Annotated in this window: 99 protein-coding genes, 1 tRNA gene, 1 other RNA gene and 1 pseudogene (2 of these 102 only partly in view); 34 read left to right on the top strand and 68 right to left on the bottom strand. The window is 68.5% G+C overall.

All coding sequences use genetic code 11. The features are described 5' to 3' along the window. From D7I44_RS11845 to ffs, 5 genes are all read right to left on the bottom strand, one after another. Positions 1-142, bottom strand: the 5' end (the start) of a protein-coding gene (locus tag D7I44_RS11845) for a DNA polymerase III subunit gamma and tau (protein ID WP_120789681.1). The gene continues 2,402 nt to the left of window position 1, outside the view; the window shows 142 of its 2,544 coding nt (coding positions 1-142); its start codon is at positions 140-142; its stop codon lies beyond the left edge, outside the window. A gap of 165 nt (positions 143-307) precedes the next feature. Then, a complete protein-coding gene (locus tag D7I44_RS11840) occupies positions 308-1,501 on the bottom strand; it encodes an acetate/propionate family kinase (protein ID WP_120789680.1) in 1,194 nt (397 codons plus the stop codon). A gap of 64 nt (positions 1,502-1,565) precedes the next feature. Then, complete coding sequence (gene pta, locus D7I44_RS11835; RefSeq protein WP_245979567.1) at positions 1,566-3,722, bottom strand: phosphate acetyltransferase; 2,157 nt, start codon at positions 3,720-3,722, stop codon at positions 1,566-1,568. A gap of 35 nt (positions 3,723-3,757) precedes the next feature. Beyond that, on the bottom strand, positions 3,758-6,199 hold the full coding sequence (locus D7I44_RS11830; protein ID WP_245979565.1) for a phosphoketolase family protein: 2,442 nt from the start codon (positions 6,197-6,199) through the stop codon (positions 3,758-3,760). Positions 6,200-6,367: 168 nt separating this feature from the next. Beyond that, an RNA gene (ffs, locus tag D7I44_RS11825) (signal recognition particle sRNA small type) lies at positions 6,368-6,464 on the bottom strand. Positions 6,465-6,605: 141 nt separating this feature from the next. On the opposite strand from ffs, the gene D7I44_RS11820 reads away from it, so the two are divergent. Next, positions 6,606-6,690: transfer RNA gene (locus D7I44_RS11820), tRNA-Ser, on the top strand. Between the two features lie 40 nt (positions 6,691-6,730). Here the strand turns inward: D7I44_RS11820 and D7I44_RS18595 are convergent. The 7 genes and pseudogenes from D7I44_RS18595 to D7I44_RS11790 form a co-directional block, all read right to left on the bottom strand. Beyond that, positions 6,731-7,179 (bottom strand): annotated as a pseudogene (locus tag D7I44_RS18595) (HipA domain-containing protein). 321 nt (positions 7,180-7,500) lie between these two features. After that, positions 7,501-8,295, bottom strand: a complete 795-nt coding sequence (locus D7I44_RS11810) for an IclR family transcriptional regulator (RefSeq protein WP_181445564.1) — start codon at positions 8,293-8,295, stop codon at positions 7,501-7,503. An 89-nt stretch (positions 8,296-8,384) separates the two neighbouring features. Beyond that, positions 8,385-9,209 carry a carbohydrate ABC transporter permease gene (locus D7I44_RS11805; RefSeq protein WP_120789678.1) on the bottom strand — a complete coding sequence of 275 codons (825 nt, stop codon included), beginning with the start codon at positions 9,207-9,209 and terminating at the stop codon, positions 8,385-8,387. A gap of 6 nt (positions 9,210-9,215) precedes the next feature. Then, positions 9,216-10,148, bottom strand: a complete 933-nt coding sequence (locus D7I44_RS11800) for a carbohydrate ABC transporter permease (protein ID WP_220093769.1) — start codon at positions 10,146-10,148, stop codon at positions 9,216-9,218. Positions 10,149-10,246: 98 nt separating this feature from the next. Then, on the bottom strand, positions 10,247-11,578 hold the full coding sequence (locus D7I44_RS11795; RefSeq protein ID WP_162940240.1) for an ABC transporter substrate-binding protein: 1,332 nt from the start codon (positions 11,576-11,578) through the stop codon (positions 10,247-10,249). A 70-nt stretch (positions 11,579-11,648) separates the two neighbouring features. Continuing rightward, complete coding sequence (locus D7I44_RS18220; protein WP_162940239.1) at positions 11,649-14,231, bottom strand: hypothetical protein; 2,583 nt, start codon at positions 14,229-14,231, stop codon at positions 11,649-11,651. Between the two features lie 151 nt (positions 14,232-14,382). After that, positions 14,383-15,471 (bottom strand): mandelate racemase/muconate lactonizing enzyme family protein, encoded by a 1,089-nt coding sequence (locus D7I44_RS11790; RefSeq protein WP_120789675.1) that lies wholly within the window; start codon positions 15,469-15,471, stop codon positions 14,383-14,385. Positions 15,472-15,585: 114 nt separating this feature from the next. Between D7I44_RS11790 and D7I44_RS11785 the strand changes: the two genes are divergently transcribed. The 5 genes from D7I44_RS11785 (at position 15,586) to D7I44_RS11765 (ending at position 21,709) form a co-directional block, all read left to right on the top strand. Further along, the gene (locus tag D7I44_RS11785; protein ID WP_425459314.1) at positions 15,586-16,470 is read left to right on the top strand and encodes an HpcH/HpaI aldolase/citrate lyase family protein; all 885 of its coding nucleotides are present in this window, start codon (positions 15,586-15,588) and stop codon (positions 16,468-16,470) included. A gap of 101 nt (positions 16,471-16,571) precedes the next feature. Next, positions 16,572-17,951, top strand: a complete 1,380-nt coding sequence (locus tag D7I44_RS11780) for an FAD-binding oxidoreductase (protein WP_245979564.1) — start codon at positions 16,572-16,574, stop codon at positions 17,949-17,951. After that, positions 17,948-20,143 carry a malate synthase G gene (locus tag D7I44_RS11775; protein WP_120789673.1) on the top strand — a complete coding sequence of 732 codons (2,196 nt, stop codon included), beginning with the start codon at positions 17,948-17,950 and terminating at the stop codon, positions 20,141-20,143. The genes D7I44_RS11780 and D7I44_RS11775 overlap by 4 nt, the downstream gene beginning before the upstream one ends. Continuing rightward, the gene (locus D7I44_RS11770) at positions 20,140-20,559 is read left to right on the top strand and encodes a GlcG/HbpS family heme-binding protein (protein WP_120789672.1); all 420 of its coding nucleotides are present in this window, start codon (positions 20,140-20,142) and stop codon (positions 20,557-20,559) included. The genes D7I44_RS11775 and D7I44_RS11770 overlap by 4 nt, the downstream gene beginning before the upstream one ends. A gap of 4 nt (positions 20,560-20,563) precedes the next feature. After that, entirely contained in the window at positions 20,564-21,709 is a 1,146-nt protein-coding gene (locus tag D7I44_RS11765; RefSeq protein ID WP_120789671.1) for a zinc-binding dehydrogenase, read from the top strand. A gap of 41 nt (positions 21,710-21,750) precedes the next feature. On the opposite strand, the gene D7I44_RS11760 is transcribed toward D7I44_RS11765, so the two are convergent. From D7I44_RS11760 to D7I44_RS11750, 3 genes are all read right to left on the bottom strand, one after another. Continuing rightward, positions 21,751-21,942, bottom strand: a complete 192-nt coding sequence (locus D7I44_RS11760) for a hypothetical protein (RefSeq protein ID WP_120789670.1) — start codon at positions 21,940-21,942, stop codon at positions 21,751-21,753. Positions 21,943-22,554: 612 nt separating this feature from the next. After that, entirely contained in the window at positions 22,555-23,463 is a 909-nt protein-coding gene (locus tag D7I44_RS11755) for a patatin-like phospholipase family protein (RefSeq protein ID WP_120789669.1), read from the bottom strand. A 274-nt stretch (positions 23,464-23,737) separates the two neighbouring features. Continuing rightward, the gene (locus D7I44_RS11750) at positions 23,738-24,838 is read right to left on the bottom strand and encodes an NAD-dependent epimerase/dehydratase family protein (RefSeq protein WP_120789668.1); all 1,101 of its coding nucleotides are present in this window, start codon (positions 24,836-24,838) and stop codon (positions 23,738-23,740) included. Positions 24,839-25,029: 191 nt separating this feature from the next. Between D7I44_RS11750 and D7I44_RS11745 the strand changes: the two genes are divergently transcribed. Both D7I44_RS11745 and D7I44_RS11740 read left to right on the top strand, forming a co-directional pair. After that, a complete protein-coding gene (locus tag D7I44_RS11745; RefSeq protein ID WP_120789667.1) occupies positions 25,030-26,394 on the top strand; it encodes a glycoside hydrolase family 5 protein in 1,365 nt (454 codons plus the stop codon). A 15-nt stretch (positions 26,395-26,409) separates the two neighbouring features. Continuing rightward, positions 26,410-27,297, top strand: a complete 888-nt coding sequence (locus D7I44_RS11740; protein ID WP_162940238.1) for an NAD-dependent epimerase/dehydratase family protein — start codon at positions 26,410-26,412, stop codon at positions 27,295-27,297. 12 nt (positions 27,298-27,309) lie between these two features. On the opposite strand, the gene D7I44_RS11735 is transcribed toward D7I44_RS11740, so the two are convergent. From D7I44_RS11735 to D7I44_RS11720, 4 genes are all read right to left on the bottom strand, one after another. After that, complete coding sequence (locus tag D7I44_RS11735; RefSeq protein WP_120789665.1) at positions 27,310-27,654, bottom strand: tautomerase family protein; 345 nt, start codon at positions 27,652-27,654, stop codon at positions 27,310-27,312. Positions 27,655-27,695: 41 nt separating this feature from the next. Then, positions 27,696-28,484 carry a carbohydrate ABC transporter permease gene (locus tag D7I44_RS11730; RefSeq protein WP_120789664.1) on the bottom strand — a complete coding sequence of 263 codons (789 nt, stop codon included), beginning with the start codon at positions 28,482-28,484 and terminating at the stop codon, positions 27,696-27,698. Position 28,485: 1 nt separating this feature from the next. After that, a complete protein-coding gene (locus D7I44_RS11725; protein WP_120789663.1) occupies positions 28,486-29,421 on the bottom strand; it encodes a carbohydrate ABC transporter permease in 936 nt (311 codons plus the stop codon). A 125-nt stretch (positions 29,422-29,546) separates the two neighbouring features. After that, positions 29,547-30,923, bottom strand: coding sequence for an ABC transporter substrate-binding protein (locus tag D7I44_RS11720; protein WP_120789662.1), 1,377 nt, complete (start codon positions 30,921-30,923; stop codon positions 29,547-29,549). A 442-nt stretch (positions 30,924-31,365) separates the two neighbouring features. Here D7I44_RS11720 and D7I44_RS11715 point away from each other — a divergent pair, with 442 nt between their 5' ends. Both D7I44_RS11715 and D7I44_RS11710 read left to right on the top strand, forming a co-directional pair. Next, positions 31,366-32,394: a LacI family DNA-binding transcriptional regulator gene (locus tag D7I44_RS11715; protein WP_120789661.1), complete on the top strand. Its 1,029-nt coding sequence runs from the start codon at positions 31,366-31,368 to the stop codon at positions 32,392-32,394. Positions 32,395-32,525: 131 nt separating this feature from the next. Further along, complete coding sequence (locus D7I44_RS11710; protein ID WP_120789660.1) at positions 32,526-32,876, top strand: tautomerase family protein; 351 nt, start codon at positions 32,526-32,528, stop codon at positions 32,874-32,876. Positions 32,877-32,887: 11 nt separating this feature from the next. Here D7I44_RS11710 and D7I44_RS11705 read toward each other — a convergent pair whose 3' ends face one another. Continuing rightward, positions 32,888-33,430, bottom strand: a complete 543-nt coding sequence (locus tag D7I44_RS11705) for a ThuA domain-containing protein (RefSeq protein WP_425459313.1) — start codon at positions 33,428-33,430, stop codon at positions 32,888-32,890. Between the two features lie 285 nt (positions 33,431-33,715). Here D7I44_RS11705 and D7I44_RS11700 point away from each other — a divergent pair, with 285 nt between their 5' ends. After that, positions 33,716-34,171, top strand: coding sequence for a tautomerase family protein (locus D7I44_RS11700; RefSeq protein ID WP_162940236.1), 456 nt, complete (start codon positions 33,716-33,718; stop codon positions 34,169-34,171). 48 nt (positions 34,172-34,219) lie between these two features. Here the strand turns inward: D7I44_RS11700 and D7I44_RS11695 are convergent, their stop codons facing one another. The 5 genes from D7I44_RS11695 to D7I44_RS11675 form a co-directional block, all read right to left on the bottom strand. Continuing rightward, entirely contained in the window at positions 34,220-35,779 is a 1,560-nt protein-coding gene (locus D7I44_RS11695; protein WP_162940235.1) for an FGGY family carbohydrate kinase, read from the bottom strand. After that, positions 35,776-36,795: an NAD(P)-dependent oxidoreductase gene (locus D7I44_RS11690; RefSeq protein ID WP_120789656.1), complete on the bottom strand. Its 1,020-nt coding sequence runs from the start codon at positions 36,793-36,795 to the stop codon at positions 35,776-35,778. Before D7I44_RS11690 ends, D7I44_RS11695 begins: the two co-directional genes overlap by 4 nt. 66 nt (positions 36,796-36,861) lie before the next feature. Beyond that, on the bottom strand, positions 36,862-37,542 hold the full coding sequence (locus D7I44_RS11685; RefSeq protein ID WP_425459312.1) for an NUDIX hydrolase: 681 nt from the start codon (positions 37,540-37,542) through the stop codon (positions 36,862-36,864). Further along, positions 37,539-39,236 (bottom strand): ABC1 kinase family protein, encoded by a 1,698-nt coding sequence (locus D7I44_RS11680; protein WP_120789655.1) that lies wholly within the window; start codon positions 39,234-39,236, stop codon positions 37,539-37,541. The genes D7I44_RS11685 and D7I44_RS11680 overlap by 4 nt, the downstream gene beginning before the upstream one ends. A 4-nt stretch (positions 39,237-39,240) precedes the next feature. Further along, the gene (locus D7I44_RS11675) at positions 39,241-39,768 is read right to left on the bottom strand and encodes a PadR family transcriptional regulator (protein WP_120789654.1); all 528 of its coding nucleotides are present in this window, start codon (positions 39,766-39,768) and stop codon (positions 39,241-39,243) included. 262 nt (positions 39,769-40,030) lie between these two features. Between D7I44_RS11675 and D7I44_RS11670 the strand changes: the two genes are divergently transcribed. From D7I44_RS11670 to D7I44_RS11660, 3 genes are all read left to right on the top strand, one after another. Further along, entirely contained in the window at positions 40,031-40,399 is a 369-nt protein-coding gene (locus tag D7I44_RS11670; protein WP_120789653.1) for an ArsR/SmtB family transcription factor, read from the top strand. Continuing rightward, on the top strand, positions 40,396-41,418 hold the full coding sequence (locus D7I44_RS11665) for a cation diffusion facilitator family transporter (RefSeq protein ID WP_120789652.1): 1,023 nt from the start codon (positions 40,396-40,398) through the stop codon (positions 41,416-41,418). Before D7I44_RS11670 ends, D7I44_RS11665 begins: the two co-directional genes overlap by 4 nt. A gap of 89 nt (positions 41,419-41,507) precedes the next feature. After that, positions 41,508-43,169, top strand: a complete 1,662-nt coding sequence (locus D7I44_RS11660; protein WP_120789651.1) for a purple acid phosphatase family protein — start codon at positions 41,508-41,510, stop codon at positions 43,167-43,169. A gap of 96 nt (positions 43,170-43,265) precedes the next feature. On the opposite strand, the gene D7I44_RS11655 is transcribed toward D7I44_RS11660, so the two are convergent. From D7I44_RS11655 to D7I44_RS18215, 3 genes are all read right to left on the bottom strand, one after another. Beyond that, complete coding sequence (locus D7I44_RS11655; RefSeq protein WP_120789650.1) at positions 43,266-44,147, bottom strand: HAD family acid phosphatase; 882 nt, start codon at positions 44,145-44,147, stop codon at positions 43,266-43,268. A gap of 69 nt (positions 44,148-44,216) precedes the next feature. Beyond that, complete coding sequence (locus D7I44_RS11650; protein ID WP_120789649.1) at positions 44,217-44,486, bottom strand: acylphosphatase; 270 nt, start codon at positions 44,484-44,486, stop codon at positions 44,217-44,219. A 54-nt stretch (positions 44,487-44,540) separates the two neighbouring features. Continuing rightward, a complete protein-coding gene (locus D7I44_RS18215) occupies positions 44,541-44,711 on the bottom strand; it encodes a hypothetical protein (RefSeq protein ID WP_162940234.1) in 171 nt (56 codons plus the stop codon). A gap of 40 nt (positions 44,712-44,751) precedes the next feature. Between D7I44_RS18215 and D7I44_RS11645 the strand changes: the two genes are divergently transcribed. After that, positions 44,752-45,495, top strand: a complete 744-nt coding sequence (locus tag D7I44_RS11645) for an aminoglycoside phosphotransferase family protein (RefSeq protein WP_162940233.1) — start codon at positions 44,752-44,754, stop codon at positions 45,493-45,495. On the opposite strand, the gene D7I44_RS11640 is transcribed toward D7I44_RS11645, so the two are convergent. The 4 genes from D7I44_RS11640 to D7I44_RS11625 all read right to left on the bottom strand — a co-directional run bounded on the left by D7I44_RS11640 (position 45,492) and on the right by D7I44_RS11625 (position 50,457). Beyond that, a complete protein-coding gene (locus tag D7I44_RS11640; protein WP_245979560.1) occupies positions 45,492-46,769 on the bottom strand; it encodes a multidrug effflux MFS transporter in 1,278 nt (425 codons plus the stop codon). The genes D7I44_RS11645 and D7I44_RS11640 overlap by 4 nt on opposite strands. A 232-nt stretch (positions 46,770-47,001) precedes the next feature. Further along, the gene (locus D7I44_RS11635) at positions 47,002-48,186 is read right to left on the bottom strand and encodes an ROK family protein (protein ID WP_120789647.1); all 1,185 of its coding nucleotides are present in this window, start codon (positions 48,184-48,186) and stop codon (positions 47,002-47,004) included. An 83-nt stretch (positions 48,187-48,269) separates the two neighbouring features. Further along, positions 48,270-49,685: a GH1 family beta-glucosidase gene (locus tag D7I44_RS11630; protein WP_120789646.1), complete on the bottom strand. Its 1,416-nt coding sequence runs from the start codon at positions 49,683-49,685 to the stop codon at positions 48,270-48,272. 73 nt (positions 49,686-49,758) lie between these two features. Beyond that, positions 49,759-50,457 carry a type 1 glutamine amidotransferase gene (locus tag D7I44_RS11625; RefSeq protein ID WP_120789645.1) on the bottom strand — a complete coding sequence of 233 codons (699 nt, stop codon included), beginning with the start codon at positions 50,455-50,457 and terminating at the stop codon, positions 49,759-49,761. 69 nt (positions 50,458-50,526) lie between these two features. Between D7I44_RS11625 and D7I44_RS11620 the strand changes: the two genes are divergently transcribed. Further along, positions 50,527-51,684 carry a hypothetical protein gene (locus D7I44_RS11620; RefSeq protein WP_162940232.1) on the top strand — a complete coding sequence of 386 codons (1,158 nt, stop codon included), beginning with the start codon at positions 50,527-50,529 and terminating at the stop codon, positions 51,682-51,684. A 116-nt stretch (positions 51,685-51,800) separates the two neighbouring features. Next, positions 51,801-52,784: an acetylxylan esterase gene (locus D7I44_RS11615; protein WP_120789643.1), complete on the top strand. Its 984-nt coding sequence runs from the start codon at positions 51,801-51,803 to the stop codon at positions 52,782-52,784. 60 nt (positions 52,785-52,844) lie between these two features. Here D7I44_RS11615 and D7I44_RS11610 read toward each other — a convergent pair whose 3' ends face one another. From D7I44_RS11610 to D7I44_RS11585, 6 genes are all read right to left on the bottom strand, one after another. After that, entirely contained in the window at positions 52,845-54,737 is a 1,893-nt protein-coding gene (locus D7I44_RS11610) for a glycoside hydrolase family 127 protein (protein WP_120789642.1), read from the bottom strand. Continuing rightward, positions 54,737-56,371, bottom strand: a complete 1,635-nt coding sequence (locus D7I44_RS11605; protein ID WP_245979559.1) for an amylo-alpha-1,6-glucosidase — start codon at positions 56,369-56,371, stop codon at positions 54,737-54,739. The genes D7I44_RS11610 and D7I44_RS11605 overlap by 1 nt, the downstream gene beginning before the upstream one ends. Before the next feature lie 107 nt (positions 56,372-56,478). Continuing rightward, positions 56,479-57,294, bottom strand: a complete 816-nt coding sequence (locus tag D7I44_RS11600; protein WP_120789640.1) for a carbohydrate ABC transporter permease — start codon at positions 57,292-57,294, stop codon at positions 56,479-56,481. A gap of 1 nt (position 57,295) precedes the next feature. Continuing rightward, complete coding sequence (locus D7I44_RS11595; protein ID WP_120789639.1) at positions 57,296-58,270, bottom strand: carbohydrate ABC transporter permease; 975 nt, start codon at positions 58,268-58,270, stop codon at positions 57,296-57,298. A 41-nt stretch (positions 58,271-58,311) separates the two neighbouring features. Next, the gene (locus tag D7I44_RS11590) at positions 58,312-59,568 is read right to left on the bottom strand and encodes a sugar ABC transporter substrate-binding protein (protein ID WP_220093768.1); all 1,257 of its coding nucleotides are present in this window, start codon (positions 59,566-59,568) and stop codon (positions 58,312-58,314) included. Between the two features lie 105 nt (positions 59,569-59,673). Beyond that, positions 59,674-60,753 carry a LacI family DNA-binding transcriptional regulator gene (locus D7I44_RS11585; protein ID WP_245979558.1) on the bottom strand — a complete coding sequence of 360 codons (1,080 nt, stop codon included), beginning with the start codon at positions 60,751-60,753 and terminating at the stop codon, positions 59,674-59,676. 3 nt (positions 60,754-60,756) lie between these two features. Between D7I44_RS11585 and D7I44_RS11580 the strand changes: the two genes are divergently transcribed. After that, complete coding sequence (locus tag D7I44_RS11580) at positions 60,757-61,725, top strand: NAD-dependent epimerase/dehydratase family protein (RefSeq protein WP_120789636.1); 969 nt, start codon at positions 60,757-60,759, stop codon at positions 61,723-61,725. A gap of 80 nt (positions 61,726-61,805) precedes the next feature. Here the strand turns inward: D7I44_RS11580 and araA are convergent, their stop codons facing one another. From araA to D7I44_RS11560, 4 genes are all read right to left on the bottom strand, one after another. Next, positions 61,806-63,323 (bottom strand): L-arabinose isomerase, encoded by a 1,518-nt coding sequence (gene araA, locus D7I44_RS11575; protein WP_120789635.1) that lies wholly within the window; start codon positions 63,321-63,323, stop codon positions 61,806-61,808. Beyond that, positions 63,320-64,012 (bottom strand): L-ribulose-5-phosphate 4-epimerase, encoded by a 693-nt coding sequence (locus tag D7I44_RS11570; protein ID WP_120789634.1) that lies wholly within the window; start codon positions 64,010-64,012, stop codon positions 63,320-63,322. Before D7I44_RS11570 ends, araA begins: the two co-directional genes overlap by 4 nt. Then, on the bottom strand, positions 64,009-65,640 hold the full coding sequence (locus D7I44_RS11565; protein WP_120789633.1) for a xylulokinase: 1,632 nt from the start codon (positions 65,638-65,640) through the stop codon (positions 64,009-64,011). Before D7I44_RS11565 ends, D7I44_RS11570 begins: the two co-directional genes overlap by 4 nt. A gap of 175 nt (positions 65,641-65,815) precedes the next feature. Beyond that, the gene (locus D7I44_RS11560) at positions 65,816-66,847 is read right to left on the bottom strand and encodes a LacI family DNA-binding transcriptional regulator (protein WP_245979557.1); all 1,032 of its coding nucleotides are present in this window, start codon (positions 66,845-66,847) and stop codon (positions 65,816-65,818) included. A 140-nt stretch (positions 66,848-66,987) separates the two neighbouring features. Between D7I44_RS11560 and D7I44_RS11555 the strand changes: the two genes are divergently transcribed. The 4 genes from D7I44_RS11555 to D7I44_RS11540 all read left to right on the top strand — a co-directional run bounded on the left by D7I44_RS11555 (position 66,988) and on the right by D7I44_RS11540 (position 72,307). Continuing rightward, positions 66,988-68,421 carry a glycoside hydrolase family 5 protein gene (locus D7I44_RS11555; RefSeq protein WP_220093767.1) on the top strand — a complete coding sequence of 478 codons (1,434 nt, stop codon included), beginning with the start codon at positions 66,988-66,990 and terminating at the stop codon, positions 68,419-68,421. Between the two features lie 70 nt (positions 68,422-68,491). Further along, positions 68,492-69,604, top strand: a complete 1,113-nt coding sequence (locus D7I44_RS11550; protein ID WP_120789630.1) for a zinc-binding dehydrogenase — start codon at positions 68,492-68,494, stop codon at positions 69,602-69,604. Between the two features lie 97 nt (positions 69,605-69,701). Then, complete coding sequence (locus tag D7I44_RS11545; RefSeq protein ID WP_120790924.1) at positions 69,702-71,441, top strand: IlvD/Edd family dehydratase; 1,740 nt, start codon at positions 69,702-69,704, stop codon at positions 71,439-71,441. After that, the gene (locus tag D7I44_RS11540; protein WP_120789629.1) at positions 71,441-72,307 is read left to right on the top strand and encodes a fumarylacetoacetate hydrolase family protein; all 867 of its coding nucleotides are present in this window, start codon (positions 71,441-71,443) and stop codon (positions 72,305-72,307) included. Before D7I44_RS11545 ends, D7I44_RS11540 begins: the two co-directional genes overlap by 1 nt. Before the next feature lie 185 nt (positions 72,308-72,492). Here the strand turns inward: D7I44_RS11540 and D7I44_RS11535 are convergent, their stop codons facing one another. Continuing rightward, positions 72,493-73,356 carry an SMP-30/gluconolactonase/LRE family protein gene (locus D7I44_RS11535; protein WP_120789628.1) on the bottom strand — a complete coding sequence of 288 codons (864 nt, stop codon included), beginning with the start codon at positions 73,354-73,356 and terminating at the stop codon, positions 72,493-72,495. Next, positions 73,353-74,132 carry an SDR family NAD(P)-dependent oxidoreductase gene (locus D7I44_RS11530; protein WP_120789627.1) on the bottom strand — a complete coding sequence of 260 codons (780 nt, stop codon included), beginning with the start codon at positions 74,130-74,132 and terminating at the stop codon, positions 73,353-73,355. Before D7I44_RS11530 ends, D7I44_RS11535 begins: the two co-directional genes overlap by 4 nt. 146 nt (positions 74,133-74,278) lie before the next feature. Between D7I44_RS11530 and D7I44_RS11525 the strand changes: the two genes are divergently transcribed. The 7 genes from D7I44_RS11525 to D7I44_RS11495 all read left to right on the top strand — a co-directional run bounded on the left by D7I44_RS11525 (position 74,279) and on the right by D7I44_RS11495 (position 81,121). Beyond that, positions 74,279-75,328, top strand: coding sequence for a LacI family DNA-binding transcriptional regulator (locus D7I44_RS11525; RefSeq protein WP_120789626.1), 1,050 nt, complete (start codon positions 74,279-74,281; stop codon positions 75,326-75,328). A 222-nt stretch (positions 75,329-75,550) separates the two neighbouring features. Further along, positions 75,551-76,933, top strand: a complete 1,383-nt coding sequence (locus D7I44_RS11520) for an ABC transporter substrate-binding protein (RefSeq protein ID WP_162940231.1) — start codon at positions 75,551-75,553, stop codon at positions 76,931-76,933. Next, entirely contained in the window at positions 76,930-77,877 is a 948-nt protein-coding gene (locus tag D7I44_RS11515) for a carbohydrate ABC transporter permease (protein ID WP_120789624.1), read from the top strand. Before D7I44_RS11520 ends, D7I44_RS11515 begins: the two co-directional genes overlap by 4 nt. Next, positions 77,877-78,665: a carbohydrate ABC transporter permease gene (locus tag D7I44_RS11510; RefSeq protein ID WP_120789623.1), complete on the top strand. Its 789-nt coding sequence runs from the start codon at positions 77,877-77,879 to the stop codon at positions 78,663-78,665. The genes D7I44_RS11515 and D7I44_RS11510 overlap by 1 nt, the downstream gene beginning before the upstream one ends. A 28-nt stretch (positions 78,666-78,693) precedes the next feature. After that, a complete protein-coding gene (locus D7I44_RS11505) occupies positions 78,694-79,050 on the top strand; it encodes a tautomerase family protein (protein WP_120789622.1) in 357 nt (118 codons plus the stop codon). Between the two features lie 14 nt (positions 79,051-79,064). Beyond that, positions 79,065-80,138, top strand: coding sequence for an NAD-dependent epimerase/dehydratase family protein (locus tag D7I44_RS11500; RefSeq protein WP_120789621.1), 1,074 nt, complete (start codon positions 79,065-79,067; stop codon positions 80,136-80,138). Positions 80,139-80,140: 2 nt separating this feature from the next. After that, complete coding sequence (locus D7I44_RS11495) at positions 80,141-81,121, top strand: aldo/keto reductase (protein ID WP_245979555.1); 981 nt, start codon at positions 80,141-80,143, stop codon at positions 81,119-81,121. Positions 81,122-81,362: 241 nt separating this feature from the next. Here D7I44_RS11495 and D7I44_RS11490 read toward each other — a convergent pair whose 3' ends face one another. The 14 genes from D7I44_RS11490 to D7I44_RS11425 form a co-directional block, all read right to left on the bottom strand. Next, entirely contained in the window at positions 81,363-82,376 is a 1,014-nt protein-coding gene (locus D7I44_RS11490; RefSeq protein ID WP_120789620.1) for a LacI family DNA-binding transcriptional regulator, read from the bottom strand. A 22-nt stretch (positions 82,377-82,398) separates the two neighbouring features. After that, entirely contained in the window at positions 82,399-83,499 is a 1,101-nt protein-coding gene (locus D7I44_RS11485) for a Gfo/Idh/MocA family protein (protein WP_120789619.1), read from the bottom strand. Next, positions 83,496-84,212 (bottom strand): ThuA domain-containing protein, encoded by a 717-nt coding sequence (locus D7I44_RS11480; RefSeq protein ID WP_120789618.1) that lies wholly within the window; start codon positions 84,210-84,212, stop codon positions 83,496-83,498. The genes D7I44_RS11485 and D7I44_RS11480 overlap by 4 nt, the downstream gene beginning before the upstream one ends. A 27-nt stretch (positions 84,213-84,239) precedes the next feature. After that, entirely contained in the window at positions 84,240-85,244 is a 1,005-nt protein-coding gene (locus D7I44_RS11475; RefSeq protein ID WP_120789617.1) for a sugar phosphate isomerase/epimerase family protein, read from the bottom strand. Positions 85,245-85,269: 25 nt separating this feature from the next. After that, positions 85,270-86,394, bottom strand: coding sequence for a Gfo/Idh/MocA family protein (locus D7I44_RS11470; RefSeq protein ID WP_245980295.1), 1,125 nt, complete (start codon positions 86,392-86,394; stop codon positions 85,270-85,272). 152 nt (positions 86,395-86,546) lie between these two features. Further along, positions 86,547-87,578: a LacI family DNA-binding transcriptional regulator gene (locus D7I44_RS11465; protein WP_120789616.1), complete on the bottom strand. Its 1,032-nt coding sequence runs from the start codon at positions 87,576-87,578 to the stop codon at positions 86,547-86,549. Continuing rightward, complete coding sequence (locus D7I44_RS11460; RefSeq protein WP_120789615.1) at positions 87,575-89,698, bottom strand: GMC family oxidoreductase; 2,124 nt, start codon at positions 89,696-89,698, stop codon at positions 87,575-87,577. Before D7I44_RS11460 ends, D7I44_RS11465 begins: the two co-directional genes overlap by 4 nt. Then, positions 89,676-90,578 (bottom strand): carbohydrate ABC transporter permease, encoded by a 903-nt coding sequence (locus tag D7I44_RS11455; protein WP_120789614.1) that lies wholly within the window; start codon positions 90,576-90,578, stop codon positions 89,676-89,678. The genes D7I44_RS11460 and D7I44_RS11455 overlap by 23 nt, the downstream gene beginning before the upstream one ends. Next, entirely contained in the window at positions 90,575-91,534 is a 960-nt protein-coding gene (locus tag D7I44_RS11450) for a carbohydrate ABC transporter permease (RefSeq protein ID WP_120789613.1), read from the bottom strand. Before D7I44_RS11450 ends, D7I44_RS11455 begins: the two co-directional genes overlap by 4 nt. An 82-nt stretch (positions 91,535-91,616) precedes the next feature. After that, positions 91,617-92,957 (bottom strand): ABC transporter substrate-binding protein, encoded by a 1,341-nt coding sequence (locus tag D7I44_RS11445; protein ID WP_120789612.1) that lies wholly within the window; start codon positions 92,955-92,957, stop codon positions 91,617-91,619. 439 nt (positions 92,958-93,396) lie between these two features. Continuing rightward, positions 93,397-95,823, bottom strand: coding sequence for a beta-xylosidase/alpha-l-arabinosidase (locus D7I44_RS11440; RefSeq protein WP_120789611.1), 2,427 nt, complete (start codon positions 95,821-95,823; stop codon positions 93,397-93,399). Between the two features lie 4 nt (positions 95,824-95,827). Further along, positions 95,828-96,718 (bottom strand): carbohydrate ABC transporter permease, encoded by an 891-nt coding sequence (locus tag D7I44_RS11435; protein ID WP_120789610.1) that lies wholly within the window; start codon positions 96,716-96,718, stop codon positions 95,828-95,830. Beyond that, positions 96,718-97,743 (bottom strand): carbohydrate ABC transporter permease, encoded by a 1,026-nt coding sequence (locus D7I44_RS11430; protein WP_120789609.1) that lies wholly within the window; start codon positions 97,741-97,743, stop codon positions 96,718-96,720. The genes D7I44_RS11435 and D7I44_RS11430 overlap by 1 nt, the downstream gene beginning before the upstream one ends. A gap of 10 nt (positions 97,744-97,753) precedes the next feature. After that, a complete protein-coding gene (locus D7I44_RS11425) occupies positions 97,754-99,049 on the bottom strand; it encodes an ABC transporter substrate-binding protein (protein WP_120789608.1) in 1,296 nt (431 codons plus the stop codon). Between the two features lie 178 nt (positions 99,050-99,227). On the opposite strand from D7I44_RS11425, the gene D7I44_RS11420 reads away from it, so the two are divergent. From D7I44_RS11420 to xylB, 4 genes are all read left to right on the top strand, one after another. After that, positions 99,228-100,262, top strand: a complete 1,035-nt coding sequence (locus D7I44_RS11420) for a LacI family DNA-binding transcriptional regulator (RefSeq protein WP_120789607.1) — start codon at positions 99,228-99,230, stop codon at positions 100,260-100,262. A 188-nt stretch (positions 100,263-100,450) separates the two neighbouring features. Beyond that, the gene (locus D7I44_RS11415) at positions 100,451-101,653 is read left to right on the top strand and encodes an endo-1,4-beta-xylanase (protein WP_342768576.1); all 1,203 of its coding nucleotides are present in this window, start codon (positions 100,451-100,453) and stop codon (positions 101,651-101,653) included. Continuing rightward, positions 101,650-102,843, top strand: coding sequence for a xylose isomerase (xylA, locus tag D7I44_RS11410; protein ID WP_120789605.1), 1,194 nt, complete (start codon positions 101,650-101,652; stop codon positions 102,841-102,843). The genes D7I44_RS11415 and xylA overlap by 4 nt, the downstream gene beginning before the upstream one ends. A gap of 99 nt (positions 102,844-102,942) precedes the next feature. Beyond that, complete coding sequence (gene xylB, locus D7I44_RS11405; protein ID WP_120789604.1) at positions 102,943-104,361, top strand: xylulokinase; 1,419 nt, start codon at positions 102,943-102,945, stop codon at positions 104,359-104,361. 87 nt (positions 104,362-104,448) lie between these two features. Here xylB and D7I44_RS11400 read toward each other — a convergent pair whose 3' ends face one another. The 6 genes from D7I44_RS11400 to D7I44_RS11375 all read right to left on the bottom strand — a co-directional run bounded on the left by D7I44_RS11400 (position 104,449) and on the right by D7I44_RS11375 (position 110,695). After that, complete coding sequence (locus tag D7I44_RS11400) at positions 104,449-105,561, bottom strand: glycerate kinase (protein WP_120789603.1); 1,113 nt, start codon at positions 105,559-105,561, stop codon at positions 104,449-104,451. Between the two features lie 16 nt (positions 105,562-105,577). Continuing rightward, positions 105,578-106,474 (bottom strand): carbohydrate ABC transporter permease, encoded by an 897-nt coding sequence (locus D7I44_RS11395; RefSeq protein ID WP_120789602.1) that lies wholly within the window; start codon positions 106,472-106,474, stop codon positions 105,578-105,580. After that, positions 106,471-107,499 (bottom strand): carbohydrate ABC transporter permease, encoded by a 1,029-nt coding sequence (locus tag D7I44_RS11390; RefSeq protein ID WP_120789601.1) that lies wholly within the window; start codon positions 107,497-107,499, stop codon positions 106,471-106,473. Before D7I44_RS11390 ends, D7I44_RS11395 begins: the two co-directional genes overlap by 4 nt. A 2-nt stretch (positions 107,500-107,501) precedes the next feature. After that, positions 107,502-108,917: an N-acetylglucosamine/diacetylchitobiose ABC transporter substrate-binding protein gene (gene ngcE / locus D7I44_RS11385; protein ID WP_120790921.1), complete on the bottom strand. Its 1,416-nt coding sequence runs from the start codon at positions 108,915-108,917 to the stop codon at positions 107,502-107,504. Positions 108,918-108,998: 81 nt separating this feature from the next. Continuing rightward, positions 108,999-109,754, bottom strand: coding sequence for a sugar isomerase domain-containing protein (locus tag D7I44_RS11380; protein ID WP_120789600.1), 756 nt, complete (start codon positions 109,752-109,754; stop codon positions 108,999-109,001). Further along, positions 109,751-110,695, bottom strand: a complete 945-nt coding sequence (locus D7I44_RS11375; protein WP_245979553.1) for a MurR/RpiR family transcriptional regulator — start codon at positions 110,693-110,695, stop codon at positions 109,751-109,753. The genes D7I44_RS11380 and D7I44_RS11375 overlap by 4 nt, the downstream gene beginning before the upstream one ends. 93 nt (positions 110,696-110,788) lie before the next feature. Here D7I44_RS11375 and D7I44_RS11370 point away from each other — a divergent pair, with 93 nt between their 5' ends. Next, positions 110,789-111,769: an N-acetylglucosamine kinase gene (locus tag D7I44_RS11370; protein WP_120789599.1), complete on the top strand. Its 981-nt coding sequence runs from the start codon at positions 110,789-110,791 to the stop codon at positions 111,767-111,769. 6 nt (positions 111,770-111,775) lie between these two features. On the opposite strand, the gene D7I44_RS11365 is transcribed toward D7I44_RS11370, so the two are convergent. From D7I44_RS11365 to D7I44_RS11350, 4 genes are all read right to left on the bottom strand, one after another. Further along, a complete protein-coding gene (locus D7I44_RS11365) occupies positions 111,776-112,636 on the bottom strand; it encodes a sugar phosphate isomerase/epimerase family protein (protein WP_120789598.1) in 861 nt (286 codons plus the stop codon). After that, positions 112,633-113,823 carry a dihydrodipicolinate synthase family protein gene (locus D7I44_RS11360; RefSeq protein WP_120789597.1) on the bottom strand — a complete coding sequence of 397 codons (1,191 nt, stop codon included), beginning with the start codon at positions 113,821-113,823 and terminating at the stop codon, positions 112,633-112,635. Before D7I44_RS11360 ends, D7I44_RS11365 begins: the two co-directional genes overlap by 4 nt. Next, positions 113,820-114,974: a Gfo/Idh/MocA family protein gene (locus D7I44_RS11355; RefSeq protein WP_120789596.1), complete on the bottom strand. Its 1,155-nt coding sequence runs from the start codon at positions 114,972-114,974 to the stop codon at positions 113,820-113,822. Before D7I44_RS11355 ends, D7I44_RS11360 begins: the two co-directional genes overlap by 4 nt. A 124-nt stretch (positions 114,975-115,098) precedes the next feature. Continuing rightward, positions 115,099-115,343, bottom strand: partial view of a LacI family DNA-binding transcriptional regulator gene (locus tag D7I44_RS11350; protein WP_120789595.1) — the end only. 811 nt of this gene lie beyond the right edge of the window; the window shows 245 of its 1,056 coding nt (coding positions 812-1,056); its start codon lies off the right edge, out of view; the stop codon is at positions 115,099-115,101.

Here is a 115,343-nt window from a genome sequence, read left to right as displayed (position 1 = left end):
AGCCGCGAGGCCCGGAGAAGAGGTACGCGTGGTTCACACGGTTCGTGCGCAGCGCCGTCATCAGCGGCTCGGTCACCTGCGACTGGCCGATCATCTCGGCGAAGGTCTCAGGCCGGTAGCGGCGATAGAGGGCGGTAACCACGACCCAATCGTAACGGCGGGGTGCGACATCGTCGGGGCTCCAGCAGGGAGTGTGGAGAGGCGCTCGCACAAGAGCGGCTTCCCGCAATGACTCGCCGCAGAAGAACGTCTACATCACCGCCTGTGCCACGGATCGCCGCTTCTGCGCGACGCCGGTGCCCTCACCTCAGTGGGAGATGACCTCCAGGGTCTGACGAGCGATCTCGAGTTCCTCGTTGGTGGGGACCACGAGCACCTTCACCCGCGACGAGTCCGACGAGATCTCCCTGGCCTCACGGGACGGCGCGTGGTTGCGATCATCGTCCACCTCGATGCCCATGAACTCGAGCCCCGACAGCGACTCGGAGCGCACCTCGATGTTGTTCTCGCCGATGCCCGCCGTGAAGCTGATGACGTCGAGGCCGCCGAGCAGCGCCGCGTAGGCGCCGACGTAGTGCTTCACGCGCCGACGGAACACATGTGCCGCGAGCGCGGCGCGTTCGTCGCCCGCCTCGGCCAGGTCGTGCACGTCGCGCGAGTCAGAGTGGCCCGACAACCCCAGCAGGCCGGAGCGCTTGTTCAGCAGATCGTCGATCTCCTGCCAGCTCATGTGTGCACGCCGGCCGAGATGCAGCAGCACCGACGGGTCGACGTCGCCCGAGCGCGTGCCCATCACCAGCCCGGCCAGCGGTGTCAGGCCCATGCTGGTGTCGATCGAACGGCCGCCGTCGATCGCGCAGGCCGACGCCCCGTTGCCGAGATGCAGCACGATCTGCTTGAGCTCCTCGACCGGGCGGCCGACGAAGTCCGCAGCCGCGCGCGAGACGTAGCGGTGCGAGGTGCCATGGAAGCCGTAGCGACGGATGCGCCACTTCGTCGCAAGCTCCTGGTCGATCGCGTAGGTGTATGCCTCCGGCTGCATGGTCTGGTGGAACGCCGTGTCGAACACGGCCACCTGCGGCAAGCCCGCGAAGGCCTGCTGCGCCGCGCTGATGCCCTGCACTGCGCCCGGATTGTGCAGGGGGGCCAGCTCGGAGAGGTCCTCGATGTTGATCTTGACCAGATCGTCGATGAGCGTCGGCTCGAAGAACCGCGAGCCCCCGTGCACCACGCGGTGGCCGACCGCGATGAGCTCGTGGTCGCCGAGGCGCGGCCCGTGCTCGTCGAAGTCGTCGCGCATCACCGCGCACGCCGCCGCATGGTCAGGCACCTCGACGTCGCGCTCGAACTTCTGACCGCCCGTCTTATGCGTCGTGCGCCCGCCCGAGGGCTCGCCGATGCGCTCGATCAGACCGCTGGCCAGCGTCTCTTCCGACTCCATGTCGATCAGCTGGTACTTCAGCGACGACGAGCCGCTGTTGATGACGAGGATGCTGGGCATCGGATGCTTCTCTCTGGTCGTCGCTTCGAGACGCGGGCTTCGCGCGCTCCTCGGCGAGCGGTTGTCAGGTGGACTGCGCCTGGATCGCGGTGATCGCGATCGTGTTCACGATGTCGTCGACGAGCGCGCCGCGCGACAGGTCGTTGACCGGCTTGTTGAGGCCCTGCAGCACGGGGCCGATCGCGACGGCGCCCGACGAGCGCTGCACCGCCTTGTACGTGTTGTTGCCCGTATTCAGATCGGGGAATATGAACACCGTCGCGCGCCCCGCGACCGGCGAACCTGGCAGCTTCGCGGCGGCCACGACCGCGTCGGCCGCGGCGTCGTACTGCAGCGGCCCCTCGACCAAGAGCTCGGGCGCGCGCTCGCGCACGAACGCCGTCGCCGCCCGCACCTTGTCGACGTCGACGCCCATCCCCGACTCACCCGTCGAGTACGACAGCATCGCCACGCGCGGCTCGATGCCGAACTGCGACGCTGTCGCCGCCGACGAGATCGCGATGTCGGCGAGCTGCGTGTCGGTCGGGTCGGGGATCACGGCGCAGTCGCCATAAACAAGAACACGGTCGGACAGCGCCATCAAGAACACGGACGAGACGACCGACACCCCGGGCCGCGTCTTGATGATCTCGAACGCGGGCCTGATGGTGTGCGCCGTCGTGTGCACCGCCCCGGAGACCATGCCGTCGGCGAGCCCGAGGTGAACCATCATGGTGCCGAAATACGAGACATCCGTCACGGTGTCGAGCGCCCGCTCGAGCGTCATGCCCTTCGCCTTGCGCAGCTCGGCGTATTCGGCGCCGAATCGCTCGCGCAGCTCCGGGTCGGTGGGGCTCAGGACAGACGCCGCGTCCAGATCAAGCCCCAGCGCGGCGCCCCGCGCGCGCACCGCCTGCTCGTCGCCCAAGATCGTCAGCTGTGCGATATCACGAGCGAGGACGACGGATGCCGCGCGGAGAATACGATCGTCCTCCCCTTCCGGCAGCACGATGTGCTTGCGCACCGACCGCGCCCGCTCGAGCAGCCGGTACTCGAACATCAGGGGCGTGACCACGGGCGACGGCTCGACGTCCAAGGCATCCAGCAGTGCGATGTGGTTCACGTTCCGGTCGAAGAGGGCGATCGCGCGCTCGGTCTTTCGCGGGGAGTCCGCCCCCATGCGCGTGCGCGCGCCGTTCACCCGCACCGTCGTCTCGAACGTGCCGAACGGCGCCTCGATGATCGGCAGCGCAGGGTCCATGCCGGCGATGAGCCGGGTGATCGGCTCTGAGAGCGTGAACCCGCCGTTCAGCACGATTGCCGACACCGACGGGAAGGTGCCCGCCTGGTACGCGGCGAGCACGGCGAGCAAGGTCTCGGTGCGATCGCCCGGCACGACGACCACCGCGCCCTCGATGAGACGCGTGAGCACGTTCTCCATCGACATGCCGGCGACGACGACACCGAGCACCTCGCGCTCGAGCAGCTCACGGTCGCCGAACAGCAGCGACCCCTCGACGGCGTCGAGCACCGAGCCGACCGTCGGGGCGACGAGCACCGGGTCCTCCGGCAGCACCCATACCGGCCGCTCGAGCGAGTCGGCGACGCCCGAACGCGACACGGCGGCGACGGATGCCTGCACCTCGCGATGGATCGCCGAGAGCTCCCCGGGGTCGGCGCGGTTGACGACGACTCCGAGCAGCGAGGCGTGCTCGATGCGCAACTCGTCGATCGCGACGGCCGCGAGCTGCCGCACCTGCTCCGTCGTCCGAGCGGCCGAAGACCCCAGAGCACCGTGCTGCCCGAGCACCCCGTCCGACGAGCCCTCGGTCGACCGCCCGCTCACCACGAGCAGGACGGGTGCACCGAGGTTCGCGGCGATGCGGGCGTTGAACGAGAGCTCGGTGGGCGCCCCGACGTCCGTGTAGTCGCTGCCCACGATCACCACGGCGTCGCACCGGTCGGCCAAGCGCCGGTAGCGCTCGATGATGCGGGCGAGTGCCGCCTCGGCATCCGCATGCACCTCGTCATAGGTGACGCCGATCGAATCCTCATACGGCAGATCTGCCGTCGCCGAGCCCAGCAGCCATTCCAGGATGTAGTCGCGCTGCGCCGTGCTGCGCGCGATCGGGCGGAAGACCGCGACCCGCCCGACCTGCCGCGACAGGGTGCGCAGCACGCCGAGCGCGATCGTGGACTTGCCGGTTTGCCCCTCGGCAGAGGTGACGTAGACCTGCTTCACGAGTTCGACGCTAGCGACACCGTCTTGGCGTCGCCCTAGTCGTTGTCGCCGCCGGTGTCGTTGATGTTGGCGTTGGCGCCGCCCTTCCAGGCCCACTTCGCGACCTCGGGGATGTCCTCGCCGTGCTCGTAGGCGTAGAGGCGGGCGGTGAGGCGGGCGTCCACCATCTCCTGCCGGAGTCCCGCGTAGCGCTCGGCCAGGCCGGGCACGCGGTCGATGGCGTCGATGACGAGGTGGTAGCGGTCGAGGTCGTTGCGCATGACCATGTCGAACGGCGTGGTCGTCGTGCCCTCTTCCTTGTACCCGCGCACGTGCAGCGTGCCGTGGCCGTTGCGGCGATACGTGAGGCGGTGGATCAACCAGGGGTAGCCGTGGTACGCGAAGATCACCGGCTTGTCGACGGTGAAGATCGCGTCGTAGTCGCGGTCGGAGAGCCCGTGCGGGTGCTCGTCCTCGGGCTGCAGCTTCATCAGGTCGACGACGTTGACGACGCGCACCTTGAGATCCGGGATCGCCTTCTGCAGGATCTCGGATGCCGCGAGCACCTCGAGCGTCGGGATGTCCCCCGCCGCCGCGAGCACCACGTCGGGCTCCTCGCCCGGCTTCTCGGAGCCCGCCCATTCGAAGATGCCGAGGCCGCGCGTCATGTGGCGCACCGCCTCGTCGACGGTCAGCAGGTTCGGCTGCGGCTGCTTGCCGGCGACGACCACGTTGACGTAGTCGACCGAGCGCAGGCAGTGGTCGTAGGTGGACAACAGCGTGTTCGCGTCGAACGGCAGGTAGACCCGCACGACGTCCGCCGACTTGTTGACGACGTGGTCGATGAAGCCCGGGTCCTGGTGGGAGAAGCCGTTGTGGTCCTGCCGCCAGACGTGGCTCGAGAGCAGGTAGTTGAGCGACGAGATCGAGCGGCGCCAGGGGATCTCGCGCGTCACCTTCAGCCACTTGGCGTGCTGGTTGAACATCGAGTCGACGATGTGGATGAACGCCTCGTAGCTTGTGAACAGCCCGTGCCGGCCGGTGAGCAGGTAGCCCTCGAGCCAGCCCTCGCACTGGTGCTCGGAGAGCACTTCCATGACGCGGCCCACGCGGGCGATGTGCTCGTCGATCGGCCAGATCTCGCCGGCGAACTGCTTGTCCGTCGCGGTGTAGACGGGTGGGGCGAGGCGGTTGGATGCCGTCTCGTCAGGCCCGAAGATGCGGAAGTTGTTCGGGTTGTCCTCGATGACTTTCGCGAGCCAGTCGCCGAGCACGCGCGTCGCCTCGTTCGACGTCGCGCCCGGGGAAGGCACGTCGACGCCGAACTCGCGCCAGTCGCGCAGCCTCAGGTCCTTGCGGATGAGGCCGCCGTTGGCGATCGGGTTGGCGGACATCCGCCGGTCGCCCTTCGGTGCGATCGCAACCGCGTCGGGCACGGGGCGCCCCTCGTCGTCGAAGAGCTCCTCGGGGCGGTATGACTTGAGCCACCCCTCGAGAAGCGCCGTGTGCTCCGGCGTGTCACGGGCGTTCGCGAGCGGCACCTGGTGCGCGCGCCACGTGTTCTCGACCTGCACGCCGTCGATGACGGGCGGGCACGTCCAGCCCTTCGGAGTGCGCAGAATGATCATCGGCCACTTGGCGCGGCCCTCGAGCGTGCCGGCCGCAGCCTGGGCCTTGATCTCGGCGATCTGGTTGAGAGCCGCATCGAGGACCTCGGCGTAGCGCTTGTGCACCGCGATGGGGTCTTCGCCGTCGAATCCGCCCTCGACCAGATACGGGGTGTGCCCGTAGCCCTTGAACAGGTCGAGCAGCTCGTCCTGAGGAATCCGGTCGAGAACCGTCGGGTTCGCGATCTTGTAGCCGTTGAGGTGCAGGATCGGCAGCACGACGCCGTCCTGCACGGGGTCGATCCACTTGTTGGAGTGCCAGCTCGTCGCCAGCGGGCCGGTCTCGGCCTCGCCGTCGCCCACGACCGCCATGACGAGCAGGTCAGGGTTGTCGAACGCCGCACCGTACGCGTGGCTGAGCGCGTAGCCGAGTTCGCCGCCCTCGTGAATGGACCCCGGCGTCTCCGGCGCCACGTGGCTCGGGATTCCGCCCGGGAACGAGAACTGCTTGAAGAGGCGCTTGATGCCCGCTTCGTCCTGCTCGATGTCGTGATAGACCTCGGAGTAGGTGCCATCGAGGTAGGCGCTCGCGACCAGGCCGGGGCCGCCGTGGCCGGGACCGATGATGTAGATCGTGTTGAGGTCGCGCTCCTGAATGGCGCGGTTCATGTGCGCGTACATGAAGTTCAGGCCGGGCGTCGTGCCCCAGTGCCCGAGCAGGCGCGGCTTGATGTCGTCGATGGTGAGCGGCGTGCGCACCAGCGGGTTGTCGAGCAGGTAGATCTGGCCGACGCTCAGGTAGTTGGCGGCGCGCCAGTAGGTGTCGATGAGCCGGATCGTCTCGTCGGAGACCGGGGTCTCTTCGCGCTTCTTCCAGGCTGTTTCGGGCATGGTTCCGGTCGACATCGAGAGTCCTCCCTTGGGGGCCGTTCCGCCTGGTGGCGGTTCCAACGCCAGCCTATGGAGAGGGGTTCGCGCTTCGCTAGGACTTTTTCCTGCTCTGGCCGGGACTTCGACCTGATAAAGCGACGGATGCCTGAACTGGAGGTGTCTTCCAAAAGAAAAGACCCCCCGCGCACCCGCCAGAGCCCGGTTACCCTTGCTGCGTTTCCGCCCTGGGGGAATTGGCCTGGATGGCGCCACGCGGGGAGCCGGTCTTCATTGTACGGGAGTCGCCGGAGTGCGCGGTACCGGGGCGTTTGTGCTGCGGCACTCTCCGTCAGCCACCGATTCGGCGCGGCGCGTCCGCTCAGCCCGCGTCCGGTAGACTCATCGAGTTGTGCTTCGGCACAACGCTGGAGAATTCGCCTAGTGGCCTATGGCGCACGCTTGGAAAGCGTGTTGGGTGAAAGCCCTCGGGGGTTCGAATCCCCCATTCTCCGCTGTGTGTTGAGTCGCGACATGGGTGTCATCTGAGTCGCGTCATCGGCCAGCCGGCTTGCCGTCGTTCGCAAGGTGCGCCTGCGGAACTACGTCGTACGCCGAGGCGAGGGTGACATCGCCGTCGACGGGGTGCAGCAACCCGATGTTCTTCGTGTGCATATCGAGATTGCCGATGCCGACCGCGAGCTGACGGCACCGCCGAACTCCTGATACTTCTCGTTTCCACTTGCCCCGAGAGCCTGGCTGAAGTCCTCTTGGTGAATACGAGCGCCGTCGTGCCTGTCGTAGCGCTCGATGACCAGTGCGGGCAGCCCGTCGAAGTCTTCGATCGACACTGCAAAGTTCGCAAGTGAAAGGCGACACGCGAGCCGCGAGCCGTACTCCTCGTCGAAGATGATGGTCGCCTTGTCACCGCTGAGCTGCGGTTTGAGGATGTGCGTCGACGGGTAGCCGCCCAGCGCCTGAGCCCAACCGCCTGGGGTGCGCACCAGGACGATCTTCGGCCGGACGCCGCCGAGCGACGACTTGCCCGCCGACGCCTCGTTGGCCAGCGGAGCGCCGATCGGGTCTCCAGCAGGGCGCGGACTTCCGCCGAAGTCAGCCCCCTTGCCGACGGCGTCCTCGGTTCGGTCGGGTCATCGATATCCCAGAGCTGAAGCGCACCAGCGACATCTCGCCCGTAGCGGGCGAGGAACCCCAAAGTGTCACCGCGCCGAATACCGGCCTGCACCCGAGCACACGGTCGAGGCGTTCGCGCGGGGGTTGGAAAATCAGGTCTGAGCGAGCCCGGTCTGCTGCATGCAGTCAGCTCAGTCGTCGCCCGCAAGCTCTTTTGCCAGACCCGCCGCTGCCTCCTTGAGAAGAGGCACAGCGCTCTCGCCGACGGCCTGCGTCAGTCGAACGCTCGGTCCCGAAATCGACAATGCGGCCGGTATCGGCAACCCCAGAAGAGGCACGGCGTAGCAGCGCACCCCAAGCTCATGCTCGCCCTCATCGATCGCATAGCCGCGTTCGCGGCTGAGGGCGAGATCTTGCGCGAGCTCGTCAGGATCCGTGATCGTCGTCTCGGTTGCACGCGGCATGCCGGCGCGGCCGGTGATCCGACGCACCGCCGCGTCATCCACGACGGAGAGGATCGCCTTTCCGACGCCGGTCGAGTGCGTGTACGTGCGGTGCCCGACCTCGGTGAACATGCGCATCGAATGCGGCGAAGGGACCTGCGCGACGTAGACGACCTGGTCGCCGTCGAGCATCGCGAGATTGGCGGTCTCGCCGAACCTCTCCACGATCGTCGCGAGGTATTTGTGGGCCGTCGGCCCTATCTGCAGGTCCGCGTACTGCCCCAGCCGCATCAGCCTCAGCCCGAGTCCGTACTTCCGTGACGGCAGCTGACGGACGTAACCCAGCGACGCCATCGTCTTGAGCAAGCGGTGACAGGTGGTGACCGGCAGTCCCACCATCGCCCCAAGGTCGTTCAGTGTGAGCCCGCCGTGCGCCTCCGCAAGCAGCTCGAGCAGGCGGAATGCACGCACGACCGACTGGACGCCAGAGGCCTCGGACGGCAGTTCGTGCACGTTCGAAGTCTGCTCCGCATTCGTCGTCATCCGGCACTCCTATCGTGGCCACAGTGTATATACCGCTGTGGGTGTCAGACCCTGCGGCTCCGCCCGACACCCACATCGTAGGAGTGGGCCTAGCCCTTCAGACCACTTCCGAAACTTCTGATCATGTAGCGCTGGAAGACGAAGAACATGATCAGAATCGGCAGGCTCGCCATGAGCAGGCCAGCGAAGACCTGCCCCCAGTTCGTCGAGAACTCCCCGACGAAGCTGTAAATCTGCACAGGCACAGTCACATGCGGGGTGCCGCCCAGGTAGAGCAGCGGTGTGAAGAACTCGTTCCAGATCGAGACACCGTCCAGCACGATCACCGTACCGGTCACGGGCAGCAGCAAGGGCACGATGACGCGCCAGAAGGTCTGGAACCCGCCGGCACCGTCCACTCGAGCGGCTTCCTCGTACTCGATCGGGATCTGCTTCATGAAGCCGGTGTAGAGAATCACGGTCAGTGGCAGGTGGATGCCTGCGTTGAAGATGATGACCGAGAGGGGATTTCCGGCCAGACCTGCATCTGTGAACGCGCGGTACAGCGGAAGCACACCGATCTGGAAGGGCACCATCATGCCGGCGGCGACGATGCCATACCACCGGCTGCCCCAGCGGCCAGTCGAGCGGGCGAAGTAGTAGCTCGCAGCTGCCCCGATGACGACGAGAATCACGACCGAGACCGCAGTGATGTAGAAGCTGTTGAAGAATGCGGGGCCGAGGCCGCCTTGAGTCCACGCCAGCTTGAAGTTGTCGAGATAGAAGGAGGTCGGGGCGCCGAACGGATTCCGCGCGACGGAGGCCGAGTCGCGGAACCCCACCGAGATCAGCATCCACAATGGGAAGACGAACACGGCGGTGACGACAATCATCACGGCTTCGAGGATTCCCGTGCGCCAGGTGTATCGGTACATGTTTGATCAGCCTCGTTCCCGGAAGACGCGCATCTGACCGAACGAGATCACCGCGATGAGGATGAACACGATCAGGCCGAGGGCGATGCCGTAGCCGTAGCGGTTGTAAAGGAATGCCTCGTTGTAGAGCAAGGTGGACAGGGTCTGGGTCGAGTTGCCCGGGCCGCCTTGCGTTGTCGCGATCACCTGGTCGAACAGCTTGAACGAGGTGATCAGCGACAGGGTGATGTTGATCACCGTCGGCGTGCGCAACAGCGGCCAGGTCACGAACGCAAACCGCTTCACCGAGCCCGCGCCGTCGAGTGCGGCCGCTTCGGTGACCTCCTCTGGGATGTTCTGCATTCCCGCGAGATAAATGACCATGGAATAGCCGGCGTACTGCCATACGACGATGGCGATGATGCCCCAGATCGCCGTAGAAGTCTCGCCGAGCACGTTGAGGCCGCCGTCCTTCGCGCCGAGCAGCGCCGTGAACTGTGCGAACGCCCCGCCGGGCACGAAGATGAACTGCCACACGTAGCCGACGATGATCGGGGTCATGACGACCGGCGCGAACAGCAGGGTGCGCAGCACGTTGCGGCTGCGGATGCGCGAGGACAGCCCCATCGCGAGAAGCAGGCCAATGGCGTTCTGGGCGATCGTGATCGAACCGGCCATCAGCAGCGTGTGCCACAGTGCACCGGACGTGTCCGGCGAGGAGAACAGGCTGACGAAATTCTGGATGCCGACGAAGTTGATCTCGCTGCCGAGGCCGCTCCAGTCGGTGAACGCGTAGTACACGCCCTGCACCGTCGGGTAGACGACGATTGCCGCGAAGAACACAAGGGCCGGAACGGCGAACCAAAACGAGATCCGCAACCGGGCCCCGGCTGAACGGGATGCGCGGCCGACCCGGGTTCGCTCCCCAAGCGGTGCGGCCGCATCAGTGGTGCTGGACAAGGAAGCTCCTCGAAGTTCGGGCCCGAGCGGCGGTGGCCGGGCCATGAAGTCTGGATGCCGGGTGGAGGCGAATCGTTCCGCCTCCACCCGGCGTGGTGTTACTTGCCCGCGAAGGACTGCTGGATCGCGTCGACAACCGCGTTGATGTCAGCCTTGCCGAGGATGAGGTTCTGGTCCTGCGCGATCATCGTCTGCTTCACGTTGGCGTTGGGCCAGAAGTTCGTCTGCCACAGGGCGGTCTTGCCTGCGTGGTAGAGATCGCTGATGCCCTTCATGTCAGAGGTCACCGGGGTGTCCTTCGTTGCGGTGTACGGCAGCCCGAAGTTTGCCTTCGCGGCTTTCGTCAGGTTGTCGGACTGCGCCATGAAGTCAACGAAGGCGATCGCCGTCTTCTTGTTGGTGCTGGCCTTGTTCACGCCATAGGCCGCGCCGGTGTTCGCGGTGAGGTATGTGTCGGAGGCTTTGGACGTGGCGGGGATCTCGAACATGTCGTACTTCAGCTTCGGGTTGTCGGCCTGCACCGACGGGATCGCCGAGGCGATGATGTCGACACCGACCGCCTTCTCCGTCGCGACCAGCGAGTTCGCCTGCTGGTCGGAGTAGCCCGTCGAGTTCGGCTCGAAGCACTTCGCGTCATTCATCTGCATGTACTCCTTGAGCGCCTGCGTGAGCGCAGACTTCCACTCGGTGGAGTTCGTCCAGTTGAAGTCCGACGCGGTGACCTGCTTCGCGAAGTCGGGATCCTTCGAGTACGCGATGGTGTTTGCGAGCTCCAGCGGAACCTCGGTGTCGAGGTAGCCGGTCTGGTTGCCGAGCGCGATGGGCGTGACACCCTTCGCCGCGACCGCCTTGCACCAGGACAGAAGCTGCGGGAAGGTCGTGGGGACCTTCTGCCCGAGCTTGTCCATGAGCGCCGTGTTGTAGTAGACGCCGGTGGGGTTCTCGTAGGTGTTCAGCGCATAGAGCTTGCCGCCGTACGAGACGAGACCGTTCGCCGTCGGCCCGATCGACTTCGCCCACGGGCGATCGCTCAAGTCCTCCAGCAGACCGGCCTGGCCGAGCAGCTGGCTCGCCATCGCGTTGCCCGAGCCGCCCCACACGAACATGACGTCCGGTGCGTGGCCGGCCGCGAGCTGCGCGCGCACGGTGGTCTGGTAGGTGTTCGACGGTGACTCGACAAGGGTGACCGTCGTGCCCGGATACTTCTTCTCAAACGCGTCAGCTGCGTCCTGCAGGAAGGGCTGATCGGTCTCCGCGCTGACGCGGATCGTTCCCTTGATGCCGGAATCCGCCTTGGTGGTGGATCCGCCGGTGGACGCGCTACTGCCCGAGGCGCAGGCGGTCAGCGCTGTGGCTGCCGTCACCAGGATCGCCCCCGCCAGGGCGAGGCGCCCGCGCTTCCGGCGCGAGCGAGTCGGTGATGCGAACATCGTTGTCCTCTCAGTTGTGGTGCAGTGAAGGGGATATCTCTTCTGTGCCGGTGCTCCCAGGAAACGGCGGTCAGGCCGCTGATGCTCCCGGGAGGACGTAGTAGGGCTGGTTCGCGAGCGACCGGTCGAGGCCCGGCGACAGCCACGCCTCCGCTCCGTCCTCGCTGCGCAGCACGAAGAAGTACTGCAGGTGGAACGGGGCAGCGGTATACGCCGCGTCGATGACCGCAGTGAGCCTGTCGCCCACGCGAAGCATCGGCGCGACGGCCCAGTCCTCGCCCTGGTTGAGGTGTCGGAAGTGCAGCTCCACATCGAGCGCGTCCTCGCCGGTGGCTGTGATGGTCAACGGGGCACCGTGCTCGAAGCCGTCGACGGGGACGTGCTCCAGTCCGCCGGAGCGCGAGCCCGCCTTGCGACGTGACGCAGCTTCCGAGCCGTCCACCTCGCGGCGCGCATTGCGCGCATCCGCAAGCTCCGTGACGAGGGCCGCGACGTCGCGGTCCACCTGCTCCAGACGATCGCGCCAGCTGCCCTGCTCGCTCGGTCGGTCGCCGAACGCCAGGTTCGGGGCGTAGACGCCGTCCGCGAGCTCGACGACCGCGGCGAGCGCGGCGCGGCCAGCACGGTAACCCTTGAGGCCGTCGGCGAGCTGCTCGGGATCGCCCGTCGCCGAGAAGAGCGAGTATCCGACACCGGCGAGGATCTTGCCGGCGAAGAACCTGCCGAGCTGCGCCTGAATCGTGGCGTCGATCTCCACTCGACGGAACTCGGGGTCCTCGAGGTCGGGGGCGCTCGCACGCGCCGCGCTGAGCGCCGCCTCCGTCGATGCGGACAGCTCGAGCAGCCGCGCGGCGACTTCGTCGGGCGTGATCCGGCCGCTCGGCAGCCCCGAGACGAGAGCCACGGCATAGTCGTCCGCCGTCTCGAAGATCTGCGGGTCGAACGGGCTGGCGCTGCCCCAGGTGCCCGGATCTTCGAGGTCGAAGTCGTAGGCCTCCGGCGAACGAGCGTGACCGGCGATGGGCATGTCGGTGAACACCTCTGGCCAGAAGTAGTTGTTCGACGCGCTGAGCGATTGGGTGACGGTGACGAGAGGCAGCACCTTCCCGGCGAAAGAGAGTGCGGACGCGACATGCTCCGCCGCTTCGCCGAAGGCGGGTCGCAGCGCGCGCAGCCATGTCTCTGCCGGCGCCTCCGGGTCGAACAGCAGACGACCCCAGAGGCGATATTCGTGGCGGTACTTCTTCCAATCGTCGATGCCGAGCGTCAGCGACTCGTCGACGTAGAGGTCGCGCGGGGCGCCATCTCGGCCGGTGTCCTTTCTGCCACGGAAGACGAGCGGCTCGCACAACTCGGCGCCGAGCGCGCCACCGATCGTGCTGAGGCGGCCGTAGCCGGCGAACAGCTCGGGGTCCGCCCAGAGCAGGAACCGCTGCGATCCCGGCCACACCCGGAAGATCAGGTCGTGGGCGCGCTCCTCAGCGAGAAAGTCTCCATAGCCGTAGCGGGTGAAACGCCGCTCGTTCTGAGTGACGCCACGAAGGGCATCGTCCCTGGCGGGGCGCGCCTTCTCCAGCGGCCGTACGGAGGCCTGGTGGTACGGCAGGCCCTGGTGTTCGGCCCAGTACTTTGCGGACAGGACCGCGTGAGCGCCGACCTCCTCGGCGATGCCGATCAACTCGGCATCTACGCCTTTGGCGTGCAGGTCGACATCAAGGGGCCTACCGGCGCCACGAAGCCCGGACATGACAGTTCGCCAGAACGCGCCGTGACTCGCCTCGGGAACACCACCCTCGTAGTGCACACGGAAGGTGACTCCGGCGATGCCAGGGCACGCGTCGATCAGCAGGCGGAGCGCCTCCGCAGAATACGCTGCCGTCTCGTCGTCCTCGAGTCCGGAGATCGGGTAGCGAAGTCCCGGGCTGTCCTCCAGTTCCGGCTGGGCCGCGTGATTCCACAGTCCGAGTTGAAAATGGATTCCGCGGCGGGCCGCTTCGTCGCTTGCGAAGCGCAATGCGTCCAGATTGGCTGCACGCTCCCCTGCGGCGAGCCCACCAACGCGTACCCGCTCCCAGCCCGGCACATCGACCAGGAACGGGTACGCGAAGCAGAGATAGTTGTCCTTGACATCCGGGTCGTGCGAGTAGTTGTACTGCATCCCGAATGCGAGCTGGACACGGTTGATCCGATCGGTCGCGAGTTCGTCGAGGTAACCCGTCCAGAAGTCCCGGTCGCGGAACCAGCCGAGGTCGAGAACATCGCTCGCAACCGTCCGAAGCACGCCGCGCACAAGCGCCGCGGGGCCCCGCGGTGCGATCGAGACGGCCGCAAGGGCGGCAACAGCAGCACGTGCGCCGTCCGTGTGCCGGACCACGTCCGCGAGCTCGGTCAACGCGTAGCCTGCGCCGCGCGCCCCGCCTGCCGTGACCTCGATTCGAGAGCCGACGACGGCGATCCCGAACGCCTCATCCTCCAACGCCTCCTCAGCGCCCACCACGATGACGAGCGCCACATCGACGACCTCCGCCTCCACTGAGACACCGCGACCGACGAGTGCGGCGGAAAGCTGCTCGACGGCCCACGGGACCGGGGAGACCCCGGCTAGCGCGGCGACGATCTCGAGTCGAACGGCGGCGGTGTCGTTCAGCGGCACGGTGCTCTCCTTTGGGTACCGGGTGGTCGGCCGGAAATGTACCCATCACTTTTCGCGATGCGGTATTTATGTTCCGAAACCAATGAAAGTTGATGTTAGGTAGGGTCCGCGACGAGGTCAAGCGAAATCGTCGGATCGATCAACAAAAGATTCAGTCGGTCGCCTCTACGACTGCCTCGGACAGGAACCGAGAGGTCAGTTCGATGCCCCAACCGGGCACCGAGGGGGCGGCGACGGCGCCCCCGACGACCTCGAGCATCGGTTCGTACACGCCCTCGGACCATGCCGTGCGCTCGATGCTCCACTCCTGGTGGTGCACGCACGAAGGCATCGCGAGGGCCAAATGCGTTGTGAACACCTGCAGCAACGAGTCGTTCGCGCAATGCGGCGTGCACGGGATGCCGGCGAACTCGGCAAGCACGGCGACTTTTCGCGCGCGCGAGACGCCGCCGAGATAGCCGATGTCGGGCTGGACGATATCCACAGCCCGCCCTGTCAGCATGCGGTAGAACTGCGGCAGCGAATTGTCCTGCTCGCCGCCGGAAACCGGGATGTCGAGAGCCGCCGTCACCTGAGCGGTGTTCTCGATCTCCGGGAACGGGCAGGGCTCCTCGAAGTGGAAATAGTCCTGCTCCTCCAGCATCCGCCCTACTCTGATCGCCCGCGGCACCGTGAATCCCCCGTTGGCATCGGCACTCAGCAGAAAGTCCGGTCCCAGAACCTCTCGCATCCGCGGGATGATGCGCTCTGTCCGGCCGGGGGCCGCGTCGCGGTCTCGGCCCATCGGGTCGCCGACGCGGATCTTCGCCGCCGTGTAGCCGTATTCGGCCGCCAGCGCCGCGATGCGGTCGGCTTCGGCCTCCGGGGTGATGTTGCGCACCATGCTCGACGCGTAGACCGGGATCTCAGAGCGAACCGCTCCGCCGAGCAATTTGTACACGGGCACGCCGGCCGCCTGCGCGTTGATGTCCCACAGTGCCGTGTCGATCCCGCCGAGTGCCCGCAGCACGAACGAACTCGGGAACTTGTACTGCTCGAGCAGGAAGCGATCCACGAGCGCCTCGACATCCCACGGGTCGGCGCCGATGAAGAACGGTGCGACGAACTCGTGCAGCACCCGCACGCTGAGCCCAGTCTGGTACGGCGCGGTCTGGCCGATGCCGACCAGGCCCTCGTCTGTCGTGACACGGACGGCGGCGATCTCGCCGCGGTGCAGGGTCTCTATTCGCGCGATCCTCATTGATCCCTCTCTTGCATCAAATTCCACGATGCGGGAATACTGTGCCATAAATTTGGTGTCACTCTCAACCAATGTGCCAACCAGGGCAGCGACGCCCGAAGAAAGCGAGAAACCGTGACGACGACGGCAACCTCCGAAACCAGAACCGTGGCCGCGCGTGCGGCGCGCGAAGCGCGGCGCATCGATGGGCGCGATGCCCGTTCCTGGCAGCTGGTTTCGGCTCGGTCACCCGAGCAGTTCGACCCCGCGCAGCTCGGCCGAGCCGACCAGGTGATCCTCGATCTAGAGGACGCCGTCGACACCTCGCACAAGAGCGAGGCCCGGGCCGAGGTCGTCAGGTGGTTCGAGGGCGGCGGCCGCGCTTGGGTGCGACTCAACGATTGGACAAGTCCGGAGTGGGGCGAGGACCTCACGGCGCTGGCCGGGCTGCCGGGGCTCGCCGGCGTGATGCTCGCGAAGACCGAGGCCGCTGAGCAGATCACCGACACCTTCCAGCGGCTCGGCGGCGCAACCCCCGTCATCGCCCTCATCGAATCGGCCCTCGGGATCGAGGACGCCGCGGCGATCGCCCGTGCCCGCGGCACCTGCCGACTCGCCTTCGGCTCCGGCGACTACCGGCGGGACACCGGCGCCGCGAACACGTCGACGGCGATGGCGTACCCGCGCACGCGGCTTGTTCTCGCATCCAGGATCGGAGGCCTGCCCGGCCCGATCGATGGCCCCACCGTCGCGAGCACGCACGCGGTCCTGCGCGAGCAGAGCGCCGACGCCGTCGCGTTGGGGATGACCGGCAAGCTGTGCCTTGACGGCGAGCAACCCGCCGTGGTGAATGAGTCTCTGAGCCCCTCCGGCGCCGACGTCGCCTGGGCGAGGGAATTCCTCAACGATTTCGAGGCGCGTGGCGGGGTGATCAGAGACGGGTCCGACAAGCCGCGACTCGCGCGCGCGGAGATGATCTCCCGACGCGCCACCATCTTCCGCATCTCACCCGAGGCCTGACCCGCCCGGTTGACCGGGCCGGGCGGATCTGAGTAGGCTCACCGCAGATCGGAATTTGATTTCCGCTATACGGAATTGATGGTTTCTGTCGAGGAGGACAGGTGGCGGACAATCCCCGAGCAGACGACCTGGTCGGACTGCTGCCGGCCGGGGCGGTGCTCACCGAGCCGGCCGCAATGGAGGCGTACCGGTGCGACCGTGCATCGGACACCCATACGGTCATGCCGCTTGCGGTCGTGCTCGCAGAGTCGACCGCCGACGTGCAGGTCGCGGTGCGCTGGGCCGCACAGCACGGCGTCCCGATCGTCCCTCGGGGCGCAGGCACAGGCCTCTCCGGGGGAGCCACCACCGTGGCGGGCTGCATTGTCATCACGACCGAGCGAATGCGCGCCGTGCAGGTAGACGCCGACACCCGCACTGTCGTCGTTCAACCGGGCTTGCTCAATGCAGAGCTCAAGGCCGAGGTCGCGCGACACGGCCTGTGGTACCCGCCCGACCCCGCGTCATTCCAGATCTGCTCGATCGGCGGCAATGTCGCCACCAATGCGGGCGGCCTGTGCTGCGTGAAGTACGGCGTCACGGCCGACTACGTGCTCGGGCTCGAAGTGGTGCTCGCCGACGGCCGTGCCGTCCGGTTCGGCGGCGCGCTCATCAAGGATGTCGCCGGGCTCCCGATGGTCAAGCTCTTCGTCGGCAGCGAAGGCACTCTCGGCATCATCACAGAGATCACACTCCGGCTGCTGCCTGCGCAGCCTGCGCACCGTACCGTCGCAGCTTGGTTCGACTCCCCGGCGCAGGCGGCTGCCGCCGTCGCAGAGATCGCCACAGGCATCCGGCCGTCGATGCTCGAATACATGGACCGGCTTTCGGTCAATGCCGTCGAAGACCACCTCGGCCTCGGCCTCGACCGGGACGCCGCGGCATTCCTGCTCGCCGGTGTCGACGAACTCGATCCGCACGGTCGTGACCTCGCTCGAATCATCGAGGTATGCGCCGCACACGGCGCCCGCAGCGCCGCCGAGGTCGAACCGCCGCGCGCCGCCGAGCTCGAAGCGGGACGCCGCGCCGCGATCCCCGCCGTCGAAGAGCGCGGCCGCGTCCTCCTCGAGGATGTGGGTGTTCCGATCCCCCTACTCGGCGAGCTGATCGCCGGCATCGAGGCCATCAGCCGCGCCAATGACGTGGAGGTGGCGTTCTTCGCGCATGCCGGCGACGGAAACTCCCACCCGCTTGTCGTCTTCGACAACGAAGACCGCGATCAGCAGACCCGCGCCGAGCGGGCCTACGGCGAGATCATGACCCTCGCCATTCGGCTCGGCGGAACCATCACCGGCGAACACGGCGTCGGCCGGCTCAAGAGGCCCTGGCTGCGCAGTCAGATCGGCGACGACGCGCTCGAGGTCGAGCGTCGCATCAAGACGGCGCTCGACCCGGCCGGAATCCTCAACCCCGGCACCATCTTCAAGGAGACACAGGAATGACCGACGACCATCGCGTTCACATCGACGGGCTGCAGATCGCCCGCGAGTTGTACGACTTCATCGCAGACGAGGCCCTTGAGAATACGCGAGTCACCGCCGAGGCGTTCTGGGCAGGCGCCGCGGCGCTCATCGATGAGCTCATGCCCGAGAACCTTCGTCTCCTCGCTGAACGCGACCGTCTGCAGGCGGAGCTAGACGAGTGGAATCGCGCGCACCACCAGACTCACGTCGAACCCGGCGAATACCGCCGATTCCTCGAGCGGATCGGCTACCTCGTCCCTGAGCCGACGGATATCAGCGTGACGACGCGCGACGTCGATCCTGAGATCGCTGAGCTCTCCGGGCCCCAGCTCGTTGTGCCGATCACGAATGCGCGCTATGCGCTCAACGCCGCCAACGCCCGCTGGGGCTCGCTGTACGACGCGTTCTACGGGACGGACGCGCTTCCGGGTCGCGCCGCCCCGGGGGGCTACGACCGCGCCCGCGGTGCCCAGGTCGTCGCACGTGTGCGCAGTCTGCTCGACGAGTTCTTCCCACTTGAGTCGGGCAGCCACCTGGACGCCATCGCCTATGAGGTGCGTGAGGGCGCGCTGACGGCAGTGCTGCCGGCGGGGCGCGTCGCGCTGCGCGAAGCCGAGGCGTTCCGCGGTCACACCGGCTCGATCGAGCGCCCCTCGGCGGTGCTGCTGCGCCGCCGCGGCGTGCACTGGGAGATCCGCTTCGACGCCGGTTCACCCGTCGCGGCAGACGACGCAGCGGGCATCAGCGATGTCGTCATCGAGTCCGCGCTGACGACAATCATCGACTTCGAGGATTCCGTTGCGACCGTCGACGCGGCAGACAAGGTCGCCGCCTACCGGAATTGGTTGGGTCTGAACCGCGGCGACCTGACGGAGAGCTTCGAGAAGGGCGGTCGCATCGTCACTCGCAGACTCGCGGCCGATCGCAGCTACACCGGGGTCGACGGCGAACAACTCGTCCTGCCCGGTCGATCCCTGCTGTTCGTTCGCAACGTCGGCCACCACATGATGACCGACGCGGTGCTCGACTCGGCTGGGAGGGAGATCGGGGAAGGCATCCTCGATGCCCTGGTCACCACCCTCTGTGCGCTCCCCGGCCTCGACCCGACCAACCCGGGCCGCAACAGCCGCCGCGGCTCGATCTACATCGTCAAGCCGAAGATGCACGGCTCGGAGGAAGTCGCGTTCGCCGTTGCCATCTTCGAGCGCGTCGAGGCCCTGCTCGGTCTCACCCCCGGAACCATCAAGCTCGGTCTGATGGACGAGGAGCGACGCACCTCGGCCAACCTCAAGGCTGCAATCGCCCAGGGCGCTGACCGGCTTGTCTTCATCAACACGGGGTTCCTCGATCGGTCGGGCGACGAAATCCACACCTCGATGGAGGCCGGCCCGATCGTGCGGAAGGCCGAGCTGCGCACCGCGCCGTGGATACTCGCATACGAAGACCAGAACGTCGATATCGGGCTCGAGAGCGGATTGGCCGGGCACGCCCAGATCGGCAAGGGAATGTGGGCCGCTCCTGACCAGATGGCCGGCATGCTCGAGCAGAAGATCGGACACCCGCTGTCCGGCGCCACGACAGCCTGGGTGCCCTCACCCACCGCCGCGACGCTCCACGCGCTGCACTATCAATGGGTCGACGTGCGCGAACGGCAGCGCGAACTCGCCGGATTCCGCCGCAGCACCCTCGAGCAGCTCCTCACGGTCCCGGTCGGTGATCCCGCCGAGTGGGACGCAGATGCCCGGCGTCTCGAAGTCGACAACAACGTGCAGTCCCTGCTCGGTTACGTCGTGCGGTGGATCGACCAAGGCATCGGCTGCTCGAAGGTCCCCGACATCCACGACGTCGGGCTGATGGAGGACCGGGCCACGCTGCGCATCTCCAGCCAGCTGCTCGCCAACTGGCTGCGCCATGACGTCGTGGACGAAGCGCTGGTCCGCGATTCGCTCGCGCGCATGGCCGCCGTCGTCGACGAGCAGAATTCCAGTGATCCCGCCTATCAGCCGATGGCGGCGAATCTCGCCAGCAGCACCGCATTCGCTGCGGCCTGTGCGCTCGTCTTCGACGGCGCCGCACAGCCGAATGGGTACACCGAATTCATCCTCCATCGCTACCGCCGGGTGGCGAAGGCCCAGGAACTCACCGCAGCGATCGCCGGAGAAGTCGCATGAAGCAGTACATCGAAACGACCGCCATCAGCCACGAGTTCGCCCTTCACGTCATTGCCACAGCGATCAGCTGCGGGGCGGATGCCGGCGTGAAGGTCGCGGTCACCGTGGTCGACCCTTCCCTCGCGCTCGTCGCCTATGCGCGCGCCGACGGCATCACGCCGCACAGCGCGGAGACCAGCCGGCGAAAGGCGCAGACCGCGGCATCCACGCGGCGTCCGACCGGTTGGATGCAGGGAGACCTGGCCGTCGCCTTGCCGCTCGGCACTGGATCACTGTTGACCAACGTCAAGGGCGGGGTGCCCATCCGCGTCGACGGGCGGATGATCGGCGGCCTCGGAGTGGCGGGCGGCACACCCGACCAGGACGCAGCAATCGCGGCCCAGGTCCTCGTGGCGATCGGTGCGGAGGCCGACTAGAGCTATGAGCGCCCCGACCGCCGTTCCACCCACCATGCGCGCGGCTCTGCTCGACGGCGCCGAGCCGCGACTAAAGCTCACGCGGATCGCGACTCCAACCCCGCAGGCAGGCGAGGCGCTCGTGCGCGTCACCGCCTGCGGGGTGTGTCATACGGACCTGCACGTCATGCGCGGCGAGGTGGCATTCCCCCGCCCGGCGGTCCTCGGCCACGAGATCAGCGGCACCGTCGTCGCCTTCGGCGCCGGGACCACGGATCTGCGGGGCCTTTCAGCCGGCTCGCGAGTGGTCGGTTCGTTTATCATGCCCTGCGGGGAATGTGCCGCCTGCCGACGCGGGCGCGACGACCTGTGCTCGGAGTTCTTCCAGAAGAACAGACTGCGGGGCACCCTCTATGACGGCAGTAGCCGCCTGCGCATGCCCGACGGATCGTTCCTTGCGATGTACTCGATGGGCGGACTCGCCGAGTACAGCGTTGTGCCCGTCACCGCCCTCGCACCGTTCGGTTCAGAGGTGGATGAGGAGTCGGCCTGCATCGTCGGCTGCGCCGGCCTCACCGCCTACGGCGCTGTGTTCCGCACCGCACGACTCGAGCGTGGCGAGGCGGTGGCCATCATTGGGGTCGGCGGCGTCGGATCGAGTCTGATCCAGCTGTGCCGTGCCGCGGGCGCTGCAGAAGTGATCGCCGTCGACATCGCGGACGACAAGCTCGAGCGCGCGCGGGCGCTCGGTGCCACCCACACGGTCAACTCCCTGGTCGAGGATCCGGTGGTCGCGGTGAAGGACCGCACAGGCGGCGGGGTCGATGTGGCGTTCGAGGCGTTGGGGCGTCCAGCGACCTTCACCCAGGCATCCGCCATGCTCGGCGATGGCGGCCGGATGGTCGCCATCGGCATCGCCGCCGGGCGCGCCACCGCCGAAATCGAGATCACGCCGCTCGTGCGTCGCGGGCAATCGATCGCCGGGTCTTTCGGCGGGCGCACGCGCGAAGATCTGCCGAGAGTCATCGAACTCGTCGAGAACGGCGGGTTCGTCCCGGGCGATCTCATCACTCGACGATTCACTCTTGACGAGGCCGATGCCGCCTATCAGGCGCTCGCGCGCGGAGAGATCAACGGCCGAGCCATCGTCACGATGGCCGCGGCCGGCTGACCCGAAGTCGTTCCGTGCCCCGTGGGCGATGCGGCAGATGCCTAGCTTTCGCCGCCGTCGTCCCCGTCGTCTGGCGTGCCGACCACACCGATGCCCACCGCCTGATGGTTCGCCTCTTCCGGTTCGACCTCTGGAGCCTTCGGTTCTTCGGCCGGGTCTTTCTCGGTGCTCGGCTTCTGAAGCTCCTCTGCGTCGGGCATCTTCTCCTCGGCCGGCTCGCCTGTGTCGCTCATCTGAGCTCCTTCCGTTGCAGACAAGCCTTCGCTCGCCTCGGAAAGCCGACAACGGGGGTGTGCCCGCACGCGAATTGTGCAAGGGGGCAGCTCAAGCCGGTCGGTGACGACACGCCATTGGCGAGCGCTGGCCAGCGGCGGTCGGCACCGCGGTCAAGCCCCAATACGGGATTTCGGCGGAACGGATTCCTTTGCTTACGCTGTCCGCATCCAGGGAGCACGTGGGGGTGTGATGCGGGCGCATTCGGGTTGCGCCCGCATTCCTGGTAGCGGTGCGGCTTGATCGGGGAGCCGAGCTACGCCGCATCACCGCGGCCCGCGTCTCCGTCAGTGGAGTTCGCGGGCCGCGGTCATTCGGGTTGAGGTACGGACTCGGGTGCCCGCACAATCGACGGTAGTTGACACCTCGCGACGAGTGAGGGCCGCCGCCTCAGGATTGGCTCAAGCTTGATTGACCGAGTGCGACTACACAGTGAACGAACAATTTATTGTTCCGGATCAGGCGTAATCCCACCCATCGGGATGGATTCGATGTGGCGCACCGTCCATATAATCCGCGCGCGTTGGCGGCAGTTAGTGCGGACCCTCTGCGCACCGGGCCGACCGCGTACATCAGCTCCAGAACCCGGTCAGCCGCACCGCGACACTCCTCCCTTGCTCGAACCCAGCGCGCGCCGCAGCAGGCCGCGCCGCGAGGTTCATCATGTTGCCGCCGAACGCGTCGAGCGACGCGGCATCGGGCAGGATCGTCTCGACCCTGCTGCCACCGGCCCGCAGCTCATCGACTTGCGCCGCGAGCTGCATGCCCCACTCGAGCGGGTGCAGCGTGCGGCCGCCGAGGGGCGACAGCACCAGTACGCGCTCGAACCCCGCGGCCAGGTCGGCGTTCTCATTGCGCCGGTAGCCGCCATCGATGAACCGCCGCTCGCCGATGCGATACGGCGGCAGACCGAAGCCGTTCGAGGTGCTGGCGGCCACGGCATCCGCCAGCTCTACACCACTGTTCCTGTCGAAGACGACGCCATCGCCCGTCACCGGATCGACAGCGGTGATGCGGATGCTTCGCTCCGGCCACTCCTGCCGAGGCAGCCGCGCCGCGACCGTCGCGCGCCAGCGGGCGGCGGCGGAGGGGTCGGCGCCGGCATCCGCCTCAAGGGCTGCCGCCCCGATCTTGCGACGCATGTCGGCCGCGCTGTCGGCGCTCGCGATGATGCAGCGCAGTCGCTCGAGGTGATCGCTCTGGTTGAAGGCGGCCGGGCGCCCGCCGGAGCCTCGCGGTGGCGCCTGGCGCTGAGGCACGGGCTGGAGCACCGCGTCGAACAGTTCGGCAATGGGTGCGCTGGTGACCTGGGCGGCAGCCGTGGCGCCGGCTGAGGTGCCGACGATCAGCTCGGCATCCGCCGCCTCGACGCCTGCGTCGGAGAGACCGGCGATGACGCCGATCAACCAGGCGTTGCCGGCCGCGCCGCCGCCGCCGAGAACCAGGGCGCGAGCGTGCGCTGAAGAGGAGTCTGTGTTCATGGGAGTCGCCTTTCGCGATCGCGTGGCGGATGCTCCCCGGGGCGGCTAGTCGAGCCGCGCGATCGTGGACTGCGAGGGAGCACCCATTTCGAGTACTGCGTTCATGGGTCTCACCTCCTGCGTCTGATGACGGGTCACGATCGGGTCGACGGTAGCACGACGACATAGCGCGCGCTCGCGCGTGGCGGCCGCCTCGATGCGGTTGACGAATCCGTCCGAGCCTCCGGTGCAGGCACTGGCCGCTCACGCTTTTGGCAGTGCTGATGCCGTTCTGCTATTCCGTCGCGTTCAGCAACGCGGGGCCGCCGAGCGCATTCTGGCCAGCTCCGGCCGGTGCGTGCTCAACGAATGACCGACGGCCCGCGTGATACGCACGGACCACGCGGTCGAAGAGCGCATCCGTCTCGGTGTCGCCGTGTGCGATCTCCGGGTGGGCGGCGCGCCAGTCCAGCATCCGCCGCACGGCGCGCTCGAACGTCAGCTTCGGCGCGAAGCCGGGGACGAACCGGCGGATCTTCGTATTGTCGAAGACCGCCGAATGTCCCAAGTCGCCGACGAACTCACCGGACCAGAACCACTCCGGCGCGACCACCGGGAACAACTCGCTCGGCACATGCACCAGGTTCGGCTCTACGCCGAGTCCCCGAGCGAATAGATCGTAGATCTGGTCCCAGGTGAGCACGTCGTCACCTGTGATGTGGAACGTCTCACCGATCGCCCGTTCACTGCCGAGCAGCCCGACCAGCCCATGGGCGAAGTCCTCGGCGTGCGTGAGGGTCCACAACGACGTGCCGTCGCCGTGAACTGGCAGCTCGGCGCCACGGGCGAGTCGGTCGATCACCGTCCAATCCCCCGGCAGCGGCGGGTGAGCGTCGTCGTAGGTGTGCGACGGTCGGACCACCGTCACGGGGAAGCCCTCGCGGAGATAAGCGCGCCAAAGCGCCTGCTCTGCACGCCATTTCGCTGTCGCGTAGGGCAAAGGCGGATTCGGCCCCGTTGGCGTCGACTCGGAGATCGGCAGACTTCTCACGGGCTTCGAGTAGATGGACGCCGAACTGATGTGCACGTACTGCCTCGTGCGCCCATCGAACAGTTCCACCATGCGAGCCACGTCGTCCTCGTCGTACGAGAGGAAGTTGACTACCGCGTCGAACGAGCGATCGCCGACGGCTGCGATGACGGACGCATCGTCGGTCACGTCAGCAGTGAGCCACTCCACGGCAGCCGGCAATTCGCGCAAGCCGCGATTAGCTCCCCTGTTCAGCACCGAGACGTGAATGCCGTGGGCGACGGCGAGCCTAACGCTCGAGGCGCTGATTGTTCCCGTGCCCCCGAGGAACAAGACATTCAATGCGGCGGCGTCCTGCTCGAGCATTCCTTGACCTCCATTGGTCATTGACAGCCCAAATATCTACTCATGTTGACGAAACTCGAGAGCCATATTTTTCGCATCAACTCGGCGCGCATCGGCATCCTTGACAGCACATCTCGTCCGTTTTTATTCTAAACATTGATAGAAAGTTACTGTCAAGAATTGTAAAAACTTTCTAGACAAAGGAGTCACGCATGGTTCAGACCCCCCCGCGCCCTCTAGCCACTCGCGGAACAGCATTCGTCGATGGATTCGGGCAGGAGCGCAGGTTGCGAGGGGTATGCATCGGCGGCTGGCTTAATATGGAGAACTTCATCACGGGCTACTCCGCCAACGAATCGCTGATGCGGGCGAAGGTGACCGCTGCGATCGGGCAGGACCGCGCCGATCGGTTCTTCGACCGCTTCCTCGAGGTGTTCTACGCGGATGCCGACGCCGAATTCCTCGCCGACAACGGCTTCGATCTCGTGCGCATCCCCATCAACTACCACCACCTCGAGCGCGATGACAGACCGTTCGAGATCGTGGAGGCCGGGTTTCGGCACCTCGACCGAGCCATCGAACTCGGTGCCAAGTACGGCATCTACTCGATCATCGACCTTCACGCGCTGCCCGGCTCACAGAATCAGCACTGGCATTCCGACAATGCCACGCACATCGCGTCGTTCTGGCAGCATCGCCATTTCCAGGAACGCGTGCTCAATATCTGGCGCGCCATCGCGGACAGGTACAAGGGCAACCCGTGGGTTGCCGGCTACAACCTGATGAACGAACCCGCGGATGAGACTGGGAGCAGGGTGGGCCCGGTGTATCGTGAGCTCTTCGATGCGGTACGGGCCGTCGACCCCGACCACATCATCTTCCTCGACGGCAACACCTACTCGACCGACTTCAGCATGTTCGACGACCAGCCATGGCCGAACGTCGTGTACTCGCTGCACGACTACGTCGAGGCGAGCCTCGGCCGCGGCGGCCCATATGCAGGGAAGACCAGCGCGAGCGATAAGTTCTTGAAGCGCTCCGAGTATGCCCGCCGCACCGGAACGCCGATTCTGGTGGGCGAATTCGCTCCGATCTACACGAACGACGAGTCGGTCGACGTGGTCCGCCGCCAGATCCTCGCCGACCAGCTCGACATCTACCGGGACCACGACGCCAGCTGGACGTCGTGGATGTACAAGGACCTGGGAAGGCAGGGCCTCGTGAACGCCGCCCCGAAATCCCCATATCGGCAGCGCTTCGACGGCTTCGTCGCGAAGAAGGAGCGGCTCGGCGTCGATCAGTGGGGCAGCGACGGCTGGGGCCCGCGCGCAGTGACCATGCCGGTCCAGGAACTCGTCGACAGTGAGGCGCCGCACTTCGACCCGTACCCCTGGGGGCGCTTCGACTGGGTGCGCACCATGCTCCTCAATCTGACGCTGGCGCAACCGCTCGCGGATGAGTACGCGCAGTTGTTCTGCGGCCTCGACGACTCCGAGCTCGACGCCCTCGCCGACTCTTTCGCTTTCGAGAACTGCCAGGTTCGCGAGACCCTGCGCCGGCAACTCGTCGAGGGCTGAACAGTGCGCGTCTTCGTGACAGGAGGAACGAGCTTCATCGGGGGGCATGTCGTCCCGAAGCTGGTGGCCGACGGGCACCAGGTGACGATTCTCGCGCGGGATCCGGGAAAGATTCCGGGCTACGCCGGACTCGCCGGCGTCTCCATCGTCGCCGGCTCGCTTGCCGACGACGATGTCATCTTCGAAGCGCTCGCTGGCCACGACGCGCTCGTCCACCTGGCGCTGGGGCACGGCGGCACCGCTCGCGAGCGGGTCGTGAGCGACACCGTGACCACTGTGAACCTGTTCCAGAGCGCCGCGGAGCAGGGCTTACGCCACATCGTCCACACGTCGACCGTCGGGGTCTACGAGCACCGCCCAGGCCGCTACGGCGACTCGGACCCAGCCCGCCCGACGCACGTCTACGGCGCCACCAAAGCGGCGGGCGAAAGCTATGCCTTCGCGATCGCCGACAGCTACGGCATCCGTGCGAACGTGATCCGCCCTGGCTACACCTTCGGAGCACCCGAGACCGACGGGGCGCCGATCCAGAGCATGCCAGAGCTTCCCGAGATCGTGCGCGCGGTTGCAGCAGGCACGCCGGTCGAACTCGTCAGGAACGCGGGGCTGCAGTTCATCTGGGCCGGCGATCTCGCCCGTGTATATGCGGCTGTCCTCTCCTCTTCGGAGCCGAACCGACGCACGTTCACGGCGCTTTCGCCGGCGTTCATCACCTGGGAGACGGTCGCGCGCTGGGCCATCGACGAGCTCGGATCGCCGTCAGAGTTGTCTGTCGCGGACGAGGGCATCCGCGAAGCCGCCCTCACCTTCGACGTGAGCGAGATCGAGCGCGAGTTCGGCTTCGCATTCGACGCCGAGCCGAAACTGCGAGAGCACCTGCGTTACCTGGCGACGGCGCTCTGAGCGCAGCACCGGTCACTTCCCCGCGTACCAGTCCTCGTACGCATTCTCCGTCAGGATGATGTGGATGTCCGCCGGGCTCACGCCAAGCGCGGAGACCCGTGCGGTGATCGCCGCGAACAGCGCCTGCTTCGTCGCGAGCGGGTACCGATGCACACCGGTGATCCTGATGACAATCGGATGCCCTGCGGCATCCTCGCCCGCCCTGACCTCGCCTGCCGCGTGCGATCGGAACACCTGGAAGAGGTCGTCCCCCGGCACGTCGTAGACGTCGACCTGGGCTTCCTGCAGCGCTTGGCTGAGCCGGTCTTTGATGGACGCGTAGTGGTCGTGATCGAGGTCGACCTGGATGAGCGGCACGTGTGCTCCTTGCTCGTAAGGGGTGGTTTCGGAGAGCGCGACTACTTGATCGCGCCGGCGGACAGGCCGCGCTCGAACAGACGCTGCAGCGCGACGTAGGCGACGACCTCGGGGATTGCGGTGAGGACGGCAGAGGCGAGCACCTTCGTCTGGTCGTTGCTGAACTGGCTGACGAAGAACTGAGGGATCTGGGTGATCGTCTGCTTCGCCGGGTCCTGCAGGAACACAAGCGGCAGCAGGTAGTCGTTCCACGCATTGATCAGCGTGAAGATCAGTACGGCCGCCGCGATCGGGCGCGTCAGCGGGATCACGAGGTAGACGAAACCCCGCAGCGAGCCGGCGCCGTCAACCCGTGCCGCCTCGAACAGTTCGTGCGGGATCCCGTTGATGAAGTTCCGGCTCAGCAGCACCGCGAATGGAACCTGCAGCGCCGCCAGCGGGAGGATCACGGCCCAGTAGGTGTTGTAGAAACCGAGTGACGTCGCGGTCACGAACAGCGGCGTGATCAGCACCACCTCTGGCAGGGTGAGGCACGCCAGAAGCATCCAGAAATACACCTCGCGCGAGCGGATGTGGAGCTTGGCGAACCCATACGCAGCCAGCATCGTCAGCAGATAGACGATCAAGATCGTGGATGTCGCGATGATCGCGCTGTTGATGAAGAACTGGTAGAACCCGGGCACGCGTGTGACGGCAAGGTAGTTCCCCCACCCACGCCCAGCGAGGGACCCCTGGACCATCTCGATCAGCGGGAACAGGAACGGCAGGACGAGCAGTGTCAGGACGACCTGGAGAACGACCTTACCCCAACCCGTTCGAACTTCGAACATCTCAGGCCCTCGCCTTCTTCGCGTCACGTTCGCGGCCATTGAGCTGCAGCACGATCGCGGTTGCCAGCGCCAGGAAGAGGAGGACGATGGATGCCGCGGCGCCGTAGCCGACCTGGGCGAGCGGGATGCTCACGCGGTAGATGAATGTGCCGAGGAACTCCGTGGCGAAGTTCGGCCCCGCGAGGGTCACGAGGTACGGCACATCAAATGTCTTCAGAGCCCCGATCGCGCTGAGGATCGCGAGGGCCAGCGTCGTGCCTCGGACCATGGGCCAGATGATGCTCACGAGGGCGCGCGCATTGCTGGCCCCATCGATGCGCGCCGCCTCGAGGATTTCGGGGTCGATCTGGCTCATGGCCGCGAAGTAGAGGATGAAGGTGACGCCCGTCTGGCCCCAGATCTGGATGACCATGATCACGGGCAACGCGGTCGCGGATTGGGCGAGCCAGGGCTGCGCCAGGGCTCCCAACCCGATGTGCTCGAGCAGCAGATTGAAGCCGCCGTCGACGGCGAACATCTGGCGGAAGACCGGTGCCATGACCGCCGGGGCGATGACCACCGGCACGAAGATGATGATCTTGTAGAGCACCCCGAACTTCGGTCCGGAGTGGAGAAGAACGGCGAAGACGATCCCGAGGAAGGTCTGCACCACGAAGGTCACTATGTAGAACGCGACCGTGTGCCGCAGCGCCGCCCAGAAGATCGGGTCGTTGAACAGCATCACGAAGTTGCCCATGCCGACCCGCTGTGGGTCAGGCGCCGTGCCGTTCCAGTCGAGCGTCGAGATGTAGCCCGTGTAGCCGATGCAGAAATACATCAGACCAGCCGACACGATCAGCGCCGGGAGGATCCACGGCAGCCCACTGGGCACCAGCCCCCGTCGACGACGCCTCTCCTGCGTCCTCTCGGTCCGCACGCTCACGGCCATTTCAGTCATTGCGCTTCTTCCAGACGATTGGCATGTGCCTCGGTTCTTTCGACTGCGTTTGGAGCTTCACGGGCCTGCATTGCCCCGGGGCCGCACGGGCACATCGGCGACCTCGGGGCAATGGCTTGACCCGGCTACTTGCCGCCCGCTGTGCTCTGCAGCGTCGCCGCTGCCTGCTGCGGTGACGCGGACCCCTGCGCGACCGAGGTCGCGGCCACGCCGATTGCCTGCTGCAGCTGCGACGAGACGAGTGAGAGGCGCGGCTCCTTCACCGTGGTGGTCGTCTTGATGAGGTTCTGCAGGTTCGACTGTTGAGACCCCTGATCGACGAGTTCGACATTGCTCCAGTCGGGCTGCACGCCGTTGAGCGATGGGATGTCGGTCAGGACGTTCCCGACGACCTGCTGGCCGGCTTTGGAGGTCGTGATCCACGTGACGAAGGTCTTTGCCGCCGCCTGGTTGTTGGACTTCGCGTTGACAGCCAGGCCGTAGTCCGAGTCTCCGTACATCGACGGCGGGTTGCCGTTGCCTGCGACGTCAGGGAACGGGATGCTGATCATGTTGAACGGCTTCGCGTTCGCGACTCCTGCGGCGGAGACCGCAGCAGTCGCTCCGGACTCGGTGGCATATTGCATGTACCAGGTACCCATCATCACCATCGCGTACTTCCCGGAGAGGAAGGCGTTGTTGGCATCGGGGTACTGCTGCAGGCCCAGAGCGCCCTCGTTCATGATCCCGTTGGAGAACATCTTCTTCCAGATGGTGAGGGCTTGGACGATCGTCGGGTCAGTCCACTTCGCGTCCCCCTTGGAAGCCGCCGTCCACACGCCCGGCTTCACACTGTCTGCGATCGACTGCAGGGTGTCCTGGTCGAAGGCGACCTGCCCGGCGCCCTGCACGAAGCAGCCCTGCTTCTGCGTGGCGAGCGCCTTGCAGACATCCGCCCACTCATCGAGCGTTGTCGGCGGCGTCAGATGGTACTTGTCAAAGATGTCCTGGTTGATCCAGAGATTGCCAGCGAAAGTGGACCCGACGGACAGGCCGGTGAGCTTGCCCTTGACGGTGAGACTGTCGATACCGATGGGCGCGACTTTCGATTTCCAGTCGCTGCCGAGCGACTTCTGAACCGCCGGTGCCAGGTCTGACGCGTTCTGGTAGTACTCCTCTACCGACCCGATGCCGCCGCCCGGCGCGACGTCGAAGACGTCGGGGCCCACCTTGGAGGCGAGGGCGGGCCGCAGGCCGGCGTCATAGCCGGCAATCTGGAGCTGTTTGAAGGTGACATGAATGTCGGGATAGACCTTGTTGAACGCCTTGATGTACTCGGTGGCCGAGCCCGGCTCCGGGCTCCAACCCCACCAGGTGATGTTCCCCTTGGTCGCCGAGCCTGTGCTGGTGCTCGCCGCTCCGCCGGAACTGCAGCCGGCGACGGCGATGAGGGCGATCCCTGCAATGGCAGCCGCGCTGATCGCGCGGATCCTCGCCCGTCTGGCGTAGGACCTGATTGACATGAGCTCTCCAATAAATCTGTTGAGACGGCGGGCTCAGGGCCTGTTGGCACCGGGGCTGAGCTCAGTGGCTGCCCGGGTGTCCGCGAAATGCTCGAGAACGCCGGCTGGTGCTGGCCGCGTCGCCGAGGCATGAGGAGCTCGGGGATTCGGCCGGGTGAACTGGGACAGGGGTGGTGCTCCTTTTTCGAGGCGACGTTGCCTTCTGGTCCGCGTGATGCTCGTCAACATCGGCGCACCGTCTTGCCGATCAAGCTAGGCGCACGCAACTGTTGTGTCAATATTTCGTTCTCTCATTGATACTGTTTCAAGACTTTCCCTGACGAAGGAGCTTTTATCACACGGAATTGGTCCGCGTTGACGGGACATTTGTCGCGCGCTCGTCGCGAAATAGTTTTTGCGGGATGGCCCGATCGAGGCCTCTCGTGCGCATAAACTGCGGGTCATGAATGCAGCGCAGGGGCCAGATCGCCCCGAAAGAGCGACCCTCGCGACGATCGCCAGCGACGCGGATGTCTCGATGGCGACGGTCTCGAAGGTGCTCAACGGTCGCCCCGGCGTGGCTCATGAGACGCGCGACCGCGTGCAGAGCCTGCTGCAGGCGCGCGGGTACTCAAAGCCAGGCAGCGACCGCCTCGTCGCCCCGCTCGTGGAGATCGTGTTCAATGAGCTTGAAGACGGCTGGTCGCTAGAGCTGCTGCGCGGCGCCGAGGAAGTCGTGCGCGAAAGCGGCATGAGCCTCGTGGTGACCAAGAGCGGCGACAGGCACGCCCCCGCAGCCGATTGGATCGAGGGCGTGATCAAGCGGCGACCCTTCGGCGTGATTCTCGTTCTGTCCGACCTCGCCGCAGAGCCGAAACGTCAGTTGCGGCGACGCAACATCCCGTTCGTGCTGGTCGACCCGTCCGGGGAGCCGGCCGCCGATGTGCCATCTATTGGGTCGGCCAACTGGTCAGGCGGCGTGCTTGCGACGAAGCATCTGCTCTCACTCGGCCATCGCGACATCGGCGTGATCGCCGGCCCACAGGACGTCACCAGCGCACGTGCGCGACTTTCCGGATTTCGCTCGGCGATGGCGGATGCCGGCGTGCCGGTGCGCGAGGAGCTCATCATTCCCGGCAACTACCACCTCGACAGCGGCGTCGAGGGCGGTCTGCAGATGCTCTCGGATTCGAAGCCCCCGACTGCGATCTTCGCGACGAACGACCTTCAGGCACTCGGCGTATACGAAGCCGCGCGCACGAAGGGCCTAGTCGTGCCGGACGACCTCTCCGTGGTCGGATTCGATGACGTGCACTTCTCGGCATGGTCGGGGCCGCCGCTCACCACCATCCACAACCCGCTGAGCAAGATGGCTGCAGAGGCCGCACGGCTACTGGTGCGTTTCCGAGACGAGAACCAGCTCGACAGCATCCGTCGGGACCTGGCGACCTCGCTCATCGTGCGGAAGAGCACGGCACCGTTGAAGCTCTAGCGGCGGCACCTGCGGGAAACATTTTCACTCACAAGCGAAACAGTTGCCATTGCCGGTACGTGGTCATTAGCGTGATCCCACACGAGCTGGACGCCTCATGGTGGGGCGCAGCTCGCGAAGGAGACCTGATCATGCCGCTCATCACCGTCGATCTGCCGCAGTCCATGTACAACGAAAAGGGTCACGCGATCGGCGCGGCTCTGCACCGCGCACTCGCAGGCTCACTTAGCGTGTCGCCGGCGGAGACGCTTCAGGTGTTCAATCCGTACGACGACGCGCTGCCTCCGACGCGCTTCGGCGGCGCGGGCAGCGATCACACCGTCGTCGGCGTGACGGTTCCGCGCGGGTACAGCTACGACCAGAAGCAGTCGCTCTATACGCAGATCCTCGTCGAACTCGGACGGCTCGGACTCAACCCGGGGAATGTGCACATCCCTCTGAACGAGAACAACTCCTACGACTGGTCCGTCGGCGCGCGGTGACAGGCCACGCCTCAGCGGAGGGGCTGGCGCGTCACCCAGCGCGCGCTGCGATCGATCAGCAGGCGGTGCTCCTGCGAGCCGAATGAACGCGCGTCGTGTCCGAGAGTGTCGACGACGACCCGGCCCAGGCCATAGCTTCGCGTCCAGACCAGCGGATGCCGCACGCCGTCGAGGTCGTGGAAGACGAACGGTGCCAGGTCGGGGGCGAGTCGGAGATTGCTGTAACGCTCATCGACGAGCTCGAAATCGTGCAAATGAGCGGCGATCGGGTGCACCGCAGCATCCAGTAGTAGCCGTGAAGGTCCAACAGGCGGGTGACCGGACCCTTCGACCCACGCCATTCCCGTGATCTGCTCCCACTCCGGGATGCCGACGAGCCCGGACGCTCCGACGTGAATGGCGAGCACACCGCCGCCGTTCTCGAGGAACTTCAGCACACCGGCGCGTGCCGGCCCGCGTTTGTCTGACTCGGGCCCCGCTGCCGCGTTGGCGACGATCAGGTCGACGGCGCCGAGGTCCGCCGCAGCGTCTTCGACATCTTCGCGCACTGCCACCGTGAATCCCGCATCGCCAAGGATCTCAGCGATCGCAGCAGAGGTCTCGGCAAACGGGTGCCACGGGTCGGAATACTGTCCGCCCCCCGAAAGAATCGTCGCTCGCATTATTTGGGAACCTCCTCGTTGAGATTGGGCGTCGAGTCGCCCGTAGCGAAAGTCTATCGATGACATTCAGCAGGTTTTCGTCGAAGTTCGATTGCTTCAAACCTCCCGGATCCCAGACGGCACGGGCCCCTTGACGGCGCTCCCCCGCGATCCTTAGGCTGATGCGCATCGAGGTGGTTGGAAACCTTCGTCCAGCAAATAATGAAACATTTCGGCAAAGGAGCCCAAGCGGTGCCGTATATCCAAATCGAGCTCGACCGCGACCTCTACGAGTCCAAAGCTGATGAGATCAGCGCCGCGATCCACGCGGCGCAGTGGGAGCTTCCGGAACTCGGCATTCCCGAGAGCGATCTGTTCCAGGTGTTTCACCCGCGCGAGCCCGGCGAGATCGTGTTCGATCCGCAGTACAACGGCGTCGATCGACAGAACCTCATCGTTCTCCAGGTGCTTCTGGTTTATCGGCACCCGATCTCGCAGAAGCAGGCGCTCTACGCCAACATCGTCGCGAAGCTCGGCGAGGTCGGAATTCGACCGGAGGACATTCTGATCATCCTTCTCGAGAACGGCTTCGAGGACTGGAAGCTCTCGGACGCGACCGAAGCCGCTCGGGCTGTACTCGCGGCCGAGCACTAGACGGCGCAGGAAGTGCTCGACTCTCGGCAGGCAAGGCCCACTCGTCGGTCATGATTCGCCCCGATACGGCAGGCCGCCGGGCGGCGTGAACAGGGGCGCGATGCCGGATGCCTGCGTCGCACTCAACTGCGCCAGGTACACGGCTCGCCAGTTCTCGAACGCGGCGTCGTACTCGGCGACCGCCTCGGGCGACGGCACGACGGCCCGCCCCGACGCGCCGACCGGCGCGAGCGCCGCACCCACCGCGGCGGCGGCCAGGCGCACCGCCCCATACGCCGTGGCCTCCGGCGCCATCGATGTCTGCACGGTGAGGCCGGTGGCCTCGGCGATGATCTGCGGCCAGAGCGCCCCCGCGCTCGATCCGCCGGTGAGGATCACCTCGCCAGCCGCCAGCGCGCGGCCGGCGGTCACCTCGCCCAGGATCGAGAGATGCCCGCGCGCGACGTACGCCGCGGCCTCCTCGATCGCGCGGACGAACGTTCCCCGGTCGAAGCCCTCCGCCGAATTGATGTCGAAGCCGACGAAGGCGGGGGCGGCGTGGTGCCAGGCATCCGCCTGCATGATGTTGGAGAGCACCGCGACCAGTCCGTTCGAGCCGCGCGGCGCAGCGCTCGCCCATCTCTCCATCGCGTCGTACGCGCTGCCGCCCTCGCTCGTCGCGTCGGGGCAGAACGCGTCGCGGAACCAGCGCATGCTGAGGCCGCTCAAGAAGTTGATGCCCTCGATCATCCAGGTGCCCGGGGCGACCCCGCAGAGGGTGCGCAGGCGACGCCCGGGGTCAATCAGCGGCTCGTCGCTGACGAAGGTGGTCTGCCAGAAGGTGCCGGCGACGATCGTCGGCACGCCGCCGCGCGCGCCAATGCCGTGCAGCGCGAGCTGCGTGTCGGCACCGCCGACTACGACCGGCGTGCCGACGGGCAGGCCCGTGGCGACGGCTGCCTCAGCCGTGACCGCCCCCGCGACGGCCCCGCACTCGAGCACCTCGGGAAGGACGCCGCGGGGAAGCTCGATCGCGTCGGCGAGCTCGCCCGACCAGCCGCGTGCGGCGAGGTCGAACAGCGCGCTGCTCGAGCCGCAGCTCGGGTCGGTGGTGAACTCGCCGGTGAGCCGGTAGACGACCCAGTCGCTCAGCATGCCGAGGTGGCGGGCCGCGGCCAGAACGTCCGGCCGTTCCTGCTGCAGCCAGAGCAGGCGAGAGGGCGCGGTGATCGAGACCCAGTCGCCGGCGAGCTCGTAGATGCGGGCCGCCACACCGCGCTCGGCGAGCTGCTCGGCCTGCCTGCGCGCCCGCCCGTCGGTGTTCGGGCAGGCGAAGATCTCGGTGCCGTGCTCGTCATAGAGCACGAATCCCTCGCGCATGCTCGAGACGCCGATCGACGCGACCTGCCGGTTGCCGAGCCGCCCGACGACTTGGCGCACGGCCGACGAGATCAGCGACCAGCCGCCTGCCGTGTCGAAATCGGCGCCGCCGGGGTGCCCGGGGGTCGGCCGGTGGGTCCATTCGCGCGACGCGCGCGCGACGACGGCGCCGGTCTGGTCGAACGCGATCGCGCGCACCGACCCGGTGCCTGCGTCGATCGCGAGGAAGACGGCGTCGTCGGCCGTCACCTGAGCCACTTCAGCTCGCCGCCGGTCGTGAACGCCAGGATCTCGTCGGCGAGCATCTGCGCCCCGCGCTGCAGCGTCTCGAAGGTCGCACCTGCGATGTGCGGCGTGAGGATGACGTTCGGCTCGGCGAGCAGCTCACGCCAGGGGCCGTCGGTCTCGGCGACATCCATCGCCGCACCGCCGAGGTGGCCGCTGCGCACCGCGTCGAGCAGCGCGCTCTCGTCGACGAGCGACTCGCGCGCCGTGTTGATGAAAAACGCGCCCCGGCGCAGGGCAGCGAACTGCTCGGCGCCGATCAGATGCCGGTTCTCGGCGGTCGCGCGCGCGTGCAGGCTCACGATGTCGACCTGGGGCAGCAGGTCGTCGACGCTGTCGACCCGGGTCACGCCCGCGACCGACCCCGCTGGCACATACGGGTCGAACGCCAGCACCTCGAGCCCGAGTGCGAGCGCCCGCTCGGCCACCAGCCTGGCGACGTTGCCGAGGCCGACGAGCCCTAGCCTGCGGCCCTTGAGCTCGAACCCGAACCAGCGGGCGCCGTCGAAGGTCGATTCGACGAGCGGCAGGTCCGAGTCGCGGCGCCGCTCGGCATCGCGCACCGACGCGGGCACGTTGCGCAGCAGGTCGATGAGGAACCCGATCGTGAGGTCGGCGACGGCCGCCGCGTTCTTGCCGGGGGTCGTGGTGACCGCGACGTCGCGCTCCGCGGCCGCGGCCAGGTCGACGTTGACGGGGCCGCCGCGCGCGCAGCCGAGCAGCTCGATCGACGGATTCTCCTCGATCACCCGGCGGCTGACCGGGGCGCCGTGGAACGCCACGATGCGATGCCCGTCGATGAGCGCGCTCACCTCCGCCGGGTCGCCTTCGAACTCGCTCAGCCCGTCGGTCGGCCACGTGGGGCTGTCGGTGATCGTCACCGTCGTCGCATCGGCTTCGAGCCCATGCTGCTGCAGGGCGTCGACGAAGAGCGCGGCGTTCATGTAGCTGTCCCCGATGACGAGGATTTCGTGAGGCATCCCGCTCCTAAGGTGTCTTCTTTGACAACATCTGCAACCGTACGGGGTTGAAGCGAACTCGCGGGGTCAGTCGAGGGGCAGCTCCCGCCCCGCATCCCACGCCTCGGTCCACGCGAGCGCCTCGAAGACCGCGTCGAGCAGCATCGCCGTGAAGCCCCAGAGCACTCGCTCGCCGGTCTCCGTTCGAATCTCGAACGCCGGCCCGCGCCACTCGCGCCCGCCGCGTCTGATCACGGTCACCCCGCGCGCAGCCGGGTCGAGCAGATCGGAGACCGGGGTGCGGAAGACCGCCGCGCACTCCGCCTCGTCGACGACGCGCACCGGCGACGGCTCGCGCCACCAGCCGAGCACAGGGGTCACGAGGTGCTGCGAGTGCTCGAGCGGCACGACTCCGAGCGCGCCGAGCACCTCGACGCCGTCGGGGTCGAGGCCGGTCTCCTCCCGAGCCTCGCGCAGCGCCGCAGCGACCGGCGTGTGATCGCCCGCGTCGATCCGGCCGCCGGGGAACGCGATCTGCCCGGGGTGCGCGCGCAGGCTCGAGGCGCGTTCGACGAGCAGCACGTCGAGATCGCGAGAGACGGCGGATGCCTGCGCCGGCCGCTCGCTCGGCAGCCTGTCCAACTCTCCGAAGAGCATCAGCACGGCGGCTGCCCGACCGACGCCCGTGAGCGCCGGACGCAGCCGGGCGAAGGCCTCACCGTTCGCCGACGACGCGGCGAGCGCCGCGAGCTGCGCGCGGGCGGTCACCGGCCGCCGCCGAGCAAGGCGTACAGCAGGGGCACAGCCGAGACGCACATCAGGACGATGCCGAGCGGCGCCGCCAGGGGCAGCAGCAGGACGCCCCCGATCAGGAATCCGGCGAACAGAACCGCACCCACCGCGCGCCGCACCAGGCGCTCGAGTCGCGAGAGCCGCCGGTCGATCGCGGGCGTCGCGACCGTGACCGCCCCGTCGTTGACGCGCGTGATGAGCGCGTCGATGCGGCCGGGCAGGCGCACGAAGACACCGGCGGCCGACACCGTCTCGCGCGCGGCGACCGCCACGACGTTCCCGCCCTCCTCGCGCAGCAGGCGCGACGCGAACGGTTCGATCGCGTCCCAGATGTTGAACTCGGGGTCGAGCGAGCTGCACACGCCAGAGGTCAGCGACATCGCACGGATGACGAGCAGGAAGTCCTCCGGCAGCTGGAACGGCAGCGATCGCACGACCCGGCCGAACTCCTGCCCGAAGTCGCGGAACTCGCGCTGGTCGATGCGCCGCAGCTGCGCGAAGCCCATGCCGCCGAAGCGGTCGAACAGCTGCGTCATCGCGCGCTCGAGCTCGGCCGTGTCGGCCGTGGGCAGCAGGATGCCGACCTCTTTCACGCTCTCGATCAGCCCGCGCCCGTCGCGCGCGGCCACCGCGACGAGCAACCTACGCAGGCCCGCGCGCAGCTCGTCGGTGATCTCGCCCATCATGCCGAAGTCGATGAAGGTGAGCCGGAAGCCGGGAGCGCCCGCGTCGGGCGTCACGAACACGTTGCCCGGGTGCGGGTCCGCGTGGAAATATCCCTGCCCGAGCAGCTGCTCGAACATCACCTCGGCGAAGACCGCGGCCACCTGCGACGGGTCGATGCCGGCCGCGCGCAGCCCGTCGACGTCGTTGATCTTGATCGCCGTCACGTCGCCGAGGGTGAGCACGCGGCGAGTCGTGCGCTCCCACACGACGTCGGGCACCACCACGCGCGGGTCCTTCGCGAACATCGCGGCGAACCGCTCGGCGCCTGCGGCCTCGTGCAGGTAGTCGATCTCTTCGAGGCTCGTCTTCGCGAACTCCGCGACGAGCGACCGGGCGTCGACATGGTCGGACACGATGCGCAGGCGGCTGAGCCAGCCGGCCACCCGGCGCAGCGCGGCGAGGTCGACATCGACGATCGAGCGGATGCCCGGCCGCTGCACCTTCACCACGACGGCGTCCTGGCCGAGCTCTGCCGCATCTCGCGGTGAGAGGTGCGCGCGATGCGCCTGCCCGAGGGACGCCGCGGCCACCGGCACCTCGTCGAACGCCGCGTACGCCTCGGTGAGCGGCACGCCGAGCTCGGCCTCGGCGAGCTCTTTGACTGCGGCGAACGGCGCCGGCGGCACCTCGTCCTGCAGTCCGGCGAGCTCGCGGGTGATCTCGGGCGGCAGCACGTCGAGCCGGCTCGACAGGAATTGCCCGACCTTGATCATGAGGCCGCCGAGCTCGACCGCGAGCACGTGGAACCGTTGCGCGAGCCGCGTCAGCCGGGCGGCGCGCCCGCGCGCAGACAGTCGCTCGAGCCCGATGCGGGGAAGGACCAGCTCGTACCACCACGCCTGGGCGAGGTAGCGGCCGGCGAATCGTAGGATGCGGCGGTAGCGGGCGCGTTCGAGCGCCGCCTGGGGCGTCGTGCCCGGGGCGGGAGCGCCCGCTTCCGGCATCCGATCAGTCCTGCGCGAGGATCGCGTACAGCTTGCGACGCACCTCGTCGAGCAGCGTCGCCGCCTGCTTCTGCTGCTCGAGCGTGCCGGAACGCTGCACCTGCGCGGCTGCCTGCGCGAGCTCCATGCCGGCCTTCGGCAGCGGGCCGAACAGCTCGTGCCTGCCGGGGGTCTGACCGGCGGCGCTTCCGGCGGCGGCATCCGCCTCTGCCTGCCCCTCCTCGGTCAGCGAGTAGGTCTTGCGACCGCCGACGACCTTCGAGGTCAGCGCGCCCTCGTCGACGAGCAGCTGCAGCGTCGGGTAGACCTCGCCGGCGCTCGGCTTCCAGCTGCCGCCGCTGCGCACGCCGGCCTCGGTGATGATCTCGCCACCGGTCGCCGGCTTCTCCGCCAGCACGGTGAGGATCGCGGCGCGCACGTCGCCACCTCGCCCGTCGCGGGGTGACAGTCGCTGTTCGACCGCCGATCGCAGCTGGTCGAACGCGTCGGAAAGGGAGGGGCGCGCGCCCCCGCCGGTGAAGGGACTGCTCATCAAGACCTCCTGGGTCGTGCGCCGCGAATCGCCGCAGCTTCACGATAGGTCGCGATGGATGCTTTGTCTCCAGGTTCCCCGCCCGGTCACAGCCACAGCTCCGCCCGGAGCCCGGACAAACTCACCCGAAGGAGCAGTTCGGGCCGCTGCTGCCGCGCCGAGCCGGCCTCAAAGCACCCTTCGGGTGCGTGAGGGGGTGCTCACGCGGCCTCGTCCTCGTTCCGAGCCGGCGGTCTCAGCATTGGTGTGCAACGATCTGCGTATGAATGCAGGTAAGCAGACATACCTCATCGACCCCGACTCCGAGTACGTCGAGCTCGCCGTCGAGGTCTTCTCGATGCTTGCGGACGCCACCCGGGTGCGCATCGTGCTCGCGCTGCGCAGCGCGGGCGAGATGTCGGTCAACCACCTTGCCGAGGTGGTCGACAAGTCGCCGGCGGCCGTGTCGCAGCATCTTGCGAAGCTGCGCCTCGCGCGCATGGTCGTGCCGCGCCGGGAGGGCACCACAGCGTTCTACCGGCTCGCCGACGAGCACGCCTCCGACCTGGTGAGTGACGCCATCAAGCAAGCCGAGCACACCGTGAACAGTGAGAACGTCCCCCACCACGAGGCCAAGGAGACCGGCGCATGAGCACTCCGCACACTCACGCTCACGGCCACGGCCACGGCGACCACGACCACGGCGACCACGACCACGACCACTCACACCCCGCCGGCATCAGAGGCTTCTTCTACGGGCTCTTCGTGCCGCATTCGCACGACGCGGCCGAGTCGATCGACGACGCCCTGGAAGCCTCGGCCGCCGGCGTGCGCGCCCTCAAGATCTCGATGTTCATCCTGCTCGGCACGACGGTTCTGCAGCTGGTGGTCGTGCTGCTCACGGCATCCGTCGCGCTGCTTGCCGACACGATCCACAACTTCGCGGACGCGCTCACCGCCGTGCCTCTGTGGATCGCCTTCATCCTCGGCCGCCGCCTCGCCACCCGCCGCTACACCTACGGCTACGGCCGCGCGGAGGACCTCGCAGGCATGTTCATCGTGTTCGTCGTCGCCCTCTCCGCTGTGCTCGCCGGATGGGAGGCGATCAGTCGGTTCGTCCACCCCGTCGGCGTCGAGAACCCCTGGCTCATCATCGGCGCGGGCGTCGTCGGCTTCGCGGGCAACGAGGCGGTCGCGATCTACCGGATCAGGGTCGGTCAGAGGATCGGCTCCGCCGCGCTCGTCGCCGACGGCGTCCACGCCAGGCTCGACGGATTCACCTCGCTGTCGGTCGTGCTCGGCGCTATCGGCGTGCTGCTCGGCTTCCCGCTCGCCGACCCCATCATCGGCCTGCTCATCGCCATCTCGATCCTGATCCTGTTGTGGGGCACCGTGAAGTCGATCGGCGGCCGCCTGATGGATGCGATCGACCCCGAGCTGGTCGAGCGCGCCGAGCATGCGCTCGAGTACACGACAGGCGTCGTCGCGGTCGAGACCGTCAGGCTGCGCTGGGTCGGCCACCGCCTCACCGGCTCGGCGACGATCAGAACGGATGCCGCGCAGCTGCACGACGCCGCCCACATCGCCGAGCACGCGTCGGCGCACGTCCGCGGTGCGCTGCGCAACCTCGACGAGTTCACGGTGACGCCGGAACCGGCGGCCGCCCGCTGAGCCCTCCCCCTCTCCGCCCCCCCATGCTGGGGACAAGAATTCAGCCGCCCGTGACCTTCGATTTCCTTGGTGTCGCCAGGGTCTGAGGTGTGACTGACACCATCGCCCCCACGGGCCTCGACCTCTCCCGCCGCAGCCTGCTCGCCGCCCTCGGCGCCACCGGCGCCGTCGCCGTCGCCGGAACCGTCGCGATCGCGACTCCGGCCGACGCCGCCACCCCCACCTCCCCGACCCTCGGCGGAGTCTTCGGCTCGAAGCCCGGATCGCACCCCGGTCAGACCGGCTCGATCGTCCCGGCCGTCGCGGGCCTGCACGTCACCTTCGGCAGCAACGCCGCGACGCAGGCCACCGTCTCGTGGCAGACGATCGTCCCCGTCACGAACCCGAAGGTGCTGATCGCGCAGGGCGGCGGCCCCTTCGAGCGCGCCACGAACGCGGTGACGGCGAAGTACACCGACGCGAAGTCGGGCGAGGTCGTCTACGTGTTCCACGGGCGGCTGACAGGCCTCAAGCCGGGCACCGACTACGTCTATCTCGCCGTGCACGACGGGGCGAAGCCCGAGTTCGGCACCTTCCGCACGGCGCCCGCCGGCCGCACCGCGTTCCGCTTCACGAGCTTCGGCGACCAGGGCACGCCCACGACCGGCAAGCAGGTCAACGGCACGTGGGTGAACGACAACCTCGGCTCGCCTTCTGCCGGCGACACGACGGCGGGCGTGGAATCCCTCGAGCCCCTGCTGCATCTGTTCAACGGCGACCTCTGCTACGCGAACCTCGCGACCGACCGCGTGCGCACCTGGTCGGATTTCTGGAACAACAACACCCGCTCCGCTCGCCACCGCGCCTGGATGCCCGCCCCCGGCAATCACGAGAACGAGAACGGCAACGGCGCGATCGGCTACCAGGCGTTCCAGACCTACTTCGACACCCCGCGCCAACCTGGGCAGACGGATGTCACGGCCGGCCTCTGGTACGACCTGACGGTCGGCTCGGTCAAGTTCATCTTCCTGGCCAACGACGACATCACCTATCAGGACGCCGGCGACGAGAACGTGCTCGGCTACTCGCACGGCGCGCAGAAGGCGTGGCTCGAATCGACGCTGAAGCAGGCCCGGTCGGATTCCTCGATCGACTGGATCGTCGTGTGCATGCACCAGGTCGCGATCTCGACGGCGTCGAACTTCAACGGCGCCGACCTCGGCATCCGGCAGCAGTGGCTGCCACTGTTCGACAAATACGGCGTCGACCTCGTCGTCGGCGGGCACGAGCACCACTACGAGCGCTCGCTCGCGATCCGCGGCCAGCAGCAGAACCAGACACTGACGCCGATCCCCGTCTCACCCGAGCTCAAGGCGATCGACACCACCAAGGGCACTGTGCACATGGTGATCGGCGGCGGCGGCACCTCGGCACCGTCGAACCAGCTGCTCTACCCGGGCACCCCCGGCGCCGCCGACCCCGCCGACCTGCCCACCTGCCGTGTCGTCGTCGCGCGCGACACGACCGTCGACCGCGCGACGGCCGGGCACTACCCGCCCGTCTACGTCGAGGAGAAGGCGACCTGGTCCGGAGTGCGCGACGGCGCGAACGCCTACGGCTTCGCCGCGTTCGACGTCGACCCGGGCCGGTCGCCCGGCGACCAGACGACGATCACGGTGACGTACTACGAGGTCGCGGGCCCCTACGGCACGCTGACCCCGTTCGAGACGTTCACCCTGCAGCGCCCCCGCTCCGACGGCCGCCACCACTAGGCATCCGCCTGCTCGTGGCGCACCCGAGGGGTGCGTTCGGGTCGCCCGCACGACGCGGTGGGGACCTGAACGCACCCCTCGGGGCTGTTGCGTCTGTCAGGGCAGGTAGTACATCGGGTTGGGCAGCTTGAACTGCTCGCCGTGCGATGCGCCGGTCAGATCGGAGTACTGGTCGCCGAAGTCGGCGACGATGTCATAGCCCTGCGTCTCGATGTGCGCGCGGGTCCCCGACTTGTACTCGATCGTGGTGCAGCTCGCGGCGGCGCAGCTCAGGTACGACGGCGTGGTCGGCTGCTTGAGGAACAGCTTCGAGTCGTCGATCGTGCCGTAGCCGGTGCTCGCGAGGTTCGCCTCGGTCGCGGCGCGCTGCGCCTCGGGGCGGCCGGTGATGAAGAACACCGTGTAGCCGTGCGACTTCGCGAACTGGTACAGGCCGACCATGCCGGGCACCGCGGGGAACGCGCCTGCGTTCACCCAGTACCCGTTGACCGTCGGGTTGTAGCCGAAGGCGTTCGCGATCTCGTAGTCGTAGGTGTTCAGCAGCGTGTCGTCGACATCGAAGACGATCGCCGGCTTCTTGCCGCGGTCGGGCCGCGCCTGCGGCGAGCTGAGGTAGCGCTCAGCGCCGGCGACGATGCCGTTCATCTGCTTCGCGTAGTTCGACGTCGACGACGGGATCGTGGCGGTGACGCTGTCACCGACGCCCGGGATGTTGTACGTCGTCGTCGCGGACCCGTAGTAGGCCTTGATCTGGTCCTCGACGATACCGACGTTCGACTCGGTGTTGCCGTCGACCGGCACGAATGAGTTCTGCGCCAGCGCGTTGCTCGCCTCGCGGTCGACCTGGGTCGACTGCGAGTGGCCGGGGCCCGGGTACTGATTGTGCGCATTGGCGGCGAGGCTGCCGCCGAACACGAGTCCACCCGCGGCGATGGCGACGCCGAGGATGATGGGGAGGCGGTTTGCGGTGCGTGTCACGTTGACCCCCGTTTGGGTTAATGGGCGATGAATAGCACGTGAACCTAGCACCCCCATGGGGCGGGCGTGTTAACGCTCGATCGTGAACTCGGCCGCGTGCAGCACCGGGGTCTCTGTGACGGCGACGGATGCCACACGAGCGCCGCTCGGACCGCGGTCGAGCCACGCCAGCATGCGCTCGACTGCGCCTGCCTCACCCTCGACTTCGGCCTCGACCGAGCCGTCTGGCAGGTTGCGCACCCACCCGGCGACGCCGAGCCGGCGTGCCCGCTCGCGTGCCGAGTACCGGAATCCGACGCCCTGAACGTCGCCGCTGATGACCGCCCGCACCCGCCTCATGGATTGATTCTGCCGCGTGGGCGAGGGGGGCGTGGCGCGGGCAGCAGTCGCGGGTCAGCTGGTCTTCGCGAAGACGTTCATCGGCAGCGCGAACGACAGCGCGATCGAGATGATGCCCGCGAAGAACACCGGGGCCTGCCAGCTCGGAAGCTCAGGCGCGATGGCGAACAGCACGAAGCTGCCGGCGAAGAAGATTCCGGCGATCACGAGCTTGATGACAGTCATGGGTCCTCCTGCTGACAACCCTACCGGGCAGACTTGTCGGGTGAGCGCCACGGCTTCCTACCTCGAGGCATGGGGACTGACGGCGGATGCCGAGCCTGTCGTCACCCCGACGAGCGAGGTCACCTTCGTGCATCGCGCCGACGGGACCGCCGCCGTGCTCAGGGTCGCGCCGATCCCCGAGGAGCTGCGCGGCGGCGCGCTCATGGCGTGGTGGCCGGGCACGGCCTCCGCGCGGGTGCTCGAGCACCTCGGGCCGGCCGTGCTGCTCGAGCGCGCCGAGGGGCCGCGCTCGCTCGCGGCGCTGGCCGCCGAGGGAGACGCAGGCGACGACGAGGCGACCCGGGTGCTCGCCGAGACGGCGCTGCGGCTGCACGCGAAGCCCGATGGGGTGGTGCGCACGGTACCGCTGCGCCGCTGGTTCAGCGATCTGCTCGAAGCATCCGACGACAGCTATGCGGATGCCCGGCGGACGGCCCTTCGCCTGCTCGACGACCCATGGGACGAGGTGGTGCTGCACGGGGACATCCATCACGGGAACGTGCTCGACTTCGGCGACGAGCGGACGCCCAGGTGGAAGGCCATCGACCCGAAGGCGCTGCTCGGCGAGAGCTGCTTCGACTACGCGAACCTCTTGTGCAACCCGCACGAGACCTACGAGGCGAACCACGAGTCGAGTCGGCTGACGCGGCGGCTGGCCGTGGTGGCATCCGCCACCGGGATGCCTGCCGACCGCCTGCGCGACTGGCACACCGCATGGCATGCCCTGTCGCAGCTGTGGTCCTAATGCCCGATATCGGGCACTGTCTTGGGCCGCACGACGAACCACAGGCCGAGCACGGAAAGCGTCGAGGTGACCACCATGATCGCGCCCATCGGCAAGCCGCTGGTGAGGTGGAACAGGCCGACGATCGGGGCGACGACGCCCGCGATCACGAACTGGAACGCGCCGAGCAGCGACGCAGCCGTGCCGGCCTCGTGCGGGTGCGAGTTCATGGTGAGAACGCCGACGGTGGGGAATCCGAAGCCGCAGGCGCAGATGAAGAACCAGAGCGGGATCATCACGCCCCACTCGCCGAGCCCCAGCGCGCTGTTGATCACGATGACGATCGCGGCGATCAGCATGGCGGCGGTCGAGAACGCGAGGATCCACTGCGGCGGCACGCGGTGAGCGATGCGGCCCGCGGTCTGCACGCCGATGATGATGCCGACGGAGTTCACTGCGAACAGCAGGCCGTACTGCTGGGCGGAGAAGTTGTAGAGATCCTGGAACAGGAACGTCGACGCCGAGAGATACGCGAACAGGCCGGCGAAGTTCATCGCGCCGACGATGACGATGCCGACGTAGATGCGGTCGGTGAGCACCGCCTTGTAGCGGGCGCGCGTGCTCGAGTGGGCTGAGCTGTGCCGGGCCGACGGCGGGCGGGTCTCGACGATCCAGAGCGCGACGCACGCGACGACGAAGGCGCCGTACGCCGCGAGCACCCAGAAGATGCCGCGCCACGGCATGATCAGCAGCAGCTGCGAGCCGACCACGGGTGCGATGACCGGGGCGAGGCCGTTGACCAGCGCGAGATTCGAGAGCATGCGCACGAGCGGCCGGCCGCCGAACAGGTCGCGCACCATCGCCTGGGCGACCACTCCACCGGCGGCTGCCCCGAAGCCCTGCAGGAAGCGGAAGATGCTGAGCACCTCGATGTTCGGGGCGAGCGCGGCGCCGAGGCACGCCACGATGTGCAGTGCGGTCGCGAGGATCAGGGGCAGCCGGCGGCCGACCCGGTCGCTCCACGGGCCGACGAGCAGCTGGCCGATGCCGAAGCCGATCGTCGTCGCGGTGAGGGTGAGCTGCGCGAGCGAGGTCGTCGTGCCGAGATCGGCCTGCAGCGTCGGCAACGACGGCAGGTAGGTGTCCATCGTGAACGGGCCGAGCGCCGTGAGCGCGCCCAGGATCAGCACGTAGCTGAGCCGCTGGCGGCGGCTGAGGGCGTCGCCCGGGTGGCGGCGCGGTGCGAGCTCGTCGGATGCGGCGAGGGTCAGGTCAAGAGGGGCGGTGGAGGTCACGAGGTCCAAAGCGAAGAAGATGGCGGTGCGAGGGGCGCCCCTGCTCGTTCTTCCTCGAATCGATTCGACGGCGCGAGTCAATGCTACGCGATGCGCCGGTCGTCAGTAAGTCGCGCTCCGGCCCCAATCAGCGGGATTTTGTGACGACCGACGACGGCCACGCGCGCCGGGTCGTCGATTAATCACGCTTCGACTGGCGTTGCCGTGCGTTTGTGACGATCGGGAGCGGGCCTCAGGCCGACGTGAGCGACGCCGGGTCGGCGAGCAAGGGTTCGAAGGCCAGCTCGGCGGCGCCGATGAGCAGGATGTCGCTGCCGAGCCTCGTGCGCGTGATCTGCACGCCCTCGAGCGTCTCGGGCAGGGTGGCGTGCGCGACGGCCCGGTCGAGGGCGGCCGCGTCGGCCTGGTAGATCGTCGCCAGGAATCCGCCCAGCACCACCAGCCGCGGGTTGAACAGCGTGAGCGCCGTGCCGAGCGCGGTGGCGAGCAGCTCGAGCTGGCGGTGCACCTCGGCGCGCACGGCCGGGTCCTCTGAGGCGAGCACGGCCGCAGTGAGCCCGTCGGCGTCGACGCTCTTGCCCTCGAGCCCGAGCGCCTCGAGCAGCCGGGCACGGCTCACCTCGGCCTCGAGCGTGCCGACCAGGCCGCCGGAGTCGACGGCGTCGGATGCGCCGACCCGCACGTGCCCCAGCTCGCCCGCGTGGCCGGCGGCGCCGGTGAAAGCCGCGCCGCCGAGGATCACTCCCCCACCGATGCCGCTCGACCCGCCGTTCACGTAGATGAGCTCGCTCACCCCGACACCCGCGCCGAAGACATGCTCGGCATATGCGCCCAGCTGGGCGTCGTTCGAAGCGCGCACGGGTAGGCCGCAGGCATCCGTCAGCATCTGCGCGAACGGCACGTCGACCCAGCCGAGGTGCGGCGCGCGGCGCACGAGGCCGTCGGCGGGTCTCACCAGGCCGGGCATCGCCACCCCGATTCCCACGATGTGATCGACGGATGCCGTCTCGATCAGCCCCGCGATCGCGTCGGTCGCCGCGGCGACGGCCTCATCGGGTGTCGGCACACGCTCGAGCGCGACGCGGCGACGCTGCTGCACGCGGCCGTCGAGGCCGACGAGACCCACCGTGACCGCATCGATCTCGGGGTTCACCGCGAGCGCCGCGACGCGCGGATTCGGCGAGATGACGGGGCTCGGGCGGCCGACGCGCAGATTCGCGTTCGGGCCGGACTCGGTGACCAGCCCGAGGTCGACCAGCTCGCCCACCAGCGCACCGATGGTCGAGCGATTGAGGCCGGTCTCGCGCGTGACGTCCGATCGGGAGACCGGGCCCACGTGGTGCGCGATCGTGAGCACCGTCGACAGGTTGTGCATGCGCACGCTGTCGAGGTTGTTGCCACGTCGCGTCGTCGCCATACGTCCCTTTCCGCCGTTCACCCGGATGTTGCATCCGAGCATCCCACGAAACGGGCGGCGACCAGGCCGTGTCGACCAGGTGCCTAGACCTCGGGGATCGTGCCCGTCTCGGCGAGCTTCGTGTACCAGAGCGCGCTGTCCTTCTTGGTGCGCACCTGGGTGTCGTAGTCGACGTGCACGATGCCGAAGCGCTTCTCGTAGCCGAACGCCCACTCGAAGTTGTCCATCAGCGACCACACGAAGTAGCCAACGAGCGGCACGCCCGCCTCGATCGCACGGTGCGCGGCCACGAAGTGGCGCTGCAGGAAGTCGGTGCGCTCCGGGTCGTGCACATGACGCTCGCCGTCTTCGCCGATGACGACGGTGTCGTCGTAGGCCGCGCCGTTCTCCGTGATGACGAGGTCGTACTCGGGGTAGAGCTCGTGCGTCGAGACGAGCAGGTCATAGAGGCCCTTCGGCTCGATGTTCCACCCCATCGCGGTGAACGGGCCGGGCTGCTCCGCCCACTCGACGCGGGTCGCGCCGGGGAACGGCGTGCCCTGCGTCGAGTGCTCGGCGCCGCGGCGCACGGTGTCGGTGTTGTAGTAGTTGATGCCCACGAGGTCAACCGGCTGGTGGATCAGCTCGAGATCGCCGTCGAGAACGAACGACCAGTCGGTGATGTGCTTCGTGTCGTCGAGCAGGTCCTGTGGGTAGACGCCGCGCAGCTGCGGGTCGGTGAAGGCGCGGTTGCGCAGTGCCTCGATCTGGCGCTTGGCGTCTCGGTCCTCTGCGCTGTCCGGGTCGGCCGCATAGACGGATGCCAGGTTGTTCGTCACCGAGTACTTGACGTCGCTCTTCGTGACCACCTTGCGCAGCTCGATCAGGGCGAGTCCGTGCGCGAGGTTGAGGTGGTGCACCGCCTGCAGGCTCGCGAGCTCTTCTGTGCGGCCGGGGGCGTGGTGGCCGCCCGCGTAGCCGAGGTACGCCGCGCACCACGGCTCGTTCAGCGTGGTCCAGACCGAGACGCGGTCGCCGAGGCGCTCGCCGACGGCCTTCGCGTACGCCGCGAACGCATAGCTCGTCTCGCGGTTCGTCCAGCCGCCGCGGTCCTCGAGCACCTGCGGCAGATCCCAGTGGTAGAGCGTGACGACGGGCTCGATGTCGCGGGCGATCAGACCGTCGACGACGCGCTCGTAGAACGCGAGGCCGACCTCATTGACCTCGCCGACGCCGTCGGGCACGATACGCGGCCAGGCGATCGAGAGGCGGTAGGCGGAGAGGCCGAGGGACTTGATGAGGTCGAGGTCCTCGTCGACACGGTGGTAGAAGTCGACGGCCACGTCGCCGGTGTCGCCGTTCGCGACCTTGCCGGGGGTGTGGCTGAAGGTGTCCCAGATGCTGGGCTTGCGGCCGTCTTCGGCGACGGCGCCCTCGATCTGGTAGGCCGCGGTGGCCGAGCCGAAGGTGAAGCCCGAGGGGAACGCCAGGCCGCTCTCGCGGAAGTCGTCGGTGGTCATGACGTCAGAAACCTCTCCATTGATGTCGGCGTCTCAGCGACTCACGCACGAGGTGAATCGGTTAAGTCTCAGTCTATCGAGCGGTGACAGCCGTCGCGAAGTTCGCGGCGAGCACCCGGGCGACGGATGCTGCGGCAGGCTCTGCCTCGTTGGCGGCGGCTCGCACCGCGGCGAGGTCGAGTCCGTCCGCGGCGAGCGCGGCCTCCTTCCACGCGGCGAGGTCGGCCGCGCCCACCTCAGGGTGGAACTGCAGCCCCCAGGCCGAGCCGCCGACGCGGAACGCCTGGTTTGGGTGATCGGCGCTGCTCGCGAGCAGCACGGCGCCTGCCGGCAGCGCGGTGATCGAGTCCTCGTGGTTCTCGATCATCGAGATCTGGCGAGGGATGCCCGCGAACAGGGCGTCGCCTGCTGAGGCATCCGTCGCCTCGATCGTCGTCGACCCGCGCTCCGGCCTGCCGTGTCTGCCCTCGACCGCGCCGCCCGCGACGGAGGCGAGCAGCTGGCCGCCGAGGCAGATGCCGAGGACGGGGATGGCCGCGTCGAGGGCCTCGCCCGTGAGCGCGCGCTCGGCGGGAAGCCACGGCGCGCGGCCGTCGTCGCTCGGCAGGTAGCCGCCGCCGAGAAGGACGAGCGCGTCGTAGCCGTCGAGAGTCTGGGGCAGCCCGTCGGCGCCATGCCGCACGTCGAGCTCGAGCCCGTCCTCTCGCCACCACTCGCCGAACCGCCGCAGCCCGCTCGAGGGCGAGTTCTGCACGACGAGCACCCGGGCCATGCGGCCATTCTGGCAAGCGCCGCGTCGTCCGCGCGTTGCGGTCACTGCGGCGCGTTCTCGAGGGCCGTGGTGCGCGGCGTTGAACGCAACGCGCGGATCGGGCACCTCCGCGCTCGGCTGCGACTTGCCCAGCACAGGCAGCGCGGAGCCCGACTTGTCCACGGATGCCTCACTTCACGCCCGGGTGGGCACTTGATCTCCGCTAATACTCCTGACATGCCACCCGATGCACCGGACTTTTCGCGCCTCCTCGACACGCGGCGCACGAGCACCGACGGCGTCGGCTCGCCGGCGGTCCGCCGCGCAGCGAACGAGGGGCGCCTGACTCGACTGCGGCGCAGCATCTACCGAGATCCGCTGGTGCCGCTCGAAGAGCTTGCGCCCGACGAGCGTCGTCACGAAGGGCGGGCACGGTTCCTCGAGGAGGCCATCGCCGTCGGGCTCACTCGTGGCGGTCCGGTCGTTTTCGCCGGCGAGACGGCGCAGCAGATCCACGCCATACCCGCACTGGGCGAGCTGCCGGGCCACGTCGAGCTTCTTGAGGCGGTCGGCTCCACCCGCCGAAATGCGTTCGGCATCACCGTTCACACCGACGGCTTCCGACCCGAAGACATCGAACCGTGGGGTGAGTTCTTCGTGACCTCACCGGCGCGCACGGTCGCCGATCTCGCCAAGTGGCAATCGCGAGCGAAAGCCGTCGCCGCCTTGGACTTCGTGCTGAATTCGGACCGAGCAGCGCCCGGCCAGCGAGTGACCAAACAGGAGGTCGAAGCGGCCCTCGACGCGTCGGTCGCAGTGCGCAACAGGCGCACCGCGGAATCCGTCATCGCATTCGGCGTCGACGTCGCCGGCTCAGTCGGGGAATCGTTGAGCCGCGTGCTGATGGACGAGTTCGGCTTCCCAACGCCGCGACTGCAGACGCGGCATGCCGCGCCGCCCGGGCTGGGCCGCTGGTTCTACACAGACTTCGAGTGGCCGGAACTGCACCTCGTCGGCGAGTTCGACGGATTCGTCAAGTTCAGCAACGAACGGTTCTTGAACGGGCGCACCCCAGCGCAGGTCCTGTTTGACGAGAAACGCCGGGAGGATGCATTGCGCGCGTCCGGCCTGCGCGTCGTGCGTTGGACGTGGGACTGCCTGACCGCGCCTCTCCGGCTGCGCGAGCTTCTTGTCGCGCAGGGCCTGCGCCCGACCCGCGCCCGTCGAAGCATCTCTCGCGGGTGGTGACTCGCGCTGATCCGCGCGATATGCACGCTGCCGCGCGCTTCCTCTCGCCACGGCACACGCCGGAGAACGCAACGCGCGGATGGGCCACGGGCCGCCGCTCACGTAGGGTCGGAACCATGCCGTTCACCGACATGCCGCTCGCGCAGCTGCGAACCTTCAACCCGACCGTCCGTGAGCCGGAGGACTTCGACGCGTTCTGGCGCGAGACTCTTGCCGAGGCACGCACCGCTGCCAACCTGTCAGGCGCCACCGCCATCCGCCTTCCCGCTGACACCCCGATCACCGAGCTGATCGTCGAAGACCTCACCTTCCCCGGGTTCGGCGCCGACCCGGTGAAGGCGTGGGTGCTGCGCCCCAAGGGGCGCGAGGGCGAGAGGCTGCCAGTCGTCGTCGAGTACAACGGCTACAACGGCGGGCGCGGCATCGTCGGCGAACGTGTGCTGTGGGCACTGTCGGGCTACGTGCACGTGTTCATGGACACGCGCGGGCAGGGCTCCGGCTGGGGAACGGGCGGTGAGACCGCAGACCCGCACGGGTCGAACGCGGCGGTGTCGGGGTGGATGACCCGCGGCATCCTCGACCCTCGCGATCATTACTATCGCCGGGTCTACACCGACGCCGCGCGCCTCATCGACGAGGTGCGCACGTGGGACTTCGTCGACCCGACTCGGATCGCCGTCACCGGCGGCAGCCAGGGCGGCGGCATCGCGATCGCGGCAGCCGGCCTCTCCCCCGACGTATGGGCGCTCATGCCCGACGTCGCCTTCCTGTGCGCCTGGGAGCACGGCGCGAACGTCGCGATGTCCGACCCGTTCCAGGAGCTCAGCCGCTACCTTGCCGCGCACCGCAACGACGTCGAGACCGTGTGGAACACGGCGTCGTACTTCGACGGTGTCAACTTCACCACGCGGATCACCGCGCCCGCACTGTTCTCGGTCGCGCTGATGGACCAGACCGTGCCGCCGTCGACGACCTTCGCCGCCTTCAACCGGCTCGCGTCGGAGGACAAGACGATCGAGGTCTACGCCTACAACGGGCATGAGGGCGGGCAGACGTACCAGTGGCTCAAGCAGGCGGAGTTCCTGGCGCAGCGGCGCTGAAACGCGGCATCCGTATCGCACCTCACAGCCCAGATCGGCGCAGATACGGATGCCGCGGGCTCAGCTCCCGCCGGGAATCCAGATGCGCATCGTCGAGGGCCCGCGATTGGCCCACGCGTAGTACGGCACCAGGCGAGCGGTCGCGGTCTCGCGCTCGATTTGGGGGCGGTCGGATGCGTACGGCCACGTCGCCTCCCCCGGCGAGCGGCGCGCGACCAGCAGTTCGGTGGCGCCTTCCCGCGAGCGCAGCGTCGCCGGGTCGGCTTCCACGTCATTGACGCTCCACCCTTCGGGCAGGTCGACGGACTCGAGCGCGAGCACGAGGGGTCCGCGCTCGATCGCGAAGTCGCCGCGGATGGCGTCGATCCGCTGGTCGGGGAATGTGACGCGGGCATCGACCGGCAGGTCGAGGCGCACGATATCGCCGGTCGCGAACCCCCGCCGCACCTCGAATGCGCCGTCGATGAGTGGCGCGTCCTCGGAGAGGGCAGCGTCGACCGCCCAGCCGGGAACACGCAGCCGCAGCGCGATCTCGCTCTCGGGGGCCTGGAGCACCGTCACAACGACTGCGCCGTCGAACGGATAGCCGCTCGAGACGCGCAGGCGCACCTCGCCGGCGTCGAGTGTCGTCGAGATCTCATAGTCGCCGTACTGGTGCAGCTGCACACCGTCGCCTGTCGCCGTCGCGAAGTAGAGGCCGACGCTCGCGAGGGTGCGCGCGACGTTCGTCGGGCAGCACGAGACCTCGAACCACGGAGCGCGCAGGCTGGCCTCCGCGCGATGCGACAGCTCGTGCTCGTCGGGCACCGCGCCCGGAATCCGCTGGTGCAGTGTGTTCGTGTAGTAGAACGCGCGGCCGTCCTCGCGGGGTGAAGCGAGCACGTTGTTCAGCAGCGTGCGCTCGATCAGCTCGGCATACTTCGCGTCACCGCTCTCGAGCAGCAGCCGCCAGCTGAGCATCACCGAGGCGATGCCCGCGCAGGTCTCCGCGTAGGCGCGATCGGGCGGAAGCTCGAAGTCATCGCCGTATGCCTCGTCCTGGTGGTGCGATCCGACGCCGCCCGTCAGATAGGTTCGGCGCGCGACGGCATTGGCCCATTGCAGCCGAACGGCGGCCGCCAGCTCCGCATCTGCTGTCTCGTCTGCGACATCGAGTGCGCCGGATGCCAGATAGAGCGCCCGCACCGCATGCCCGCGCATCGTCTGGGCGTCGCGCACGGGCACGTCGTCCTGGAAGTACTCCTGCCCGAACGGGCCGAAGGCCGCTCCGCGCAGAGTGCCGGTCCCTCGCCGCGCGATGAACAGCTCGGCCTGCTCGAGATAACGGCGCTCCCCGGTGATGCGGAACAGTTCGACGAGACCCATCTCGATCTCCGGGTGACCGCAGACCGCATCGCGCCCGGTCGGCCCGAACACCATATAGACGTGATCGGCGAGCCGCCGCGCGACCTGCGGCAGCAGGTCGTCGTACCCAGTGCGCAGGCGCGCGACGGCCGCCTGGAAGAGGTGCCCGAAGCAGTACAGCTCATGACCGAACTCCAGATTCGAGTACCGGGTCGGCTGGCCGTCGCGGCCGAAGCTGGTGTGCAGGTAGCCGTCAACCTCCTGCGCCGCAGCGATCCGCGCGACCAGCGCGTTGTAGCGCGCTTCGAGCTCGAGGTCATGGCTCCGCCCGAGCTCCCACGCCATCGCCTCAAGCAGCTTGTACACCTCTGAGTCGACGAACTCGATGCCCGCGTGACTGCCCCCGATGGTGCCGGCGGCTGCACGGTCGAAGTTCCCGATCCAGCCGATACGCTCCATCCACTCCTGGCAGTGCGCGATGGTCGCCTGCGCGTTCACAACCTGGCGCTCCCCCCAGAAGCCGCCGGTGATGGCGATCTCGTCGGGGCCGAGCGGGCGAAGGACGGCATGCGAAGGGTGGACGGGGCCGCCGGTACGGGCTGCTGACATCAATTGCCTCGAATTCGTTGTGATGGTGCGGTGTCGTCTGCGGCAAGGAGCAGGTAGGCGCTCGCCGTCCAGGTATACGCGCGGTCGCGCAGACCGTCACCGGTCACCGCGTCGAAGTTCTCCGCGAAGCCCGATCGCTCGCACAGTCGCAGGAACCGTCGTCTGACCTCGGCCGCCAGCGCGTCATGGCCGGCGGCGCGCAGCCCGTCGTAGACGAGCACGGTCGACGGCGCCCAGATCGGCCCGCGCCAATACCCGTCCGACTCATAGAGCGCGCTGGCCGTCGGCTCGGTCGCGAGGCCCCACTCGGTCAGGTGCGCGTCCAACCGCGAGACGAGCGCGCCCACGATTTCAGGGCGGAGACGGTCGGATGCCACCAGCGGCAGTACGTTCAGCAGGCTGCTGCTCGAACTCTCGCGACCGCTCGCCGCAGCGCGTGCGACGAAGCGATCACCGCGCCACAGCTGTGTCTGCAGCGCGTCGAAGAGGGCATCGGCCTCTGCGCGCCACTCGGCCGCTCCCTCAAGGCTGAGCTCGTCGGTGAGATCGGCCAGCACATCGAGCTGAACGCCGAGGAAGGCGGCGAGGTCCGGCGACTCGATGACACGGTCGGCGTCGAAGGTGGTCGAGTTGTCCCACCCGCTGTCGTTGCCGTGCTGGTAGTGCGGCAGCGCGTGGTCGGGCACGCGTCGCGACAGCCAGAACCGGGACCACGCGGCGAGACCCCGATGGATCTCGGCGAGCGTGTCATGGTCGAAGCGCTCGGGCGCGCGGGCCCGCAGCCCGCGCAGCGCCCAGCCGTGGATGGGCGGCTTCACGAAATTGTGGAGCACTTCCGAGTGGGCCACCGAGTCGGGCAGGGCGCCGGATTTTTCCTGGTGGTTGAACGGAAGCAGGAAGTTGTCGACGCCCGCGCCCGGCAAGCCGGCGACCACTGCGAGCGCGTTGAAGCAGTGGTCCCAGCTCCACACCTTGTCCATCCAGTGCTTCGACATGAGGATCGTCTCGCGGCCGACGAAGCCGCTCGGCTCCACCGTGGCGGACCAGAGGACGTAGGCGGCGAGCGGCGCGGCCGGTGTCGACGGGCTCCGCCACGGGGCGACGGCGGATAGGAATCCGTCGAAGTCGCGCATCACTTCGACCACCGCGTCATCGAAAGCACCCTGCTCACGGTAGGGAGGGCGCCCCGTCTCGTACTCCTCGACGACGGCGTCCCACTCGGCACCGGCAACCGTGACCGCTCGGGGCGCGCTGCCAAGCGCCTCGCCGCCCTCAAGCCGCAGCTCACCTCTCACCACCGTGACGCGGTACCGGCGCCCGCTCTCGTACGAGGTGAACACCGCCGAGCCGTCGACGGGGTCGCGGAATAGGTACGCCCCGCTGAACGGCGTCAACTCTTCCGCCGCATCCGCGACCGTCAACTCGAGCCCGATACCGCGCAGCCGCAACGTATCGGGAGTCTCGAACACCGCGTCGATGCGGCCGCCGTCGGTGACCCAGCTCAGGGTGGTCGCCGAAGCGGCGATGACCGCCGGGCGCGACGGGCGGAACTGCAGCACGGCGTTCATACCCGTCTGATGCGACACGAGGTGGAGCAGTTCGTGGGTGCGGTGCGTTCCGATGACGGGCGACACGTCAAGCCACGAACCGCGTCGACTGAACGGGATCTGGCGAATGTCGAAGGTGGGCGCTGAAGATATGGGCGTCCCTGTGGGGTCGGAGGTCATTGCGTGGAATCCGCTCAGTCCTTGACCGCGCCTGCGGTCACGCCTGCCGCGACGTACTTCTGCGCGATGACGAGCAGTACGGCCGCGGGGATCGACGCAACAACCGCGGTGGCCATGATCGAGTTCCATTGCTGGTTGTTATTGCCGATGTAGGCGTAGATCCCCAGAGTGATCGGCTTGAGCGTGCCGCCGCCGTCGAGCGTGTTGGCGAATAGGAAGTCGGACCACGCCCATAAGAAGGAGAACAGCGCGACGGTCACGACCGAATTGCGACTGACGGGCAGCACCACCGATCGGAAGGTGCGCCACGTGCTGGCGCCGTCGATGCGCGCCGCCTGGATCAACTCGTCGGGGATGCCCGACATGAACGCGGCAAAGATGAGCACGCCGAACGGCACGGCGAGCGTCGAGTCGGCGATGATGAGACCCCAGATCGTGTCGAGGATGCCGAGCCGCACGTAGATCGTGTAGAAGCCCATCGACATGATGATCGCCGGGATGATCTGCGCGATGAGCAGCAGGAAGCTGATCACGCCGCCGCCCTTCGGGCGCAGCTTCGCCAGCGAGAATGCCGCGGGGGCCGATAGAACGAGGGTGAGCGCGACCGTGCCGAGGCCGATGAGCAGGCTCGTGGCGAGGAACGGCAATTGCTCCTGCAGCACGGCTCGGTAGCCGTCGAGCGTTCCGTTGATTGGGAAGAGGTTCGGCGGGTCCTTGCGCATGTCGCCGTCGCGGGTGAATGACACGTTGACCATCCAGTAGATGGGGAAGAGCATGATCGCGGTGAGCAGGATGCCGACGGTGGTGCGCCACCAGGAGCGGCGAGTCATCTCACGCCTCCAATCTGCGCTGCACGCGCGCGTAGGCGAGGCCGAAGATCAGCGCGATCACGATCAGAACATTGCCGACCGCGGCCGCCGAGCTGAAGTCCGGCAGCAGCGAGCCGAAGCCCAGCTGGTACGACCAGATCGCCAGCGTCGTCGATGAGGTCGCCGGGCCGCCCCGTGTCATGATCCAGATGATGTCGAAGACCTTCAACGTGTAGATGAAGCCGAGCAGCAGCGTGATCGCCGTGACGGGCCGCAACAGCGGGAAGGTGATCCGCCAGAACCGCTGCCACCCGTTGGCGCCGTCGATCGCGGCCGCCTCGTACACGTCGTTCGGAACGCCCTGCAGTCCGGAGTACATGATCACGAGATTGAACGGGATGCCGATCCAGATGTTCGCGATGAGGACTGCGATCAGCGACCAGTCGGGCGAGGTGAGCCAGTTGATCTGGCCGATGCCGAACGCCTCGAGGAAGGAGTTGATGACGCCGGAGTCGCTGTTCATCATCCAGGACCAGGTGGAGGCCGAGACGAGCAGTGGCAGCAGCCAGGGCACCAGGAACAGCGCGCGCAGCAGACCGGAGAGGCGGAAGTTGCGGAAGAAGAACACGGCGAGGGCGAGGCCGATGGCGAACTGGAAAGCGATCGAGACGAACACGAAGATGCCGGTGTTGAGGATCGCCGGCCAGAACGTCGAGCTCTGGAAGATCGCGGCGAAGTTCTGGAATCCGACGAACTCGGCATCGCCGGTGATGAACGAGCGCACGGTGTAGTGGCGGATGCTGAGGTCGATGTTCTTGTAGAGGGGGTACGCGTAGAACAGCGCGAGGTAGATCACGACGGGGGCGACGAAGCCCCACGCGGTCCACTGAGCCTGTCGCTGCGCGCGGGAACGGCTGGCTCGTGCCGGGGCGGCGTTCTCCGCCGCCCCGGCACGGGCGCGCGCAGCCGACGGCGCCTGTGACGAGGTTGCTGTCATTTCGGTCCTGTCGGCTTCGGGCATGGCTTGTTGCTGATCGATTACTTGTTGAGCTTCGAGTCGACGGCGTCCTGCGCCGCTTTCAGCGCGTCGGCCGGTGATGCGGCACCGCTCTCGGCTTTCTGCACGGCCGTCCACAGCTGCTGCGAGATGACCGGGTACTTCGTGCCGAGGTTGTCTCCGGTGCGCGCCTTGGCCACACCGACCGCATCGATCCAGGTCTTCAGGGTCGGGTCCGCGGCGAGTTGCTTCGCCTGCCCGTCCGCCCCGGCGACGATGTAGTTCAGCGTGGTGTCGGTCTTGACGATGTTGTCGCCCTGCGAAAGGCACTCGACGATCTTGGCGGTCGTCTTGTAGCGGGCGGTGTCCTTCTGCACCGGGATGGTGAAGAACTCGCCGCCCGTCGGCACGGGTGCCGCGCCGCCGCTCTCGGAGGGGATCGTGATGACTCCGGCGCCCATCTGCGCAGCCGACGCCTTCTGCCAGGTGCCGTTTTCGCCGAACGCGAAGTCGCCGGTCTGGAACTCCTGCCAGCTCGTGGTCTGGGTGTCCTGAATCACGGAGTTCGGCGCGTAGCCGTCCTTGATCCAGCCCGCCCACAGCGACAGGGCGGCCTCGGCCTTGCTCGAGTCGAGCTTGGTGAGGTCGGCGTCTGCGCCCCAGAACCACGGCAGGAACTGGAAGGAGCCCTCTTCGGTGTTGATGCCGGCGAACGTAATGCCCTTCTTGCCCGCCGCCTTGACCTTGGCGAGCGCCGCGGTGAGCGAGTCCCAGTCGGTGACGGATGCCGGGTCGACGCCCGCCGCCTGCAGGACCTTCGGGTTGTAGTACAGCGCGAGGGTGTTGGCGCCGATCGGGACGCCGTAGGTCTTCCCGCCCTGTACGCCCGCGCCGAGGATGTTCTGGGCGATCTTGCCGGTCGACAGGCCGTTTTCCTTGGTGTCCGTCAGGATGCCCGCGTCGGCGAGCGTCGAGACGACGGGGTTGTCGACAAGCAGGATGTCGGGTGACTTGCTCTGCTGGCCAGCGAGCAGCGCCTTGTTCGTGAGGTCGGTGGTGTCGTAGCCGGTGCGCTTGACCGTCACCCCGGCGTCGGTGCCGCACTGTTCGATGAGCTTGTTCCAGTCGGAGCTGGCGTTGTACTGCGGGTACGGGTCCCAGAAGGTGTAGGTGCCGCCGGCGCTGCCGCTCGAGCTTCCCTTGTCGCTGCTGCCGGAGCAGCCGGTGAGTGCCGCGGCGACCACGCCCGCGGACAGGAGCGCGACACCGATGGCGCGCGCCTTTCGAGTTGTTTGCACGGGTATTCCTCCTTGAATGGTGCAGGTTTGGTGGGCTGTGAAGTTGTGAGTGATCATCGAACCGGTTCGATTCGACGTCGCAAGAAGCACCCGCGCGATCGGCGGCTACTTCGTGCTGCCCCGATCGGTGATCTGGGGCGCGATGAGCTCGACACGATGGGCGGCGGTGCCCTCCGGATCGAGCATGCGGGTGACGAGAGCCTGAACCGCAAGGCGGCCGAGCTTATCCGGCGAGGTTTCGACCGAGGTGTACGGCAGGTTGAAGAGGCGCGCGAAATCCTCAGAGAAGATGCCTACGACGGACAGGTCGTCGGGCACGCGGATGCCGCGGGCGTGCAGCACGGAAGGCAGCGCCGCGATGACCGCATCGTTGTGCACGATCATCGCCGTGCCGAGCTTCGCGTCCAGGATCTCGCCGATCTGCCGGTTGACCGCCGGCTGCTGGGTCTCACCGTGGAACCAGTGGACGCGCATTCCGTACTGCGCGGCGCGCTGTAGGGCGGCATTCTGGAACCGCCAAGCGTAGGCCCCGCCACGGTCGTAGACATCAGCCCGCGGCGTGACCAGCACGATCTCTCGGTGCCCCCGTTCGGCCAGATGGTCGACGAGAACACGGCCGGACTCGTCGAAATCCAGGTCGAAGACGTCGAAGCCTTCGGCATTCTTCGGCAGGCCGACCATCGAGCCGGGCTGGTGGATCTTCCGCATCACAGGAAGGCGCGGGTCCTCGTGGGCGACGTTCAGCAGGATCACGCCGTCGACCATGTTCGAGCTCGAGATGCGCTCGAGTGCGTTCGGCCCGTCGGTCTCGGTGACCATCAGGATGTCGTAGCCCGCCTCGCGCGCCGCGTCCGAGATCGGCAAGACGTACTGCAGCATGGCGGGCGAGAACTCGTCTTCGAAGAAGTGCACGAGGAGCCCGATGACAAGCGTCTGCGAGGTGGCCAGTGCCCGCGCGCCGGCGTTGGGGGTGAAGCCCAGTTCGCGGATCGCCGCCTCAATGCGCTCCCGCGTCTCGCGTGAGATGGTTCTCTTGCCGGAGAGCGCGTAGGAGACCGTGCTTCGCGAGACGCCCGCGCGCTGCGCAACGTCTTGGATGGTCGCCATTGATCTACCTACTCGTCGTCGAACCGGTTCGACAAACGTAGCAGGCGCCCGAGTCGAGGGCAAGTCGGGAAGGGGCACCCCATGCGCATCGTCATCATCGGCGCCACCGGGCACATCGGCGGCTATCTCGTTCCGCGGCTCGTCGCGGCCGGGCACGAGGTGGTGGCGCTGTCGCGGAACGGGACGCCCCGCTACCGCGACGACCCTGCATGGCAGCAGGTTCAGACGGTGACCGCCGACCGCGAGGCCGAGGACGCGGCAGGCACTTTCGGCGCGCGCATCGCCGAGCTCTCCGCCGACGTCGTCGTCGACCTGGTGTGCTTCACCGCGGCATCCGCCCGCCAGCTCGTCGACGCCGTGCGCGGGCGCACGCGCCTGCTCGTCATGTGCAGCACCATCTGGGTGCACGGCGCGCCGACGGCTGTGCCGACGGACGAAGACGAAGACCTCGAGCCCTGGGGCGAGTACGGCACGGGCAAGCTCGAGATCGAGCGGATGCTGGCCGAGGAATCCGCCCGCCCCGATGGCCTGCCGTCGATCATCCTGCGGCCCGGGCACATCAGCGGGCCGGGGTGGCCGATCATCAACCCGCAGGGCAACCTCGAGGCGTCCGTGTGGGAGAAGCTCGCCCGCGGCGAGCGCGTGGTGCTTCCCGGCTTCGGTCTCGAGACGCTGCACCACGTCCACGCCGACGACGTCGCGCAGGCCTTCCAGCTGGCGATCGAGCGAGGGGCGGATGCCTCAGCCGGCCTCTTTGGCCGCGCGTACCACGTCGTGTCGGACCGCGCGCTGACCCTGCGCGGCTTCGCCGAAGCGGTCGCCGGGTGGTTCGGACACACGCCCGATCTGGAGTTCGCACCGTGGGCGGAGTTCGCTGTCGCGGTCGGGCCCGAGGCCGCCGCGACGACGCTCGAGCACGTTTTGCGCAGCCCTGCGGCGTCGATCGAGCGGGCGCGCACCGAGCTCGGGTACGAGCCGCGCTACACCTCACTCGAGGCCGCACGCGAGGCGCTCGACTGGTTCGTCGCGAACGGCCGCGTCAGCATCTGACGCGCGTGCGCGGGTGAAACGACGTGTGCGCGGGTCGAACAACTCCCGCGCACGCGCGTTTTCACCCGCGCACGCGGCGACTACGGCCGCCCGTCGAGGCGCCAGTAGGCCGCGTTCCAGCGGGCCGTGTTCTCGACGTCGCGCGCCCGCGTGTGCTCGTCGATGACGAACAGCTCGATGCCGACCATCCGCGCGAGGTCTTCGAAGGCCTCGAGGCCGACGGCGGTCGACATGACCGTGTGGTGCGCGGCGCCGGCCGTGAGCCAGGCCGTCGCCGAGGTCTCGAAATCGGGGCGCGGATGCCACACCGCACGCCCCACCGGCAGGTGAGGCAGCGGCGCGCGGGGCTCGACGACGTCGACCACGTTGGCGGTCAGCCGGAAGCGGTCGCGCAGATCGGCGAGCGCGACGACGACGGCCGGGCCCGGGTCCGCGGTGAAGACGAGCCGCACGGGGTCGTCCTTCCCTCCGATGCCGAGCGGGTGGATCTCGAGCGACGGCTTCGCCGAGGTCAGCGACGGCGACACCTCGAGCATGTGCGCGCCGAGAATCGCCTCGCGCCCGTCGACGAGGTCGTAGGTGTAGTCCTCCATCAGGCTCGCGCCGCCGGGCAGCCCCGCCCCCATCGCGGCGGCCGCGTGCACGAGGACGGCGGTCTTCCAGTCGCCCTCAGCGCCGAATCCGTAGCCCTCTGCCATCAGCCGCTGCACGGCGAGGCCCGGCAGCTGCTTCAGGGCGCCGAGATCCTCGAAGGTGTCGGTGAAGGCGCCGAAGCCGCCGTCTTCGAGGAAGGAGCGCAGCCCGATCTCGATCGCGGCCGCGTCGCGCAGCGCCACGTGCCGCGCGCCCCCGGGAAGCAACTCGTCGACCACGTCGTAGGAAGAGACGTATTCGTCGACGAGGGCGTCGATCTCGGCATCCGTCGCCGCCTCGACCCGCGCGACCAGCTCGTTCACGCCCCACGTGTTGATCTCGACGCCGAGCTTCGCCTGCGCCTCGGTCTTGTCGCCCTCGGTGACCGCGACCTGGCGCATGTTGTCGCCGAAGCGCGCGACCTTGAGGTTCGCGAGCGCGTGCCTGCCGACGGCGGCGCGCACCCAGGTGCCGACGCGCTCCTGCACCCGCGGGTTCGTGACGTGGCCCACGACCGTCTTGCGACGGACGCCGAGCCGGGTGAGCGCGTAGCCGAACTCCCGGTCGCCGTGCGCCGCCTGGTTCAGGTTCATGAAGTCGAAGTCGATCTCGCCGTACGGCAGCTCGACGTTCGCCTGGGTGTGCAGATGCAGCAGCGGCTTCGCGAGCTCCTGCAGGCCGGCGATCCACATCTTCGCTGGGCTGAAGGTGTGCATCCACGTGACCACGCCGATCACTCGGGTCTCGGCGTTCGCGTCGAGCACGGCCCGGCGAATGGCGGCCGAGTCGGTGAGCACCGGCTTCCACACCATCTTGACGGGCACCGCGGATGCCGCATCCAGCGTCGCCACCAGGCCCTGCGACTGCTCGGCGACCTGCCTCAGCGTCTCTTCGCCGTAGAGCCCCTGGCTTCCGGTGAAGAACCAGACCTCGAGTTCCTCATAAGGGGTGAATGGCGTGGTCACAGTGCTCCTTGTGGCTTCTGTCCATAGACGTTCTGGTAACGGTCGAAGAGGGCGTCGATCTTCTCCTGCGGGATCGGGATCGGCTCACCGAGCTGCCTCGAGAAGTGCACGGTGCGGGCGACGTCCTCGGTCATGACCGCCGCCTTGACCGCGTCGCGGGCGTCCTTGCCGATCGTGAAGACCCCGTGGTTCTGCATGAGCACGGCGCGTGAGCGGTGGCCGTCGAGGGTCTCGACGATGCCTCGGCCGATCGAGTCGTCGCCGATGATGGCGAACGGCCCGACGGGGATCTCGCCGCCGAACTCGTCAGCCATCGCGGTGAGCACGCAGGGGATCGCCTCGCCACGCGCGGCCCACGCCGCCGCGTAGTCCGAGTGCGTGTGCACCACGCCGCCCACGTGCGACATATTCCGATAGACGTATGCGTGCGCCGCCGTGTCGCTCGAGGGTGCGCGCTCGCTTCCGAGCGTGCCGGGGACGACGTTGCCGTCGAGGTCGCAGAGGATCATGTTGTCGGCCGCGAGCTCGTCATATTCGACGCCGCTCGGCTTGATGACGAACAGGTCCTCGCCGGGCACGCGCCCCGAGATGTTCCCGCCCGTCCACACGACGAGCCCGTAGCGCACGAGCTCCGCGTGCAGTGCAGCCACCTGCTCGCGGGTCGTCTGAATCGCAGCATCCGCCGTCATTCTCTGTTCTCCTTCTCAACGGGGCGGGCGGATGCCTGCACCGCAGCCCGCTCGATCGCGAGCCCTGCCCGGAAGCTCTCGAGGAACGCCCGGAACCCTGACTGCTCGGCGGGATCCGGTGCCGCCTCGCTGAAGGAATCGCCCGTGAACACGCGCCGGTCGAGGAATTCGCCGAGGCTGAGCTCGTCCGCCTCGTCGAGGTATGCGGCGAGCAGCGCGATGCCCCAGGCGCCGCCCTCACCCGCCGATCGCTCGACGGCGACCGGCACCCCGAGCGCCGCGGCGAGCGCGCGCTGGGCGATGTCGGCGGTGCGGAAGACGCCGCCGTGCGCGAGCATCCGGTCGACGCGAACGCCCTCGCCGGCGAGCACCTCCATGCCGAGGCTCAGCGTCGCGAACACCGAGTAGAGCTGGGAGCGCATGAAGTTCGCGAGCGTGAAGTGACTTTCGGGAGTGCGCACGACGAGCGGCCGGCCCGCGTCGAGCCCGGCGATCGGCTCGCCCGAGAGGAAGTTGTAGGCGAGCAGCCCGCCGCCGTCGGCCTCGCCCTGTGCCGCCGCCCCGAGCAGCGCGCCGAACACGGCGTCGCTGTCTGCGGGCGCGCCAACGCGTTCCGCGAACTGACCGAAGACGCCGGCCCACGCGGCGAGCTCGCTCGCGCCGTTGTTGCAGTGCACCATTGCGACCGGCGCACCGGCCGGCGTGGTCACCACATCGAGTTCGGGGTGCACCGCGGCGAGGTCGTGCTCGAGCACGATCATGGCGAACACGCTCGTGCCGACGCTCACGTTCCCGGTGCGCACGCTGACCGAGTTGGTCGCGACCATTCCGGTGCCCGCGTCGCCCTCAGGCGGGCACAAGCGGATGCCGGGCTGCAGCACCCCCGACGGGTCGAGCAGCGCGGCGCCCTCATCGGTGAGGACCCCCGCGTCAGACCCGGCCGGCAGTACCTCGGGAAGCAGCGCGGCGAGGTCGAGATCAGGCATCCGTCTGCTGATCAGCTCGCCGGCGATTGCGAGCCTGCCCTCATCGAAGCCGCCGGTCACGGCATCGATCGGGAACATGCCGGACGCGTCGCCCGACCCCGCGACGAACCGACCCGTGAGGCGCCAGTGGACATATGCCGCGAGCGTCATGAGCTTGTCGAGGCGCGCGACGTGCGGCTCTTCGTCGAGCACCGCCTGGTAGAGATGCGCGATCGACCAGCGCAGCGGCACATTGAAATCGAGCGCCTCCGTGAGCTCGGCCGCCGCCGGCCCGGTCGAGGTGTTGCGCCAGGTGCGGAAGGGGACCAGCAGCTCGCCGCCATCGTCGACCGCGAGATAGCCGTGCATCATCGCCGAGATCCCGATCGCCGCGAGCTTCGTCGGCCGCAAACCGTACTGCCGCTGCACGGAGTCGGCCAGGTCGGCATACGCGCACTGCAACCCGGCCCAGACCGCGTCGAGCGAGTAGGTCCACCGTCCGTCGACGAACTCGTTCTCCCACTCGTGCGCGCCCACGGCGAGCACCTGGAAGTCGGGGCCGATCAGGCAGGCCTTGATGCGCGTCGAGCCGAACTCGATCCCGAGGGTCGCGCGACCCTCGGCGATCACCCGGGCAGCGCTCTGCCCTTCGTCAGTCGTCATCGACCGCGATCTCCTCGCTGCTGGGGATACATGTTACCGGTAACACGGTAGTGACACGGCGCTGGGCGCGCAAGCACCGAGGCCCTCGCGGAAGAGATTCCGGCCGACACGCCGGCGTGAGTATGCGACGCGCCGCCACAGCGGCGGGATCCCTTCCGTCGGCGCTAACCCCGCGTTACCCGCGCGGAGCCCGCGCCGCCGACTCCCGCACGATCAGCTTCGGCGCCGACACCGGCCCGGGTGCCGCGCCGCGGCCGAGCTGCGCGAGCAGGGTGGCGATGGCCCGCCGCCCGAGCTCGCCGAAGTCCTGTCGCAGCGTCGTGAGGGCGGGCGCATAGTGCGCCGCCTCGGGCATGTCGTCGAACCCGATCACGCTGAGCTCGGCCGGCACTGCGATGCCTGCGACGCGAGCTGCGTGAAGCATCCCGAGCGCCATCTGGTCGTTCGCGCAGAACACCGCCGTGAATCCGCCGACGGCAAGCAGCTCGCGGCCGGCGGCGAAGCCGGAGGCGGCTGTCCAATCGCCCTCGACCTGTGCGGCGAGTGTCACGCCGGCCTCGGCGAGTTCGGCGGCGAATCCGCGCGCCCGCGCCTCGGCCTCGACCCAGCCCGCCGGCCCGGCGAGCTGCGCCATCGTCCTGTGCCCCAGCTCGAGAAGATGGCGGGCGGCGACGCGGCCACCCTCGACCTGCTCGGCCGAGCTCGATCCCGCGCCTTCGGCGGCGTGCATCACGACGAGGGGGACTCCGGCGGCGGCATCCGTCACCTCGCCGCTCGCCGTCGCACCTGGACCCACCAGGATCAGGCCCGCGGCGCCCTGGTCGAGAAGATGCTCGACCGCTGCGGCCCCGCTGCCGGTGCTGCCCTCATCGATGGCCGCGATCATCACCGAAAAGCCCTCTGCACGCGCCGCGTCCTCGATCGCGGCGATCGTCGAAGCCGGCCCGTAGTAGCGGCCACCGGTCGCCTCGACGACCCCGATGACCCGCGACGCGCCGTGCGCCAGCGCCCGCGCGGTGCGGCTCGGTCGAAACCTGAGCTCGGCGATGACGGCCTCGACGCGTTCGCGGGTCGCGGCACTGACATTCGGATGCGCGTTGAGCACACGCGACACGGTCATGTGCGAGACGCCCGCCGCGCGGGCGACATCGCGGATGCTGGGGACGGAGCCCTCGCCCCGCACGCTCGCACCACCAGCCCGGTTCACACGAGTCATTATCGCGAGCGCCCGAAGCTCATGCCGCGCGCCCGCTTGACACCGCGACCGACGTCTTCCTAGCCTGAGAGCAATCGCGAAAGTCCCGAACTGAATCGCGAAACTTTTCTCAAACACGTGACAGTGAGGTCATGGCCATGGTCGGCAGCACCCAGCCCCCGCAGTTCGTCCGCACCGACGGCACCCGCTTCCTCGACGGCTGGGGCCGGCCGATCCGCTTCACGGGCGTCTGCGTCGGCGGCTGGCTCAACATGGAGAACTTCATCACGGGCTACCCCGCCAACGAGACCCTGATGCGCGAGAAGGTCGCGGGCGTCATCGGCAACGACCGCGCCACCCGTTTCTTCGACCGCCTGCTCACCGCGTTCTACGGCGAGGCGGATGCCGCATTCCTCGGCGAGCTCGGCATGACGCTGATCCGGATTCCGGTCAACTACCACCACTTCGAAAACGACGACCGCCCGTTCGAGATCAAGCCGGACGCGTTCGATCACCTCGATCGTGCGGTTGAGGCATCCGGCCGCCATGGCGTGTACTCGCTCATCGATCTGCATGCGCTGCCCGGCGGGCAGAACCACCACTGGCACTCCGACAACGACACGCACCAGGCGCAGCTATGGCGCCACCCGCACTTCCAGGACCGGGTGGAGAACATCTGGAAGGCGATCGCCGAGCACTACAAGGGCAACACCTGGGTGGCCGGCTACAACCTCATGAACGAACCGGCCGACGAGACCCGCCGCGTTGTCGGCCCGCTCTATCGCCGCCTGTTCGACGCGGTGCGCGCGATCGATCCCGACCACGCGATCTTCCTCGACGGCAACACGTACTCGACCGAGTTCGACATGTTCGACGCCGCGAACCCGTGGCCGAACACGGTGTACTCGCTGCACGACTACGTCGCCTCGGGTCTCGGCCGCGGCGGCGACTACCCGGGCGAGACCGACGGCGTGTACATCGATCGCGACTACGCGCGCCGCAAGTTCCTGCAGCGCTCCGAGTACGCGCGGGCGTCTGGGACGCCGATCATGGTCGGCGAGTTCGCGCCGATCTACACGGGCGATGAGCGAACGGATGCCATGCGCCGCGAGATCCTCGCCGACCAGCTCGAGCTGTACCGGGAGTTCGACGTCAGCTGGACCAGCTGGATGTACAAGGACCTCGGCCGCCAGGGCCTCGTCTCGGTCAGCCCCGACTCGCCGTACCGGCGCCGCTTCGACGCCTTCGTCGCGAAGAAGAACCGCCTCGCCGCCGACCAGTGGGGCAGCGACCGGCTCGGCGGCACGGGGGTGCGCGAGGTGAGCGAGGCGGTGCAGGCGCTCGCGGCGCGCGAGTTCCCGAACTGGCGACCGTACCCGTGGGGCCGTTTCGACACGGTCGCCACGCTGCTCAACAACCTGCTGTTCGCGCAGCCGCTCGCCGACGAATACGCCGAGCTCTTCCGCGGCCTGACGGATGACGAGCTCGACGCCCTCGCCGACTCGTTCGCCTTCGAGCAGTGCCTCGTGCGGGAGTCGCTGCGCGAGCAGCTCGTCGCCGGCGGCGACGTCCTGGTGCGCGGGTGAACGGGCGCTTCTGCGGGAGAGCTTGCGCCCGCGCAACCGTCGTTTCTCCCGCGCACACGACGGAGGCGTCATGACCACCGTACGCGCCGCCGTGCTGCGCGCGCCCGGCACACCACCGACCGTTGAGGACGTCGAGCTCGCCGATCCGCGCGATGGCGAGATCCTCGTGCGCATCGAGGCGGCCGGCGTGTGCCACAGCGACTACCACTACATGACCGGAGGCCTCACGGCGCCGCTGCCCCTCGTGCTCGGACACGAGGGCGCGGGCATCGTCGAGGCCGTCGGCCCCAGGGCATCCGGTCGCATCAAGGTGGGCGACCGCGTCGCCCTTCTCTGGCGCCCGCGCTGCGGTGTGTGCGAGGCGTGTGTGTCGGGCAACCCGGTGCTGTGCGAGCTCGGTCGCGTGCAGGCCGCGACCGGCGGGTTGCCCGACGGCACGTCCCGGCTCTCGTTCGCGGATGGATCCGAGCTGCACCATCTCATGGGCGTCTCGTGCTTCGCCGAGCGCGTCGTCGTCAACGAGAACGCCGCGGTCGTCGTGCCCGACGGGGTGCCGCCCGAGATCGCCGCGATCTCGGCGTGCGCCGTCATCACGGGCGTCGGCGCGGTGTGGAACGTGGTCGAGAAGGCTGCCGGCCGCCCGCTGCTCGTGATCGGCGCCGGCGGTGTCGGGCTGTCGGCGATCATGGGCGCGGCGCTCACCGGCGCGCACCCCGTGGTCGCGGTCGACATCGACGACGAGAAGCTCGAGCTGGCGCGCGAGTTCGGCGCGACGGTCACGATCAATTCACGGCAGGCGGATGCCGCGGCCGAAGTGCTCGCAGCGACGGGCGGCCGCGGTGTGCCGTGGGCGATCGAGGCGATCGGCCGGCCGGCCACACTGCGCCAGGCGCTCGACGCGACCGCCGCGGGCGGAACCGTCGTCGCCGTCGGGCTCGGCGCGGCCGACACCGAGTTCCCCGTGCCGCTCAACCAGCTCGTGCAGCGGCAGAAGCGCGTCGTGGGGTCGCTCTACGGCTCCAGCAACCCACTCATCGACCTGCCGCGCATCTTCGCGCTGTACCTCGCGGGGCGCCTGCCCCTCGACCGGCTGCTGGGCGAGCGGATGCCGCTTTCCGAGGTCGCCACCGCCTACGAGCACCTCGTGGCCGGCGCGGTCGGCCGCGGCATCCTCGTGCCGTGATCGCGTCGGTCTCGGCGCCTCGAAAAGCGCCGCGATGTCGTCCGGCCGCGACATTGACGGCATTACGGCACTTCTCGGTGACGACGGGGCTGTGAAGATGGATTCAACCGAAGGAAAGGGCGCGACGATGCGCAGTCAGGACTGGTACGGCGGCACGGGGCGCGACCCGTTCATCCACCGGGCATGGATGCGGCGCGGGGTGCCCGACCACGCCTTCGACGGTCGCCCGCAGATCGCGATCGCAAACACGGCGAGCGACCTCACCCCGTGCAACGCGCACCTGAACGAGGTCGCCGAGTTCGTCAAGCAGGGCGTGTGGGAGGCGGGCGGCGTGCCCGTGAACCTGCCGGTCACCTCGCTCGGCGAGACCCTCGTCAAGCCGACCGCGATGCTCTGGCGCAACATGGCGGCGATGACCATCGAGGAGATGCTGCGCGCCAACCCGATCGACGCCGCCGTGCTGCTCGGCGGGTGCGACAAGACCATTCCCGCGCTGCTGATGGGCGCGGCATCCGTCGACATCCCGGCCGTCGTCGTGCCGGGCGGGCCGATGCTGAACGGATACTTCCGCGGAGAGCGCTCCGGCTGCGGCACGGGTGTGTGGGCGCTTTCGGAAGAGGTGCGCGCGGGCACCCTGGCCGAGGAGGAGTTCGAGCGCTTCGACAAGCAGATGGTGCGCTCGAAGGGCCACTGCAACACGATGGGCACGGCCTCGACGATGGGCATCATGGCCGAGGCGCTGGGCATGACGATCCCGGGCGTCGCCGGCACGCCGGCCCCCGACTCGCGGCTGCTCGAGGCGGCGCACGCCTCTGGTCGACTCGCCGTCGAGCTCGCCCTCGAAGATCGGCGCATCTCGCAGGTCATCACGAAGGAGTCCTTCCACAACGCGATCGTCACCCTCGCCGCGATCGGCGGCTCGACGAACGCCGTCGTGCACCTGCTCGCGATCGCCGGGCGCCTCGGCATCGAGCTGACGCTCGACGACTTCGACCGCATCGGCGGGAAGGTGCCGCTGCTCGTCAACCTGCAGCCCTCCGGCTCGTACCTGATGGAGGACCTGTTCCGCGCCGGCGGCCTGCTCGCCGTGCTGGACCAGGTCGAGGACCTGCTCGACCCGGCAGCGCTCACCGTGCTCGGCACGCCGCTCACCTCGTTCCTCGGCGACCACCCCGTGTGGGACCGCGACGTCATCTCGCTGCGCGAGGACCCCCTGCAGGACGAGGCCGGCATTGCCGTGCTGCGCGGCAACCTCGCCCCGCGCGGCGCCGTCATCAAGCCGTCTGCGGCCACGCCCGAGCTGCTCACCCACACCGGCCGCGCCGTCGTCTTCGACTCGATCGAGGACTTCCATGCCCGCATCGACGACCCCGAGCTCGACGTCGACGCCGACTCGGTCATCGTGCTGCGCGGCTGTGGGCCGAAGGGCTACCCCGGCATGCCCGAGGTCGCGAACACCCCGCTGCCGCCGAAGCTGCTCAAGCAGGGCGTGCGCGACATGGTCCGCATCTCCGACGGGCGCATGTCGGGAACGGCATACGGCACCGTCGTGCTGCACGTCTCACCCGAGGCGGCCGCGCCGAGCAGCCTGCTCGCGCTCGTGCAGGACGGCGACCTGATCTCGCTCGACGTGCCGAACCGGAAGCTCGAGCTGCTGGTCGCTGAGGACGAGCTCGAGGCGCGCAAGCCCGCGTTCCGCGAGGTCGCGAGCTTCGCCAAGGCCGACCGCGGCTGGCAGAAGCTGTACATCGAGCACGTTCAGGGCGCCGACACCGGCGCCGACCTCGACTTCCTCGTGGGGTCGAGCGGATCCACCGTGACAAGGGAGTCCCACTGATGACGACGGATGCTTCGCAGAGCCGCCCCGAGCTGGCACTCGCGCGCGTCGAGCTCGACGGCGACGTGCTCTGGGCGGTGCGCCGCGGCGACGAATACGCCCCGCTCGGCATCACGCTCGCCGAGCTGCTGCGACTGCCCGCCGCCGAGGCTCGTGCCGCGGTCGAAGCGGCGGCCGGCCCCGGCATCCGGCCATCGCGAATCCTCGCGCCGGTGGACCCGCAGCACGAGGTGTGGGCAGCCGGGGTGACCTATCTGCGCAGCCGCGACGGGCGCATCGAGGAGGCGACCGACGGCACGCCGTACGATCGCGTCTACGGCGCCGAGCGCCCCGAGCTGTTCTTCAAGTCGACGGGCGTGCGGGTCGTCGGCGACGGCGAGCCGGTCGGCAAGCGCGCGGATTCCACGTGGGACGTGCCCGAGTCCGAGCTCGGCATCGTGGTCGACTCGGCCGGCGAGATCTTCGGCTACGTTCCGGGGAACGACTCGTCGAGCCGATCGATCGAGGGCGAGAACCTGCTCTACCTGCCGCAGGCGAAGGTGTTCACGGCCGGCTGCGCGCTCGGCCCCGAGATCGTGCCGGCGTGGGCGGCGACGCCGCCGTTCGGCATCCGCCTGCTCATCGAGCGCGACGGCGTCGCGGTGTTCGACGAGCGCACCTCGACCGACCAGCTCGCGCGCAGCCTCGACGACCTCGCCGGCTGGCTGTTCCGGGGCCTCGACTTCCCCGACGGCGTCATCGTGCTGACCGGCACCGGCGTCGTGCCGCCGGCCGAGTTCACCCTGCACGACGGCGACGAGGTCACGATCGAGATCGAGGGCGTCGGTACGCTGCGCAACCCCGTAGTCACTGTCGGGCGGGCCTGAGCCCGTCGGAATCGGGCACTCCCGCACTCGGGCATGCCGGCACCCCGGTAGGAACCGGGCGCAAGACGCGCGATTGATCCTACGCATACCGCCGAGACGCAAGATCTCTCACACGAAATGCGCCCGGTTCCTACTCCGGCGGTGGGCGCACGGCGCACGGCGCACGGCCCCGGACGCCGGCACGCCTACCCGCCGAACACCGGCAGCGCGACCCCGCGCACGCCCGGCTGCACCGCGAACACCGACCCGGCCCGCGGCTCGGCGTCGTCGGGCAGGTGCTGGCGCGACGTCGTGATGTAGAGCGTGTCGAGGGATGCCCCGCCGAACGCCGCCGCGCTGGTGTGCGACGCCCCAGGCACCGAGACCTCCTCCGTGACCGCCCCGGATTCCGGGTCGAGGCGGCGGATCACTCCCCCGCCCCAGAACGCGACCCAGAGCCCGCCCTCGGCGTCGATCGTCATGCCGTCGGGCGCGCCGTCGAACCCCGAGACATCGGCGAACGGCCGTCGCTCCGAGAGCTCCCCGTCGGCCACCGAGTAGTCGAAGACGTCCACACGATGCGTGGGCGTGTCGACGTAGTACGCACGCGACCCGTCCAGGCTCCACTGCAGCCCGTTCGAGATCGTCACGCCATCGAGCACGACCGACGCGGACCCGTCGGGAGTCACCCGGTACAGCGACGCGGCCCCCGGCGTCTCGTCGTACGCCATCGACCCGCAGAAGAACCGGCCGGCAGCGTCGCATCCGCCCTCGTTGAGCCGGATCGCGGGGTCGTCCAGCACCTGGGCGAGCTCGCACACGCGCCGGAACCCGGAGTCGAACAGCGAGAACCCGTGCTCGGTCGCGACGATGAACCCCCCGTCGGCCCGGGGCCGCACCACGGCCGCTACCGGCGAGCCGACCGAGTGCCGCGCAGGCGACTCGAGCGACGACAGGTCGACGACGGCGCCGGCGAGCATGTCGACGACAAGCATCCGCTCGCCCACCGGGTCCCAGCAGGGGCCCTCCCCGTGCCATGTGACCGGTGCCGTGAGCTGCTCAGCCCTCACATCCAGCCCCCGTCCACCACCCAGCTCTGCGCCGTGCAGAGCCGCGAGTCGTCGGCGGCGAGCCAGAGCATCAGGCGCGCCACGTCGGCGGGGTAGAGCAGCTCTGGCAGGCACTGCGCCGCCATGATCTTGGCCCGCTCGGCGTCGCCGACCCAGTGGGACAGCTGTCGCGGCGTCATCACCCAGCCCGGGATGATGCAGTTCACGCGGATCCCATCGCCCCCGAACTCGCGCGCCAGCGTGCGCGTGAGCCCCTCGATGCCCGCCTTCGCCGTGATGTACACGGGCAGCTCGACGAGGTCGATGTGCGCGCTGATCGACCCGAGGTTGATGATCGAGCCGCCGCCCGCGGCACGCATCCCGGCCCGCACCGCCTGGGCTGCGAAGAAGTGGTGTCGCACGTTGACGGCGACGCCCTCGTCCCACCCGGCGACGTCGATGTCGTCGACAGGGCGGCGCGTGTCATTGGCCGCGTTGTTGACGAGGGCCCTGATGGGGCCCAGGCGGGCGGATGCCTCGCCGAGCGCCGCCTGCAGCGCGGCCACGTCCGTGACGTCCACGGGAAGGAAGAGGGCGCCGGTCTCAGCGGCGAGCTGCGCCCCGGCATCCGCGTCGACATCGCAGAACGCGACGCGCGCGCCCTGCTCGGCCAGTTGCGCGACGAACTCGCGCCCCAGCCCTGTCGCTCCGCCGCTCACGAAGGCCGTGCGGCCTGCGAGCGAGGGGTAGTGGGCGAAAACGGATGCCTGACCCGTCATGTTTTCGGTCATCGTCATTGCTAACCTCGTGTGCACAAAGTTTCTCACGCCTGGAGAAACCTATCGTCGAGAGTAACGCTATGAGCACACCCGCAGACCGTCAACGTCGGCAGACGAGCCGCCCTGTGCAAAGACGGCCCCTCCGTGTCGATAATCTGAGCGCCATGACAGATGGTGTCGTGACGGGCGAAGCGGGCGGAACCCGCGCGCAGCGCGCGACGCTGTCAGAGGTCGCGGCACTCGCCAGCGTCTCGGTCGCCACCGTCTCGAAGGTGCTGAACGGCCGCTCAGGCGTCTCCGACGAGACCCGCAGCCGCGTCGAGTCCCTGCTCGACGAGCGCAACTACAACCGTCGCACGACAGCGCAGAGCACGGCCCCGCTGGTCGACGTGCTGTGCTTCGAGATCGACAGCCCGTTCGGCTCGGCCGCGATCGCGGGCGTCGAGCGCATCACGCGCGAACAGGGCATCGGCATGGTCGTCACCGGCACGCAGGACTCCCACCAGCCCACTGCCGCATGGGTCGAGGGCGTGCTGCGGCGCCAGCCGATCGGCATCATCCTGGTCGCCGCCGCCCTCAGCGAGAAGGTGAAGGCGCGCCTGCGCAGCCGCAACATCCCCGTGGTCATGATCGATCCGTACGGGGCGCCGGGCACCGACGCCCCGTCGATCGGCTCGGCCGACTGGAACGGCGGCTACCTCGCCACCCGACACCTCGTCGAGCTCGGTCACACGAGGATCGCGATCATCACAGGCCCCGACGACATGCTCGCCTCGACGGCGCGCCTGTCGGGCTATCGGGCCGCGCTCGACTCCGCCGGCCTGCGCCCGCGCCGCGACTGGATCAAGCCGGGCAAGTTCCACCACGACGACGGGCTGAGCCAGGGGCTCGAGCTGCTGAGCGCGGAGGGCGATGACCGCCCGACGGCGATCTTCGCCTCGAGCGACATCCAGGCCCTCGGGGTCTACGACGCGGCCCGCTCGCTGGGGCTCGACGTGCCGGGCGACGTCTCGGTGGTCGGCTACGACGACGTCTCGATCGCGAAGTGGGCCGGCCCTGCGATGACGACGATCCACGTGCCGCTCGCCGAGATGGCCGAGCAGGCGATGCACCTCGTCACCCGGCTGCGCGACGAGCCGGAGCTCGCCTTCCGCCGCGTCGACATGGCGACGACGCTCGTCGCCCGCGACAGCACGGCCGCCCCACGCGCGTAGTCCCGCGCGAGTTTCCTCGCCTCCCGGCGCCGTGCGCTGCTGCGATCCGCTTGGCGCTGCTCGCATCCGAGCAGCGCACGCGGCGCGGGCCACGCGGGCGCCCGATTGCGCTCAGATAACGAAACTTTCCTGTTTCTAGAGAAACCTTGACACGACTTTTCGCGCTGGTTACTTTCAACGGCGGGGCGACAACGCAGTCGTCCATGACCAATGAGGAAGAACATGCGATTCCCATTCCGATCGAAGAACGCACTCCGATCGCTCGCCGTCGTCGCAGCCGCAGGCCTCGCGATGACCGGGCTGGCCGCGTGCAGCAGCGGCAACTCAAGCCAGGGATCAGCCGGCTCGGCAACGAAGGGCACGATCAACTGGTGGGGCTGGACCCCGACCAACAGCGACGAGGCGAAGGGCTTCATCGCCGCGTTCAACAAGCAGTATCCCGACATCAAGGTCAACTTCAAGCTGGTCGGCATCAGCGACTATCAGGCCGCGATGCGCCCCGCACTGGCATCCAACAGCGGCCCTGACGTCTACGACCTGCAGCCCGGCGCCTACGTGCAGCAGTTCGGCACCTACGCAGAGGACCTGACCCCCGTCGCCAAGAAGGCCCTCGGCGACGACTGGAAGTCGAAGATCGCGAAGATCGCGGTCGACGGGCTCAGCTCGAAGGGCAAGCTCACGGCCCTGCCGATCGGCTCGACCTTCGCCGGCTCGCTCTGGTACAACGCCGACCTGTTCAAGAAGTACAACCTCGAGCCGCCCAAGACGCTGGACGAGTGGAAGCAGGTGTGCGCCACGTTCAAGCAGAACGGGGTCGGATGCTTCGCCCAGGGCGCCTCGCAGGAGGGCTTCGACCAGGACACCCTGCAGGCCATCGCTAACTCGGTCGACCCGGGTTGGTGGACCAAGGCCTCGAAGGGCGACGCCAAGTGGGACTCCCCGCAGGGCGTCGAGACCCTCACCATCTGGAAGGAGCTGTTCACCGACGGCATCATGCAGGAGGGCGCCCTCGGCGCCCAGCAGTACCCCGACGTGAACAACCAGTTCCTCACCGGCAAGTACGCGATGGTGATGATGGGCAGCTGGTACACGCAGTACGCGACGGCGGATGCCATGACGCAGGCCATCTCGTCCGCGGGCGTCGCCGGCGCCAAGCCGTTCCCGATCCTGCCGATCACGTTCCCCGACGTGGCGGGCAAGGGCAACACGAGCGAGATGTTCGGCGACGCCGACTACGGCCTCGCGGTGGCGAGCAAGTCGAAGAACAAGGCCGCGGCCGAGACCTTCGTGAAGTGGATGGCCACGAGCAAAGAAGGCCAGCAGCAGATCGCCAACCGCCTCGACACCACCCCGGTGCTCGCCGGGGTCGCGCCCGACTTCACCTCGATCAAGTTCGTCGACCCCGAGCTGCAGTCCGGCCCGGTCAACGCCTACCTGAAGGCGACTGCGAGCATCGACGAGCCGCGCTTCGCCCTGCTGAACGCCGACGTCGAGAACGCGTTCCTCGCCGCGGCCCAGTCGGTCGCGAGCGGCAGCGCGAGCCCGCAGAAGGCGGCCACGACGCTGCAGCAGGCCGCCGACGCGGCGAAGGCAGCCAACGGATGACGGTTTCAACCGAACGGTTGACGCAGCGCGGGGTCGGCTCGTCGAGCCGGCCCCGCGCCCGCCGCCGCCTGCAAGCGCCCGGCCTGCCGTGGATCATTCCCGCCCTCGTCCTCTCGGTCGGCCTGATCTACTACTGCATCGCCTACACGGGCTACATCTCGACCCTGAACTGGGACGGCGCGAGCCCCGAGAAGATCTCGGTCGGACTCGAGAACTACACGCGCATCGCTCAGGACCCGATCTTCTGGCGCGCGATCTGGCACACCGTCGCCTTCTTCATCGTGACCTTCGTGGTGCAGACGGTGCTCGGCGTCGTGTTCGCGGTGATCATGCACTCGCGCATCCGCCTCGCCGTGGTCTACAAGGTGATCGTCTTCGTGCCGGTTGTGCTGGCGCCTGCGATCATGGCGCCGGTCTTCCGGCAGATCTTCGCAGCCGACGGCCAGTTCAACTGGGTGCTCGAGCACATCGGCCTGGGGTTCCTCGCGCAGCCGTGGATCGGCCAGGAATCCACCGCCCTGCCCGTGATCATGGTGATCACCATCTGGCAGTGGACCGGGCTCACCTTCGTGCTCTATTACGCGGCGATGAGCCAGATCGACCAGTCGCTGCTCGAGGCGGCGCGCATCGACGGCGCCGGCAACCTGCGCACCCTGGTCAGCATCATCTGGCCGAGTCTGCGCGGCACGACCGTCGCCCTCGCGATCCTCGGCGCGATCGGCGCGCTCAAGACCTTCGACGTGCCGTGGCTCGTCACGATCGCAGGGCCCAACAACGCGACCCAGTTCCTCGGCACGTACATCTACCAGATGACCATTCAGCTGGCGCACGTCGGCTACGGCGCCGCGCTCTCGATCGTGCTGCTCGTGATCGCGCTCGTGATGGCGATCATCCTGCAGATCGTCGGTCGCGAGGAGCGCTCCACCAAGAGGAAGGCGCGCTGATGTTCGAGGTCCGCAGATGGTGGAGCAAAGGCATCCTTCAGCTCGTCGCCACCCTGCTCGTCCTGCCCTACCTGTTCCCCCTGGTCGCGATGGTGCAGGGATCGTTCCAGGGCGACGGCTGGGGCAACTACCGCGACGTGCTGCGGGTGCCGGGCTTCTTCCGCTTCTTCGTGAACAGCGCGATCATCGCGGCCGGCGTGATCGTGATCGTCTATGTCGTCACGATGCTCGCGTCGTACGGGTTCGCCAAGCTGCACATCCGCGCCCGCGAGGTGTACTTCTGGCTGCTGCTCGCGTGCCTCACGCTGCCCGAGGTCGTGCTGCTGACACCGCTGTTCACGACGACGCAGGCGGTCGGCCTGTTCGACACGTACTGGGCCGTCATCCTGCCGCTCGCCGCGCTGCAGGTGCCGTTCGCCGTGCTGCTCACCCGCAACTTCATCAACGGCCTGCCCGACGAGATGTTCGAGGCGGCGCGCGTCGACGGCGCGAACTCGCTGCGCGGGTTCCTCTACCTGGTGATCCCGCTGACGCGGCCGATCGCCGCGGCGGTGCTCATCTTCACGCTCATCGGGGCGTGGAACGACTACCTCATGCCGCTGGTCTTCCTGCAGTCGCAGGACATGCAGACCATCACCCTCGTCCCGCAGTTCTTCGTCGGGGAGTTCAGCAACGACCAGACGAAGATCCTGGCGTCGGCCGTGCTGACGGCGATTCCGGAGATCGTGGCCTACCTGTGCCTCCAGGGACTCTTCGAGCGCGGCCTCTCGGCCGGCGCCATCAAGTAACGCAACTCAATAGGAAGTAGAACCACACATGCCACTCATCCAAGTCGACCTCGACGCCGAGCTGTACGCCAGCACCGGTGACGCCATCGGCGAGGCGGTGCACCAGGCGCAGATCGAGGCGCTCGGGATTCCGGCCGACGACCGCTTCCAGGTGTTCCGCCCGCACGCCCCCGGCGAGTTGAAGTTCGACCCGGGCTACAACGACGTCGACCGGCAGAACCTGCTGCTGATCCAGGTGACCGCGGTGCACATGTACCCGGTCTCCGTGAAGCGGCGGTTCTTCGAGACGGTGGTCGCGAAGCTCGCCCCGCTCGGCGTGCGGCCAGAGGACGTGCAGATCGCGCTCGTCGAGAACGGCTTCGAAGACTGGTACGCAGGACGATGAGCGGGGCAGAGCGGATGCATGAACACGATGGCGCGCCATTGGACGTGCTCTTCCTCGGGGGCACGGGCACGATCAGCGCCTCGAGCGTACGGCTCGCAGTTGCGCACGGATTCCATGTCTCGGTGCTCAACCGCGGCGCGAACCGCACCGGGCGCGAGCTGCCCGACGAGGTCGAGTGGCTGACCGGCGATGTGACGGATGACGCCTCGGTCGTCGCCGCCATCGGCGATCGCACCTTCGACGCGGTCGTCAACTTCCTCTCGTACGACGAGGACGACGTGGCCCGCATGGTCGCGCTCTTCGGTGGCCGTACAAAGCAGTACGTGCACATCAGCTCGGGGTCGATCTATGCGAAGCCCGTGCTGATCACTCCGATCACCGAGTCGACCCCGACGGCGCCCAATCCGCCCCTTCCGTATGCGACCGCGAAGTGGCGCGCCGAGCAGGCCCTCGCCCGCGCCCACCGCGAGCAGGGCTTCCCGGTGACCGTGATCCGCCCGTCGCACACCTACGACGACGCCAACCCGCCGCTCGCCGGCGGCTGGGCGGTCATCGACCGCATCGCCCGCGGCGAGGAGGTGCCGGTGCACGGCGACGGCACCTCGCTGTGGACCCTCACCCATGCCGAGGACTTCGCGCAGGGCCTCGTCGGCCTGCTCGGCAGCGAGCGCGCGATCGGCGAGACGTTCCACATCACCGGCGACGACGTGCTCACGTGGGACCAGATCCACACGCTGTTCGCGCGCGCGCTGGGGGTCGAGCCCAAGCTCGTGCACGTGCCGAGCGAGTTCTACCCCGTGGTGGCGCCCGAATGGTTCTGGTCGGGCGAGTTCGTCGGCGACCTCGGACACTCCGCCGTGTTCGACAACTCGAAGATCCGCCGCTTCGTGCCCGGGTTCGCCCCGAAGCTCACCTTCGAGCGCGCCGTGCGGCGGATGCTGGAGTGGCGCGCCGCGCACCCCGAGACCGCCCACGGCGACGAGGCGACGGAAGAGGTGCTCGAGCGGGTCGTCGATGCCTACCACGCGGCGCGGCAGGCCTTCGCGGACCGGGCTCCCGCCGCCGTCGGCGCGGCGGTAGCTTCGTGAACGTGAACCCCACTGCATCGCACCGCGAGGGAAATACTGCTCTTCCCAGGCATCCGCTCGGCTCCACCGGCCTCGACGTGACGGCGCTGTGCGTCGGCACCAGCCCGCTCGCCAGCATGAAGCGGCTCTACGGCTACGACGTGTCCGACGAGCGCGCCGCCTCGACGCTCGACGCGGTCTTCGACGGCCCGATCCGCTTCATCGACACGTCGAACGGATACGGGGAGGATGGGTCGGCCGAGCGCCGCATCGGCGCGGCGATCGCCGCGCGCAGCGGACTGCCCGCCGACATCGTGCTCGCGACCAAGGTCGACCCCGACCCCGAGACGGGCGCCTTCGACGGGGCGCGCGTGCGCGCGTCGTACGAGGAGAGCCTCGAGCGGCTCGGCGTCGACCGGGTGCCGCTGCTGCACCTGCACGACCCCGAGCGCATCTCGTTCGACGAGGCGGTCGCGCCCGGCGGTGCGGTCGAGGCTCTGGTCGCGCTGAAGGAGGCCGGCGCGGTCGACTTCATCGGCGTCGCCGGCGGCCCGGTCGACCTGCTGCAGCAGTACCTCGACACCGAGGCGTTCGACGTCGTGCTGAGCCACAACCGCTACACGTTGCTCGACCGCTCGGCGCAGCGCCTGTTCGAGGGCGCGCACGAGCGCGGCATCGGCGTGATCAATGCGGCGCCCTACGGCGGCGGGATGCTGGCGAAGGGCCCCGACACGCAGTCGAAGTACGGCTACGGCGAGCGCGACGATCGCATTGCGGATGCCGCGCGGGCCATGCAGGCCGCGTGCGAGCGCTACGGGGTGCCGCTCGCGGCGGCGGCTCTTCAGTTCTCGCTGCGCGCAGCGTTCGTCGACTCGACGGTCGTGGGGGTCTCGTCCCCGGAGCGTGTCGCCGAGACGGTCGGGTTCGCCACGCTCGAGCTGCCGGATGAGCTGTGGCCCGAGCTGGAGTCCCTGGTCCCGCCCTCGTCCCTCTGGCTGAACTGATCCGCCCTCCGATCGTTGAGGTGCAGCGGGCAGCGCTGCGTCTCGAAACGATCACGCGTTTTCTCGGGTTCACGTGAACGAGGGAACCATTCGCGCGGCGGAGAGAGCTGTTGTTCTCTCCGCCGCACTTCCGAAGGGAACATCGGTTCCCTCGCGCGAAGAAGTGGTTCCGCCAGGCAGATGCGCGCGAGCGAACGGGCGACAGCCTTGCGCGCGTGCGGAGCCGCGTGCGAACGCCTACTTACGGATTCCGCGGCGCGGCCGTCGAGCCCCGCACGACCAGCTGGGTCGCGAGGTCGATGCGCAGGTGGTCCTGCGCAGAGCGCTCGCGCAGCCGCAGCGCGAGCCGCGTCGCCTGCTCGGCCATGTCGGCCGTCGGCTGTCGAACGGTCGTGAGCGGCGGGCCCACCCAGGCCGCGACGGGCAGGTCGTCGAATCCGACCACCGAGAGCTCGACGGGGATCGCGATCCCTTTCTCACGCGCGGCCTCGTACACGCCGAGCGCCTGCAGGTCGCTCTCGGCGAAGATCGCGGTCGGCGGCTCGGGCAGCGACAGCAGGGCGAGCCCCTCGGCGAGCCCGCTCTGAATGTCGAAGTCACCGGCCCGCAGATACTCGACGGGCACGGACACCCCGGCGGCATCCAGCGCAGAGCGGAAACCCGAGAGCCGAGCGCGCGACATCAGCATGTCGTCGGGCCCGGCGATGACCGCGACGCGCCGGTGCCCGAGCTCCAGCAGGTGACGGGCGGCGAGCGTGCCGCCCGTCCAGTTCGCGGCGCCGATCGCGGGCACGTCGGGCGGCGGGTCGCCGGCCGGGTCGATGATCACGAAGGGGATGTTCCGCACGCGCAGCTGCCGCCGCGACTCCTCGGGCAGCCCGGACAGCACGAGCACCACCCCGACGGGCCGGCGCTCCAGGGCACCCTCGATCCAGTCGGGCGCGGGCGCATGCCGGTCGCCGCTCTCAGTGACGACGACCGACAGCCCGTTCTCCTTCGCGACGCGCTCAACACCGCGGATGATCTCGAGCGTCCACTCCGTGCCGAGCTGCCCGAACACGACCTCGATGAGCGACGACGACTGCGCGGTGCCGCGGCGGTTGTAGCCGTGCCCGTGCAGCAACCCCTCGATCTGGGCCCGGGTCGTGTCCGACACCCCGGTGCGCCCGTTCAAGACCTTCGACACCGTCGACAGCGACACCCCGGCCTCGTCGGCGATGCGCGACAGGGTCGCGCGCTCGCTCGAATCGGTCATGTCCGCGATCCTAGGGCCCGGCCTACGGCGTGTCGGACAGCGGCACGGGCGCCGGGCGCTCGACGGTGCTCGAGAGCTCGACGACGCGCCCCTCAGACGATGCCGTGAGGATCGACTCCATGATGTCGAGCACATGGAACGCGAGCTCGCCCGACGCCCGATGCGGGGTGCCCGCGGTGATCGACGCGGCGAGATCGGCGAGGCCGTAGCCGCGCCCGGCATCCCGATAGCCCGCCGACTCCGGCACGACGGCCCACTCGCCCGACTCGGCCGTGAACACCTCGACGGCGTCCGAGAACCGGTTCGGGTCCGGCACAGCGAGCGTGCCGAGCGAGCCGTACACCTCGAACAGCGGCGAGCGCGTCGCCCACACCTCGAAGCTCACGGTCACGGTCGAGGCGACGCCCGACGCATGCTCGAGCAGCGCCGTGATGTGCGTGTCGACGTCCACCGGCAACACGGTGCCCGCGTTCGGCCCGGTGGCGATCGTGCGCTCGCGCGCCGACCGCCGCGCGACGCCCGAGACGCGCGCGACCGGCCCGAGCAGGTGCACGAGGCTGGTCAGATAGTACGGCCCCATGTCATAGAGCGGCCCGCCACCCGGCTGGTAATAGAAAGCAGGGGCCGGATGCCAGCGCTCATGCCCCGGCGCAGACCAGTGCACCGACGCGCCGAGCACTTCGCCGATGGTGCCGTCGTCGACGACTTTGCGCGCGGTCTGGATGCCGGTGCCGAGCACGGTGTCCGGCGCGCTTCCGACGCGCAGGCCGTTCGTCTGTGCCGCGATCAGCGGCGCAGCCTCGGCCGTCGACAGCCCGAGCGGCTTCTCGGCGAACACGTGCTTGCCCGCGGCGAGCGCGCGCAGGCCGACCTCGACGTGCGCCGCCGGGATCGTGAGGTTGATGATCGCGTCGATGTCATCGGAGGCGAGCAGCTCGTCGACCGTCCGCGAGACGACGCCCTGCTCGGCGGCGACCTCTGCTGCCCGGGCCTCGTTGAGGTCGGCCACAGCCACGAGGCGAAGATTCGGCAGCTTCGGCAGGCTGTCGAAGTACTGCTTCGAGATCACACCGACGCCGATCACGCCGACGCGCAGCACCTCGGGCGAGGCATCCGCGCTCATGCTGCGACCGCCTCAGAGCCGCGCGCCGCCCACAGCAGCCCGCGCTCGATGATGGTGCGCACGTTCGGGTCGTTGACGATCTCGAGCTTGTGCCCCGGGGCCGAGACGAAGATGCGGCCTTTGCCCCACTGGCGGGTCCAGATCGCGGGCGCGGTGACGGGCCGATTCCAGGCATCCCACGGCCGCACCGCCTGCGTCGTCGTGGCCAGCACGTCGTTGTACTCGTCGGACAGCACCCAGTACTGCTCGGTGTGCAACTCGAAGTCGGTGATCCCTGCAGTGATGGGATGCGACCTGCCGTACTCGGTGATGTTCACGGTGTACGGCAGGTAGTTGTCCGACTGCTCGCCGGTGCGCAGCTCGGGTGCGATGCCCGCATGGTGGGCGAACTGACCGCCGATCATGTGCAGGTAGTCGGCGTTGTCGCGGTACGAGTCGGCGATGCCGCCATGCCAGCCGGCGAGGCCCGTGCCGTTCAGCACCGCGCGCCTGAGGCCGGCGAACTCGCCCCTCTCGATCGAGTTCATGGTGTTGATCTGCACGATGAGGTCGACGGTGTCGAGGTAGTCGAAGTCGGTATAGACCCTGGTCCCCTCCGAGACCCGCACCCGGAAGCCGTGCTCCTCGAGGAACGGGATGACCGAGTCGGTGGTCTCGACCGGCTCGTGGCCGTCCCAGCCGCCGCGGACGATGAGCGCGTTGCGCTGCGTCATATCTCTTGATTCCTTAGTTGTTGGTTCTTAGTTCTTGGTGCTGAATGCAGCGTCGAATGCGGTGGCGGATGCCTCGATCGCATGTTCGCGGACGAAGGCGAGCGCCTCTGGGGCGCCCTTCAGCCGGTCGAAGCCGGCGTCCTCCCACTCGACCGAGAGCGGACCCTCATAGCCGATGGCGTTGAGCATGCGGAAGGCGTCCTCCCACGGCACGTCGCCATGGCCCGTGTTGATGAAGTCCCAGCCGCGCCTCGGGTCGGCCCAGGCGAGGTGCGAGGACAGTCGGCCGTTGCGGCCGTTGAGGCGCTTCTTCGTGTCCTTGCAGTGCACGTGGTAGATGCGGTCCTGGAAGTCCCACAGGAACCCGACGGGGTCGAGGTCCTGCCAGACCATGTGCGACGGGTCCCAGTTGAGGCCGAACGACTCGCGGTGGCCGATCGCCTCGAGGGTCGCCTTGGTGGTCCAGTAGTCGTAGGCGATCTCGGACGGGTGCGGCTCGAGCGCGAACTTCACGCCGACCTCGTCGAACACGTCGATGATCGGGTTCCAGCGGTCGGCGAAGTCCTGGTAGCCGGCGTCCACCATGGCCTGCGAGGCCGGCGGGAACATCGCGACGTACTTCCAGATGGACGAGCCGGTGAACCCGGTGACGACCTTCGCGCCGAGGCGGGCCGCGGCCCGCGCGGTGTTCTTGACCTCTTCGGCGGCGCGCTGGCGCACGCCCTCGGGGTCGCCGCCGCCCCACACCGAGTCGGGCAGGATGTCGCGGTGGCGCTGGTCGATCGGGTCGTCGCAGACCGCCTGGCCCTTGAGGTGGTTCGAGATCGCGAACACCTTGAGGCCGTTCTTCTCGAGGATCGCGAGCCGGTCGGCGACGTAGTCGTCGTCGACGGCGGCGCGGTTCGGGTCGAGGTGGTCGCCCCACGAGGCGATCTCCAGGCCGTCGTAGCCCCACTCGCCCGCGAGCCGCGCGACTTCCTCGAACGGCAGGTCGGCCCACTGGCCGGTGAACAGGGTGACAGGTCGTGCCATGGCTTCTCTCCTTCGAGTGCTCGGGCTAGGAAACGGTGGTCCACCGGGCGCTGTCGGCGGATGACCGCTCGACCGCGTCCAGCACCTGCTGCACCTGCAGCCCGTCGTCGAACGACGGCGACGGCGCGCGCTCTTCCGCGATGTCGAAGATCAGGTCACGCACCTGGTGCGAGAACGGATGCTCGTACCCGAGGCCGTGCCCCGTCGGCCACCATGCGGCGGCGTAGGGGTGCTCGGGTTCGGTGACGAAGATGCGGCGGAAGCCCTGCTCGCCGGCGGCATCGGCGCCGTCGTAGAACTCGAGCTCGTTCATCTTCTCGAGGTCGAACACGATCGCCCCGCGCGAGCCGAAGATCTCGATCTTGAGCCCGTTCTTGCGGCCGGTGGCGTAGCGCGTCGCCTCGAAGCTCGCGACCGCGCCGCCCGAGAGCTGCCCGGTGAACCAGGCGGCGTCGTCGACCGTGACGGTGCCGCGTTCGTCGGAGGCGGTGCCCGACAGCCCGACTCCGCTGGCAAGCAGCGGCCGCTCGGTGACGAAGGTGCGCAGATGGCCGGAGACCTGCTCGACGCTCTGCCCGGTGATGAACTGCACCGCGTCGACGGCGTGCGCGCCGATGTCGCCGAGCGAGCCCGAGCCGGCGAGCTTCTTGTCGAGCCGCCACGTCATGGGGCCGTTCTCGTCGACGAGCCAGTCCTGCAGGTACGCGGCGCGCGCCTGGCGCACCTCGCCGATACGGCCGGCCTGCACGAGCTCGCGCGCGAAGGTGAGCGCGGGCACGCGGCGGTATGAGAAGCCGACCATCGAGCGGATGCCGCGGGCGGCGGCATCGCGCGCGGCATCCGCCATCGCCCTCGCCTCCTCGACCGTGTTCGCGAGCGGCTTCTCGCACAGCACGTGTTTGCCCGCCTGAAGTGCGGCGATCGCGATCTCTGCGTGGCTGTCGCCGGGCGAGCAGATGTCGACGAGGTCGACGTCGTCGCGCGCGACGACCTCGCGCCAGTCGGTCGATGCCTCGGCCCAGCCGAGCTTCTCGGCCGCGGCTTGGGTCTTCGCGGCGTCGCGCCCGACGATCACGGTCATCTCAGGGTGGAACGGCAGGTCGAAGAACCGCGGGGCGACGCGGAAGGCCTGGCTGTGGGCGGCTCCCATGAAGCCGGTGCCGATCAGCGCGACGTGCAGGGTGGGTGTTGAGGTCACAGAAGACTCCTTCGTCTCAGAGAAACATATCGCACTCTGGACAGAGAGTTTCGCAAATTCCGCTTTTCGCGTGCGCGGGTGAAACGTTGCTTCCGCGGGTCGAACTACGCCCGCGGAACCGTCGCTTCTCCCGCGCGCACGAGCGGCGGCGCCGTGCTCTCGCGCACCACAAGCGTCGTCGCGAGGTCGACCCGCGCGGCGCGCACCGCACCGCCCTGCGCGTCGAGCGCGAGCAGCGCGGCCTGCTCGCCCATCTCGGCGAGCGGCTGCCGGATCGTCGTGAGCGGCGGCCCCGACCAGCTCGCGATCTCGAGGTCGTCATAGCCGACGATGGACACGTCGCGGGGCACCGACAGCCCCAGCATCCGCGCCGCCTCGAGCACACCGAGCGCGGTGAGGTCGTTGCCCGCGAAGATCGCCGTCGGCCGGTCCGGCAGTTGCAGCAGCTCGCGACCGAAGTTCAGCCCGTCCTCGCGCAGGAAGTTGCCCCAGCGCAGCGCGTCCGATCGGAACGGGACGCCGGCCTCGTCGAGCGCCGCGCGGAACCCGGAGAGGCGAGCGCGCGAGCACATCATGTCCTGCGGGCCGCCGATCACGGCGATCGACCGGTGGCCGAGCTCGAGCAGGTGGCGCGCGGCGAGCACGCCGCCCGACCAGTTCGCACTGCCCACAGACGGCACATCGGGTGCCGGGTCGCCCGCGGGGTCAACGATGACGAACGGGATGCCGCGCAACGCCAGCCGCTGCTTCGCATCGGCAGGCAGGTCGCTGAACACGAGCACCACTCCGGCGGGGCGGCGCTGCAGCACCTGCGCGAGCCACTCGGGCCCCGGGGTGTGCCGATCGCCCGTCTCGCTCAGCACCACACTCAGCCCGCGCGACACCGCCGCCCGCTGCACACCGCGGATGATCTCGATCGCGAACGCCGTCTCGACCCGCTCGAAGACGAGCTCGATGAACGGCTGGCGGCGCCGATCGGCGGGCTGCCGGTAGCCATGGGTGCGCAGCGCCTGCTCGACGCGCGCCCGGGTCTCGGCTGAGACGCCGGAGCGGCCGTTCAGCACCTTCGAGACGGTCGACGGCGAGACCTCTGCCGACTCGGCGATGCGCGTGAGGGTTGCGGCGGAGCGGGTCATGCCGGCCACTCCTCGACGAGGTGGGTCGCGACACGGAACGCGTTCGCGACGATGGTGAGCGTGGGGTTCACGCTGCCGTTGGTCGGGTGCAGCGACGAGTCGCACACCACAACGCGGCGCGCTCCCCACAGCCGCCCGAACCGGTCGGTCGCCCCCGTCGCCGGGTCGTCGCTCATGCGCGCGGTTCCGCAGCTGTGCTCGCCGGCGGCCGACGCGGTCGCGGTGCCGACCAGCCGTCGCACCTCGCGAGCGCCTGCGGCTTCGAGCCACGCGGCGCCTTCGCGCGCGAGCCCGGTCTCGACCTCCTGCGAGGCCCAGTGCACGTCCTTCCGCAGCCGCGCCCCCGGCTTCCCCCAGCGGTCGAGCACGCCGTCCGCGAGCGACACGCGCGAGGTCGGCAGCGGAATCTCCTGCCCCATCGCGAACACCCCGAATGAATGGGCGCGCCCCTCGCGCATCCACTCCTTGTGCTTGGCGCCCCACGTGGGCACGTCGGGCGACGGCGCGAGCGCGCTCGTCAGGGGCAGCAGGCTCATCAGGTCGACGAGCACGCCCCCGCCCCACGGCACGCTCGGCGAGTGCACGTGGTCGAGCGTCGCGATCGAATGCCCGGGGCCGATAAAGTTCTTGACCTTCTCGTCGACGGTTCCGAGCACCGTGACGGCGCGGTGATCGTGGATGTTCCGACCCAGCTCGTCGTTGCCGAGCCCGCTCGCCTGCAGCAGCCGCGGCGTCTCGACCGCGCCGGCCGACACGATGACGACATCGGCGCGCACGGTCAGCTCGACGGGCTGGGTGCTCGCGTTCGCCATGACGACGACGGATGCCCCACCCGGCGCATCCCGCACCTCGATCGCCTCCGCGTCGTACAGCACCCGGCAGTTGCCGGTGGCGACCGCGCGCGGGATGAAGGTGTTGTGCGCGCCGTTCTTCGCGTTCACGGGGCACGCGTGGCCGACGCACTGCGCGCAGCGCACGCACGCGGGGCGGCCCTCGTGCTCGACGCTGTTGAGCGCGAGCGGGATGGGGCCCCAGCCCCAGCCGAGCCGGTCGGCTGCGGCGGCGAGCAGCTCTCGTGCGGGCTCCGTGCCGAACGGCGGCATCGGGTAGCCCTTCGTGCGCGGCATCCGGCGCGTCAGCGCGCCTTCTTCGCCCGCGACGCCGAGCTCCCACTCGGCGCGCGTGTAGAACGGCTCGAGCTCGTCGTAACTGATCGGCCAGTCGGCGAGGCTCGCACCCTCCGGGTTGCCGTACAGCGCACGCATCCGGAAGTCCTCGGGCATGAACCGCCAGGCCATGCCCTGCCAGATGCGGGTGCCGCCGCCGAACGCGTCGGCGTTGAGGCCGTAGCGGCCCGCGTCGCCCGTGCCGTCGACCAACTCGTCGCCGGCGCTGTCCTCCTGTGCGCGAAGATTGGCCTCCCGGCCCGGCACATGAATTCGCGGATGCTGCGGGCCGGGCCCGACGCGCACCGAATACACCGCGTTCCGCTTGTCGTGCAGGTGATCGTTGCGGAGCAGCCGGTTCGGCACCGCGGGCATGCGCTCGAGGAGCAGCACCGACTTGCCGGCCTGCGCCAGCACCTGCGCCGCGACACCGCCGCCCGGCCCGCTGCCGATCACGACGGCGTCGTAGTGACCGGCGACGGATGCCACGTCGAGGCCGTCTGGAAGCTCGGGCTCCACGATCTGTGTGCCCTCGGGCACGTGACGGAACCCGATCATGCCGAGGCCTACGGGGTCGCTCCGCCGCGCATCCGCGGCGTAGAAGCCCTCATAGGCGATGCGCCGCAGCTGCGCGAAGGCGTCGCTGCCCGCGCCCCCTTCGATCTCCCGAAGGATCTCGTCCTGTTCTTCTGGTGCGAGGTCGGCGAAGCCGGACCCCGGCCGTGCGGCGGCCGCGCTCGTGTCGAGCCGGACGCCGAGGGCGGCGAGGCCGGGAGCCGCGTCCAGCGGCTCCCGGCCTGCAACCCTCAGGTATTCGGCGACTCCCCCGGCCCAGCCTGCCGGCCAGGAATCCGCGGGGATGATGCGGTCGACCGCGGCGCGGAGCGCACGGTCTTCGACGATCCTTTCCCGATCGTCGCTGCCCACGTTCTCAACGACCTGCGAGCGACCCACCGATGCCGCCGACGCTGAAGTACCGGTTCAGCACGGCGAAGACGATGATCGGCGGCAGCATCATGATGACCGCGACGGCCATGACGCTTCCCCAGTCGGTGGAGTTCTGCTGGAAGAACGTGTTCAGACCGACGGTCAGCGTGTAGTTGAGGTCGGTGCGCAGGAACACGAGCGCCACCAGGTACTCGTTCCAGGCCAGCAGGAACGCGAAGATCGCGGTCGAGAGCACACCGGGAAGCGAGTTGCGCAGCACGACGCGGGTGAAGCTGCCGAAGACGCTCGCACCATCGATCCAGGCGGCCTCTTCGAGGCTGATCGGGATCGAGTCGAAGTACGCCGCCATCATCCAGATCGCGACCGACATGGTCGAGCCGACGTAGATGATCATGACGCCGCCGAGGGTGTCGGCGAGGTGCAGGTTCGAGAACAGGATGTACAGCGGGATGACCGCGGTCACGACGGGCAGCGACTGCACGACGAACAGGATCAGCGCGTAGCTGGACACGAGGCGGTTGCGCCCGCGAGAGAGCACGTAGCCGGCGGGCGACGCGATGACCACGCAGACGACCACCGTGACGGCCGCGATGATCAGGCTGTTCTCGAGCCAGGTGATGACCTCGGAGTTCTGGAGGACGTAGGTGAAGTTGCCGAGGGTGAGGCCCGTGGCAGCCGAGGTGTTGAGCGACGGTGTCACCGACAGCACGAACACGGAGACGATCGGGATGACCACGACGGCCGTGATCACGAGGACGACGAGAAGTCGCCACCACTTGCCCCGCTCGGCGGGGTCGTGTGAGCCGCGGCGTCGGGTGGTGGCGGTGACGCCGACCTGGAGGGTGCCCCTGGCGACGTGGCCGAGGTCGTTCGCTTCGGTGGTCATTCGATGTTCACCTTCTGAATCTGGCGGTAGAGCACCACCGAGACGACCACGAGCACGATCGTCATGATGAATGCGGTCGCGACACCGGGCCCGACCTGGTTGTTCAAGAACACGGACTCGTAGGCCTGCACGACCAGCGTGTTCGCGCGGCCGCCCTGGCCGAGGAGGAGGAAGACGGTCGGGAAGTCGTTGACACAGAAGATCGTCATCAGGATCCAGCTGATGTAGGTGGTCCGAGAGATCATCGGCAGCGTGATGCGGGTGAAGGTCTGCCAGGTGCCGGCACCGTCCACCTTGGACGCCTCGTAGACGTTGGTGTCGACCGACGCGAGCGCCGAGCTCATCATCATCATCATGAAGGGGAAGCTGATCCACACCTTGAAGACGCAGACCGTGACCTTGGCGAGCGTCGGGTCGGCGAGGAACAGCACGTTCCCGAGGCCGATCGCGTGGGCGAAGATCACGCCGGGCGACTGCGGCGTCGCGAGCAGCCAGTTCCACGAGGTGGCCGAGACGACCGTCGGAACGATCCACGGCAGAAGGAGGAGCACCTTCCACAGACCGTTCAGGGGGATGCGGGTGCGCAGCAGCAGCGCGAGACCGAGTCCGACCGCCCAGCTGCCGAAGACGCCGGCGACCGTGAAGATCAGGGTGAAGCCGGCCGTGTCCCAGAAGTCGCGCGAGGTCAGAACGTCGACGTAGTTCTGGAGCCCGACGAAGTCGCCCTGGCTGACCAGATCGCCGAAGTGCAGCGACTGCCAGGCCGCATAGATGAGCGGGTAGAGATTCAGCAGCAGCAGCAGCACGACGGAAGGCAGCGCGAACGCCAGGAACGTGCCGGTGAACTTGATCGCCTTGCCACGCTTCTTGGCTCGGCCCGGCGCGTTCCCGGACCCGCTCACCCCTACGCCGTGGCGCGCCCTGTTCGGGGCGTCGCTGACGGTCTCGGTCGACATTCAGTACTCCTTTTTCGGTGCTATCCAGTAACAGGCAAACGCGGGTGGGCCCTGTTCTGGGCCCACCCGCTGTTCACATGAACTACTTCTTCATCAGACCTTCGAGCGTGGTCTGGAACTGCGTGAGCAGGTCCTTGGCCGACGTCTTGTCGGTCGGCGTCAGCACCTTCTGGGCGAAAGTGTAGGTCGGCGCCGTGCCGTCAACGGTGTTCGCGACGTTGTAGAAGATGCCCGTGTTGCCCGGGGCGCCCCAGGTCTTGAACACGCCGGGGGTCACCCAGTTGTCGATGATCGCCTTGTTGTTCGGGTCGCCGGCGATGGCCGGGTCGTCCGAGATGGACTTCAGCGGGGGAAGGCCGATGCCGGTCTTCTTGGTCCAGAGCGTCTTCATGTTCTGGTAGTAGTACGTGAGCAGGTCCAGGTTCGCGTCCTTCGACGGCGTGTTGTTCCACGTCATCATCGGGTTCGGGAAGTACAGGAAGCCCTTGTCGCCGTGGGGGGCGGTGAGCGGGGTCGCGACGGCGACCTCCTTCTGAACGGCGCCGGTGACGTTCACGCTGAGGCCGGCGGTGTCCCAACCGTAGGCCATCTTGTGGTTCTGCCACTGGGTGTAGACGTTGGCGTTGGTGTAGCTCGACGCGGCCGGGTCGGAGTAACCGCTGCGGACCAGCTCGAGGAAGAAGTCCAGCGCCTCCTCGTTGCGGTCGGTGTCGGCGTCCGGCTCCTGCTTGTCGTTGAACCAGCCGCCGCCGTTGTTGATCAGGAAGCCCGTGATCGCGTGGAAGCCGATGTTGTTGCCCGAGCCCGAGCCGAGGCCGAGGCCGTAGATGCCCTTGGTCTTGAGCGTGGCGCAGACGGTCTTGTACTCGTCCCACGTGGTCGGGACCTGAAGGCCGTACTGGTCGAACAGCGTCTTGTTGTACCAAGCGGGACGCACGTCGAGGTTGTAGGGAACGCCGGTGGTGCCCTTGTCGGTCTTCAGCGCGTCGAGCAGGCCCGGCAGGAAGTCGTCCTTGATGCCGTTGTCGGTCCACTTGCCCGCGATCAGGTCGTCCAGGTACTGGATCTTGCCGTCGTGCGCATAGAGCACGGAGGTGGTGCCACCGCCCGAGCTGACTGCGGGGCCGGTGTTCGACGACGCGCCGGTCGCGAACTGGGTGGTGAAGTTCGCCCACTGGATCTGCTGGTACGTGGCGGTGAAGTCCTTGTACTTCCACCCAGCGACGATCCGCTTGTCTTCGGCGAGGAACGCCGGGGTGCCCCACGGCATGTTCCAGAACTTGAGCTTGCCGCCGGAGGCGCTTCCGCCTCCACCGCCGTTGCCGGCGCGGCTGCACGCCGCGAGAAGGGTGCTAGCTGCGACCCCGCCTGCGACTCCGATAAAAGTGCGACGCGTGAACGCGGCGCCCGACTGCTGTGCCATCGGTCGATCCTTCCGTCCCGTCTAAAGCGCGGGACTTTTGCTCTTCCTTGAACAAAAAATTTCCGAGCAGGCCTCGGTGTCAAGAGTGACGCTGTAATTCCTACCTTGCGCCTGATGCGATGTCAATCGAGACGATCGGCACGTCGCGAGGGCGACCGAATCCCGCCAATCGCTTCCGTTCAGCAGAGAAATCCCCGATCAGAGCCAAATTCACTAGAATTGAGGCTAACCGGTTCAGTAAACCGACCCCGAAATGCCCCCCGGACGTGGGTATTCGGCCCTCGACGCTCACAGGAAATCGTGACCGAAGCGAAGCTTTCCAACTCAGATCGCGAAAACTATCGCACGGCATCGATACCGAGCTGTGACGCGAAGTTGCCCTGGGAATGCGAAAGCCGGGACCGACCATGTCGGACCCGGCTCGCGCAGAAAGATGCGCTCAGACGATCGTGACTCCTACCAGGCGCGCGTCGGCGACCGTGACGGGGTAGGCCTCGCCCGTGATGGCGACCACGGCACGCGGAGTCGCCTCGCCTGCGAGCTTGCGCACGACGGCCTTCTTCTCGCTGGTGATGCCGCCGCCCGTGGCATCCCCCACGGCCGTGTCGTCGACCTTCGAGATGCCCGCGTGCGCGGCCACCCAGAGCTCGACGTCGCCCGGCTCGACGATCTTCGTCAGGCTCCGGTCGGTGAATGCGAACCGTGTCGTCGGCACGCTGAAGGTCACCCGCTTGGACTCGCCGGCCTCGAGCTCGACGCGCGCGTAGCCCACGAGCTGCTCGACGGGTCGCACCACCGTGCCGATCACATCGTGGCCGTACAGCTGCACGATGTCGGCCCCGGCACGCGAACCGGTGTTGGTGACCGTGACGGATGCTTCGAGCACACCGCCCGCTGCGACGGATTCCTGCACCTCGAGCGCCTCGTACGCGAACGAGGTGTACCCGAGCCCGAAGCCGAACGGCCGCAGCGGCGTCGAATCGGTCGAGGTGACGTCGGAGGGACCGCCGAGGATCGGGTGGCGATAGGTGTACGGCTGCGCGCCCGTCGAGCGCGGAAGCGAGACCGGCAGGCGACCGGACGGGTTCGCCGCGCCGGTGATCACGTCGGCGATCGCGAGCCCGCCGCCCTCACCGGGGAAGAACGCCTGGAGCACGGCGGCAGGGGCGGAGTCCCCGTCGAACGCCCACGCGATCGCATAGGGGCGGCCGGTCAGCAGCACGAGCACGGTGGGCGTGCCCGTGGCGACCACGGCCTCGACGAGCTGACGCTGGACACCCGGCAGGTCGAGCGACTCGGTGTCGTTGCCCTCGCCGACCGTGCCGCGGCCGAACAGCCCGGCCTGGTCGCCGACGACGACGATGGCGAGATCCGCGCCTGCCGCCGCATCCGTCGCCTCTGCGAAGCCCGAGGTGTCGTCGCTCTCGTTGTCAGAGCCCACTGCGAAGGAGAGTTCGGGCACATCGAGCCCGGCACCCTCGAATGCCTGCGGCAGCGCCTCGAACACGGTCGGGATCTCGAAGCCGAGCGGGAACTGCGGGTGATGCGCGAGCACGTGGTTCGCGAATGAGTAGCAGCCCTGCAGCGCCTCGGCGCGGTGGGCGTTCGGGCCGATTACCGCGACCTTGGCGCGCGCAGGACCGTCCGCGAGCGGCAGCACGCCGTCATTGCTGAGCAGCACGACGGATTCCTGCGCGAGTGTGCGCGCGAGGCGCCGGTGCTCGGGCGAATCCAGGTCGATGTCCGTCGGCGGCTCGTCCTCGTAGGCGTCGGGCTCGAGCAGGCCGAGCTCCTCCTTCTGCCGCAGCACCCGCAGCACCGAGCGGTCGACGTAGGCCTCGTCGAACTCGCCGGCGCGGATGCGCGCGGCCAGTGGCTCGAGATACGCGTCACCGGTCGGCAGCTCGACATCGATGCCCGCCTCGAGAGCGAGCGCCGCGGCCTCGCCGCGGTCCTTCGCGACGGCGTGCATCACCTGCAGGAACGCGACGGCGAAGTAGTCGGCGACCACGACGCCGTCGAAGCCGAGCTTGTCGTGCAGCACGTCCGTCAGCAGCGGCGTGTTGGCGGCCATCGGCACGCCGTCGACGTCCACGTAGGCGTTCATGACCGACTTGGCGCCGCCGTCGGCGATCGCCATCTCGAACGGCGGCAGGTACGTGTCGGCGATCTCGCGCGGGCCGGCGTAGACCGGCGCGTGGTTGCGCCCGGCACGCGAGTCCGAGTAGCCGACGAAGTGCTTGAGGGTGGCGTGGATGCCTGCCGACTGCAGCCCCTTCACGTACGCCGTGCCCACGGTGCCCACCAGGTACGGGTCTTCGCCGATGCACTCGTCGACACGGCCCCAGCGGGGGTCGGCGATCACGTCGAGCACGGGCGCGAGGCCCTGGTGCACGCCGAGCTGCTTCATCGAGTCGCCGATGATGCGGCCCACTTGCTCGACCAGCTCGGGGTCGAACGACGCGCCCCAGGCGAGCGGGGTGGGGAACGTCGCGGCCTGCCAGGCGGCGAGGCCGGTGAGGCACTCTTCGTGCACGAGTGCCGGGATGCCGAGGCGCGTCTCGCGCTTGAGGCGACGCTGCTCGTTCCACAGCCACGCGGCGCGCTCCGCCGGCTCGACGGGACGGGTGCCGTACACGCGCGTGTACTGCCCGAGCCCGTCCTTCGTGATGTCGGAGAGCTGCTCGCCGCCCTTCTGGCCGGCCGACATCTCGCTCTGCATGGGCGCGACGACGCCGTTCTGATCGAGCCAGTAGCCGACGAGCTGTGCCAGCTTCTCTTCGAGGGTCATCTGCGCGTGGAGCGCTGCAACCCGGTCGGACACGTGCGGCATCGCGGCGGGAGCGCCGCCGGTGGTGGTGGTCATGGTCTTAGCCCTTTACTGCGCCCGTCAGGCCTCCGACGATGCGGCGCTGGAAGATCGAGAAGAAGATCAGCGCAGGAAGCATCGAGAGTGACGTGAACGCGAGCACCTTCGCCGTGTCCTGAGAATACTGCGACGAGAAGGCCTGCACGCCGAGCGGCAAGGTGAAGTTCCCCTGGGAGTTGAGGATGAACAACGGCAGCACGTAGTTGTTCCAGGCGCCGATGAAGGCGAGGATGCCGACCGTCACGACGCCCGGAAGCGACAGCGGGATCACCATGCGGAAGAAGAAGCCGAGGCGACTCGCGCCGTCGATCGACGCGGCCTCCTCGATCTCGTTCGGGATCGCCCTGAGGAACGGCACCAGGATGATCACGGTGGTCGGCAGCGCGAACGCGATCTGCGGGATGGCGACGCCCATCAGGTTGTCGATCAGGCCGAGGTCCTTGATCACGATGTACAGCGGGGTGATCGCGATCACGAGCGGGAACATGAGCCCTGCGGCGAACAGCGAGTACACCGCGCCCTTGCCCTTGAACTCGTAGCGGGCGAGCACGAAGCTCACCATCACGCCGAGCACGACGGTGCCGATGGTCGTCACGATCGCGACGATGGCGGAGTTCGCGAACTCGCCCCAGAACGTCGTCGAGGTCAGGACGTTGACGTAGTTGCTGAACACCCACGGGTGCGGGAGGCCCGCCGGACTCGTCGTGATCTGCGAGTTCGTGCGGAAGCCGCCGACCACGATGTACAGCACCGGGGCCAGGGTCACGGCGATGAACAGCAGCGCGATGAAGTACGTTCCCGGGTTCCCCCACTTCATCGGCGCTTCGCGCTCGGCGGAACGCCCCGGCTTCTTGCCCGCCTTGACGGGCGCGGCGGCGGTCGTGGCGCTCATCACTTGACTCCCTCGGTGACGGCGCCCTGAAGGTCACGGCGCAGGACGAAGCGCTGATACACCAGCGCGATGATCAGTGAGATCAGGAACATCACCACGGCGACCGCGTTGCCGTAGCCGTAGTTGCCAGCGTTGCGGCCCTGCCCGACCATGTAAGTCGCCATGGTCGACACCCCAGCGGTCGAGGCGATGTACTGCCCCCAGATGATGTACACGAGGTCGAACAGCTGCAGCGAGCCGATGATCGACAGGAACGCCCAGATGCGGATGGTCGGGCCGAGCAGCGGAAGCGTGATGCGCCGCTGGATCTGCCAGTACGACGCCCCGTCGATCTGCGCGGCCTCGAACAGCTCCTCCGGGATCGACTGCAGGCCGGCGAGCATCAGGATCACCGCGAAGCCGATGTACTTCCACGAGATGATGCCCATCAACGACCAGATGGCGAGGTTCGGATCCGACAGCCAGTCGGCGGCGATGCCGCCCAGGCCGACGGAGTGCAAGAAGTCGTTCACGGCGCCGTTGCTCTGGAGCATCAGGCTCCAGCCGGTGCCCACGATGACCTCGGAGATCACGTAGGGCACGAAGATCAGCACACGGATCAGGCCGCGGCCACGGATCTTCTGGTTCAGCAGCAGGGCCAGGATGATCGACAGCGGGCCCTGGATGACCAGGGACAGCACCACGATCAGCAGGTTGTGCCAGAGCACCGAGTGGAACGCCGGATCCGTGAGGATCAGCTTGTAGTTGTTCAGGCCGACGAAGTCGGTGGCCGGACCGTAGCCGTGCCAGCGGAAGAAGCCGTAATAGGCGGCGAGCGCGACCGGGAAGATCACGAACGCCAGGAAGACGATGATCGCGGGGCCCGACAGGACCGCGATCTCGAGTCGCATACGGCCCCGACCGGAGCGGCGCCTGGCCGCTCGCGGCGAGGTGGGGGACGCGGTGTGCGCGCCCCCCACCTCTGAGGTGCCCTGCGACTGGCGGCCGTCGACGACGGTCGTGTCAGTACCCAGGGTGTTGCTCATGTGTTGCTACTCAGCCCTTCGCTGCTGCTGCGTTGGTGTCCTTGACGATGTCGGACGCGCTGCCCTTGCCGGCGAGCAGATTGACGACCGCGGTGTTCATCGCGTTGCCGACGTTCTGGCCGTACAGGGTGTCGAGGTACTGCGAGGCGTAGGCCGCCTTGTTGAAGGCCTGCAGCGCCGACACGTTGTAGGGGTCGGTCACGACCTCCTGCGCGTCCTTGTTGACGGGGATCGAGTTGAAGGCCTTCGCGTACGCCTCCTGCTGGTCCTTCGTCACGAGGAACTCGAGGAACTCGGTCGCCTCCTTGGGGGCGTTCTTCGAGACGGAGTAGCCGTCGATGCCGCCGAGCAGCGCGGTCGGGTCGCCCTTGCCGCCGTCAACGGACGGGAACGGGAACCAGCCGAGGTCGGGCAGCGGCTTCTGGTCAGGCGTGAGCGACGCGATCACTCCCGGGTCCCAGCCGCCCATGAGCTCCATGGCGGCCTTGTGGTTGGCCAGCAGGCCGGCCGAGGAGCCCGCGCCCTGCTGGGCGGCGGTGGTGAGGAATCCGTCGTTGAACGGGTTGGTCTTGAGGAACGACGACAGGTCGTCGCCGGCGGTGTTCCAGCACTTGTCGTCGAACTTGAGGCTCTTCGCGGACTTGTTCAGCACGTCCTGGCTGCACTCGCGCAGGGCGAAGTTGTAGTACCAGTGCGCGGCGGGCCATGCGTCCTTGGCGCCGACGGCGATAGGCGCGACGCCGATCCCTTTCAGCTTGGCGACGTCGGCCTCGAGCTCGGCGATGGTCGTCGGGGTCTCGGTGATGCCGGCCTGCTTGAACAGGTCCTGGCTGTAGTAGATGCCCTCGGGCAGGAAGTCGAGCGGCACGGCGTAGACCTTGCCGTCGATCGACTCGCCGGCGAGTGCGGCGGCGCCGGCGTCGGTCTTGGCGGTGGAGGACAGGTCGATCGCCTGGATCTGGCCTGCGTCGACCATGGCCTGCATCTTGCCGCCGCCGCGCTGCAGGAAGATGTCCGGCGCGGAGTTCGAGTTCAGCGCCGTCTGAAGCTTGCCGTCCAGATCCTCGTTCTGGATCGACTGGACCTTGACGGTCACGTTCGGGTGGGCCGCCTCGAAGGCCTTGGCCGCGTCCGAGAAGTACTGCGCGCCGGGGCCCGTGGTCGAGTTGTCCCAGACGGTCAAGGTGACCTTGCCGCCGTCGGAGGACGAACCGCTGTTGCTGCCGGAGCCGGCGCAGCCGGTGGCAGCAAGGGCGACGCCCAGACCGAGCGCGACAACCGCCGCGCCCGTTGCTTTCCTCATCATTGTGGAAACTCCTTGTGTTGTCGTCGTTGACGCTGTGGTGACTTTGCGGAATTTGTTGCGACCGCGGCTAAAAGCATCCGTGATCTCGACCTCGTTTGTCAAACGTTGTCGATAACGTTTTATATCCCTACTCGCCGTTGCTGAGAACGGCTCTCAGACTGCGGTACGGTTTGTTTCTATGAGCGTGGATGCTGGTGTCCCGCCCGTTCTGGGACGGGTGACCATCACCGACGTCGCACGCGCAGCCGGCGTCTCGGTCGCCACCGTCTCCAAAGTCGTGAACGGCCGCTACGGCGTCGCCCCCGCGACCTTCGAGCGCGTGATGGGCATCGTCAACGAGCTCGGCTACGAGACGTCTCTGATCGCGGCGAGCCTGCGCCGCAGCAAGACCAACGTCATCGGCGTGCTCATCACCGAGTTCGAGCCGTACTCGGCCGAGCTGCTGAAGGGCATCGGGGCGGCCGCGCACGGCACCGGCTACGAGCTGCTGGCCTACGCCGGCTGGGCAGAGGACTCGCCGCGTGACGGCTGGGAGCGCCGCTCGCTCTCACGGCTCGCCGGCACCCTTGTCGACGGTGCGATCCTCGTGACCCCGACCGTGCTCATGCCCGAGACCTCTGTGCCCGTCGTCGCGATCGACCCGCACACGGGTCGCGGCGGCCCCGCGACGGTGGACTCCGACAACGCCGGCGGCGCCCGCGCCGTCACCGACCACCTGCTGTCGCTGGGGCACACGCGGATCGCGCACCTGCGCGGCCGTGCAGACCTCGAGTCGTCCCACCTGCGCGAGCAGGGCTTCCGCGCCTCGCTCGAAGCGGCCGGCATCCCCTTCGATCCCGAGCTCGTGGTCGACGGCGAGTACCGCCGCAAAGAGGGCCGCGAGCGCACGCTCGAACTGCTCGAGCGCTCCGACCCGCCGACCGCGATCTTCGCCGGAAATGACCTGTCGGCGCTCGGCGCGATCGCGGCCGCGAAGGAGCTCGGCCTGCGCGTCCCGCAGGACGTGTCGATCATCGGCTTCGACGACATCCCCGAGTCCGGCCGATCCGAGCCGCGCCTCACGACCTTCGCGCAGCCGCTGCACGAGATGGGCGCCGAGGCGTTCCGGATGCTGCTGGACCTGCTGTCCGGCCACGAGAGCGGGCGGCGCCACGAGCACCTGCTCGGCTCGCTCGTCGTGCGCGACAGCACGGCGCCGCCGCGCTCTCGGTGAGAGCCGCCTGAGGAAGATCTCGGGGGCCGGGACCGACGGGTCTTTCTGACGTCGCCAGCCGGTGATACGGTCAGCGCGCACCGAAAGTGCAGTTCGACATTGCAATGAGGAGTCGACGACCGCCGATGGAGTTCGCGTCCAGCCGAGCCAGCCAGCCGAGCCACCGTCTCGGGCAAGCGGTCGTCACCTTGACGGACCAGAGCGGGAATCCGATCGCCGACGCCGGGGTGACCGTCGCACAGACGCGGCATGCCTTCGGATTCGGCAACATCGGCTTCGACTTCATCGAGCTCGCGAACGGCACGCCGAAGGCGGGCGATGCCGAGCTCGCCGAGCTGTACACGAGCCTGTTCAACTGGGCGACGCTCCCGTTCTACTGGGGCCGGTTCGAGCAGAGCGAGGGCGCGCCGGACACCGCTCGACTGCGGAACACGGCGCAGTACCTGCACGATCGGGGAGTGTCGCTCAAGGGGCATCCGCTCGTCTGGCACACGGTGCAGCCGGACTGGCTGCTCGGCAGGCCGCTCGATGAGGTCGAGCGGCTGCAGCGCGAGCGCATCCGCCGCGAGGTGGCCGACTTCGCGGGTCTGATCGACACGTGGGACGCGATCAACGAGGTCGTGATCATGCCCGTGTTCGACAACGGCGACAACGCGATCACACCGCTCGCGCGCGCCAAGGGGCGCATCGCGATGATCCGCATGGCCTTCGAGGAGGCGCAGGCGACCAACCCGCGCGCGACGCTGCTGCTCAACGACTTCGACCTGTCGAGCGCGTACGAGTGCCTGATCGAAGGGGTGCTCGAGGCAGGCATCCGGATCGATGCCATCGGGCTTCAGACCCACATGCATCAGGGCTACTGGGGCGAAGACACGATGCTCGCGATGGTCGATCGCTTCGCGCGCTACGGGCTGCCATTGCACCTGACCGAGTCGTCGCTCGTCTCAGGGCACCTGATGCCGCCCGAGATCCGCGACCTGAACGACTATCGGATTCCGTCGTGGCCGTCGACCGAAGAGGGCGAGGCGCGGCAGGCCGACGAGCTCGCGCGCCACTACCGCTCGCTGGTCGGGCACCCGCAGGTCGAGGCGATCACCTATTGGGGCATCACGGATGCCGGGGCGTGGCTCGGCGCCCCCATCGGCCTCGTTCGCGCCGACGGCTCGCCCAAGCCCGGCTACGACGCGCTGCACTCGCTCATCAAGGACGAGTGGTGGCTGCCGGCGACGACCGTGAGAACGGATGCGGACGGGCGCTTCGGCCTGCGGGGATTCGCAGGCGATTACGAGGTGTCCCCCGCTGGAACTTCTGCTCGATCCGCGATATGTTTATCGCAACAACAAAATCAAACTGTCCACCTCACCATGGAAGTTGAAGGGCAAACACGATGACTCTCACCCCCACCCGCGAGGACAAGTTCTCGTTCGGTCTGTGGACCGTGAACTACAACGGCACCGACCCGTTCGGCGGCCCCACCCGCAACCACCTCGAGATCGAGCACGTGGTCGAGAAGCTCGCCGAGGTCGGCGCCTACGGCCTGACCTTCCACGACGACGACCTGTTCCCGTTCGGCTCGAGCGACTCGGAGCGCGACGCCTACATCGGCCGCCTCAAGAAGGCACTCGCCGACACCGGCCTCATCGTTCCGATGGTCACCACCAACACCTTCTCGGCCCCCGTGTTCAAGGACGGCGGCGTCACCTCGAACGACCGCGCCGTACGCCGCTACACGATCCGCAAGATCCTGCGTCAGCTCGAGCTCGGTGTCGAGCTCGGCGCCAAGACCTTCGTCATGTGGGGCGGCCGCGAGGGTGCAGAGTACGACGGCGCCAAGAACATCCGCGCCGCGCTCGAGCGCTACAAGGAGGCCGTCGACTTCCTCGGCGACTACGTCCTCTCGCAGGGCTGGGACATCAAGTTCGCGATCGAGCCGAAGCCGAACGAGCCCCGCGGCGACATCCTGCTGCCGACGCTCGGCCACGCGATCGCGTTCATCGACTCGCTCGAGCACCCCGAGCTCGTGGGCCTCAACCCCGAGGTCGGCCACGAGACCATGGCGGGCCTCAACTTCACCTCGGGTGTCGCGCAGGCGCTGTACCACGGCAAGCTCTTCCACATCGACCTCAACGGCCAGCGCTCGATCAAGTACGACCAGGACCTCGCGTTCGGCCACGGCGACCTGCACAACGCCTTCGCCCTCGTCGACCTGCTCGAGAACGGCGGCGTGAACGGCGGCCAGGCCTACACCGGCCCCCGCCACTTCGACTACAAGCCGAGCCGCACCGAGGACGAGACCGGCGTGTGGGACTCGGCCAAGGCCAACATCCAGACCTACCTGCTGCTCAAGGAGCGCGCCGCGGCCTTCCGCGCCGACCCCGAGGTGCAGGAGGCCCTTGAGGCCGCCAAGGTGTTCGAGCTCGAGAAGAACACGCTCAACGACGGCGAGACGATCGACTCGCTCAAGGCCGACCGCACCGCGTGGGAGGACTTCGACACCGAGGCCTACCTCGGCGGCAAGGGCTTCGGCTTTGTGCGCATCCAGCAGCTGGCCACCGAGCACCTGCTCGGCGCTCGCGGCTGAGAGCCGCAGTGCGGCTCTCAGCCGCGAGCGCGTCGGCGGCAGCCTGATTGCCGCCGACGCGCTAACTGTTTGTTGCCTGTAGAACTCGAAGGAGCCCCTGTGACCCTCGTCGCCGGCGTCGACTCGTCGACGCAGTCCTGCAAGATCGTCATCCGCGACCTCGAAACCGGCGCGCTCGTGCGCAGCGGCCGCGCCTCGCACCCCGACGGCACCGAGGTCGACCCCGCCGCGTGGTGGGCCGCACTGAACGAGGCGATCGAGTCCGCCGGCGGTCTCGGCGATGTCGCCTCGATCTCGATCGCGGGGCAGCAGCACGGCATGGTCGTGCTCGACGCAGAGGGCCGCGTCATCCGCGACGCGCTGCTCTGGAACGACACCCGCTCGGCGGGCGCGGCCGCCGCGCTGACGGACGAGGTCGGGGCGGATGCCTATGCGAAGCGCGCCGGCCTGGTGCCCGTCGCCTCGTTCACCGCGACGAAGCTGCGGTGGCTCAGGGACAACGAGCCGGAGAACGCCGCGCGCGTCGCCGCGGTCGCGCTGCCGCACGACTGGCTGACCTGGCGCCTGCTCGGCTACGGCCCGGCCGGCGAATCCGAGCTCGGGCCGGTGCTCGACGCGCTCGTGACCGATCGGTCCGACGCGTCGGGCACCGCTTACTGGTCGCCGTTCACGGGCGACTACGACCTCGAGCTGCTCGAGCGCGCGCTTGGCCGCCGCGACGTGGTGCTGCCGCGGGTGCTCGGCCCCGGTGAGGCCGCGGGCACCACTCCGGCCGGCGTGCTCGTCGGCCCAGGCGCCGGCGACAACGCCGGGGCGGCCCTCGGCCTCAACCTCGCCCCAGGTGATGTGGCGGTGTCGCTCGGCACGAGCGGCACGGTCTTCGCGGTGGCCGAGCAGCCGACCGCCGATGCGTCGGGAACGGTCGCCGGCTTCGCCGACGCTTCAGGCAAGTACCTGCCGATCATCACGACGCTGAACGCGGCGCGCGTGCTCGTGTCGACGTCGAAGCTGCTGGGCGTCGATTTCGACGAGCTCTCGGAGTTGGCGCTTGCGGCAGAGCCGGGCAGCGGCGGCGTCGTGCTCGTGCCGTACTTCGAAGGCGAGCGCACCCCGAACCTGCCCGAGGCGAAGGCGAGCCTCCACGGCCTGTCGATCGCATCGACCACGCGCGAGAACCTCGCCCGCGCATCGATCGAGGGCATGCTCTCCGGCCTCGGCGCGGGGCTCGACGCCGTGCGCGACGCGGGCGTCGAGGTGCACCGCGTTCTGCTCATCGGCGGCGCGGCGCAGAACCCGGCGGTGCAGGCGGTGGCGGCGCAGGTGTTCGACGCACCGGTGGTCATCCCCGAGCCGGGCGAGTACGTCGCCGACGGCGGCGCGGTGCAGGCCGCGTGGGCTCTCACGGGCGAGCGCCCGTCGTGGGCCGTGTCGGTCTCGGCATCCCCCGCCCCTGATTTCCGCCCGGAGATCTCGGCGGAGTACCACCGCTACGCCGACCCGTTGTTGAACACGAAGTAAACAGACGCGAGATATCCTCAGGTAGTCCACACCTGGGGATAAATCATCAGGTCAGGGGGCAGATCGCAAGGTCTGCCCCCTTTCGCGTTACACGCTCCGCGCGAGCGTCGCGCCCGCCTCGCGGGCCCAGCGCGCCGGCTCGGCGAGGGCCGCGGCGGTCGAGCCGGCCAGCTCGCTGAGCGAGGCGGCAGCCGAGAATCGGGCGACGGATGCCTGAATCGCACCCGCCACGAGGGCCGTCGGCACCCCGGCCGCACGCGCGATCGAGGCGACCTGGGTCGGCGCTTTGCCTGCTTCGGACTGCCCGTCGAAGCGGCCCTCCCCCGTGATCACGAGGTCGGCCCCGGTGACGATGCCCGCGAGCCCCAGCGCCTCCGCCACGGCGGGGGCGCCGGGCGACAGCGTCGCGCCCCAGGCGAGCAGGCCGAACGCGACCCCGCCCGCCGCGCCGGCGCCAGGGGTCTCGGCGAGCGCGGCCCCGCCGTCGACGACTGCGGCCAGGTGCGCGAGATTCCCCTCGAGTGCCCGCATGGCGGCGTCAGACGATGCCCCCTTCTGCGGTCCGAACACCACGGCCGCGCCGCGCGGCCCGAGCAGCGGGTTGTCGACGTCGGTGAGCACCACGGCGCCGGCGGGCGGCGGGGCGACGACCCCGTCGAAGGACACCCGCGCGACCCGGCCTGCGCCGAGATTGCCGTATGAGACGGGGGCGCCCGAGGCATCCGTCAGCCTCGCCCCCATCGCGGTCAGCGCACCGACCCCGCCGTCGCTCGACGCGCTGCCGCCGACCGCGATCAAGAGCCGTGAGACGCCCAGCGTGAGCGCCGCCGCGATCGCCTGGCCGAGTCCGAAGGTGTGCGCCTCGAACGGCCGCAGGCCAGAGCGCATGAGGGTGAGCCCGCTCGTCGCGGCGAGCTCGACGACGCCCGTGCCGCCCGGCAGGCCGGGTGTCGGCGGCAGACGCAGCCAGTACGTGAGCACGGGCTGATCGTCGGGACCGACGGCCATGACCGGCTCGCGGCGCGCGCCGGGAACAGCCGCCTCGAACGCGTCGAGGCTGCCTTCGCCGCCGTCGGCCATGGGCGCGAGCACCACCTGATCGCTTGGCCGCACGGCGAGCCAGCCGTCTCTGATCGCCTCTGCAGCCTCGCGGGCGGTCAGGGAACCCTTGAACGAGTCGGGGGCAATGACAAGACGCACCCGTCAAACGTACCGATTACCGGAACGTGCCTGCCGCGACCGAGCCCTCGAGCGTGCGCTGGAAGATGACGTACACGATCAGGACCGGCACGACCGTCATCACCACGGCGGCGAACAGGGCGCCGAAGTCGACCGCATACCCGGCCTGCGACGCGAACGACGCCATCGCCTGGGTCAGCACGTAGTTGCTCTGATTCGAGTTCAGCGCCACCGGCAGCAGGAACTGGTTCCAGAGGCCGAGGAAGTTGAAGATCGCGACGGATGCCAGCCCCGGCCGCGCCATCGGGAGCATCACCTGGAAGAAGGCGCGCCAGTCGCCCGCGCCGTCGATGAGGGCCGCCTCGTACACGTCGTCAGGCAGCTGCTTGAAGAACGAGTACAGGAAGAACACCGTGAACGGTAGCGCGAACGCGACGTAGGTGAGGATGAGGCCGGGCAGCGTGTTGAGCAGCCCGAAGTTCCTCAGGATGAAGAACAGCGGCACGATCGCGAGGAACGGCGGGAAGGTGAGGCCGGCGAGCATCGCGTAGTAGATGACGCGGCGGCCGGGGAAGGTGAAGCGCGCGAGCACGTACGCGCACATGGCCCCGAGCAGCATCACGATGATGAGCGCGAAGCCCACGACGATGATCGTGTTGAGGAAGAAGCGGCCGATGCCGGCATCCGTCCATGCGTGCGCGTAGTTCTGGAACTGCCAGTGCGCCGGCAGCGAGAACGGGGAGGCGAGGATCTCTTTCGTCGTCTTGAACGACGACAGCAGCACCCACAGGAACGGGACGATCACAACGATCGCCCAGACCACGAGCAGGACATGCGAGACGGATGCCACGGCGGCATCGCCTCGATTCGCCCGCTGCGTGCTGAGCCGCAGACGTGTCGTGACGGTGCCTTCGACGGGCGTCGCCGCGGTCATGCGCGGGCTCCTCTCTTGGTCGCGCGCGCACGCGCGCGAGTGGTACGTGCGTCGTCGCCGCCGCCCGTCAGCCGGTTGACGGTGAAGACGATCGCGGCGAACAGCAGCGTGACCGCGGCGAGCACGACCCCCATGGCCGTCGCGTAACCGAACTGGCCCTTGCGGAAGGCCACGTTGAACAGCTCCTGGCTCATGGTCAGCGTCGTGTTGTTCGGGCCGCCGCCGGGGTTGAGCGCCTGCATGTAGACGAAGGCGTCGAGCGCGGCGATCCCCAGGTAGATGTACGCGGTCTGCACATTGTCGCGGATCATCGGCACCGTGATCGAGATCGCCGTGCGGAAACGCCCTGCACCGTCGATGCGGGCGGCCTCGAGCAGTTCTGCCGGCACGCCCTTGATGGCCGCGACGAAGAGCACGGTGTAAAAGCCGATGAAGCTCCAGATGATGACCCACATCGACGCGGGCATCGCGGTCGCGACGACCCCGAGCCACGCGAAGTTCGTGAACTGGTGAAGGCCGATCCCGGTGAGGAGTCCGTTCAGCAGGCCGGCCGCGGGGTCGTAGACCTGCGCCCAGATCAGGCCGATCACGATCGCGGGCACGCAGTAGGGGAAGAAGGAGACGACGCGGTAGAAGCCGGCGCCGCGGATGCCGCGGATGGTGCCGCGACTCGGGCCACCGACCGTGACGACGATCGCGATCACGAGCGCGACCACGATCGTGACGAGCGGCACGACGAGCGCGAGCACGGCGTTGTTGCGCAGCGCCTTGAGGAACGTCGTGTCGTGGAACAGCTTCACGAAGTTCGAGACGCCGACGAAGTTCATGTTGGGCGAGAAGCCGGTCCAGTCGGTCATCGAGTAGTACAGCGCCTGCGCGAACGGCGAGACCACGAAGATCACGAAGATCGCGAGGGGCAGCACGAGGAAGACCAGCATGAAGCTGATCCGGTTCCAGCTCGGCCGAGGCCGGCGACGCCGGGCGGCGACAGGTGCGCCGCCCGGCGTCGTCGTGGTGCTCGTCATGCTCAGCTCGTCACCTTGAGCTTGGGAATGGAGGAGTCGGCGGCGACCTTGTCGCTGATGTCCTGCATGCCCTTGGTGAGGCCCGCTGCGTCGGTCTGCCCCGACAGGAACGAGTTCCAGACCACGAGCTGGTCCTGGTTCATCCCGTAGAAGTCGAGGAACTGGTAGTTGAAGACGTTGGTGCCTGCGGCATCCAGCATCTTCGTCTGCGACACGAGCGCGGTCGAGCCGAAGCCGTCGTCGGGAACGAGGCCCTTGACGATCGTCGGCGCGAGACGGGTCTTCGAGAAGTTCGTCGCCGCCTCCTTCGAGAGCATGGCGCGCAGGATCTCCTTGCCGCCGGCGGGGCTCTTGCCCTGCTTGGGCACGATGAACGGCTCGCCGGCCGCCGAGCGCAGCGCCTCGTACGGCAGCTTCGAACTCGACGAGACGGTCGGCGTGGGCGCGCCGGTCATCTTGAAGCCGTCCTTCGTGGCCTTCTTCATCTCGTTCTCGATCCAGCCGCCCGAGGGGTAGAGGATCGCCTGCTGGTCGTTGCTCCACTTGGCCTGGGCCGCGGTGAACTGTGTGCCGGCACCGCCGGGGATGAAGAATCCGTTCTTCACCGCGGTCTCGAGCGCCTTGAACACGCTCTGGATCTCGGGAGCCGACCATGCGTTCGGCTTCAGGTTCTCGAGGTCGAGGCGCACCTGCGTGCCGCCCTCCTTGATGGCGGAGTCGAGCGCCATCGTGAGGTAGTAGGTCGCCGCCTCCTTGCCCCAGACGAACAGGTACTTGCCCGCCGACTTGGCCTTGGCGCCGAGATCGAGCGCCTCGTCCCACGTCTTCGGCGGCTGCCAGCCGTTCTGCTCGTACAGCGACGCCGAGTACCACATGCCATAGACGGTCATGACGTAGTTCAGTGCGACGAACTTGCCCGAGAACGTGCCGGGCTCCTTCACTGCGGGGTAGAGCGTGTCGGCGATCTTCGTGCCCTCGTAGTTGTTCGCCTCGAAGACGTCGTCGAGCGTGGACAGCTGATCGGCGATGGTGTTGAAGCCGATGCTGTTCGCACCGGAGTTGTCGATCAGGTCCGGCGGGTTGCCGCCGACGAACCGCGGCTGCAGCTGCTGCGCGATCTGCGTCGACGGGCTCACCTTGATGGTGACCTTCGAGAACTGCTTCTTCACCTGGTCGGCGGCGAACGACACATAGTCGTAGCCGTAGCCGCCGTTGAAGATGACCGCTTCGACCGATGCCGTGTCGGCGAGGCCGAACGGGTTCTTGGCGCTCTTGCTTCCGGACGTGCTGGTGCCGCCGCCTCCGCCGCTCGGCGCGGCGCAGGAGGCGAGCGTGCCCGCCAGCGGCAGGAACACAGCGGTGGCCAGTGCGCCGCGGACGAAGGTGCGGCGGTTCAGACGGCCTGGTTCTTCAGACATCATTGCCTGCCTTTCACTCGTGATCAGGGGTTGTTCGGTGTGCGTGGATGGTGCGATGGGTGGTGCTGGTGCGATTGAGGCTCATGCAAGGTGCCCGATGCGGTCGCCGTAGAGGTCCTGCAGGGCGCGGTTGTGCGCGTCGCCCTCAGGGATGTTGGCCGAGATGAACAGGGGCGGCACGTCACCGGCCGCCTGAACGCGCTCGGCAGCGCCGATGGTGAGCAGCTGGGCGATGAAGGCGGCCGTGATCGACGACACCGCCCCGACGCCGAGCCCGCCCGAGAGCTCGAGGGTGGTGTCGCCGTAGGGGGCGAGGTTGTCGATGACGACGTCTGCGACCTCAGCGAGGCGTTTGCCGCTCGGATGCTTGGGCGTCACCGCGTTCGTGTGCGCGAGGCTCGTCACCGCGATGACGGCGTGACCTTCGGCCTTCGCCTTGAGGGCGAGGCCGACGATCGAGCCGTTGACGCCCGAGTTCGAGGCGATCAGGAACACATCGGCCGGCTGGAAGTCATAGAGCGACCACAGGTCGTCGACGACGCTGTCGTCGCGCTCCAGGGTGCCGCCGTGCAGCACGTCGAGCGGCCGCTTGCCGAGCAGCACGAGGTCGCGCAGGGCGAGCGAGTGCGTCGGTATCAGGCCTCCCGCGCGCCCCGCGATCTCCATCGCGAACGCCTGCGAGTGGCCGGTGCCGAAGGCCTGCAGCACTCCCCCGTTCCTGAGGGAGTCGGCGAGCAGGCCGATCGCGACGTCGAGGCCGCCGGCGCGCGCCGACTCGGCGAGCGCGTCGAGGCGCGAGGCCGCCTGTCGGTGGAAGTCGGTGACGAGGTCGGTCATGCGACGGGATTTCCTCTCTCTCGTGAGCGCGTTCCGCCGCGCAGCGAGCGCCGGTGCGGGGCGACAGCTGCGGCGGATGCCGCGAGCATGGCGGTCGTGCGGGCGAAGTCCTGCTGCGCGACGAGCAGGTAGAGCAGGTCGATCGCCAGCAGCTGCGCGTGCTTGGCCGACAGGTCGTCGGGCTGCAGGTAGGCGTCGACCGCGAAGGCGGTGAGGTGATGGTCGGCGACGGATGCCAGCGGCGAATCCGGATTGCCGGTGATCGCCACGGCAAGGGCCCCTGTGGAGCGCGCGAGCGCCAGCATCTCGAGCGTCTCGCCCGTGCGGCCCGTGTTCGAGATGCCGATCGCGACCGTGCCCGGCCCTTGGATCGCCGCGCTCGTCAGCCCCTCGTGCACCTCGCTCCACACGTGCGCGTTGAGGCCGATGCGGTACAGGCGCGCCTGCAGTTCGTTCGCGAGGACGGCGCTGCCGCCGATGCCGTAGATGTCGACGTGCGCGCTGGCCGCGATCGCGCGCGCCGCCTGCTCCGCGGCGTTGTGGTCGAGGCGGGCTGCCGTGGTCTGCAGCGCCGAGGTGTGCGAGCTGACGAGCGCGTTGAGCACGTCGACCGCCGTGTCGGCGGGGTCGAAGGCGCGCCCGATGTCCGACTGCCAGGTCTCGGCGCTCGACCGCCCGAGATCCGCGGCGGCGCCGACGCGCAGCGGCGGGTAGCCCGCGTAGCCGATCAGCCGGCAGAAGCGCGTGACGGTCGCCGGCGAGGTGCCCGCGCGCTGGGCGAGCTCGGTGATCGACAGCTCGAGCGGCGCCGCCGGATTCTCGAGCAGCAGGGCGCCGATCTTCGCCATGGCCACAGACATCTCGGGCAGCGCGGCCAGGATGCGGCTGCTCACGCCGAACCCGTCCGTGCTGTGCTTCGATGGTGCGACTACTTCTGTCATTGAAAATCCATGTCAGCTTCGGGATATTGGCATGAAAACTATTCGCAGACGTGTTACGGCGGCAATCACGAAAATGTCACGACTGGGTAACGGATGAACCTGCACCTCGCCGTCGATGCGGGTGGCACCAGCACGCGCTGCGTGGTGCTCGATGAGACGGGCGGATGCCTGGGCTACGGCCGTGCAGCGAGTGGAAACCCCATCTCCGCAGGGCCTGCGCTGGCCGCGTACTCGGTCGCAGAGGCGGCGGCCACCGCGTTGACGCACGCTGAGGCGGCACACGGCGCGGGCGGTGCCGACGTCGTGGTCGTACTGCTCGCGATGGCGGGGGCGAGTTCGCTCTCCGGCCCCGAGCTGTTCGCCGCAGAGCTCGCGCCGCTCGGCGTGGACGCGCCGGTCGTGTTCGCGCCCGACCTGCTCGCCACGTTCTGCTCGGGCACCTGGCTGCCGGCCGGCTACGCGCTCGTCGCGGGCACGGGGGCGACCGCCGTTCGGGTCGAGAACGGCTCGGTCGCCCGCACCGCGGACGGCCTCGGCTGGCTGCTCGGCGACGACGGCTCGGGCTTCTGGGTCGGGCAGCGTGTCGTCCGTGCGGCGGCCGCCGACCTTGACGGGCGCGGCCCCCGCACCGAGCTCACCTCTCTCGTGCTCTCCCAGCTCGGGCTCGAGGACGACGGCACTCGGCATCACGGCCGCCCCGCCGTGCTCGACCGCATCATCAAGCTGCTCTACTCGCAGCGTCCCGTCGAGCTCTCGCGTCTCTCGCCCCTCGCCTTCGCCGCCGGCGACGACCCCGTCGCGCGAGCCATCGTGAGCGCGGCCGCCGACGCGCTGGTGCACAGTCTCGAGGCCGTCGCCGATCCCGGCGTGACCGGCCCGGTTGTACTGGGCGGCGGCACGATCACGCAGCACGACGAGCTCGCGGCGCGCATCGCGGCCGCGGGCACGCGCGACGTGCAAGTGGTCGCGGACGGGGCGGTCGGCGCCGCAGTGCTCGCTCTGCGGCAGGCATCCGTCGTCGTCGACGAGCCGGTCTTCGACCGGATCACCCGCACCCTCGCCGCGTTGCGCTGACGTCGCCTACGACAGGAAGGGCGCGACCGTCTCGTCGAATGCGGCGGCGACACGCGCGGCGACCTCCGCATACGGCGCATCCCAGATCTCCTGACGGAAGATCTCGACCTCGATGTCGCCGTCGTACCCGGCATCCGCCACCAGCCGAGTGACCGCGCCGAAGTCGATGTGGCCGTCGCCCATGTACCCGCGGGACAGCAGCGAGTCGGCAGACAGCGGCGTCATCCAGTCGCATACCTGATAGCTGGCGATCCGGCCGGATGCCCCGGCCCGCGCGATCTGCGCGGCGAGGTCCGGGTCCCACCAGACGTGATAGGTGTCGACGACGACGGCGACCTCCGGCGCGACGGATTCCGCGATGTCGAGCGCCTGTCCCAGCGTCGAGACGACGCCGCGGTCGGCGGCGAAGATCGGGTGCATCGGCTCGATCGCGAGCGTGATGCCCGCGGCACGCGCAGCCGGCGCGAGCTCCGCGATCGCCTCGGCCGCACGGGCGCGGGCGCCGACGACGTCGTGGTCGCCCGCGGGCAGGCCGCCGGCGACCAGCACCAGCACCGGTGCCGACCCCGGCGCGCCTGCCGCGGCGAGCGCCGCCGTCTCGTCGATCGCACGGCGGTTGTCGTCGATCGCGGTCTGGCGGGCGGCTCCGGGCTGCGCGGTGAAGAATCCCGCGCGGCACAGCGACGAGACGCGCAGCCCGGATGCCTTGACGAGTTCGACCGCCCGGTCGAGCCCGACCTCGGCGACGGGCTCGCGCCACGCGCCGAACGAGGTGTACCCGGCTTCCCGGGCGACGTCGAGCGCCTCCGCGAGCGGGGCGTACTTGATGGTCGCCTGATTGAGACTGAGCCGCGGGTGCGCGCTCACAGCAGCACGACCTTGGGGACCTCGACACCTGAGACGGCGAGGAACGCGTTCCACCGCGACGCGGCGAGCTCAGGGGCCTCGAGCGCGCCGGCGGCGTTCGCGAGGCGCACGATCTCGGACAGGTGCGGCAGCGACCGGGCCGAGTGCAGTCCGCCGACGAGCTGGAAGCTGGCCTGGTGCCCGTTCAGCCACGACAGGAAGGCGACACCGGTCTTGTAGTAGAACGTGGGCGCCGCGAAGATCTGCCGCGACAGCTCCTCACTCGGGCTGAGCAGCGCGAAGTAGCCGTCGCGATCGCCCGCGTCGAGCTTCTGGATAGCGGCCGAGGCGAGCGGCGCGATGGCCGCGAACGCGCCGAGCAGCGCGTCGGAGTACTGCCCGGGCTGCTCGCTGCCGTCGCCGGCGATCAGGCCGACGTAGTTGAAGTCGTCGCCGGTGAACATGCGCGCCGTCTTCGGCAGGCGCTCGCGCACGGCGATCTCCTTGCCTGCGTCGAGCAGGCTCATCTTGACACCCGACACCTTCTCGGGGTTCGCGTTGATCACGTCGATGAGAACGGATGCCGCGACCTGGGCATCCGTCGAACCGAAATACCCCTTCAGCACGGGGTCGAAGGCCTCGCCCAGCCAGTGCAGCACGACGGGCGTCTGCGCCTTCTCGATCACGCGGTCGTACACGCGGCGGTAATCGTCGGCGGTCTGCGCGGCGCGCGCGAGGTGCCGGGAGGCCATCAGCACGACGCCGGCGCCCTGCTCTTCGGTGAAGGCGAGCTGCTCGAGGTACGCCGCGGCGACCTCGTCGAGCGAGATGTTCTCGGCCTCGACATGGTCGGTGTTGACACCGACGACCAGCTTGCCGCCGACCGAGCGGGCCTCCGCGGCGCTGCGGCTGATGAGCTCGCGCGTGGCGGCCGCGTCGAGGCCCATGTTGCGCTGGGCGGTGTCCATCGCGTCGGCGACACCCAGGCCCCACGACCACACATGGTGGCGGAAGGCGAGCGTGGCATCCCAGTCGATGTCTGCCGGCTGACCGGGCGTGTTGTCCGCGTGGATCCTCGGCACGACGTGCGCGGCCGCATAGGCGAGGCGCGCGCGCAACGGCGCCGTGGGCTTCGTCAGCGCGGGCGCCTCGCGCAGCGTCTCCTGGCGGATCGACCCGTCGGCGGCGAGCAGGGTGAGCTCGCTCATGCCGTCACCTCGGGAAGGTCGAGACGCGCGCCCTTCGCGGCCGACTCGAGGCCCTTCTCGGCGAGCAGCACGCCGCGCGCCCCGGCGAGGAAGTCATACGGGTTCGGGGCGTCCTCGGCGATGTGGCGCAGGAACTCCTCCCACTGCACCTTGAAGCCGTTCTCGAACTCCTGCGTGAGCGGCACCTCGTGCCAGTCGGCCGCGTAATCGTGGCCATCGGGGATGTCGGGGTTCCAGGTCGGCCGGGGGGTCGCCGAGCGGTGCTGCACCTTGCAGCCGAACAGGCCAGCCACGGCCGAGCCCTCAGTGCCGTCGACCTGCAGCTCGAGCAGCTCGTCGCGGTTCACGCGCACGTCCCAGCTCGAGTTGAACTCGGCGATCGTGCCGCCTGCTAGGCCGAAGATCGCATATGCGGCGTCGTCGGCGGTGGCGGCGTAGGCCTGGCCCTTCTCGTCCCACCGCGTCGGGATGTGCGTCACGGTCTGCGCGTACACCGACTCCACGCGACCGAACAGGTTCTCGAGCACGTAGTTCCAGTGCGGGAACATGTCGAGCACGATCCCCCCGCCGTCCTCCGAGCGGTAGTTCCACGACGGCCGCTGAGCGGGCACACCGTCGCCGGGGAACACCCAGTAGCCGAACTCGCCGCGCACCGACAGGATCTGCCCGAAGAATCCGTCGTCGATCAGCCGCTTCAGCTTGCGCAGGCCCGGCAGATAGAGCTTGTCGTGCACGACGCCGTTCTTGATGCCCGCCTCCTTCGCGAGGCGGGCGAGCTCCAGCGCGTCCTGGAAGTTCCCCGCGGTCGGCTTCTCGGTGTAGATCGCCTTGCCGGCCGCGATGGCCCTCTTGATCGCGGGCACGCGCGCCTCGGTGACGAGGAAGTCGGCGTACACGTCCCAGCGGGGGTCGGCGAGCGCCTCGTCGAGGTTCGTCGTCCAGTCCTCGATGCCGTGGCGGTCGGCGATGTCACGCAGCTTGTCCTCGTGGCGGCCGACCAGGATCGGCCTCACCTGCACCCGGCGCCCGTCGGACAGCGTCACGCCGCCCTGATCGCGGATCGCGAGGATCGAGCGCACCAGATGCTGCCGATACCCCATGCGCCCCGAGACGCCGTTCATGATGATGCCGATGGTCGACTCAGCCGACATTGCGTACCTCCAGTGGGTAGTTCGCCATTGAAATTGTGTGGAGTGTCATCCGGGCAGGAAAGCGCTTACCCGGAGCTAAGCATAGTGATCACACGGCGGCATGCGTAGTGTTTTGCCGCAGTGATCAGGCGATGAGTGCCGGCGTGCTCGCACGCACGACGACCTCGGCCGGAAGGCGCACGAGCGACTGCACACCCGTGCGGTGAAGAATCAGATCGACGGCGGTCGTGCCGCCCTGCTCGAGCGGGAGCCGGACCGTCGTGAGGCCCGGCGAGACGTCCCGCAGAGTTTCGATGTCGTCGAAGCCGGCGATCGCCACGTCGCGCCCGGGCTCCAGGCCGGCCTCGCGCAGCCGCGCCATCGCACCCA

Source organism: Gryllotalpicola protaetiae (genome assembly GCF_003627055.1).
GTDB lineage: Bacteria > Actinomycetota > Actinomycetes > Actinomycetales > Microbacteriaceae > Gryllotalpicola > Gryllotalpicola protaetiae.
Note: the sequence above shows the minus strand (reverse complement) of the source record. Positions and strands in the feature narration are given on the sequence as shown.

What these genes read in the sequence shown, in the direction of transcription:
- D7I44_RS11830 (WP_245979565.1), bottom strand. Translation starts at nt 6,199, where the DNA reads ATGCCCGAAACAGCCTGGAAGAAGCGCGAAGAGACCCCGGTCTCCGAC.
- D7I44_RS11720 (WP_120789662.1), bottom strand. Translation starts at nt 30,923, where the DNA reads ATGTCAATCAGGTCCTACGCCAGACGGGCGAGGATCCGCGCGATCAGC.
- D7I44_RS11675 (WP_120789654.1), bottom strand. Translation starts at nt 39,768, where the DNA reads ATGAGCAGTCCCTTCACCGGCGGGGGCGCGCGCCCCTCCCTTTCCGAC.
- D7I44_RS11715 (WP_120789661.1), top strand. Translation starts at nt 31,366, where the DNA reads ATGAATGCAGCGCAGGGGCCAGATCGCCCCGAAAGAGCGACCCTCGCG.
- D7I44_RS11710 (WP_120789660.1), top strand. Translation starts at nt 32,526, where the DNA reads ATGCCGCTCATCACCGTCGATCTGCCGCAGTCCATGTACAACGAAAAG.
- D7I44_RS11475 (WP_120789617.1), bottom strand. Translation starts at nt 85,244, where the DNA reads ATGGCACGACCTGTCACCCTGTTCACCGGCCAGTGGGCCGACCTGCCG.
- D7I44_RS11420 (WP_120789607.1), top strand. Translation starts at nt 99,228, where the DNA reads ATGAGCGTGGATGCTGGTGTCCCGCCCGTTCTGGGACGGGTGACCATC.
- D7I44_RS11840 (WP_120789680.1), bottom strand. Translation starts at nt 1,501, where the DNA reads ATGCCCAGCATCCTCGTCATCAACAGCGGCTCGTCGTCGCTGAAGTAC.
- D7I44_RS11750 (WP_120789668.1), bottom strand. Translation starts at nt 24,838, where the DNA reads ATGCTCGAGCAGGACGCCGCCGCATTGAATGTCTTGTTCCTCGGGGGC.
- D7I44_RS11455 (WP_120789614.1), bottom strand. Translation starts at nt 90,578, where the DNA reads ATGACCACCGAAGCGAACGACCTCGGCCACGTCGCCAGGGGCACCCTC.
- D7I44_RS11755 (WP_120789669.1), bottom strand. Translation starts at nt 23,463, where the DNA reads ATGAACACAGACTCCTCTTCAGCGCACGCTCGCGCCCTGGTTCTCGGC.
- D7I44_RS11540 (WP_120789629.1), top strand. Translation starts at nt 71,441, where the DNA reads ATGACGACGGATGCTTCGCAGAGCCGCCCCGAGCTGGCACTCGCGCGC.
- D7I44_RS11630 (WP_120789646.1), bottom strand. Translation starts at nt 49,685, where the DNA reads ATGACCACCGACGACTTCCGCGAGAGCGGCCTGGCGTTCCCCTCGGGC.
- D7I44_RS11650 (WP_120789649.1), bottom strand. Translation starts at nt 44,486, where the DNA reads ATGAGGCGGGTGCGGGCGGTCATCAGCGGCGACGTTCAGGGCGTCGGA.
- D7I44_RS11485 (WP_120789619.1), bottom strand. Translation starts at nt 83,499, where the DNA reads ATGAGCGCGGATGCCTCGCCCGAGGTGCTGCGCGTCGGCGTGATCGGC.
- D7I44_RS11760 (WP_120789670.1), bottom strand. Translation starts at nt 21,942, where the DNA reads ATGAGCGACACAGGCGAGCCGGCCGAGGAGAAGATGCCCGACGCAGAG.
- D7I44_RS11430 (WP_120789609.1), bottom strand. Translation starts at nt 97,743, where the DNA reads ATGAGCAACACCCTGGGTACTGACACGACCGTCGTCGACGGCCGCCAG.
- D7I44_RS11425 (WP_120789608.1), bottom strand. Translation starts at nt 99,049, where the DNA reads ATGATGAGGAAAGCAACGGGCGCGGCGGTTGTCGCGCTCGGTCTGGGC.
- D7I44_RS11390 (WP_120789601.1), bottom strand. Translation starts at nt 107,499, where the DNA reads ATGACGAGCACCACGACGACGCCGGGCGGCGCACCTGTCGCCGCCCGG.
- D7I44_RS11470 (WP_245980295.1), bottom strand. Translation starts at nt 86,394, where the DNA reads ATGGGAGCCGCCCACAGCCAGGCCTTCCGCGTCGCCCCGCGGTTCTTC.
- D7I44_RS11490 (WP_120789620.1), bottom strand. Translation starts at nt 82,376, where the DNA reads ATGACCGATTCGAGCGAGCGCGCGACCCTGTCGCGCATCGCCGACGAG.
- D7I44_RS11600 (WP_120789640.1), bottom strand. Translation starts at nt 57,294, where the DNA reads ATGACTCGCCGCTCCTGGTGGCGCACCACCGTCGGCATCCTGCTCACC.
- D7I44_RS11370 (WP_120789599.1), top strand. Translation starts at nt 110,789, where the DNA reads ATGAACCTGCACCTCGCCGTCGATGCGGGTGGCACCAGCACGCGCTGC.
- D7I44_RS11610 (WP_120789642.1), bottom strand. Translation starts at nt 54,737, where the DNA reads ATGTCAGCAGCCCGTACCGGCGGCCCCGTCCACCCTTCGCATGCCGTC.
- D7I44_RS11465 (WP_120789616.1), bottom strand. Translation starts at nt 87,578, where the DNA reads ATGACCCGCTCCGCCGCAACCCTCACGCGCATCGCCGAGTCGGCAGAG.
- D7I44_RS11450 (WP_120789613.1), bottom strand. Translation starts at nt 91,534, where the DNA reads ATGTCGACCGAGACCGTCAGCGACGCCCCGAACAGGGCGCGCCACGGC.
- D7I44_RS11500 (WP_120789621.1), top strand. Translation starts at nt 79,065, where the DNA reads ATGCATGAACACGATGGCGCGCCATTGGACGTGCTCTTCCTCGGGGGC.
- D7I44_RS11565 (WP_120789633.1), bottom strand. Translation starts at nt 65,640, where the DNA reads ATGACGACTGACGAAGGGCAGAGCGCTGCCCGGGTGATCGCCGAGGGT.
- D7I44_RS11680 (WP_120789655.1), bottom strand. Translation starts at nt 39,236, where the DNA reads ATGCCGGAAGCGGGCGCTCCCGCCCCGGGCACGACGCCCCAGGCGGCG.
- D7I44_RS11745 (WP_120789667.1), top strand. Translation starts at nt 25,030, where the DNA reads ATGGTTCAGACCCCCCCGCGCCCTCTAGCCACTCGCGGAACAGCATTC.
- D7I44_RS11670 (WP_120789653.1), top strand. Translation starts at nt 40,031, where the DNA reads ATGAATGCAGGTAAGCAGACATACCTCATCGACCCCGACTCCGAGTAC.
- D7I44_RS11790 (WP_120789675.1), bottom strand. Translation starts at nt 15,471, where the DNA reads ATGAGGATCGCGCGAATAGAGACCCTGCACCGCGGCGAGATCGCCGCC.
- D7I44_RS11440 (WP_120789611.1), bottom strand. Translation starts at nt 95,823, where the DNA reads ATGACCACCACCACCGGCGGCGCTCCCGCCGCGATGCCGCACGTGTCC.
- D7I44_RS11810 (WP_181445564.1), bottom strand. Translation starts at nt 8,295, where the DNA reads ATGACGACGAATGCGGAGCAGACTTCGAACGTGCACGAACTGCCGTCC.
- D7I44_RS11795 (WP_162940240.1), bottom strand. Translation starts at nt 11,578, where the DNA reads ATGTTCGCATCACCGACTCGCTCGCGCCGGAAGCGCGGGCGCCTCGCC.
- D7I44_RS11445 (WP_120789612.1), bottom strand. Translation starts at nt 92,957, where the DNA reads ATGGCACAGCAGTCGGGCGCCGCGTTCACGCGTCGCACTTTTATCGGA.
- D7I44_RS11635 (WP_120789647.1), bottom strand. Translation starts at nt 48,186, where the DNA reads ATGGCGACGACGCGACGTGGCAACAACCTCGACAGCGTGCGCATGCAC.
- D7I44_RS11545 (WP_120790924.1), top strand. Translation starts at nt 69,702, where the DNA reads ATGGATTCAACCGAAGGAAAGGGCGCGACGATGCGCAGTCAGGACTGG.
- D7I44_RS11380 (WP_120789600.1), bottom strand. Translation starts at nt 109,754, where the DNA reads ATGACCGACCTCGTCACCGACTTCCACCGACAGGCGGCCTCGCGCCTC.
- D7I44_RS11665 (WP_120789652.1), top strand. Translation starts at nt 40,396, where the DNA reads ATGAGCACTCCGCACACTCACGCTCACGGCCACGGCCACGGCGACCAC.
- xylA (WP_120789605.1), top strand. Translation starts at nt 101,650, where the DNA reads ATGACTCTCACCCCCACCCGCGAGGACAAGTTCTCGTTCGGTCTGTGG.
- D7I44_RS11435 (WP_120789610.1), bottom strand. Translation starts at nt 96,718, where the DNA reads ATGAGCGCCACGACCGCCGCCGCGCCCGTCAAGGCGGGCAAGAAGCCG.
- D7I44_RS18215 (WP_162940234.1), bottom strand. Translation starts at nt 44,711, where the DNA reads ATGACTGTCATCAAGCTCGTGATCGCCGGAATCTTCTTCGCCGGCAGC.
- D7I44_RS11555 (WP_220093767.1), top strand. Translation starts at nt 66,988, where the DNA reads ATGGCCATGGTCGGCAGCACCCAGCCCCCGCAGTTCGTCCGCACCGAC.
- D7I44_RS11730 (WP_120789664.1), bottom strand. Translation starts at nt 28,484, where the DNA reads ATGTTCGAAGTTCGAACGGGTTGGGGTAAGGTCGTTCTCCAGGTCGTC.
- D7I44_RS11615 (WP_120789643.1), top strand. Translation starts at nt 51,801, where the DNA reads ATGCCGTTCACCGACATGCCGCTCGCGCAGCTGCGAACCTTCAACCCG.
- D7I44_RS11530 (WP_120789627.1), bottom strand. Translation starts at nt 74,132, where the DNA reads ATGACGATGACCGAAAACATGACGGGTCAGGCATCCGTTTTCGCCCAC.
- D7I44_RS11360 (WP_120789597.1), bottom strand. Translation starts at nt 113,823, where the DNA reads ATGAGCGAGCTCACCCTGCTCGCCGCCGACGGGTCGATCCGCCAGGAG.
- D7I44_RS11595 (WP_120789639.1), bottom strand. Translation starts at nt 58,270, where the DNA reads ATGACAGCAACCTCGTCACAGGCGCCGTCGGCTGCGCGCGCCCGTGCC.
- D7I44_RS11625 (WP_120789645.1), bottom strand. Translation starts at nt 50,457, where the DNA reads ATGGCCCGGGTGCTCGTCGTGCAGAACTCGCCCTCGAGCGGGCTGCGG.
- D7I44_RS11505 (WP_120789622.1), top strand. Translation starts at nt 78,694, where the DNA reads ATGCCACTCATCCAAGTCGACCTCGACGCCGAGCTGTACGCCAGCACC.
- D7I44_RS11375 (WP_245979553.1), bottom strand. Translation starts at nt 110,695, where the DNA reads ATGACAGAAGTAGTCGCACCATCGAAGCACAGCACGGACGGGTTCGGC.
- D7I44_RS11725 (WP_120789663.1), bottom strand. Translation starts at nt 29,421, where the DNA reads ATGACTGAAATGGCCGTGAGCGTGCGGACCGAGAGGACGCAGGAGAGG.
- D7I44_RS11775 (WP_120789673.1), top strand. Translation starts at nt 17,948, where the DNA reads ATGACCGACGACCATCGCGTTCACATCGACGGGCTGCAGATCGCCCGC.
- D7I44_RS11395 (WP_120789602.1), bottom strand. Translation starts at nt 106,474, where the DNA reads ATGACCGCGGCGACGCCCGTCGAAGGCACCGTCACGACACGTCTGCGG.
- D7I44_RS11570 (WP_120789634.1), bottom strand. Translation starts at nt 64,012, where the DNA reads ATGACGGCGGATGCTGCGATTCAGACGACCCGCGAGCAGGTGGCTGCA.
- D7I44_RS11515 (WP_120789624.1), top strand. Translation starts at nt 76,930, where the DNA reads ATGACGGTTTCAACCGAACGGTTGACGCAGCGCGGGGTCGGCTCGTCG.
- D7I44_RS11525 (WP_120789626.1), top strand. Translation starts at nt 74,279, where the DNA reads ATGACAGATGGTGTCGTGACGGGCGAAGCGGGCGGAACCCGCGCGCAG.
- D7I44_RS11805 (WP_120789678.1), bottom strand. Translation starts at nt 9,209, where the DNA reads ATGTACCGATACACCTGGCGCACGGGAATCCTCGAAGCCGTGATGATT.
- D7I44_RS11690 (WP_120789656.1), bottom strand. Translation starts at nt 36,795, where the DNA reads ATGCCTCACGAAATCCTCGTCATCGGGGACAGCTACATGAACGCCGCG.
- ngcE (WP_120790921.1), bottom strand. Translation starts at nt 108,917, where the DNA reads ATGTCTGAAGAACCAGGCCGTCTGAACCGCCGCACCTTCGTCCGCGGC.
- D7I44_RS11765 (WP_120789671.1), top strand. Translation starts at nt 20,564, where the DNA reads ATGAGCGCCCCGACCGCCGTTCCACCCACCATGCGCGCGGCTCTGCTC.
- D7I44_RS11510 (WP_120789623.1), top strand. Translation starts at nt 77,877, where the DNA reads ATGTTCGAGGTCCGCAGATGGTGGAGCAAAGGCATCCTTCAGCTCGTC.
- D7I44_RS11550 (WP_120789630.1), top strand. Translation starts at nt 68,492, where the DNA reads ATGACCACCGTACGCGCCGCCGTGCTGCGCGCGCCCGGCACACCACCG.
- D7I44_RS11770 (WP_120789672.1), top strand. Translation starts at nt 20,140, where the DNA reads ATGAAGCAGTACATCGAAACGACCGCCATCAGCCACGAGTTCGCCCTT.
- D7I44_RS11355 (WP_120789596.1), bottom strand. Translation starts at nt 114,974, where the DNA reads ATGTCGGCTGAGTCGACCATCGGCATCATCATGAACGGCGTCTCGGGG.
- D7I44_RS11580 (WP_120789636.1), top strand. Translation starts at nt 60,757, where the DNA reads ATGCGCATCGTCATCATCGGCGCCACCGGGCACATCGGCGGCTATCTC.
- D7I44_RS11480 (WP_120789618.1), bottom strand. Translation starts at nt 84,212, where the DNA reads ATGACGCAGCGCAACGCGCTCATCGTCCGCGGCGGCTGGGACGGCCAC.
- D7I44_RS11520 (WP_162940231.1), top strand. Translation starts at nt 75,551, where the DNA reads ATGCGATTCCCATTCCGATCGAAGAACGCACTCCGATCGCTCGCCGTC.